Origin of the sequence: Blastococcus sp. URHD0036, from assembly GCF_000701365.1 — a bacterium.
Taxonomy (GTDB): Bacteria; Actinomycetota; Actinomycetes; order Mycobacteriales; family Geodermatophilaceae; genus Trujillonella.
In genome coordinates this window covers 1-113949 of record NZ_JNIK01000013.1, presented here as the reverse complement: position 1 = coordinate 113949, position 113949 = coordinate 1, and the positions used below count along the sequence as shown (strand labels likewise).

At 73.9% G+C, this 113949-nt stretch carries 104 protein-coding genes and 2 tRNA genes (1 of these 106 only partly in view); 60 read left to right on the top strand and 46 right to left on the bottom strand.

Features of this window, described 5'->3' with window-relative positions:
- On the top strand, positions 1–47 hold the 3' end of the coding sequence (locus N555_RS0110170) for an FAD-dependent oxidoreductase (RefSeq protein ID WP_029431382.1). The gene continues 1594 nt to the left of window position 1, outside the view; the window shows 47 of its 1641 coding nt (coding positions 1595–1641); its start codon lies beyond the left edge, outside the window; its stop codon occupies positions 45–47.
- A 94-nt stretch (positions 48–141) separates the two neighbouring features.
- Positions 142–2019: a flavin-containing monooxygenase gene (locus N555_RS0110165; protein WP_081866121.1), complete on the top strand. Its 1878-nt coding sequence runs from the start codon at positions 142–144 to the stop codon at positions 2017–2019.
- A gap of 51 nt (positions 2020–2070) precedes the next feature.
- On the opposite strand, the gene N555_RS0110160 is transcribed toward N555_RS0110165, so the two are convergent.
- From N555_RS0110160 to N555_RS0110150, 3 genes are read right to left on the bottom strand one after another with little or no spacing between them, the layout of a single operon-like run.
- Positions 2071–2850: an enoyl-CoA hydratase/isomerase family protein gene (locus N555_RS0110160; RefSeq protein ID WP_029431380.1), complete on the bottom strand. Its 780-nt coding sequence runs from the start codon at positions 2848–2850 to the stop codon at positions 2071–2073.
- The gene (locus N555_RS0110155) at positions 2847–4145 is read right to left on the bottom strand and encodes an NAD(P)H-dependent amine dehydrogenase family protein (protein WP_156036306.1); all 1299 of its coding nucleotides are present in this window, start codon (positions 4143–4145) and stop codon (positions 2847–2849) included. The genes N555_RS0110160 and N555_RS0110155 overlap by 4 nt, the downstream gene beginning before the upstream one ends.
- Before the next feature lie 58 nt (positions 4146–4203).
- On the bottom strand, positions 4204–4944 hold the full coding sequence (locus N555_RS0110150) for an SDR family NAD(P)-dependent oxidoreductase (protein ID WP_029431378.1): 741 nt from the start codon (positions 4942–4944) through the stop codon (positions 4204–4206).
- Between the two features lie 278 nt (positions 4945–5222).
- Here N555_RS0110150 and N555_RS0110145 point away from each other — a divergent pair, with 278 nt between their 5' ends.
- Entirely contained in the window at positions 5223–6866 is a 1644-nt protein-coding gene (locus N555_RS0110145) for a flavin-containing monooxygenase (RefSeq protein ID WP_034509715.1), read from the top strand.
- Positions 6867–6906: 40 nt separating this feature from the next.
- Here the strand turns inward: N555_RS0110145 and N555_RS0110140 are convergent, their stop codons facing one another.
- Together N555_RS0110140 and N555_RS0110135 are read right to left on the bottom strand one after the other, a co-directional pair.
- Positions 6907–7305, bottom strand: a complete 399-nt coding sequence (locus N555_RS0110140) for a nuclear transport factor 2 family protein (RefSeq protein ID WP_029431376.1) — start codon at positions 7303–7305, stop codon at positions 6907–6909.
- A gap of 24 nt (positions 7306–7329) precedes the next feature.
- Positions 7330–7728 (bottom strand): nuclear transport factor 2 family protein, encoded by a 399-nt coding sequence (locus N555_RS0110135; RefSeq protein ID WP_029431375.1) that lies wholly within the window; start codon positions 7726–7728, stop codon positions 7330–7332.
- Positions 7729–7819: 91 nt separating this feature from the next.
- Between N555_RS0110135 and N555_RS0110130 the strand changes: the two genes are divergently transcribed.
- Positions 7820–8863: a cyclase family protein gene (locus tag N555_RS0110130; protein WP_029431374.1), complete on the top strand. Its 1044-nt coding sequence runs from the start codon at positions 7820–7822 to the stop codon at positions 8861–8863.
- Positions 8864–9030: 167 nt separating this feature from the next.
- On the top strand, positions 9031–9726 hold the full coding sequence (locus tag N555_RS0110125; RefSeq protein WP_051683929.1) for a TetR/AcrR family transcriptional regulator: 696 nt from the start codon (positions 9031–9033) through the stop codon (positions 9724–9726).
- A 51-nt stretch (positions 9727–9777) separates the two neighbouring features.
- Here N555_RS0110125 and N555_RS0110120 read toward each other — a convergent pair whose 3' ends face one another.
- Both N555_RS0110120 and N555_RS0110115 read right to left on the bottom strand, forming a co-directional pair.
- Positions 9778–10701 (bottom strand): SDR family NAD(P)-dependent oxidoreductase, encoded by a 924-nt coding sequence (locus N555_RS0110120; RefSeq protein ID WP_029431372.1) that lies wholly within the window; start codon positions 10699–10701, stop codon positions 9778–9780.
- Between the two features lie 70 nt (positions 10702–10771).
- A complete protein-coding gene (locus N555_RS0110115; RefSeq protein ID WP_304412911.1) occupies positions 10772–11575 on the bottom strand; it encodes an enoyl-CoA hydratase/isomerase family protein in 804 nt (267 codons plus the stop codon).
- Between the two features lie 77 nt (positions 11576–11652).
- Between N555_RS0110115 and N555_RS0110110 the strand changes: the two genes are divergently transcribed.
- The 6 genes from N555_RS0110110 (at position 11653) to N555_RS0110085 (ending at position 18916) form a co-directional block, all read left to right on the top strand.
- Positions 11653–12405, top strand: a complete 753-nt coding sequence (locus N555_RS0110110) for an SDR family NAD(P)-dependent oxidoreductase (RefSeq protein WP_029431370.1) — start codon at positions 11653–11655, stop codon at positions 12403–12405.
- Between the two features lie 61 nt (positions 12406–12466).
- Positions 12467–13519 (top strand): zinc-binding dehydrogenase, encoded by a 1053-nt coding sequence (locus N555_RS0110105; RefSeq protein WP_029431369.1) that lies wholly within the window; start codon positions 12467–12469, stop codon positions 13517–13519.
- Positions 13519–14679: an acyl-CoA dehydrogenase family protein gene (locus tag N555_RS0110100; RefSeq protein WP_029431368.1), complete on the top strand. Its 1161-nt coding sequence runs from the start codon at positions 13519–13521 to the stop codon at positions 14677–14679. The genes N555_RS0110105 and N555_RS0110100 overlap by 1 nt, the downstream gene beginning before the upstream one ends.
- An 18-nt stretch (positions 14680–14697) precedes the next feature.
- A complete protein-coding gene (locus N555_RS0110095; protein ID WP_029431367.1) occupies positions 14698–16236 on the top strand; it encodes an acyl-CoA synthetase in 1539 nt (512 codons plus the stop codon).
- Positions 16233–18263, top strand: coding sequence for an alpha-ketoacid dehydrogenase subunit alpha/beta (locus tag N555_RS0110090; protein WP_051683928.1), 2031 nt, complete (start codon positions 16233–16235; stop codon positions 18261–18263). The genes N555_RS0110095 and N555_RS0110090 overlap by 4 nt, the downstream gene beginning before the upstream one ends.
- On the top strand, positions 18260–18916 hold the full coding sequence (locus tag N555_RS0110085; RefSeq protein WP_156036305.1) for a hypothetical protein: 657 nt from the start codon (positions 18260–18262) through the stop codon (positions 18914–18916). The genes N555_RS0110090 and N555_RS0110085 overlap by 4 nt, the downstream gene beginning before the upstream one ends.
- Before the next feature lie 5 nt (positions 18917–18921).
- Here N555_RS0110085 and N555_RS0110080 read toward each other — a convergent pair whose 3' ends face one another.
- The 5 genes from N555_RS0110080 to N555_RS0110060 form a co-directional block, all read right to left on the bottom strand.
- Complete coding sequence (locus tag N555_RS0110080; protein WP_034509710.1) at positions 18922–19557, bottom strand: TetR/AcrR family transcriptional regulator; 636 nt, start codon at positions 19555–19557, stop codon at positions 18922–18924.
- Between the two features lie 68 nt (positions 19558–19625).
- The gene (locus N555_RS26780; RefSeq protein ID WP_029431363.1) at positions 19626–20417 is read right to left on the bottom strand and encodes an acyl-CoA thioesterase domain-containing protein; all 792 of its coding nucleotides are present in this window, start codon (positions 20415–20417) and stop codon (positions 19626–19628) included.
- Positions 20418–20433: 16 nt separating this feature from the next.
- Positions 20434–20871 (bottom strand): VOC family protein, encoded by a 438-nt coding sequence (locus tag N555_RS0110070; RefSeq protein WP_029431362.1) that lies wholly within the window; start codon positions 20869–20871, stop codon positions 20434–20436.
- 51 nt (positions 20872–20922) lie between these two features.
- A complete protein-coding gene (locus tag N555_RS0110065) occupies positions 20923–21789 on the bottom strand; it encodes a mycofactocin-coupled SDR family oxidoreductase (protein WP_197028962.1) in 867 nt (288 codons plus the stop codon).
- Positions 21790–21894: 105 nt separating this feature from the next.
- Positions 21895–23136 carry an ABC transporter substrate-binding protein gene (locus N555_RS0110060; protein ID WP_029431360.1) on the bottom strand — a complete coding sequence of 414 codons (1242 nt, stop codon included), beginning with the start codon at positions 23134–23136 and terminating at the stop codon, positions 21895–21897.
- Positions 23137–23436: 300 nt separating this feature from the next.
- On the opposite strand from N555_RS0110060, the gene N555_RS0110055 reads away from it, so the two are divergent.
- The 5 genes from N555_RS0110055 (at position 23437) to N555_RS0110035 (ending at position 29037) form a co-directional block, all read left to right on the top strand.
- Entirely contained in the window at positions 23437–24867 is a 1431-nt protein-coding gene (locus N555_RS0110055; RefSeq protein WP_081866119.1) for an acyl-CoA dehydrogenase family protein, read from the top strand.
- Positions 24864–25916, top strand: a complete 1053-nt coding sequence (locus N555_RS0110050; protein WP_029431358.1) for a phosphotransferase family protein — start codon at positions 24864–24866, stop codon at positions 25914–25916. Before N555_RS0110055 ends, N555_RS0110050 begins: the two co-directional genes overlap by 4 nt.
- Before the next feature lie 98 nt (positions 25917–26014).
- The gene (locus tag N555_RS0110045; RefSeq protein ID WP_029431357.1) at positions 26015–27484 is read left to right on the top strand and encodes an aldehyde dehydrogenase family protein; all 1470 of its coding nucleotides are present in this window, start codon (positions 26015–26017) and stop codon (positions 27482–27484) included.
- Positions 27485–27520: 36 nt separating this feature from the next.
- A complete protein-coding gene (locus N555_RS0110040; protein WP_029431356.1) occupies positions 27521–28288 on the top strand; it encodes an SDR family NAD(P)-dependent oxidoreductase in 768 nt (255 codons plus the stop codon).
- A gap of 5 nt (positions 28289–28293) precedes the next feature.
- Entirely contained in the window at positions 28294–29037 is a 744-nt protein-coding gene (locus tag N555_RS0110035) for an SDR family NAD(P)-dependent oxidoreductase (protein WP_029431355.1), read from the top strand.
- A 9-nt stretch (positions 29038–29046) separates the two neighbouring features.
- On the opposite strand, the gene N555_RS0110030 is transcribed toward N555_RS0110035, so the two are convergent.
- A complete protein-coding gene (locus tag N555_RS0110030) occupies positions 29047–30123 on the bottom strand; it encodes an NAD-dependent epimerase/dehydratase family protein (RefSeq protein WP_034509707.1) in 1077 nt (358 codons plus the stop codon).
- 179 nt (positions 30124–30302) lie between these two features.
- Here N555_RS0110030 and N555_RS26775 point away from each other — a divergent pair, with 179 nt between their 5' ends.
- Positions 30303–30818 (top strand): dimethylamine monooxygenase subunit DmmA family protein, encoded by a 516-nt coding sequence (locus N555_RS26775; RefSeq protein WP_051683926.1) that lies wholly within the window; start codon positions 30303–30305, stop codon positions 30816–30818.
- Positions 30819–30825: 7 nt separating this feature from the next.
- Here N555_RS26775 and N555_RS0110020 read toward each other — a convergent pair whose 3' ends face one another.
- Together N555_RS0110020 and N555_RS0110015 are read right to left on the bottom strand one after the other, a co-directional pair.
- Positions 30826–31476 (bottom strand): pyridoxamine 5'-phosphate oxidase family protein, encoded by a 651-nt coding sequence (locus N555_RS0110020; protein ID WP_231502689.1) that lies wholly within the window; start codon positions 31474–31476, stop codon positions 30826–30828.
- 47 nt (positions 31477–31523) lie between these two features.
- Positions 31524–32357 (bottom strand): alpha/beta fold hydrolase, encoded by an 834-nt coding sequence (locus tag N555_RS0110015; RefSeq protein ID WP_029431351.1) that lies wholly within the window; start codon positions 32355–32357, stop codon positions 31524–31526.
- Between the two features lie 56 nt (positions 32358–32413).
- Here N555_RS0110015 and idi point away from each other — a divergent pair, with 56 nt between their 5' ends.
- The 4 genes from idi (at position 32414) to N555_RS0109995 (ending at position 35109) form a co-directional block, all read left to right on the top strand.
- Positions 32414–32956 (top strand): isopentenyl-diphosphate Delta-isomerase, encoded by a 543-nt coding sequence (idi, locus tag N555_RS0110010; protein WP_029431350.1) that lies wholly within the window; start codon positions 32414–32416, stop codon positions 32954–32956.
- A gap of 154 nt (positions 32957–33110) precedes the next feature.
- Entirely contained in the window at positions 33111–33890 is a 780-nt protein-coding gene (locus N555_RS0110005; RefSeq protein ID WP_029431349.1) for a polysaccharide deacetylase family protein, read from the top strand.
- A 137-nt stretch (positions 33891–34027) separates the two neighbouring features.
- On the top strand, positions 34028–34807 hold the full coding sequence (locus tag N555_RS0110000) for an SDR family NAD(P)-dependent oxidoreductase (protein WP_029431348.1): 780 nt from the start codon (positions 34028–34030) through the stop codon (positions 34805–34807).
- Between the two features lie 41 nt (positions 34808–34848).
- The gene (locus tag N555_RS0109995; RefSeq protein WP_029431347.1) at positions 34849–35109 is read left to right on the top strand and encodes a hypothetical protein; all 261 of its coding nucleotides are present in this window, start codon (positions 34849–34851) and stop codon (positions 35107–35109) included.
- Here N555_RS0109995 and N555_RS0109990 read toward each other — a convergent pair.
- On the bottom strand, positions 35087–37438 hold the full coding sequence (locus tag N555_RS0109990) for a SpoIIE family protein phosphatase (RefSeq protein WP_029431346.1): 2352 nt from the start codon (positions 37436–37438) through the stop codon (positions 35087–35089). The two genes, N555_RS0109995 and N555_RS0109990, sit on opposite strands and share 23 nt — an antisense overlap.
- Entirely contained in the window at positions 37435–38064 is a 630-nt protein-coding gene (locus N555_RS0109985) for a biliverdin-producing heme oxygenase (RefSeq protein WP_029431345.1), read from the bottom strand. Before N555_RS0109985 ends, N555_RS0109990 begins: the two co-directional genes overlap by 4 nt.
- A 146-nt stretch (positions 38065–38210) precedes the next feature.
- On the opposite strand from N555_RS0109985, the gene N555_RS0109980 reads away from it, so the two are divergent.
- From N555_RS0109980 to N555_RS0109970, 3 genes are read left to right on the top strand one after another with little or no spacing between them, the layout of a single operon-like run.
- Positions 38211–39143, top strand: a complete 933-nt coding sequence (locus N555_RS0109980) for a proline dehydrogenase family protein (RefSeq protein ID WP_029431344.1) — start codon at positions 38211–38213, stop codon at positions 39141–39143.
- Between the two features lie 9 nt (positions 39144–39152).
- Entirely contained in the window at positions 39153–40778 is a 1626-nt protein-coding gene (gene pruA, locus N555_RS0109975) for an L-glutamate gamma-semialdehyde dehydrogenase (protein WP_029431343.1), read from the top strand.
- Between the two features lie 57 nt (positions 40779–40835).
- Positions 40836–42011: an MFS transporter gene (locus N555_RS0109970; protein WP_029431342.1), complete on the top strand. Its 1176-nt coding sequence runs from the start codon at positions 40836–40838 to the stop codon at positions 42009–42011.
- A gap of 67 nt (positions 42012–42078) precedes the next feature.
- Here N555_RS0109970 and N555_RS0109965 read toward each other — a convergent pair whose 3' ends face one another.
- The 4 genes from N555_RS0109965 to N555_RS0109950 all read right to left on the bottom strand — a co-directional run bounded on the left by N555_RS0109965 (position 42079) and on the right by N555_RS0109950 (position 45363).
- Positions 42079–42423, bottom strand: a complete 345-nt coding sequence (locus N555_RS0109965) for a hypothetical protein (RefSeq protein WP_029431341.1) — start codon at positions 42421–42423, stop codon at positions 42079–42081.
- A 29-nt stretch (positions 42424–42452) separates the two neighbouring features.
- Positions 42453–43262 (bottom strand): ABC-2 transporter permease, encoded by an 810-nt coding sequence (locus tag N555_RS0109960; RefSeq protein ID WP_029431340.1) that lies wholly within the window; start codon positions 43260–43262, stop codon positions 42453–42455.
- Positions 43259–44182, bottom strand: coding sequence for an ABC transporter ATP-binding protein (locus N555_RS0109955; RefSeq protein ID WP_029431339.1), 924 nt, complete (start codon positions 44180–44182; stop codon positions 43259–43261). The genes N555_RS0109960 and N555_RS0109955 overlap by 4 nt, the downstream gene beginning before the upstream one ends.
- Positions 44183–44295: 113 nt before the next feature.
- Entirely contained in the window at positions 44296–45363 is a 1068-nt protein-coding gene (locus N555_RS0109950; RefSeq protein WP_029431338.1) for an NAD(P)-binding domain-containing protein, read from the bottom strand.
- Positions 45364–45518: 155 nt separating this feature from the next.
- Between N555_RS0109950 and N555_RS0109945 the strand changes: the two genes are divergently transcribed.
- Positions 45519–46145 carry a hypothetical protein gene (locus N555_RS0109945; protein ID WP_029431337.1) on the top strand — a complete coding sequence of 209 codons (627 nt, stop codon included), beginning with the start codon at positions 45519–45521 and terminating at the stop codon, positions 46143–46145.
- Positions 46146–46349: 204 nt separating this feature from the next.
- Here the strand turns inward: N555_RS0109945 and N555_RS25830 are convergent, their stop codons facing one another.
- Positions 46350–47165: an alpha/beta fold hydrolase gene (locus N555_RS25830; protein ID WP_051683923.1), complete on the bottom strand. Its 816-nt coding sequence runs from the start codon at positions 47163–47165 to the stop codon at positions 46350–46352.
- A 46-nt stretch (positions 47166–47211) separates the two neighbouring features.
- The gene (locus tag N555_RS0109935) at positions 47212–48621 is read right to left on the bottom strand and encodes an MFS transporter (RefSeq protein ID WP_051683922.1); all 1410 of its coding nucleotides are present in this window, start codon (positions 48619–48621) and stop codon (positions 47212–47214) included.
- Positions 48622–48761: 140 nt separating this feature from the next.
- On the opposite strand from N555_RS0109935, the gene N555_RS0109930 reads away from it, so the two are divergent.
- From N555_RS0109930 to N555_RS0109910, 5 genes are all read left to right on the top strand, one after another.
- Complete coding sequence (locus N555_RS0109930) at positions 48762–50261, top strand: class I adenylate-forming enzyme family protein (RefSeq protein WP_051683921.1); 1500 nt, start codon at positions 48762–48764, stop codon at positions 50259–50261.
- 10 nt (positions 50262–50271) lie between these two features.
- The gene (locus N555_RS0109925) at positions 50272–50973 is read left to right on the top strand and encodes a TetR/AcrR family transcriptional regulator (protein ID WP_197028960.1); all 702 of its coding nucleotides are present in this window, start codon (positions 50272–50274) and stop codon (positions 50971–50973) included.
- Positions 50974–51078: 105 nt separating this feature from the next.
- A complete protein-coding gene (locus tag N555_RS0109920; protein ID WP_029431332.1) occupies positions 51079–52257 on the top strand; it encodes an amidohydrolase family protein in 1179 nt (392 codons plus the stop codon).
- A gap of 144 nt (positions 52258–52401) precedes the next feature.
- Entirely contained in the window at positions 52402–54594 is a 2193-nt protein-coding gene (locus N555_RS0109915; RefSeq protein WP_051683920.1) for an MMPL family transporter, read from the top strand.
- 53 nt (positions 54595–54647) lie between these two features.
- The gene (locus N555_RS0109910) at positions 54648–54917 is read left to right on the top strand and encodes a DUF4242 domain-containing protein (RefSeq protein WP_029431330.1); all 270 of its coding nucleotides are present in this window, start codon (positions 54648–54650) and stop codon (positions 54915–54917) included.
- Positions 54918–54923: 6 nt separating this feature from the next.
- Here the strand turns inward: N555_RS0109910 and N555_RS0109905 are convergent, their stop codons facing one another.
- Positions 54924–57884, bottom strand: a complete 2961-nt coding sequence (locus N555_RS0109905) for an ATP-binding protein (RefSeq protein WP_197028959.1) — start codon at positions 57882–57884, stop codon at positions 54924–54926.
- 168 nt (positions 57885–58052) lie between these two features.
- Between N555_RS0109905 and N555_RS0109900 the strand changes: the two genes are divergently transcribed.
- Positions 58053–59420, top strand: coding sequence for an FAD-binding oxidoreductase (locus N555_RS0109900; RefSeq protein ID WP_029431328.1), 1368 nt, complete (start codon positions 58053–58055; stop codon positions 59418–59420).
- Positions 59421–59461: 41 nt separating this feature from the next.
- Positions 59462–59824, top strand: coding sequence for a cupin domain-containing protein (locus tag N555_RS0109895; RefSeq protein WP_029431327.1), 363 nt, complete (start codon positions 59462–59464; stop codon positions 59822–59824).
- Here the strand turns inward: N555_RS0109895 and N555_RS0109890 are convergent, their stop codons facing one another.
- Both N555_RS0109890 and N555_RS0109885 read right to left on the bottom strand, forming a co-directional pair.
- On the bottom strand, positions 59825–60310 hold the full coding sequence (locus tag N555_RS0109890) for a hypothetical protein (protein ID WP_029431326.1): 486 nt from the start codon (positions 60308–60310) through the stop codon (positions 59825–59827).
- Between the two features lie 59 nt (positions 60311–60369).
- Positions 60370–61767, bottom strand: a complete 1398-nt coding sequence (locus tag N555_RS0109885; RefSeq protein ID WP_081866115.1) for a chloride channel protein — start codon at positions 61765–61767, stop codon at positions 60370–60372.
- Between the two features lie 417 nt (positions 61768–62184).
- Here N555_RS0109885 and N555_RS28275 point away from each other — a divergent pair, with 417 nt between their 5' ends.
- The gene (locus N555_RS28275; RefSeq protein WP_029431324.1) at positions 62185–62580 is read left to right on the top strand and encodes a cupredoxin domain-containing protein; all 396 of its coding nucleotides are present in this window, start codon (positions 62185–62187) and stop codon (positions 62578–62580) included.
- A gap of 137 nt (positions 62581–62717) precedes the next feature.
- On the opposite strand, the gene N555_RS0109875 is transcribed toward N555_RS28275, so the two are convergent.
- Positions 62718–62790 (bottom strand) — tRNA-Lys (locus tag N555_RS0109875).
- A gap of 212 nt (positions 62791–63002) precedes the next feature.
- On the opposite strand from N555_RS0109875, the gene N555_RS0109870 reads away from it, so the two are divergent.
- From N555_RS0109870 to N555_RS0109855, 4 genes are all read left to right on the top strand, one after another.
- Positions 63003–64151, top strand: coding sequence for a L,D-transpeptidase (locus N555_RS0109870; RefSeq protein WP_231502687.1), 1149 nt, complete (start codon positions 63003–63005; stop codon positions 64149–64151).
- 74 nt (positions 64152–64225) lie between these two features.
- Positions 64226–64645 carry a hypothetical protein gene (locus N555_RS0109865; protein ID WP_029431322.1) on the top strand — a complete coding sequence of 140 codons (420 nt, stop codon included), beginning with the start codon at positions 64226–64228 and terminating at the stop codon, positions 64643–64645.
- 77 nt (positions 64646–64722) lie between these two features.
- Positions 64723–65805: a WD40/YVTN/BNR-like repeat-containing protein gene (locus N555_RS0109860; protein ID WP_029431321.1), complete on the top strand. Its 1083-nt coding sequence runs from the start codon at positions 64723–64725 to the stop codon at positions 65803–65805.
- Positions 65802–66080 (top strand): MoaD/ThiS family protein, encoded by a 279-nt coding sequence (locus tag N555_RS0109855; RefSeq protein ID WP_029431320.1) that lies wholly within the window; start codon positions 65802–65804, stop codon positions 66078–66080. Before N555_RS0109860 ends, N555_RS0109855 begins: the two co-directional genes overlap by 4 nt.
- An 8-nt stretch (positions 66081–66088) precedes the next feature.
- Here the strand turns inward: N555_RS0109855 and N555_RS0109850 are convergent, their stop codons facing one another.
- Positions 66089–66334 (bottom strand): hypothetical protein, encoded by a 246-nt coding sequence (locus N555_RS0109850; RefSeq protein ID WP_029431319.1) that lies wholly within the window; start codon positions 66332–66334, stop codon positions 66089–66091.
- Positions 66335–66520: 186 nt separating this feature from the next.
- Here N555_RS0109850 and N555_RS28270 point away from each other — a divergent pair, with 186 nt between their 5' ends.
- Positions 66521–67861: a methyl-accepting chemotaxis protein gene (locus N555_RS28270; RefSeq protein ID WP_029431318.1), complete on the top strand. Its 1341-nt coding sequence runs from the start codon at positions 66521–66523 to the stop codon at positions 67859–67861.
- A gap of 89 nt (positions 67862–67950) precedes the next feature.
- Positions 67951–68340, top strand: coding sequence for a hypothetical protein (locus N555_RS27875; protein WP_029431317.1), 390 nt, complete (start codon positions 67951–67953; stop codon positions 68338–68340).
- A gap of 15 nt (positions 68341–68355) precedes the next feature.
- Here N555_RS27875 and N555_RS0109835 read toward each other — a convergent pair whose 3' ends face one another.
- Complete coding sequence (locus N555_RS0109835) at positions 68356–69990, bottom strand: peptide chain release factor 3 (protein WP_231502686.1); 1635 nt, start codon at positions 69988–69990, stop codon at positions 68356–68358.
- Between the two features lie 325 nt (positions 69991–70315).
- Here N555_RS0109835 and N555_RS0109830 point away from each other — a divergent pair, with 325 nt between their 5' ends.
- Genes N555_RS0109830 through N555_RS0109815 form a run of 4 tightly spaced genes read left to right on the top strand, consistent with a single transcriptional unit; the run spans position 70316 to position 72994 of the window.
- On the top strand, positions 70316–71041 hold the full coding sequence (locus N555_RS0109830; RefSeq protein WP_029431315.1) for a YcnI family copper-binding membrane protein: 726 nt from the start codon (positions 70316–70318) through the stop codon (positions 71039–71041).
- A gap of 44 nt (positions 71042–71085) precedes the next feature.
- On the top strand, positions 71086–71562 hold the full coding sequence (locus tag N555_RS0109825) for a MauE/DoxX family redox-associated membrane protein (protein ID WP_197028957.1): 477 nt from the start codon (positions 71086–71088) through the stop codon (positions 71560–71562).
- Positions 71549–72325: a DsbA family protein gene (locus N555_RS0109820; RefSeq protein WP_051683919.1), complete on the top strand. Its 777-nt coding sequence runs from the start codon at positions 71549–71551 to the stop codon at positions 72323–72325. Before N555_RS0109825 ends, N555_RS0109820 begins: the two co-directional genes overlap by 14 nt.
- 48 nt (positions 72326–72373) lie before the next feature.
- Positions 72374–72994 (top strand): TMEM175 family protein, encoded by a 621-nt coding sequence (locus tag N555_RS0109815; protein WP_029431312.1) that lies wholly within the window; start codon positions 72374–72376, stop codon positions 72992–72994.
- Between the two features lie 24 nt (positions 72995–73018).
- Here N555_RS0109815 and N555_RS0109810 read toward each other — a convergent pair whose 3' ends face one another.
- From N555_RS0109810 to orn, 3 genes are all read right to left on the bottom strand, one after another.
- A complete protein-coding gene (locus tag N555_RS0109810) occupies positions 73019–74176 on the bottom strand; it encodes an MFS transporter (RefSeq protein WP_197028956.1) in 1158 nt (385 codons plus the stop codon).
- Positions 74177–74395: 219 nt separating this feature from the next.
- Positions 74396–74471 (bottom strand) — tRNA-His (locus N555_RS0109805).
- 64 nt (positions 74472–74535) lie between these two features.
- Entirely contained in the window at positions 74536–75192 is a 657-nt protein-coding gene (gene orn, locus N555_RS0109800; protein WP_029431310.1) for an oligoribonuclease, read from the bottom strand.
- A 149-nt stretch (positions 75193–75341) separates the two neighbouring features.
- Between orn and N555_RS0109795 the strand changes: the two genes are divergently transcribed.
- A complete protein-coding gene (locus N555_RS0109795; protein ID WP_051683918.1) occupies positions 75342–76553 on the top strand; it encodes a hypothetical protein in 1212 nt (403 codons plus the stop codon).
- Between the two features lie 133 nt (positions 76554–76686).
- Positions 76687–78504, top strand: coding sequence for a hypothetical protein (locus tag N555_RS0109790; protein ID WP_029431308.1), 1818 nt, complete (start codon positions 76687–76689; stop codon positions 78502–78504).
- A gap of 45 nt (positions 78505–78549) precedes the next feature.
- Here N555_RS0109790 and N555_RS0109785 read toward each other — a convergent pair whose 3' ends face one another.
- Positions 78550–79161 carry an SACE_7040 family transcriptional regulator gene (locus tag N555_RS0109785; protein ID WP_081866114.1) on the bottom strand — a complete coding sequence of 204 codons (612 nt, stop codon included), beginning with the start codon at positions 79159–79161 and terminating at the stop codon, positions 78550–78552.
- A 56-nt stretch (positions 79162–79217) separates the two neighbouring features.
- Here N555_RS0109785 and N555_RS0109780 point away from each other — a divergent pair, with 56 nt between their 5' ends.
- The 5 genes from N555_RS0109780 to N555_RS0109760 all read left to right on the top strand — a co-directional run bounded on the left by N555_RS0109780 (position 79218) and on the right by N555_RS0109760 (position 86658).
- Positions 79218–80831 (top strand): carboxyl transferase domain-containing protein, encoded by a 1614-nt coding sequence (locus N555_RS0109780; RefSeq protein ID WP_029431306.1) that lies wholly within the window; start codon positions 79218–79220, stop codon positions 80829–80831.
- 8 nt (positions 80832–80839) lie between these two features.
- Complete coding sequence (locus tag N555_RS0109775) at positions 80840–82849, top strand: acetyl/propionyl/methylcrotonyl-CoA carboxylase subunit alpha (protein WP_029431305.1); 2010 nt, start codon at positions 80840–80842, stop codon at positions 82847–82849.
- Positions 82846–84009 (top strand): acyl-CoA dehydrogenase family protein, encoded by a 1164-nt coding sequence (locus N555_RS0109770; RefSeq protein WP_231502685.1) that lies wholly within the window; start codon positions 82846–82848, stop codon positions 84007–84009. The genes N555_RS0109775 and N555_RS0109770 overlap by 4 nt, the downstream gene beginning before the upstream one ends.
- A 350-nt stretch (positions 84010–84359) precedes the next feature.
- Positions 84360–86036, top strand: a complete 1677-nt coding sequence (locus N555_RS28265) for a hypothetical protein (protein ID WP_034509696.1) — start codon at positions 84360–84362, stop codon at positions 86034–86036.
- Complete coding sequence (locus N555_RS0109760) at positions 86029–86658, top strand: hypothetical protein (protein ID WP_029431303.1); 630 nt, start codon at positions 86029–86031, stop codon at positions 86656–86658. Before N555_RS28265 ends, N555_RS0109760 begins: the two co-directional genes overlap by 8 nt.
- 47 nt (positions 86659–86705) lie before the next feature.
- On the opposite strand, the gene N555_RS0109755 is transcribed toward N555_RS0109760, so the two are convergent.
- The gene (locus N555_RS0109755; protein WP_029431302.1) at positions 86706–87716 is read right to left on the bottom strand and encodes an NADPH:quinone reductase; all 1011 of its coding nucleotides are present in this window, start codon (positions 87714–87716) and stop codon (positions 86706–86708) included.
- A 151-nt stretch (positions 87717–87867) separates the two neighbouring features.
- Here N555_RS0109755 and N555_RS0109750 point away from each other — a divergent pair, with 151 nt between their 5' ends.
- On the top strand, positions 87868–89715 hold the full coding sequence (locus N555_RS0109750) for a putative bifunctional diguanylate cyclase/phosphodiesterase (protein ID WP_029431301.1): 1848 nt from the start codon (positions 87868–87870) through the stop codon (positions 89713–89715).
- A gap of 26 nt (positions 89716–89741) precedes the next feature.
- Positions 89742–89963 carry a hypothetical protein gene (locus tag N555_RS0109745; protein WP_029431300.1) on the top strand — a complete coding sequence of 74 codons (222 nt, stop codon included), beginning with the start codon at positions 89742–89744 and terminating at the stop codon, positions 89961–89963.
- Positions 89964–90023: 60 nt separating this feature from the next.
- Here the strand turns inward: N555_RS0109745 and N555_RS29100 are convergent, their stop codons facing one another.
- The 3 genes from N555_RS29100 to N555_RS0109730 form a co-directional block, all read right to left on the bottom strand.
- The gene (locus N555_RS29100; protein WP_156036303.1) at positions 90024–91637 is read right to left on the bottom strand and encodes a lytic transglycosylase domain-containing protein; all 1614 of its coding nucleotides are present in this window, start codon (positions 91635–91637) and stop codon (positions 90024–90026) included.
- 322 nt (positions 91638–91959) lie between these two features.
- Positions 91960–94560, bottom strand: a complete 2601-nt coding sequence (locus tag N555_RS0109735) for a bifunctional FO biosynthesis protein CofGH (RefSeq protein WP_029431298.1) — start codon at positions 94558–94560, stop codon at positions 91960–91962.
- Between the two features lie 83 nt (positions 94561–94643).
- On the bottom strand, positions 94644–95141 hold the full coding sequence (locus N555_RS0109730; RefSeq protein WP_029431297.1) for a flavin reductase family protein: 498 nt from the start codon (positions 95139–95141) through the stop codon (positions 94644–94646).
- Positions 95142–95177: 36 nt separating this feature from the next.
- Here N555_RS0109730 and N555_RS0109725 point away from each other — a divergent pair, with 36 nt between their 5' ends.
- The gene (locus tag N555_RS0109725; protein WP_231502684.1) at positions 95178–96614 is read left to right on the top strand and encodes a dihydrolipoyl dehydrogenase family protein; all 1437 of its coding nucleotides are present in this window, start codon (positions 95178–95180) and stop codon (positions 96612–96614) included.
- Between the two features lie 2 nt (positions 96615–96616).
- Entirely contained in the window at positions 96617–97549 is a 933-nt protein-coding gene (locus N555_RS0109720) for an NAD(+)/NADH kinase (protein WP_197028954.1), read from the top strand.
- A 6-nt stretch (positions 97550–97555) separates the two neighbouring features.
- Here N555_RS0109720 and N555_RS0109715 read toward each other — a convergent pair whose 3' ends face one another.
- Positions 97556–98341 (bottom strand): transglutaminase-like domain-containing protein, encoded by a 786-nt coding sequence (locus N555_RS0109715; protein ID WP_029431294.1) that lies wholly within the window; start codon positions 98339–98341, stop codon positions 97556–97558.
- A 194-nt stretch (positions 98342–98535) separates the two neighbouring features.
- Positions 98536–100593 (bottom strand): putative bifunctional diguanylate cyclase/phosphodiesterase, encoded by a 2058-nt coding sequence (locus tag N555_RS0109710; RefSeq protein ID WP_231502683.1) that lies wholly within the window; start codon positions 100591–100593, stop codon positions 98536–98538.
- Positions 100594–100767: 174 nt separating this feature from the next.
- On the opposite strand from N555_RS0109710, the gene N555_RS0109705 reads away from it, so the two are divergent.
- Positions 100768–101808 (top strand): LLM class flavin-dependent oxidoreductase, encoded by a 1041-nt coding sequence (locus N555_RS0109705; RefSeq protein ID WP_029431292.1) that lies wholly within the window; start codon positions 100768–100770, stop codon positions 101806–101808.
- Between the two features lie 9 nt (positions 101809–101817).
- Here the strand turns inward: N555_RS0109705 and N555_RS28260 are convergent, their stop codons facing one another.
- Complete coding sequence (locus N555_RS28260; protein ID WP_034509692.1) at positions 101818–102429, bottom strand: DUF4333 domain-containing protein; 612 nt, start codon at positions 102427–102429, stop codon at positions 101818–101820.
- 149 nt (positions 102430–102578) lie between these two features.
- Between N555_RS28260 and N555_RS0109695 the strand changes: the two genes are divergently transcribed.
- Positions 102579–103310: a dienelactone hydrolase family protein gene (locus N555_RS0109695; protein ID WP_029431290.1), complete on the top strand. Its 732-nt coding sequence runs from the start codon at positions 102579–102581 to the stop codon at positions 103308–103310.
- 3 nt (positions 103311–103313) lie between these two features.
- Here the strand turns inward: N555_RS0109695 and N555_RS0109690 are convergent, their stop codons facing one another.
- Positions 103314–103847: a CGNR zinc finger domain-containing protein gene (locus tag N555_RS0109690; protein WP_029431289.1), complete on the bottom strand. Its 534-nt coding sequence runs from the start codon at positions 103845–103847 to the stop codon at positions 103314–103316.
- Positions 103848–103927: 80 nt separating this feature from the next.
- Here N555_RS0109690 and N555_RS0109685 point away from each other — a divergent pair, with 80 nt between their 5' ends.
- Positions 103928–104911, top strand: coding sequence for an EamA family transporter (locus N555_RS0109685; protein ID WP_051683916.1), 984 nt, complete (start codon positions 103928–103930; stop codon positions 104909–104911).
- Between the two features lie 34 nt (positions 104912–104945).
- Complete coding sequence (locus N555_RS25815; protein WP_034509689.1) at positions 104946–105854, top strand: amidohydrolase family protein; 909 nt, start codon at positions 104946–104948, stop codon at positions 105852–105854.
- Positions 105855–105883: 29 nt separating this feature from the next.
- Here N555_RS25815 and N555_RS0109675 read toward each other — a convergent pair whose 3' ends face one another.
- Complete coding sequence (locus tag N555_RS0109675; protein WP_029431287.1) at positions 105884–107230, bottom strand: cytochrome P450; 1347 nt, start codon at positions 107228–107230, stop codon at positions 105884–105886.
- 112 nt (positions 107231–107342) lie between these two features.
- On the opposite strand from N555_RS0109675, the gene N555_RS0109670 reads away from it, so the two are divergent.
- Positions 107343–107750, top strand: coding sequence for a VOC family protein (locus N555_RS0109670; protein WP_029431286.1), 408 nt, complete (start codon positions 107343–107345; stop codon positions 107748–107750).
- 259 nt (positions 107751–108009) lie between these two features.
- On the opposite strand, the gene N555_RS26760 is transcribed toward N555_RS0109670, so the two are convergent.
- Positions 108010–108903 (bottom strand): hypothetical protein, encoded by an 894-nt coding sequence (locus N555_RS26760; RefSeq protein WP_051683915.1) that lies wholly within the window; start codon positions 108901–108903, stop codon positions 108010–108012.
- A gap of 331 nt (positions 108904–109234) precedes the next feature.
- Here N555_RS26760 and N555_RS0109660 point away from each other — a divergent pair, with 331 nt between their 5' ends.
- Positions 109235–109423 (top strand): hypothetical protein, encoded by a 189-nt coding sequence (locus N555_RS0109660; protein ID WP_029431284.1) that lies wholly within the window; start codon positions 109235–109237, stop codon positions 109421–109423.
- A gap of 439 nt (positions 109424–109862) precedes the next feature.
- Here N555_RS0109660 and N555_RS0109655 read toward each other — a convergent pair whose 3' ends face one another.
- The 3 genes from N555_RS0109655 to N555_RS28955 all read right to left on the bottom strand — a co-directional run.
- Positions 109863–110402 carry a hypothetical protein gene (locus tag N555_RS0109655; protein WP_029431283.1) on the bottom strand — a complete coding sequence of 180 codons (540 nt, stop codon included), beginning with the start codon at positions 110400–110402 and terminating at the stop codon, positions 109863–109865.
- Between the two features lie 995 nt (positions 110403–111397).
- Positions 111398–112084 (bottom strand): hypothetical protein, encoded by a 687-nt coding sequence (locus N555_RS0109650; RefSeq protein WP_156036302.1) that lies wholly within the window; start codon positions 112082–112084, stop codon positions 111398–111400.
- Between the two features lie 1283 nt (positions 112085–113367).
- On the bottom strand, positions 113368–113949 hold a 582-nt coding region (locus tag N555_RS28955; RefSeq protein WP_029431281.1), incomplete at its 5' end, for a polysaccharide biosynthesis protein.

The window sequence follows — 113949 nt, the reverse complement described above, 5'->3', positions numbered from 1 at the left end:
CCGCCGTCCGCGACCGCGCGGCCGTCGCCGCGGCGGGCACCCCGTGACCACGTCCCCGAGCCCCTGCCGCCCGCTCATCGCGCAGGCGCGTGCGGGCGCTCCCCGAACCGAGACCGAGAACCCGTCCGGAGGACAGGAACAGTGACCGACACACTGCAGCAGAGCACCCAGGACCTCGCGTCGCAGGCCGCGTCCACCGACGACGTGGCCGCCGTCGCCGCCGCCTGGGTCGCGGCCCTGGGGGCGGCGCTCGAGCGCGGGTCCGCCCCGGAGCTCGAGGCCCTGTTCGCGGAGGACGCCTCCTGGCGGGACTTCATGGCCTTCACGTGGGACTTCAGCCACAAGATCGGCCGGGCGGAGCTGGTCCCGCGGCTGCTGGAGCTCGCGAAGGCGGCCGAGGCCCGGGACTTCCGGCTGAACACCGACCAGCCGGCCTTCGTCTTCAACGGCGAGATCGCGGCCTTCTTCGACTTCACCACCAGGGACCGGGTGGACCGGGGCCACGTCCGGCTCAGCACGGCGACCGGGCGCCCGCTGGCGACCGTGTTCCAGAGCCAGGTGGAGGGGCTGCAGGGCCACCCCGAGCGGATCCGTCACCACCGCCCGACCGGGAAGGTCCACGGCAACGTCCCCAACCGCACCCGCTGGAGCGCCGACCGGCAGAAGCAGCTGGCCTTCGAGGACTCCGAGCCGGCGGTGCTCGTGCTCGGCGCCGGGCACAACGGGCTGTCCATCGCCGCGCGGCTGCAGGCACTGGACGTGCCGACGCTGGTGATCGACCGCGAGGCGCGGGTCGGGGACACCTGGCGCAAGCGCTACGCCTCGCTCGCGCTGCACAGCAGCGTGTACGGCGACCACCTGCCCTACCTGCCGCTCCCGCCGACCTGGACCGAGCACACGCCGAAGGACAAGTTCGCGGAGTTCCTCGAGTCCTACGTGACGCTGCTGGACCTGAACGTGTGGACCTCGACCACGTTCGTCAACGCGCACTACGACGAGTCGGCCCAGCGCTGGACGGTCCGCGTCCGCCGGGAGGACGGCTCGATCCGGGAGCTGCACCCGCGGCACTTCGTCGTCGCCGCCGGCCTCTACGGCAACCCCCGGATCCCCGCGATCAAGGGGCTGGAGACCTTCACCGGCGTGTACACGCACTCCGACGCGTTCCAGGACGGCGACCGCCACCCGGGCAAGACCGCCCTCGTGGTCGGAGCCGGTGTGAGCGGCCACGAGATCGCGCACGACCTCGCCGAGCACGGCACCGACGTGACGCTGCTGCAGCGCAGCTCCACCTACGTCGTGGACTTCCCGACCTACCACAAGATCTGGGCCGGGCTGTTCCACGAGGACACCACCGTGCCGCCGGACTACGCCGACCAGATGGCCTATGCGCTGCCGAACGCGCTGTCCGACGAGCTGCAGAAGAAGCTGGTGAAGCTGGCGGCGAAAGATGACCAGGAGCTGCTCGACGCGCTCGTGGCCCGCGGCTTCAAGCTGGACTGGGGTGCCGACGGCGGGGGGATCTACGGCTCCATCGCGGTCGGCAAGGACAGCTACCACATCAACATCGGCGCGGCCCAGCTGATCGCCGACGGGACGATCAAGGTCAAGCAGGGTGTGGAGCTCGTCGAGATCCGGGACGGGCGGACCGGCGTCTTCAGCGACGGCTCCGAGCTGCAGCTGGACCTCATCGTCTTCGCGACGGGCTACGACTGGCTGTGGGCGTCCATCCGGCCCACCCTCGGCACCGCGGCGGCGAGGATCGACAAGGCCTACGGCCGCGCGGCGGACGGCGAGTACGCGAACACCTGGCGGCGATCGGCCCAGCCGGGGCTGTGGTTCGGCACCGGCTTCATCCGGATGGCGCGCTACTACTCGAAGTTCATGGCGCTGCAGATCAAGGCCATCGAGGAGGGCATCGAGCCCGTCGACCCCGGCGAGGACCCGGCGTGGGCCGCGCGGGCCGGCTTCGCGCCGCACGACCGCGCGGACTCCGACGCGGTGACCCCGGCCCTCGGCTGAACCGGGCCCGGGGTGTCCGCGCCGGTCGGCGCGGACACCCCGGGACCGCCGTCAGGACGGCAGGTCCGGCGGGACCCAGGCGGGTGGGCGCTTCTCCATGAACGCCCGCATGCCCTCGCGCGGCTCCGGGGACTCCGCGAGCGCGGCGAACATCGTCAGGTGGTCGGTCGGCGGGTAGTGCTCGTTGAGCATCCGCTTGACCTGGGCGCGCGCTGCCGGGGCGGTCCGCAGGACCTGGGCGACCGCCTCCAGCGCCGCCGTCCGCAGGGCGTCGTGCGGGACCACCCGCGAGATCAGCCCGAGCCGCAGGGCCTCGGCCGCGTCGAACCGGCGCGCCGAGAGCAGCAGGTCGCGCGCGACGGCGACGCCCACGTGCGCGGGCAGCGTGGCGGCGAACGTGGCGTCCGGGATGCCGCGCAGCAGCTCCGGGACGCGGAACGTCGCCCGGTCACTGACGACCGCGATGTCGGCCATCATCGCGACGAGCAGGCCGCCGCCCTGGCAGATGCCGTTGACCGCGGCGACCACCGGCGCGCGGCTGTCCCGGATCGCCGTGAAGGGCAACGTGTCCGGACCCATCGCCGGCACCGGCTGTTCGCCCTCGGCCGATCCGCCGCCGAGGTCGCCGCCGGGAGCGAAGACGTCTCCGGTGCCGGTGATGACCAGCGCCGCCAGGTCCGGGTCGGCGTCCACCAGGTACACGGCCCGCTTGATCCCGTAGTACATGGCCGACGTCAGGGCGTTGCGCGAGGCCGGGCGATCGATCACGCACCAGGCCACCGGCCCCTCGCGGGTCAGCCGGAGGAAGGGCGTGCCCAGGTCGTCGCTCACGACCGCTGCAGGTCCCCGGCGTCGTCGTCGCCGGTGACGCGTCCGGTCTCGACCGGGAGGAAGTTCGGGTCGTGGCTGGGCGTGCCGACCAGTCCCGTGGCCGCCTCGTCGTCGCCCCGGTGAGCGGTGTGCGCCGCGTGCTCCTCGGCGAGCCGGTCGGCCTCCACCGGGAGGAAGTTGGGGTCCTGACCGCCGGCGGTCACCAGCCCGGCGAGCTCCGCCGCCTCGGCGTCGCTGATCGGTGCGCTGCCCAGCGACGCCACGACCTGCGGCAGGTCGACGCTGGTGCGGATCCCCGGCGCCGCGGCGCGCACCGCCGCGATGGCGTTGACGGCGCGGTGGGCGGTGTAGCCGGGGGAGTACTCGGCCATCCGCTCCGGGGGGACGTCGAACTCGAGGCGGACGTCGAGAGGCGTGTCGCCGGCCATCTGCACCCGCCAGCCCGTGGCCTGCATGTCCCAGTCCGCGTCGATCTCCGTCGTGCAGATCCAGTTGGCCCGGAAGCGGATGAGTTCGACGCCGTCGCGCATCCCGGAGATGACCGTCCGCTGACCCGCGACGGTGCCCGCGGCGACGGTGCCGGCCGCGATCTGCACGTCGCGCGTGGCGAGCGCCAGCTCCTCGGTGGCCTCGATGCTGTCCAGCGGCAGCCCCAGGGCCTCGGCGGTGACGCGCAGGGACGGCCCGAACGCCGCCGCGAGGTGCGCGGCCCGCTTCTTCCCCAGCTCCTCCGGCCGCTTGCCGAAGCCCATGATGTCGAACAGCAGCGCGGGGGAGTTGCGCTGCTCGAGGTTCGCGTACTCGTCGATGGAGAGGTGGTCCAGCCGGCGCACGATCGAGGTCAGCACCAGGGGGATGGCCTCGGTGATGAACCCGGGGCTGCTGCCGGTCGCGTGGATCGAGGTGCCACCCTCCGCGCATGCCTGCTCGACGCGGGCGCGCACGTCGGGGGCGAGGCTCGCGGGGTGGTGGAACTCCCCGCGCGTGGTGACGACGTCCTTGCCGGACGCGAGCAGCCGGCAGACCTCGTCGAAGTCGCAGCGCAGCGGCATGTACAGCGCGACGTCGGCGTCGAGGGCCACGATCGCGTCGGCGTCGTCGGTGGCCAGCACGCCCGTCGTGGTGCCGCTGCCCGCCAGGTCGCCGGCGTCCCGGCCCACCTTGTCGGGGTTCGTGACGTACACGCCCGCCAGTTCCAGGTCGGGGTGCGCCAGCACCGCGCGCAGTGCGCGGGAGCCGATGTTGCCGGTCGCCCACTGGACCACGCGGATGGGTCGGGGGGTGCTCTCGTCCATGTCTCTCCTCGCTGCGTTGCGATGACTGACGACGGGGGGACCCCCGGACGCCTCGAGCTCAGACCAGGTAGCGCCCGCCGTTGGGGCTCAGCGTCTGGCCGGTCACGTAGCCGGCCTCCTCCGAGGCGAGGAAGGCGACGGCGTGCGCGACGTCCTCCGGGGTGCCGGCCCGCTTCATCGGCATCATCGCGGCCACGGCCTGGACGTCGCCGAGCGTCTGCCGGGTCAGCGGGGTGTCGATGAAGCCCGGCGGCACGTGGTTGACCGTGATGCCCTTGGCCACGTACTCCATCGCCAGCGCCTTCGTCAGCCCGATGACGCCGCCCTTGGAGGCGACGTAGTGCGCCATCTTGGGCGACCCGGTCTGCGCCGACGACGACGAGATGTTGACGATGCGGCCCCAGCCGGCCTCGAGCATGTCGGGGACGAGCGCCTGGGTGACGAGGAACGGCCCCTTGAGGTTGATCCGGATGAGCCGGTCCCAGGCCTCCTCGGACAGGTCGGTGAAGCGGACGGTCTCGTTGATGCCGGCGTTGTTCACCAACACGGTCACCGGGCCCAGCTCGGTGTGGGTGCGCTCGACGGCGGCCCGAACCTGGACGGCGTCGGCGGCGTCGCCACCCACGGCAACGGCCCGGCCACCCGCGTCGCGGATCGCGGTGGCGGTCGCCTCGGCACCCGGCAGGTCGAGGTCCCAGACCGCGACGGCGGCACCGTGCTGCGCGAGCACGACGGCGATGGCCTGCCCGATACCGCGGCCGCCGCCGGTGACGACCGCGACCTTCCCGTCCAGCGACATGTGCGCTCCTCGTCTGTGTGGTGCAAGGGGGGCCGGCCGCGGGATCCTCCCGTGCCGGCGGCGTGCGCGGCCGCCGTGCCCAGGGCAGGCACCGGTACCACGGGCGGTCGGCTGAAATTAGAACAAGCGGTCGGTACAGGCAATGGGCCCCGGTCGCCTCCTCTTGCGCCGACGGGCCGTTGCCCGCGGGCGACGGTCTGGCCTAGCCTGTAATTGGACCGATCGGTCGAAACACTGGTTCCGTCGCGGTGCTGCGGCGGGATGGGAGCGGAGGACAGATGACTGGACCGTCGACGGGTGCGGCTGGGGTCGACCCGGGGGACACGGTCGACGTCCTGGTCATCGGTGCCGGTGTCACGGGCATCTACCAGCTGCGGCGGGCCCGGGAGGCCGGCTTCTCGGTGACCCTCCTCGAGGCTGCCGACGGCCCGGGTGGCGTCTGGCACTGGAACCGCTACCCGGGCGCCCGGTTCGACTCCGAGAGCTGGTCCTACGGCTTCCTCTTCTCCGAGGAGCTGTGGCAGGAGTGGGAGTGGTCGGAGCAGTACGCGGGTCAGCCGGAGATCGAGGGGTACTTCGAGTTCGTGCTCGACCGGTGCGACATGCGCCGGTCCATCGAGTTCGGCGCCCGCGTGACCTCGGTGGTGTTCGACGAGGCGACCGGCACCTCCACCGTCGGGACGGCGGACGGCCGGACCTGGCGCGCCCGCCACGTGGTGGCCGCCAGCGGCAACCTCTCGGTGCCCTTCATCCCGGCCATCGAGGGGCGGGACCGCTTCCGGGGGCCGCAGCACCACACCGGCCTCTGGCCCAAGACGCCCGTCGACTTCCGGGGCAAGCGCGTGGCGCAGATCGGCACCGGTTCCAGCGGCGTGCAGATCGTGCCGGCGATCGCCGACGAGGTCGCGAACCTGACCGTCTACCAGATGAACGCCGACTGGGTGACGCCGCTCAACAACCGGCCCATCCCGCCCGAGGAGCAGGCCGACCTCAAGGCCCGGTTCGCCGAGATCGTCGCCGCGCTCGACGCCTCGCCCAGCGGCTTCATGCACACGCCGATCGGCCGCAAGTCCGTCGAGGACACCCGCGAGCAGTGGCAGGAGGTCTTCGAGCAGATGTGGAACAGCTCCGGCTTCCGCAAGCTCACCGAGAGCTACTTCGACCTGTTGTTCAACCCCGAGGTCAACGCCGCCTGGTGCGACTACATGGCCGCGAAGATCCGCAGCATCGTCGCCGACCCGGTCACGGCGGAGCGGCTGATCCCCAAGGACAGCGGGTACGGCGGCCGCCGTCCCCCCTTCGGCACGGGCTACTTCGAGGCCTACAACAACCCGAACGTCGACCTGGTCTCCCTGCGCGAGACGCCGATCCTGCGGATCACCGAGACCGGCATCGAGACCGGTGAGGGCCACCGCGAGTACGACGTGATCATCTGGGCGACCGGCTACGACTTCGGCACCGGCGCCCTCAACCGGCTCGGCGTCCGCGGCCGGGACGGTCTGCCGCTGGAGGAGCACTGGGCCGACGGCCCGCACACCTACCTTGGCATCATGACCGCCGGCTTCCCGAACTTCTTCTTCCCCGGCGGCCCGCACGGTGCGCAGGGCAACAACCCGCGCTACGCCGGCGACCAGGTCGACTACGTCATGGACGTGCTGCTGCACGCGCGCGAGCACGGGCAGGACGTCGTCGAGGTCGACGAGGCGGCCGAGGAGAAGTGGACGACGATGATGAACGACAGCTCGCGGATGTCGTCGTTCCTCGACAGCAGCTACTTCTACGGGGCCAACATCCCCGGCAAGCCCGTCCGGCAGCTGCTGAACCCGACGGGGCGCCCGACCCTGCGCAAGCTGATGGCGCGCGACGCCGAGGCCGGGTTCCCGGCGCTGACGTTCACGAAGGTGCAGGTCCCCGCCGTCTGAGCTCGCGCCCCTGACCGGGCCGCGGGCTCGGTCAGGGGCGTCAGGGCGAGAGGGTCAGCACGCGGCGGGTGAAGCGCCAGCCCTCGTAGGTGCGGCGCAGCGTGTCGTCGTACCGGCCAGTGAGCTGCACCCGCCAGCCGCTCTTCCCGCGGTGCAGGAAGGCCAGGTCGCTGACCGCGGTGACCTCGTCCTCGGACGCCGGCGTGACCACGGTGTTGGCCACCAGGTGCAGCTGCGGAGCGGAGGGTGCGAAGGCCGCGTAGCCCTCGCGGATGGCGTCGCGGCCGGTGAAGGCGGAGCTGCCCACGATCTCGGCGACGCCGTCGGGGGTGAAGAGCGCGGCGAGGTCGTCGGTCCGCCCGGCGTCCAGCGCCTGGGCGTACGCGGCGACGGCGTTGAGCACGGCCGCCGAGACCGACGGGTCGAGCGGGAGCGTCACGGGTCCTCCGGGTGCGGGTGCGGGTCAGAAGGAGAAGGTCGTGCTGCGCCGGTGCAGCTTCCAGGCGCCGTCGGTCAGCCGGAACGTGTCCTCGTAGTGGCCGACGACCTGCACGGCCCACCCGGCCTCACCCCGCTGCACCATCGCGACGTCGCTGGTGGCGGTCGCCTCGCCCGGCCCGCGGGGGCGGACGAGGACGTTGCCGACCAGGTGCAGTTGCGGGGCCTTCGGCGCCCAGGCGGCGAAGGCCTCCCGGAGCGCCGCTGCGCCGGCGACCGGCTCCATGCCGGGGAGCTCGAGGACGGCGTCGTCGGTGTAGAGCGCCGCCAGCTCGTCGGGCCGGCCGGCGTCCTGCGCCCGGGACAGCGCCGCGATCGCAGCGCGCACCCCCGCGTCGATGGCCGCGTCCTCGGTCGCCGTCATGCCGTCTCCGCTCAATTGACCGATCGGTACAAGAATCCATAGTATCCGACGGGCCGTCACCGCGGACGGTCCCGACGACGAGGAGCGCCGAATGGCCAAGCGATGGCAGCAGCGTCCGGACGGCTCGACCTGGGGTGACTGGGGCGAGGACGACGAGCTCGGCCGGATCAACCTGCTGACCGCGGAGAAGGTGCTGCAGGGCGTCCGCGAGGTCCGGGAGGGCAGGGCGTTCAGCCTGAGCCTCCCGCTGGACCTCCCCGGCGGCTCGTCGCTCAACCAGCGGCGCTACCCGCCGATCCTGCGGCCCACCGAGGACCTGCAGCACAACCAGGACGTCTTCTACAACGTCGTCGCGCGGGAGTCGATCAACAAGCACTACGTCGACGTCTGGTCCGACGACGTCGTGACGATGTGGCTGCAGTACTCGACGCAGTGGGACGCGCTGGCCCACCAGGGTGCCGAATTCGACGCCGACGGCGACGGCGTCGCCGAGGCCGTTTACTACAACGGCTACCGCGCCGGCACCGACATCGTCGGCCCGGCGGAGGACGCCAAGGGCGACGGCAGTGGCAGCAAGAGCTTCGCCCGCCACCTCGGCCTCGAGCACATGGCCGCGCACGGCGTGCAGGGCCGCGGCGTCCTGGTCGACCTGCGCCACCACATGGGTGACGACTGGCAGCCGGTCGGCCTGGCGAAGCTGAAGGAGATCATGGCCGCGGACGACGTGGTCGTGGAGCCCGGCGACATGCTCCTGCTGCACACCGGCTTCGCCACCCAGGTGCTGGAGTGGGGCGGCAACCCCGACGCGAGCCGCATCCAGGCGATGCACTCCCACCTCGACGGCAACGACGAGGACCTCCTCCAGTGGATCGCCGAGTCGCAGATCTCGGCGCTGATCGCCGACAACTACGCCGTCGAGGGGTGGGCGACCCACAAGCGCGAGCCGCACACGCTGCTCCCGATCCACCACCTGTGCCTGTTCAAGCTCGGCGTCCCGCTCGGCGAGCTCTGGTACCTCAACGACCTCGCCGCGTGGCTGCGGGAGAACGGGCGCAGCCGCTTCCTGCTCACCGCGCCCCCGCTGCGGCTGCCCGGCACCCAGGGCTCCCCGCTGACCCCGGTCGCCACCGTCTGACCCGTGCGGCGGTTTCCCCGGGCGGGGGTGCTCCTCCGCCCGGGTGAGGGGCCTGCGCGGTCGGCGGGCGGTGCGCGCACGATGTGTAGCGTGACGCCCCCGGTGCCCGACGCCGAGGGTCTGACCTCCGTGCCCGGTCACGGCGTCCGGCTTCGAGGAACGGTGAGATGTCCACACCTGGCAGCGAGCGCGCCAAGACGACGCGCTACCACCGCAAGCGCGAGCACGTCATCGACGTGGCGGTCGAGCTGTTCTCCAAGAACGGGTACGCCAGCACCGGGGTCGCCGACATCGGCGACGCCGCGGGGCTGGCCCGGGGCGCGCTGTACTACTACATCGGGTCCAAGGAGACGCTCCTCGCGGAGATCCACGACCGCGTGATGGACCCGCTGCTCACCGAGGCCGCGGCGATCGCCGACCTCGACGCAGGCTTCCGCGTCCGGCTGCGGCTGCTGTCGGAGTCGCTGCTCTGGCAGATCATCCACCGGCGCGACCACGTCTGGGTCTTCCTGCACGAGTACCAGCAGCTGCAGGGGGAGCCGCGGACGCTGTTCCGCGCCAAGCGGCAGCGCTTCGAGCAGCGCGTCCGGGACACGCTGACGCAGGGGCGCGAGCAGGGCCTGGTGCAGGCGGAGGACCTGGAGCTGTCGACCCTGGCGTTCCTCAACCTGCACAACTACACGTACCAGTGGCTCGGCGGCCGGCACGACCTGACGGTCGAGGGCCTGGCGGCCTTCTACTGCCGGATCTTCCTGGACGGCATCGCGTCGGCCGCGGCCGAGGACACCGGCGACGCCGAGGAGCTGACGCGCGGCCGGGCGCTGCTGGAGTCCCTGCGCATCCCGGCCGACGTCGCGTCCTGACCGGCGGCGGCCGGCCCCGCCGCCGAGAGCTCCCCGGCGGCGGGGGAGCGCTCAGCCCAGCTGGTGCTCCAAGAACCTCGCCGACCAGGCCATGAGGTCCGCGGGCACGTAGTAGCCGGTCTCGTCGTTGACGGTCGCGAAGTTGGCCGCCACGTCCTCGATCGTGGGGGTGCCCTCGGCGTCGTGCAGCCAGCCCTCGGTCGAGGCGATGAAGAGCCGGGCGAAGCGGCCCGCGCCGGCGACGTAGACCTCGCCGCTGACCGGGCAGTCCTCGTGGGCCAGGTAGGCCACCAGTGGGGCCACGGCGTCCGAGGGCATGTACGGCCGGCCCTCCCGGCGGGGTGCCTCGGCGACGCGGTCGTCGCCGCCCCCCATGCGCGTCATCGCCGCGGGAGCGATGCAGTTGACCGTGATGTTGTGCGGTGCGCCCGCGAGCTTCGCGCTGCGGGCCATGCCGATGGTCCCGGCCTTGGCCGCGGCGTAGCCGAGGTTGTTCGGCAGCCCCAGCAGGCCGGTCGAGGTGGTGTGCACGACGCGGCCGTACTGCTGCGCGACGAAGTGCGGCCACGCGGCCCGCATCGTGTTGAACGACCCCGCGAGGTGGACGGCCAGGTGCCGCTCGAGGTTGTCCAGGTCGACTTCGGGCAGGCCGGCCCACCGGATGATCCCGGCGTTGTTGACCAGCACGTCGATCCGGCCGAACCGCTCGATCGCCGTGGCCACGATGGCCTCGCCGCCCTCGGCGGTGGACACGTCATGGGTGTCGGCGACGGCCTCGCCGCCCGCGGCTCCGATCTCGTCGACGACGGCCTGCGCCGGGCCGGCGTCGGTGCCGTCGCCGCCGATCGACCCGCCGAGGTCGTTGACGACGACCTTCGCGCCGCGCGCGGCCAGGAGGCGCGCGTACCCCCGCCCGATCCCGCGGCCGGCGCCGGTGACGACCGCCACCCGGCCCTCGAAGCTGTACGTGCTCATCGGTGGCTCCTGCCGTCGGTGGACCTGGTCATCGGACCGTCACGCTAGACAGACCGATCGATACAGACAATCAGCGACCCGTGAACGTGGCCTTCCCCGGGCCCTCCGCCACGAAGCTACGCAGTCCTCGTTGCGCGTCCTCGCTGGCGAAGCAGGCGGTGATCAGGTCGGCCTCGAGCGCGAGCCCGGCCTCGATGGGCAGGGCGACGCTGGCGTCGAGCGCGCGCTTGGCGTGCCGGAGGGCCAGGGGGCCGCGGGCGAAGCCGAGGGCCTGCTCGACGGCGCTGTCGAACACCTCGGCGTCGTCCACCAGCCGGTCCACCAGTCCGATGGCGAGCGCCTCGTCGGCGGCCACGCGCCGGCCGGACAGGACCAGGTCCTTGGCCCGGGGCAGCCCGACCACGTGCGCGAGCCGCTGGGTGCCGCCCGAGCCGGGCATGATCCCGAGCGTCACCTCGGGCAGGCCCAGCACCGTCCGGCTCCCCGCGACGCGGAAGTCGGAGGCGAGGGCCAGTTCGCAGCCGCCGCCCAGGGCGTAGCCGTTGACGGCGGCGACCGTGATCTGCGGCGCCGTGGCCAGGCCGTGGAAGGCCCCCTGCAGCACGCGGTTGCGGCGGTCGAACTGCTCCGGCGTCAGGTCGACCATCTCCGTGATGTCGGCGCCGGCCGCGAAGTGCCGCGGCCCGCCGGTCACCACCACGGCCCGGTAGCCGGTGCCCGCGTCGTGCAGTTCGGCGGCGACCGCGGCCAGCTGGTCCCACATCGCCTGGTCGAGCGCGTTCACGGGTGCGCGGTCGAGCCGGAGGACCGCCAGCCGCTCGTCGGCGGGGTGCGGGGAGAGCGTCACCGGGGCGGTCTGCGGCGTGCTGGTCACTGTCGGGCCCTCCGCGTCCTGTGTTAGTTTCGCGCTGTGTCTGTACCGACCGGTCAAACTTACGTGGTGACCGCCAGGTGACCTCCGGCTGGGGTGACGTGGCGGGCCGGCGCGTGGTCATCACGGGTGCCGGGCGCGGCCTCGGCCGCCTGCTGGCGCGCGCCTTCGACGCCGCCGGGGCCTCGGTGGGCCTGGTCGCCCGGTCCGAGGGCGCCCTGAAGGAGGTCGCCGCCTCCCTCGACGGCGACGCGCTGGTCTGCCCGGGCGACGTGCGGGACGGTGACTTCAACGAGTCCGTCGCGCGCGGCATGGTGGAGCGCTTCGGCGGGCTCGACGTCTGGATCGCCAACGCCGGCGTCTCCCCGGAGTTCACCTCCGTGCTCGACATGGAGCCCGACGCCTGGCGCGAGATCGTCGACGTCAACCTGACCGGCGCCTTCCTCGGCGCCCGTGCCGCCGCCGCGGTGATGGGCGAGGGGAGTCGCATCATCGTCACCGGCTCCGTCCTCGGTGACCGTCCCCTGGGCGGCCTCGGGGCGTACTCCGCCTCCAAGAGCGGGGTGCGGGCGCTGGTCCAGGCGCTGGCGCAGGAGCTCGGCCCGCGGGCGATCACCGTCAACACCGTCGCCCTCGGCTGGTTCGACACCGGCCTCGGCGCCCACTGGCACCGCGACGCCGAGCGCGAGCAGGGCATCGTCGAGCACACGGCGCTCGGCCGGTGGGGGAACGCCGCCGACCTGGCGGGGATGTACCTGTACCTGGCATCGGGGGCCTCGGCGTACGTGACGGGCGCGACCCTCACCGTGGACGGCGGCTACTCACTCCGCTAGGCGACGCGAGCTGGACACCGCGGACCGCGACGGAGCGGTCCCGACGAGGAGAGGTGCGACTGTGGAGGCACTGCGCTGGCATGCCGCCCGCGACGTCCGGCTGGTCGAGGTCCCGGAGCCGGAGCTCCTGCCGGGGACGGCGCTGGTGGAGGTCGCGTACTGCGGCCTCTGCGGGACCGACGTCCACGAGTACACCCACGGCCCGGTGATGATCCGGGAGGGCGCGCACCCGCTGAGCGGCGCGCGGCCGCCGATCACGATGGGCCACGAGTTCAGCGGCCGGGTCGTCGCGATGGACGGCGAGGTGCCCGGGATCGCCGTCGGCACCCGCGTCGTCGCCGATCCGTGCCTGCGCTGCGGCGTCTGCCGCTGGTGCCTGCGCGGCGAGTACCACATCTGCGCGAAGGGCGGCTCGATCGGCCTGGCCGCGGACGGCGGTCTCGCCCCGCTGGTCCGGGTGCCGCTGATCGAGCTGCACGCCGTGCCCGACGGGGTCTCCGACCAGCACGCCGCGCTCGCCGAGCCCCTGGCCGTCGGCCTGCACGCGGCGTCGCGCGCCCAGATCGGCCCGGGGGACGACGTCCTGGTCCTCGGCGCCGGCCCGATCGGGCTGTCGGCGCTGATCGGCGCGCGGGTGGCCGGTGCGGCGACCGTCTTCGTGAGCGAGCCCAATCCCGCCCGGGCGGAGGTCGCCCGTTCGATGGGGGCCACCGAGGTGTTCGACCCGACCACCGACGACGTCCGGAAGGCCGTGTTCACCGGCACCGGCCGGATCGGGCCGGATGCGGTCATCGACGGCACCGGGCGGCCCGAGGCGATCGACCTCGGCCTCCGCAGCCTGCGGCGGGGCGGGCGCATGGCGATCGCCGGCATCTCGCCCGCGGAGCTCGCGATCGACATCCGCCAGATCGTGCTCTACGAGCGGCAGGTCGTCGGGTCGCTGGGCTACAACTTCGACATCCCGCGGGTGCTCGGCCTGATGGCCTCGGGCGCGATCGACGCCGCGCCGCTCATCACCGACGTGCGGCCGCTGGCCGACGGTGCGGCCACCCTCGAGGAGCTCTCCTCGCCCAACCAGCACGTCAAGGTGCTGCTCACCCCGCAGGAGACCTGATGGACTTCTCCCTGGACCCCGAGATCCTCCAGCTCAAGGAGATGGTCCGCGACTTCGCCGACAAGGAGATCGCCCCCCACGCCGCGGGCTGGTCCGAGCGGGGCGAGTTCCCCGTGGCCGTCTTCCAGAAGCTCGGCGAGCTGGGCCTCATGGGCATGCTGCTGCCCGAGGAGTACGGCGGGATGGACGCCGGCATGGTCGCCTACGTCGCCGTGATGGAGGAGATCGGCCGGGCCGACCAGTCGGTGGCCGCGGCGTGGAACGCCCACTCGACCATCGCCTCGCTGCCGCTGAGCCTGTTCGGCACCGAGCAGCAGAAGGACCGCTGGCTGCGTCCGCTGGCCGCGGGCGAGAAGATCGCCGCCTTCGGGCTCACCGAGCCCGGCGCCGGCTCGGACGCCGCGGGCATCTCCACCCGGGCGAAGCGGGTCGACGGCGGCTGGGTCCTCGACGGCGCCAAGCTCTTCATCAGCAACCCGGGCACGCCGATGAGCCTCGGCGTCACGGTGCTCGCCCAGACCGGGGTGGGGCCCGACGGCCGCAAGCAGACCGGCGCGTTCTTCGTGCCGACGGGGACTCCCGGCTACGGGATGGGCCAGCCGCTCAAGAAGCTCGGCTGGCACGCCCTGGACACCCGGGAGCTGACCTTCACGGACTGCTTCGTGGGCGACGACCACCTGGTGGGGGACCCGGTGAACGGGCTCAGCCAGTTCCTCACCGCCCTCGACCCGGGCCGGGTGAGCGTGGCGGCGCTCGGGCTCTCCCTGGCGCAGGCGGCGCTCGAGCTCGCCGTGCAGTACGCCGGCCAGCGCAGCCAGTTCGGCAAGACGATCGGCTCGTTCCAGGCCATCCAGCACAAGATCGCCGACATGGCCACCGAGGTGGAGGCGGCCCGCTGGATGGTCTACCGCGCCGCCTGGCTGGCCGACCAGGGGCTGCCGAACCGCAAGGAGGCGGCGATGGCCAAGCTCTACGCATCCGAGGTCGCGAACCGGGTCGCCAGCGCCAGCGTCCAGATCCACGGCGGCTACGGCTGGATGGTCGAGTCGCCGATCTCCCGCTTCTACTCCGACGCCAAGATCCTCGAGATCGGCGAGGGCACCAGCGAGATCCAGCGCAACGTGATCGCCCGCCTGGTGCTCGCCGGCTCCGGACGCTGACCGGGCCCGGGACCTGACATGGACAACTTCGCCGCGACCCTCGACCACGCCGCCGACCGGCGCCCCGACACGGTCGTCCTGGCCGAGGGCGACACCACCCGGACCAACGCGGAGCTGCTGCAGCGGGTGCAGGCGCTGGCTGCCGGCCTGACCGCCGAGGGGGTCCGGCGCGGCGACGTCGTCGCGATGCTGCTGCCGAACTGCGTCGAGTTCCTGGAGCTCGTCTACGCCGTCAACCGGATCGGCGCGGCCTTCCTGCCGCTCAACACCCGGCTGGCGCCCGCCGAGTGGGAGTACATCCTCGGCCACAGCGAGGCGGTGGCCCTCGTCGCCGACGCCGAGTTCCTGCCGCGGCTGGCGGAGGTACTGCCGCGGCTGCGGGGCCTGCACACCCTGCTGGTCCCCGGCGCCGGCGCGGCCCCCGGGGGCTGGACCGGGTACGAGGAGCTGGTCGGAGCGCACGACGGCGCCGTCGTCCCGGTCGACGACGTGCCCGGGTCGGCCCTGCAGCGGCTCATGTACACCTCGGGCACGACCTCGCGGCCCAAGGGCGTGTGCATCAGCCACGCGAACCTGCTGGCCAAGAACCTCGGCATGATCATCGAGTTCGGCCTGACCGCCCGGGACGTCACCGCCGTGGCCGGGCCGCTCTACCACGTGGGGGCCCTCGACATGGGCGGCCTGGCGACCCTGCACGCCGGGGGGAGCCTGGTGATCCAGCGGCGCTTCGACGCCGCCGAGCTCATCGGCCTCATGGCCGTCCACCGGGCGACGACGGTCTGGCTCGCCCCGGCCATGGTCAACGCCCTGCTGCAGCGGGAGGAGCTCGCGCAGGCCGACCTCGGCTCGCTGCGGGTGATCATGTCCGGCGGCGAGAAGATGCCCGAGGCCCGGCTGCGGCAGATGCTCGAGGTGCTGCCCGACGTCTGGTTCGCCGATGCCTACGGCCTCACCGAGACCGTCTCCAGCGACACCTTCCTGCCCCACTCGCACATGCGCGCGAAGCTCGGCTCCGTCGGCAAGCCGCTGTCCCAGCACCAGGTCCGTGTCGGCGACGAGCAGGGCCGCGACGTGCCCGCCGGCGAGGTCGGGGAGATCCTGATCCGCGGCGCCAAGGTGTTCTCGGGCTACTGGCGCGACCCCGAGGCGACCGAGCGGGCGTTCGTCGACGGCTGGTTCAAGACCGGCGACGTGGGCAGGCTCGACGAGGACGGGTTCCTCTACATCGAGGACCGCAAGAAGGACATGATCGTCTCCGGCGGCGAGAACATCGCCACCCCCGAGGTCGAGCGCGTGCTCTACGAGCACCCCGACGTCGTCGAGGCCGCCGTCATCGGCCACCCCGACGAGCGGTGGGGGGAGGTGCCGCACGCCTTCGTCGTCGTCCGCGCCGGCGCCACGCTCACCTCCGAGGACGTCGCGGAGTTCTGCCGGGCGCGGCTGGCGAAGTTCAAGGTCCCGGCGTACACGACGGTCGTGGGGCAGCTGCCCCGCACCGCGTCGGGCAAGGTCGTGAAGAGGGAGCTGCGGACGATGCCCGAGGTCCAGGACTCATGAGCGTCGAGAGCGCGGCCGACAGCCGCGAGGCCGAGGGCTCCGGTTCGTCGGCCGCAGGCTCGGTCGCGGTGGACGACGTCGTGGAGATGTACCGGCGGATGGCGCGGATCCGCGGCTTCGAGCAGGCCGCGTCGAAGCTCTACGCCGACACCGAGGTGCCCGGGTTCGTGCACCTGTCGATCGGCCAGGAGGCGACCGCGGTCGGCGCCTGCTGGCACCTGCGCGACGACGACGCCATCACTTCCACCCACCGGGGGCACGGCCACTGCCTGGCCAAGGGCCTGGACATGACCGAGATGTTCGCCGAGCTGATGGGGCGCGAGGGCGGCACCTGCTCCGGCCGCGGCGGGTCGATGCACATCGCCGACCCCCGGCTGGGCATCCTCGGGGCCAACGGCATCGTGGGCGCGGGCCTGCCGATCATCACCGGAGCGGGCACCGCGGCGCAGATCCGCGGGGACGGCGGCGTGGCGGTCGGGTTCTTCGGCGACGGCGCCGTGGCCCAGGGCATGTTCCACGAGTCGGTGAACCTCGCCGCGGTCTGGGACCTCCCGGTCGTCTTCTTCTGCGAGAACAACCACTACTCGGAGTTCTCCCGCGAGGAGGACCAGCACCGAGCCGGACTGGCGCTGCGCGCCGTCGGCTACGGGGTGCGGTACGAGTCGGTCGACGGCAACGACGTCGTCGCGGTGGCCGAGCTGATGCAGCGGCTGGTCGGCGAGCTCCGCGCGGGCGCCGGCCCGGTGATCGTCGAGGCCGACACCTACCGCTGGCACGGCCACTACGAGGGCGACCCGATCCGCTACCGGGAGGCCGAGGAGCTCGCGGCGTGGAAGCTCCGCGACCCGCTCGTCGTCGCCCGCGCCCGGCTGGCCGACCTCGGCGTCGACGCCGCGGTGGCGATGAGCATCGACCGCGAGGTGGACGAGGAGGTGCGCGCGGCGATCGACGAGGCCCGCCGCTCGCCGTTCCCCGACCCGGCGTCCCTGCTGGACTTCGTGTGGGTCGAGGAGGACGACACCCCGGAGCGGGAACCCGAGCAGGGCGAGGTCTTCAAGACCATGGACGCCGTCCGCGAGGCGCTGACCTTCGAGCTGGAGCACGACCCGACCGTCTTCGTGGCGGGCATCGACGTGGGCCGGGGCGGCAACGTCTTCGGGCTCACCCGCGGCCTGGCCGAGCGGTTCCCCGGCCGGGTGCGGGACACTCCGATCTCGGAGACGGCCATCGTCGGCGGTGCCGTCGGTGCGGCCATGGCGGGGATGCGGCCCGTGGTCGAGGTCATGTACATGGACTTCATCGGCGTCTGCCTGGACGCGCTGATGAACCAGGCGGCGAAGCTGCGGTTCATGACCGGCGGGAAGGCCTCGCTGCCGCTGGTCGTCCGCACCCAGTTCGGCGCCGGCCGGTCCTCGGGCAGTCAGCACTCGCAGAGCCTGGAGGCGCTGCTGGCGCACATCCCCGGGCTCACCGTCGTGATGCCCTCGGACCCGGTCGAGACCTACGGGCTGCTCCGGTCGGCCATCCGGAGCCCGAACCCGGTCGTGTTCGTGGAGAACCGCCTCCAGTACGGCATGAAGGCGCCCCGCCCCAACGCTGACCACCTGATCCCGCTCGGCAAGGCGCGCATCGTCCGGCCCGGCCGCGATGTCACGGTGGTCACCTGGTCGCGGATGCTGCAGGAGGTGCTGGCCGCGGCCACCGAGGTGGCCGCCGACGGCATCGAGGTCGAGGTGGTCGACCTCCGGACGATCGCGCCGTTCGACCGCGCGGCGGTGCTGGAGTCGCTGCAGCGCACCCGCCGGCTGCTCATCGCCCACGAGGCGGTCATGGACTTCGGGGTGGGCGCCGAGATCGCCGCACTCGCCGCCAACGAGGGCTTCTGGCACCTCGACGCGCCGGTCGTCCGGGTGGCCCCGCAGGCCATGCCCGCGCCCTACTCGCCCGCGCTGGAGAAGGCGTGGCTGCCGGATCGGGCGGTCGTCGCCGACGCCCTGCGCCGCCTGATGGAGGTCGGTACGCGATGAGGGTGCAGCGCGCGCCGCGGGCCGCGGACCAGCCGCAACGCGCTCCCGAGGGCCTCGTCCGGCACGACCGCGCACCTGCGGTGCCCACGCCGGCGGCCGGCCCGGCCCCCGCTCGGTCCGCCGACGGCACGGGGGCGTTCTCCGCCGACGTCGACCTCGACCTGACGGCCCTCGCGGGCCGCTCACCGGAGGACCTGTTCGCCGAGGTCGTGGTCCGGCTCCTGACCGCCTGCCACCGCGAGGGGCTGGTCGACGTCGGATCCGCCCTGCGCGTCGTCACGCCGACCGACGGGGGGTTCGCCGGCGTCCGGGTCGACGGTGCCGTCGACCGGTCGGCACCCGGGCTCTCCGCGGTGCTGGGTGCACCCGGGACGGAGCTGCCGCCCGCCGACGCCGGCACGCTCACGGTGGTCGACGCGCGGGGGAGCCGCACCCGCGCCCAGGGCGACTGGGGTCTGGGCGGAGGCCTCGGGGTCGCGACGCTGGGACGGGTCGGGTCCGCCGTCGTGTCCTCCCGGCGGCCGGCCGGGCTCGTCCTCGGCGAGCGGCTCGGCGCGGGCCTCGGCCTCACCGTGCCGGACGCGGCCCGCGCGGCGCAGGTCGTGCGGGCGCTGGATGCCGTGGCCCGGTCCCTCGAGGGGCCCGTCGGCTGACGGCCTCAGGCCACGGGCGCGCTCTCGGGCGCCCGGGCCGCGGCGAGGCAGAAGGCGGTGAGCTGCGCCAGCTCCGTGGCCGACGGGGTCGTCTCGCTCCACACGTGCTCGGCCAGTGCCCCCAGCATCGCGTAGGTCGAGAGCATCGCGTTGGTCGCCGGGGCCGGGCTGCCCAGCGCCTGGAACTCGGGCTCCAGGAGAGCGGCCAGGACCTCGCTCGCGAAGTGCCGCCCGTAGGGCGCTCCGCTGCCGGCCGTGGGTGCGTTCCACATCACCGCGCGCGTGGTGGCGGCGACGTCGTCCTGGGCCTGGATGAGGACGCCCTCCACCCAGCGCCTGATCCGGTCCTCGGGCGCGGACTCCTTGTCCATCTGGTGTGCGAGATAGCTGCGCAGTTGCTCGGTGCCCCGTTCCAGGAGAGCGGCGACGAGCGCGCCCTTGGAGGGGAAGTAGCGGTAGAAGGCGTCGTTGGACAGCCCGGCGGCGGCGACGATGTCGGACACCCGCGGGCTCGCCGACGTCCCGCAGCGGATCATGACCTCGAGGCCGGCGTCGAGCAGGCGACGGACCTCCTCCTCGTAGGTCATGCCGCGCTGGGCAAGGGCGCGCTGAACCACACGACCCAGGACGTCCTCACTCACGCTGCCTCCCGGCGGATCTCTGTTCCCGACCATCAGAACATCGTTCGGATGCTACGGGAACGGATGCCTCAGACCGCCGGCGGCGCGGGGCCTCGCAGCACGCCGGTGGTCTGGAACGTGGCCAGCAACCGCCCGTCGTCGTCGGTCACGGTGCCGGTGCCGTGGGCGCGCCCCCGGCCGGCGTAGTTGGCCGCGCCGGTGACGACCACGCCGCCGGTCGAGCCGATCGGCTCGAGCAGGGTCACGCTCTGGGTCAGCACGTTCGCCGATCCCTGCCGGAACTCCCAGCCCTCGCTCATCTCGATCAGCGCGCTCATCACGGCTCCCTCCGTGGCCATGGCGGTCAGCGCGCGGCCCACCGTGCCGTCGGGGACCACGCCCTCGACGCCCAGCCGCACGACGGACTCGCCCGGCGTGCCGGCCCGGGACCGCCACGAGGCACCCGGCCACAGGCCGGCCACCTCGGTCCAGTCCTGCGCGGACGCGGGCCGGGGCGCCGGGGCCTGGTGGCGGAGGAAGTCTGGTTCGTCGGCGGTCAGGAGGACGACGGCCCGGCTGACCAGCCGCCCGTCCTGGGTGGTCGTCAGCGTCGCGGAGGAGAACGAGCGGCCACGCTGGCCGAACTCCACCGCGATGTCGACCGGCTCGCCGCTGCGCCCCCCGTGCACGAAGGCGGTGTGCAGCGAGAGGACGCGCTTGTCCGGGTCGGCCCGCTCCGCAGCGAGGACCTGCTGCAGGAGCTGGTACGCGCCCATGATCGCGCCGTGCTCCGTCGCGAGCGTCGCCACCGTGAAGCCCCGCTCCGTCGGACGCAGGTCCATCAGCGGCGCCAGCTCGTCGAGGGTGCGGGGGAGTGTCACGCGTCCCGACCGCACCTCAGGTCCAGGACTGCTCCATGTACTGCTGCAGGCCGCGGTCGATGAGCTCGATCCGCGGACCCCCCGCGCGGTGGAAGTAGGCCCACATGGGGGTGCCACCGGGCTGCTGGCCGAGTGCCTCGGCGACGAACCCGCGCGACTCGAGGTCCGCCCGGTCGGCGGCCAGGTCGTCGGACCAGTAGCCGAGGTGGTGGACGCCCCCGGCCGGCGCCCACACGGGGTTCCCGGGGACGGACTGGACCAGCTCCACCCGCGGTGTCGACCGCGAGTAGACGAGGCGCAGGTCCAGCGTCGTGTCCACCCCCAGCAGGCACACCGGCGTCGCGTTGGTCGTCTCGGCGGTCCACTCGTAGCCGAGCAGCTCCGTCATCTCGTCGCGCATCCCCGCCAGGTCGTCGGTGACGAACCCCAGGTGGAACAGGTCGGCTGCCTTCATCTCACTCCTCGATCGTCCGTGCAGGGATCCGGTGTCCGCCGGTGGTGCGGGTCAGCCCGGGGCCCCCGACGTCATCATCGGGAGGAGCCCGCCGGCCTCGACCCGGAGCTGGGCGCCGGTGACGTACCGGGAGGCGTCCGAGGCGAAGAACAGGACCGCCTCGCTGATGTCCCGCGGGGGGATCGTGGTGACCGGCATCCGGTGCATCCCGCCGATGGCCGGCAGGGCGTCCTCGCGGGTCGGGTTCTCCAGGTCGGGCCGGAAGACCTTGTACATCGCGTCGTGGTGCAGCATGTCGGTCTCGATGTTGCCGGGGTGCACGGCGTTGACCCGGATCGAGTGCCGCGCCAGCGTCAGGGCCGCGTCGTGCACGAACCGGGCCACCTCCCGCTTGGCGTGGCCGTACGCGGCGGCGCCCGGCCCGGCCTCGGGACTGTCCATCGCGCCCGGGATGAGCGCGGCCATCGACCCGGTGCACACGATCGAGGCGCCGGGACCGAGGTGGGGGAACGCCGCCTCGACGGTGTTGACGACCCCGCACATGTTGACGGAGAGGACGTCGAAGAACCCGATCACGGGGACGCCCGGCCCCATCGGCGAGATGCCGGCGTTGGCGACGACGACGTCGAGCCGGCCGAGCTCGGCGACCCCCGCCTCGACCGCGGCGGCGAGCTGGGCCCGCTCCCGGACGTCGGCCACCCGGGTCACGATCCGCCGGTCCAGCTGCTCGACCAGCCGGGCGGTCTCGGCCAGGTCGGCCTCGGTGCCCATGCTGTGCGACGACGACTCGATCTTCCGGCAGATGTCGACCGCGATGATGTCGGCGCCCTCCTCGGCCAGCCGGACCGCGTGACTGCGGCCCTGGCCGCGCGCCGCGCCGGTCACGAACGCGACCTTGCCTTCCATCGACTTCCCCACGGGGTCCTCACTCCTCTGTTCGGTGCACGGTGGACATGCGGGACGCCGGAGCCGGCCGGTCCCGGCGACGACGTCGTCGCCAGGACCGGCCGGAGGCGGCGCGAGCTACTCGATCAGGTCGCCGCAGAGCGGTGAGGCGTCCTCCACGGGCACGAACTCCTCGCCCTCGAGCGTGAGGAAGTACTGGCACAGCCGGCCCACCGTGTCGGTCGTGAAGTCCACGGGCTGGGGGAAGAGGCCGCCGCCGTCCCAGGTGTCGTCTCCCTGGAGGTAGAAGATGAAGTCGGCGCCGGAGGCGTCGCAGCCGGCCCCCTCCAGGCCGTGGATCAGCAGGTCGGCGGTGTTCCAGCCGCCCTGCTCGGCGTACGTCGGGATGCCGGTCTCCGAGCCCGCCGCGATGAACGCGGCCTGCAGGGCCTGGGTCGCCGCGGTGTCCAGCTCCACCGGCGCGTAGGCGAGGGAGAAGCTGATCCCCTGCGCCGCCTCGACCGCCAGTGGCGACTGGAGCAGGTCGTTGCCGTAGCCGGTGGCGGCGAGGATGGCCTTCATCTCGATGCCGGCCTCGCGGAGCCCCGTCGCGACGGCCAGCGTGGTGTCGAGGGTGACCGGCAGGTAGAGGGAGTCGGTGCCGGTGTCCCGGATGCCGAGCACGATCGGGCCGACGTCACTGCTGCCGAAGGTGAGGTCCCGGTTCACGTAGCCCTCGTCGATCCCCACCGCCGCGGCGGATTCCACGGCCGACGTCAGGGCGTTCCGCGAGCTCTCGCTGACCCCGAAGGCAGCGCCGCCGACCTTGGTGGCCCCGGCGGTCTCCAGGTAGTTGCCGACGGTCTCGTAGACCGCGCCGGGGTTCTGGATCGGGGATGCCGGGAACATGTTGTTGTCCGGCTCCAGCCACACCGGGTTCTGGTCGGAGGTGTCCCCCAGGACGGGGATGTCCGCAGCCTGCGTCGTCAGGTACTGCACAGCGCCGAAGGTGAAGGGGCTGACGGACAGGGCCGTGTAGACCCCGTCCTGCTGGACGAGCTTCTGGTAGGCGGCCAGCGCTCCCGCCGGGGTGCCGGCGTCGTCGCCGACGACCACCTCGAAGTCGATGTCGGAGCACTCGCCACCCTCCTCGGCGTACGTGTCCAGGCGGGCGTTCACGCCGCGCTCGGCCGCGTCGCCGTACGTCGCGGCGGACTGTCCGCTCAGCGAGGTGACCAGCCCGATCTTGAGGCTCTCCGGGGTCCCGCCGCCCCCGCCGGAGGCCTCGCCCCCGGAGTCCTCGTCGTCGCTCCCGCAGGCGGCCATGGCGATCAACACGGCGCAGGTCGCGCCGATCGCCGTCAGTCGTGTCGTTCGCATGTCCGTCGTCTCCTCGTCGTCGAGCGAGCTGTGCGGGATGGTGCGTCGAACGGGATGGGGCCAGGACGGTGGCGCGTCGAGAGGGCGGAGACCACGTCTCCGGCCGGACGAGAGGTCATCGCCCTGACCGCCCGTCGGTCCGTGAGGCACGGCGGACCGGGGCGGTGGCCGCCGGTGCATGCTGTGACGCACGCCGTCCGGTGACGGCGGTCACCATGCCAGAATGAGGTTCTTGACGGCAAGAACAATGTCCTGCGATTGTCGGGACGGCAGCGAGCAGTGAGCGGAAGGAAGCAAGCAATGTCGTGGGACTTCGAGACCGACCCCGAGTACCAGGAGAAGCTGGACTGGGCGGACACCTTCCTCCGGGAGGAGGTCGAGCCGCTCGACCTCGCCTTCCCGATGCAGATGTTCGACCCGCTGCGCGGCAAGGCCCGCGAGGTGATCCTGCCGCTCAAGCAGAAGGTCCGGGAGCAGGGCCTGTGGGCCACCCACCTGACCCCCGACCTCGGCGGCCAGGGCTTCGGCCAGGTCAAGCTCGCGCTGCTCAACGAGATCCTGGGCCGCTCCAGCTGGGCCCCGATCGTGTTCGGCACCCAGGCGCCCGACACCGGCAACGCGGAGATCCTCGCCCACTACGGCACCGAGGAGCAGAAGAAGCGTTACCTGCAGCCGCTGCTGGAGGGCGAGATCTTCTCCTGCTACGCGATGACCGAGCCGCACGGCGGCTCGGACCCCAAGCAGTTCACCACCGAGGCCGTCCGCGACGGCGACGACTGGGTGCTCAACGGCGCCAAGTACTACGCGTCGAACGCGAAGACGGCGTCGTTCTTCATCGTGATGGCCAAGACCGACCACGACGCCGACCCGTACAAGAGCATGACGATGTTCCTGGTGCCGGCCACCACTCCCGGCATCCGCATCGAGCGCAACGTCGGGCTCGCCTTCGACACCGAGGACGAGGCGCTGCACGCCGACCTCCGGTTCGTCGACGTCCGCATCCCCGGCGACTCGGTCCTGGGCGGCGTCGGCCAGGCCTTCGTGATCTCCCAGACCCGCCTCGGCGGCGGCCGCATCCACCACGCCATGCGCACCATCGCCCAGGCCGGGCAGGCGCTGGACATGCTGGCCGAGCGGGCGATCAGCCGCCGCACGCAGGGCACGCTGCTGGCCGACAAGCAGTTCGTGCAGGGCTACATCGCCGACTCGTGGGCGCAGCTGCAGATGTTCCGGCTGATGGTGCTGCAGACCGCCTGGAAGATCGACAAGTACAACGACTACCGCAAGGTCCGGAAGGACATCGCCGCCTGCAAGGCCGTGATGCCGAAGGTCTACCACGACATAACCCAGCGGGCGCTGCACCTGCACGGGGCGCTGGGCGTCAGCAACGACATGCCGCTGGCCCACATGATGTTCGGCGCCGAGACCATGGCCGTCGTCGACGGGCCGACCGAGGTCCACCAGGTGACCGTCGCCCGGCAGGTGCTGCGCGACTACACGCCGGTCGAGGGCAACCCGAGCGCCTTCCTGCCGAGCCGGCGGGCCGCCGCGCTGGCGAAGTACCGCATGACCGCGCCCAACCCCTCGCCGACGGAGCCGTTCGAGGGGACCGTGCCGTCGGTGCAGGCGGACTACCCGTGGCCCGGCAGCCCGGCCGCGGCCGCGGCGAACGCCGCCGGCTTCCTGGCCGAGGCCGTGCAGCCCGACGCCGAGCTCGTGGCGCAGGCATGAGCGCGGTCGAGGAGGACACCAAGACCCTCGACGTCGCGGCGCTGAGCACCTGGCTCGACGCGCAGGGCCTGGGGGTCGGCGCCCCGCTGGAGCACCGGTTCGTCTCCGGCGGTGCGCAGAACGAGATCTACGAGATCCGCCGGGGCGACCTCCACGGCGCGCTGCGGATGCCGCCGGTCTCGGCGCCGAAGCAGCGCGACGACGGCATCGTCCGGGAGTGGCGGATCATCGAGGCGCTCGACGGCACGGAGGTCCCGCACACTCCGGCCATCGCGCTGTGCGAGGACTCCTCGGTGCTCGGCCGGCCGTTCTACCTCATGGGGTTCGTCGACGGCTGGTCGCCGATGAACATGGCCGACCGCAAGTGGCCCGAGCCGTTCGGCAGCGACCTGACCGCTCGGCGCGGGCTGGCCCTGCAGCTGGTCGAGGGCATCGCCCTGATGTCGAAGCTCGACTGGAAGGCCGCCGGGCTCGAGGGCCTGGGCCGGCCGGACGACTTCCACGAGCGGCAGGTCGACCGCTGGACGACGTTCCTCAACCGGATCGAGGGGCACCGGCAGCTGCCCGGCTTCGAGGAGACGTCGGCCTGGCTGCGGGCGCACAAGCCGCTGGACTTCGTGCCCGGCCTGATGCACGGCGACTACCAGTTCGCCAACGTCATGTTCCAGCACGGTGCGCCGGCGCGGCTCGCGGCGATCATCGACTGGGAGATGGGCACGATCGGGGACCCGAAGCTCGACCTGGCCCTCGTCGTGGGCGGCTGGCCCGACGACCCCGACGCCCCCACCGACAAGGGACAGGGGTACGTGGACCTGAGCGGGATGCCCGGGCGCGAGGAGCTCCTGCAGTACTTCTCCGAGAGCGCCGGCCGCCAGGTGGACGACATGGACTACTACAACGTGCTGATCAAGTTCAAGCACGCGATCGTCCTCGAGCAGGGGTTCCAGCGCTCGACGCCGGGGTCCACGCGGGAGGCCTTCGGGCCGATCGCGCTCTCGATGATGACGGACGCCGCCGAGCTCGCCGCGAGCAGCGACTACCGCGGCTGACCCCGCCTCACCCGGCCGTCCCGCCGGTCCACGTGCGTGGGCCGGCGGGACGCCGCCGTGCCCCCACCTCCAGCACCGACCAGCGAACGAGGACGACGATGTCTCAGGGCGAGAAGCGGATGTTGATCGACGGCGAGCTGGTCCTCGCCGACTCGGGGAAGACGTTCGACAACGTGAACCCGGCGACCGAGGAGGTCATCGGCGAGGTCGCCGACGCCTCCGCGGCGGAGATGGACCGCGCGATCGCCGCGGCCCGGCGCGCCTTCGAGGAGACGAGCTGGGCGACCGACCACGCGTTCCGGGCCCGCTGCCTCCTGCAGCTCCAAGAGGCGCTCGAGAGCGAGCGCGAGGAGATCCGCGAGGAGCTGATCCTCGAGGTCGGCTGCCCCCGGATGATCACCGCGGGCCCGCAGTTCGAGGCGCCCCTCGAGGACGGCCTGAAGTGGCCGGCCAAGCACATCGAGGAGTACCCGTGGGTCACCGACCTGCCCGACGGCGTGGGCCTGGGCAGCAGCGAGACGCACGTCCGCCAGGTGTGGAAGGAGCCGGCCGGCGTCGTCGGCGCCATCACGCCGTGGAACTTCCCGTTCGAGGTCAACCTCAACAAGATCGGGCAGGCGCTGGCCACCGGGAACACCGTCGTCCTCAAGCCGGCGCCGGACACCCCGTTCACCGCGACCCGCCTCGGCCGGCTCGTCGCCGAGCGCACCGACATCCCCGCCGGCGTCTTCAACGTGGTGACCTCCGCCGACCACCTGGTCGGCGAGCAGCTCACGCTCTCCCCGCTGGTCGACCTGATCTCGTTCACCGGCTCCACCGCGGTCGGCCGGCGGATCATGGAGAAGGGCGCCGCGACGATGAAGCGGCTGTTCCTCGAGCTCGGCGGCAAGTCCGCGACCATCGTGCTCGACGACGCCGACCTGCCCTCGGCGGTCATGGCCGGCATGGGCGCCTGCTACCACGCCGGTCAGGGGTGTGCGATCCAGACGCGGATGCTGCTGCCCCGCTCTCGCTACGACGAGGGCGTCGCGATCCTCGAGCAGATGTTCGCCAACGTGCCCTACGGCGACCCGCAGCGGCCCGACGTGATCATGGGCCCGTTGGTCTCGGCCAAGCAGCGGGACCGGGTCGAGGAGCTCATCGCCACCGGCGTGGCCGAGGGCGCCCGGCTGGTGCTCGGCGGCAAGCGGCCCGAGCACCTGCCGAAGGGCTGGTTCCTCGAGCCCACCCTGTTCGCCGACGTCGACAACTCGATGGCGATCGCCCAGCAGGAGATCTTCGGCCCGGTGCTCGTCGTCATCCCGTTCGACGACGACGACGACGCGGTGCGGATCGCCAACGACAGCGAGTACGGCCTCGGCGGCGGCGTCTTCACCGGCTCGCTGGAGCGCGGTCAGGCCCTCGCCAAGCGCATCCGCGCGGGGCAGGTGGGCGTCAACGGCGGGAACACCTACGGTCCGGACATGCCCTTCGGCGGCTACAAGAGCAGCGGCGTCGGCCGGCAGAACGGCAGCTACGGCTTCGACCAGTACCTGGAGACCAAGGCCGTCGCCTGGCCGAGGCCCTGACCCGACCGACCGGAAGCGACAAGGGGAGGCGCCGCGGTGGGCTACGCCGACGAGTTGTTCGACCTGACCGGAGGGGTGGCCCTGGTCACCGGGGGCAGCAAGGGGCTCGGCCGGGAGATGGTGCTCGGCCTGGCCCGCTGCGGCGCCGACGTCGTGATCGCCAGCCGGGACCTGGCCGCGTGCGAGGCGGTGGCGGCCGAGGTCGAGGCGACCACCGGCCGCGCCGCGCTGCCGTACGCGGTCCACGCCGGCCGGTGGGACCAGCTCCCCGGCCTGGTCGACGCCGCCTACGAGCGGTTCGGCCGGATCGACGTGCTGATCAACAACGCCGGCATGTCACCGGTCTACGACGGCCTCGGCGACGTCACCGAGAAGCTCTTCGACGTCGTGCTGAACCTCAACCTCAAGGGGCCGTTCCGGCTGAGCACCCTGGTCGGCGAGCGGATGGTCGCGGCCGGCCGCGGGTCGATCGTCAACGTCAGCTCCACCGGGTCCATCCGGCCCAACGCGGCCATCGCCCCCTACGCCGCGGCCAAGGCCGGGCTCAACTCCCTGACCGACTCCCTGGCGCTGGCGTTCGGGCCGACCGTGCGCGTCAACACCCTCATGGCCGGGCCGCACGCCACCGACGCCCACCCCGAGTGGGTCGAGCACACCGGCACCGGCGACGGCATCTTCCCCGGGCACGCGCTGCAGCGGGCGGGGAGGCCCAGCGAGATCGTCGGGGCCGCGCTGTACCTGGCGTCCGACGCCTCCAGCTACACGACCGGCGCGACCCTGCGAGTCGACGGAGGCATCCCGTGAGCGGCATGGAACGGCTCGAGGGGCGGGTCGCGGTCGTGACCGGCGCCGGGAGCGGCATCGGCCTGGCGGTCAGCGAGGCGTTCGTGGCCGAGGGCATGCGGGTGGTGCTGGCCGACCTCGACGGGGACGCCGTCCGCGCGCACGCCGACCGGCTGGCCACCGCCGGCGGACAGGTGCACGCGCTGGCCGTCGACGTCCGCGACCCCGACGCGGTCGAGCGGGCCGGGGAGGCCGCCGTTGAGCGTTTCGGCGGGCTGCACGTGGCGGTGAACAACGCGGGCATCGTCAACCGCGGCAACTCCTGGGAGCTCTCCCTGGAGGAGTGGCACCGCGTGCTCGACGTGAACCTGTGGGGGGTGATCCACGGGGTCCGCGCCTTCGTCCCCCGGATCCTCGCCACCGGGGAGGAGGGGCACGTGGTGAACACGGCCTCGATGGCGGCGGTGAACATCATCCCGAAGCTGGGCCCGTACACGGTCGCCAAGCACGGGCTGCTGGGGCTGTCCGACGTGCTGCGCGCGGAGCTCGCGGCCCTCGGCGCACCGGTCGGGGTGAGCGTCGTGATGCCGGGCGCCATCAAGACCGGGATGAACCCCTACGGCACGGTGACCGCCGAGCAGGTCGCGGCGAACGTCGTCGACGCGATCCGCCGCGACCGCGCGTACGTCTTCACCGACGACCACTCCGCCGACGAGGTCGCGACCCGGCTGCAGGCGATCGTCCGGGCCCGGGACGACGTCATCGCCTGATCGGCGCCCTCAGCCGTGCCGGGTGCCCCCGGAGGGCTCCAGCAGCGGGCCGCTCGCGCCGTCGCCGGAGCCCAGCGCGGCCACGAACTGGCGCAGCACCGCGTCGCCGGGGTGCACCGGCGCCCAGTCGAGCAGGGTGCGGGCCCGGGTCGTGTCCAGCGCGGGGGCGCCGAGCCCGAGGTCCAGCCAGCCCGGCTCGGTCGGCACCAGGTGGGCGACGTGCGCCGCGGTCAGCGCCGCGCGCAGCACGAAGGCGGGCACCGGGATCCGGCGCGTGCCGAGCGCCCGGGCGAGCCCGTCGGCGTCCAGCGTCGGCTCGGCGGCGAGGTTGAACGGCCCGGACGCGCGCCGGTCCAGGATCCGCACCAGCGCATCGGCGACGTCGTCGGCGTGCACGAAGCCCACCCGCAGGGCCGGCAGCGGGAGCGGCAGCACCTGGGCCACGGGGCCGGGCACGGCCCGCGCGGCGGCGAACAGCAGCGGACCGAGGAAGTAGCGGCCGATCTCGCTCGCCGCGTCCGGCTGCAGCACGAGCGTGGGTCGGACCACGGTCAGCGTGGTGTCCGGCCGGTTGCCGAGCACCTGCCGCACGACCCGCTCGGCCGAGCTCTTGTCCCGGCTGTACTGGGAGCTGGGGATGCCGGTGACCGGCCAGTCCTCCCGGACCTGCTGGTCCCGCGCGCCGGCCGCGTACGCCCCGAGCGAGGACATGTGGACGACGTGCGGCACCCCGTTCAGCGCCGCCGCGCGGGCCACCCGGTGGGTGCCGTCGACGTTGACCGCGTGCAGCTGCTCGGGGTGCCGGCCGGGCTGCAGGGCCCAGGCCAGGTGCACGACCGCGTCCACGCCGTCCAGCGCCCGCGCCAGGTCGTCCTCGGCGGCCGGGACACCGAGGTCGACCAGGCGCCAGTCGACGCCGGCGTAGGGAGCGACGTCTGGCGGCCGCCTCCGGGCCAGCCCGCGGACCTCGGCCACGCCGAGCGAGGGGTCGGTCAGCTGCCGCAGCAACGCCGTCCCGACGTTGCCGCTGGCGCCGGTGACGGCGACGCGGAGACCCCGCAGGTGTCCGGGAGAGGAATCGGCCATGTCCGGCCGCTACCCGGCCCGTCCGGAGTCCACCCCTCCGCCCCGGACGGGGGTCGGTGGACGGGAATCCGTGCCGGACTGCACGCGGCGTGGAGGATCGGTAACGATCGGGTAACCACGCCGGGGTCCAAAGGCCCTAGCATCGGTGGTCCGTCGTCCGCCGCTTCCCCGGAGCTCCCATGCCGCAGCGCGTCCCGCCTCCGCTCCTCGGGCGACCCGAGGCGGCCGTCGATCCCTCCGCCCGGGCGATCGGCATGCTCGGCTTCGGTGCCGCCGGGATGCGCGTCGTCCGGCACTGGATCCAGCAGGTGCCCCCGAGCACGCCGGTCACGTGGGGTGCCGCCCAGCGGGCGGACGCCATGAGCCTGGCCGAGCTGGAGCGCTCGGTGCGGTCAGCGCCTCCCGGGTGGGCGCTGATGCTCGCCGGGCCGGAGGCCGACGTGCGGGCCGCCCGCGAGGCCGCCCTGCGGCTGGGCATGCACGGCGCCGAGATCCGCTCCGTCGTGACCGGCGGGGAACTCCGTCAGGTGTGGTGCCCGCACTGCACGGCGAGCACCCAGACCGACGTCCTGCCCGGCGACTCCGTCGAGTGCTCCGGCTGCACCGTGCCGCTGCGGGTCTCCGCCCCCCGCCCGCGCGAGGTGGCCGCCGAGGTCTCCGCCCCGACGGAGGGCACCACCCACCACGTCGCGTAGCGGGGGATCAGCGGCTCCAGTCGGCCACGTGCGCCGGGACGTCGATCCCCTCGGCCAGGTCCGGAGCCGGCTCCGGCGGGCCCGCCAGGGTGCGCAGCGGCAGCACCCCCGCCCAGTGCGGCAGGCCCAGGTCCTCGTCGTCGTCCGAGGGCGGCCCGGTCCGGACCTTGACCGACACCTCCTCCAGGGGCAGCACCAGCACGGTGGTGGCGGCCAGCTCCCTGCGGTCGGGCACGCGGCTCCCGGACGACCGGCCCGGCACGACGCCGTCCACCAGGGCGGCCAGCGCCGCGGACTTCTCCGCCGGGTCGATCACCACGGTCGCCGTCCCCAGGGCGACGACGGAGCGGTAGTTGATCGAGTGGTGGAACGCCGAGCGGGCGAGCACCAGCCCGTCGACGAGCGTGACCGTGACGCAGACGTCGAGCCCGCCGTCGGTCGCCAGGCGCAGCCCGCGGGCGCCGGTGGAGCCGTGCAGGTAGAGCCGGTCGCCGACCCGCGCGTGCAGCTGGGGGAGGACCACCGGGCGGCCGTCGACGACGAACCCGACGTGGCACACCACCGCCTCGTCGAGGACGGCGTGCACGGTGGCGCGGTCGTAGCCGACGCGGTCGCGCAGGCGGGTGGGCTCGGTGCGGGGGCTGGCCGGATAGGTCACGCCGTCCATCTTGCGGAGTCGGTCGAGCGCGTTTCGCACACCCCGGCTCAGGTCGACGTGCGGGTGTGGGCGACCACGAGCTCCCCGGCGCGCTCGGCGGCGAGCTCGGGGATCCAGTGCGGCACGTCCTCCAGGACCTCGAGCCGGTACGGGCCGGTCACGTACTGCCGGGTGCCCTCGGTGGCGGCGCGGCCGAGGAAGGCGTCCCCGGTGCTCCACACGTGCAGGGTCGGCACCGACACCCGGCCGACGCCGTCACGGGCGCCGTAGGGGAGGGCGCGGTACCAGTTGAGCGCCGCGGTGAGCGCCCCCGGCTCCCGCATCCGCTGCACGTAGTGCTCCACGGCGTCGTCGGGCAGGCCGCCGTTGCGGAGCATCTTCCGCAGCGGCGCGCCGCCCTGGGCCAGGATCAGCCGCTCCGGGACGGCGGGCAGCTGGAACAGCGCCATGTAGTAGGACCGCAGCGCCTGGTCACTGGTCACCAGGGCCTTGGCCATCGCGGCCGGGTGGGGCACTGACAGGGCGCTGAGGGTCCGGACCCGGTCGGGGTACCAGGCGCCGAGGGCCCACCCGACGGCCGCGCCCCAGTCGTGCCCGACGACGTGCGCGGACTCCAGGCCGGCGGCGTCCAGCAGGGCCAGCACGTCCTGCGCGGTCTCCCGCAGCCGGTAGGCGCCCCGGCCGGTGGGGCGCGCACCGGGGGAGTAGCCCCGCTGGTCGGGCGCGAGGGTCCGCAAGCCGGCGCCGTGCAGCACGGGGGCCATCCGGTCGAAGGCGGTGCTGTCCTGCGGGAAGCCGTGGAGGAGGACGACGGGCTCGCCGTCGGCCGGACCGGCGTCCCGGACGTCGAACTCCATCCCCTGGCGGCGGAAGCTGTCCATGACCGAACTGTGCCCGTTCCGGGCGCCCCCAGCACCTGATCGCGTCGTCGGGGATCATGGTCGGCGTGACGGTGGAGCTGATCGTGCTGGTCGACGAGGACGGGGCGGCGATCGGCTCCATGCCCAAGCCGCTGGTCCACCACGGCGAGACGCCGCTGCACCGCGCGTTCTCCGCCTACTTGTTCGCCGACGACGGCCGGCTGCTGGTGACCCGCCGAGCCTTGGACAAGCAGACCTTCCCGGGCATGTGGACCAACACCGTGTGCGGCCACCCGGGCCCGGACGAGGCCGACCCGGACGCGATCGCCCGCCGGGCCGCGTTCGAGCTCGGCCTCGGGGTGGCCGACCTGCGCCCGGCGCTGCCCGGGTACCGCTACCGGGCCGAGTTCCGCGGGGTGGTGGAGAACGAGGTGTGCCCGGTCTACCTGGGACGGTTCACCGGCACCCCCGCTCCGGACCCGACCGAGGTCGGCGACTGGGAGCTGCTGGACTGGGCCGCCTTCCGGCAGCGGCAGGAGACCGAGGGCGACGCCTGGTCCCCGTGGTGCCGCGAGCAGGCCCGGCTGATCGAGCAGGCAGGCCTCGTCCCCACCACCTGACAGCACTCCGCGCGCGGGAGTCCGGGGACTTTCGCGCGCGAAACGCTCCCGACGGCGGCCCGGTAGCCGGGGGACGACGGCGCGTGGCGGGCGCGCGGACGCCGGGGTGTCGCTGGCGGGGACGCGCGCGGTCCCCCTCCTAGCGTCCCGCCCCGTGGATCGCCGCCGCTTCGTCCTGCTGATGGCCGCCGGCGTGCTCGGCGCCGCGGTCGGGCGGGGCACCGCGGAGCTCGTCGAGGACCCGCCGTCCCGGTCCGGCCGGCAGCTGCGGCCCGCGGCCGCGACGCCGACGCAGCCGCCGGGCACCGTGCCGCCGCCGCTCGGCGTGGTCGACCGGCTGCCGGGCGAGGGCAGCCGGCTCGCCCTGACCGTCGACGACGGCGTCAGCTCCGACGTGGTCGCCGCCTTCACCGACCTGGCCGCCGACACGGGCCTGCGGCTCACCTTCTTCCCCAACGGCTGCTACCGCTCCTGGACCGACAACGCCCCGGCGCTGCGCCCGCTCGTGGAGTCCGGGCAGGTGGCGCTGGGCAACCACACCTGGTCCCACCCCGACCTGCGCGCCCTGGACGACGCCGCCGTCGCCGACGAGATCGAGACCAACCGCCGGTTCCTCGCCGACACCTTCGGCGCGGGGGAGACCCCGTTCTTCCGGCCTCCGTTCGGCAGCCACGACGGGCGGGTCGACCGGATCGCCGCGGACTGCGGTCACCCCACCGTGGCCATGTGGAACGGCACGCTCGGCGACGACCGGGTCCTCACGCCCGGGGAGCTGATGGCCTCGGCGCGACGGTGGTTCGCCGCGCAGTCGATCACCATCGGCCACGCCAACCACGCGACCGTCACCACCGTCTTCAACGAGCTCCGGGCGCTCATCGACGAGCGGGCGCTGGAGACGGTCACCCTCGCCGACGTGTGGGCTGCCCCGCACTGAGCAGAACCGCCATTCCGCACCGTGCAGAACCGCCATTCCGCCCGGGTGCGGGCGCCCGACCTGCGGACCGGGCGGTGATCGGCGAGGCTGGCGGAGGTGGCCGTGGTCATCGCGGCAGGGATCACGAGGAGGCGTGGATGGCGGGCAGCGGGTCGTTGGACGGGCGGGTGGCGCTGGTCACCGGAGGGGCCAGCGGGCTTGGGCGGGCGACCTGCCTCGCGCTGGCCGACGCCGGTGCGCACGTCGCGATCGCCGACATCGACGCGGCCGGCAGCGAGCGGACGGCGGAGCTGGTCGGCGAGGCCGGTGGCAAGGCCGACGTCGTCGCCCTCGACGTCACCGACGACGCCAGCCGCCGGGCCGTGGTCGCGCAGCTGTTCGAGCAGCACGGCGACGCGTTCGACGTCCTCGCCAACGTCGCCGGCATCGACCGGCCGGGGTACGTCACCGACATCGACCTCGCCGACTACCAGCGGGTGCAGGCGGTCAACTGCGAGGGCCCGATCTTCCTGACCAGCGAGTTCATGAAGCGGGTGCAGCACCTTCCCGAGGGGCGCACCGCCGACGTCGTCCACGTGGTGAGCCTCTCGGCGATCACCTCGGGCAGCGGCGCGATCGCCTACAACGGCTCGAAGGCCGGGTTCCTCAACGCCACCCGCTGCATCCAGCGCGAGCTGCGCGAGAAGGCGACCCGCGCCGACGACGGCACCGAGCGGCCGTTCCCGTGCCGGGTGCAGGCCGTCATCCCGGCCGCGATGGACACCCCGATGATGGAGCAGTGGGGGATCCCGTCCCACCTGATGATGCCGCCGGCCGCGGTGGCCGAGATGGTCCGCTACCTGGTCACGCTGCACCCGGCGGCGTTCGTGCCGGAGATGCAGATCGTCCCTCGCCTCGAACCGAACTTCCCCCGATGACCGGCGCACCAGCCGGACTCCCCCCGATGAGGAGCGCCGACGTGACCGACCCCGATCTCCCCGACAGCGGCATGGCCAGCGGCTCCGACGCGGGCGCGCCCGGCGAGCGCCTCGACGGCGGCGACCTGAGCCCGGACGAGCAGCGGCTGCTGGCCGACCTGCAGCGCGGAGCGGACGCCGGCAGCCGCCCCGACAACGAGGCCGAGCTGCGGGCAGCCGCGGACGAGGTGCCGCTGCCGGCTGAGGGCGGCGCGCCGAGTGACGGGCTGACGGCGGAGTTCAGCGCACCCGAACCGGGCTGACCGGCCCGAGCCGGACGACGACGAGGGCGACGTCGTCCTCGGTGGCGCCGGGCGCCAGGCGGGCGAGCACGCCGTCGCAGACCTCGTCGACGGGTGCTGCGCGCAACTCCGCGAGCGCCGCGCCGAGGCGCGCCACGCCGGTGTCGAAGAGCTGGTCCCGGCGCTCGACGAGACCGTCGGTGTAGAGCACCAGCGTCGACCCGGTCGCGAGCACCGCCTCGGAGTCGGTGCGGCCGGCTCCGGGGGAGACGCCGAGCAGCAGGTCCGCGCGGCCGCCGCTCAGGGTCCGCGCCGCACCCTCCGGGCCGACGACGACCGGCGGCAGGTGGCCGGCGCTGGACCAGGTCACGGTCACCCCGCCGTCGCCGGTGGGGACCAGCCGGGCCAGCAGCACGGTGGCCAGGGCCCCGAGACCCAGCCCCTCGATCGCGGCGTCGAGCCGCGACAGCACGCGTGCCGGGCCGTCCGGGTTGTCGTAGGCGATGCCGCGAAGGAGGCCGCGCAGTTGCGCCATGTCTGCGGCGGCGGCGGTGTCGTGGCCGACGACGTCACCGATGACCAGGACCGTGGAGCCGTCGGGCTGGCTGAAGACGTCGTACCAGTCGCCGCCGACCTGGGCCTCGCGGGCGGCGGGCACGTAGCGGACGGCGACCTCGAGGTCCGGCCGCACCGGGGGCTCGGTGAGCAGGCTGCGCTGCAGCGTCTCGGCGGCGCGGACGATGCTGCGCTGGCGGGCGTAGAGCGCCTCCAGCAGGTGGCTGCGCAGCTCGCCGATCTCGTCGACCTGCTCCGGCGTCCAGGCCTCGGACCGGTTCCGGACGGTCTCCCGCCAGCGCTCGAAGGACTTCCGGGGGCTGAGCCGGATCCCGTCGCCCTCGCGCTCGGCGATGGCCTTGTTGTGCGGGTCCCCGCCCCAGTCGATGTGCCGCTCGGTCTCGGCGCGGTGCCAGAGCAGGTACTGCCCCTCCGGCAGGGGGACCACGAGCACGCCGCAGGCCACGTCGGCCGGCGCTCCCAGCTCCGGCGCCACGACCGGCAGCGAGTCGGTGGCGACGACGTCGTCGCCCTGGTCGGCGGCCCACGCCGCGATGCTCGCCGCGAGCCCGTCGGGCAACGGGGCCCCGCGCGCGGCCGACCTGCCCTGCAGGCACACGGTCACGCCGTCGGCCGGGAGGAGGTCCAGCAGGCTGGGCGAGCCGAAGAGGGTGTCGGTCAGCTCGCGGTCCTCGTCCAGCGCGGCCGCGGTGAGCCAGGCCAGGGTCGAGCGCACCTGGAGTGCCCGGTGCACCTCGTCCTCCGACGCCCGGTCGACCAGCCGCAGGGACAGGGTGGAGCCGAGGAACTCCGCGGCTGCCCGGGTGGCGAACGGCGGTGCGTGCGGGCCGGCGTAGTGGTGACAGGCGATGAGTCCCCACAGCTCGTCGTCGCGCAGCAGCGAGATCGACATCGAGGCCCGCACGCCCATGTTGTGCAGGTACTCGACGTGGATGGGGGAGACGCTGCGGAGGGTGGAGTAGGTGAGGTCCAGGGGCGCGCCGGTGGCGGGGTGGTCGGCGGGCTCGATCGGCGCCGGCCGGTAGTCGACGTCGGAGATCAGCCGGACCCAGTTCTTCTCGTACAGGGCGCGGGCCTGCGCGGGGATGTCGGACGCCGGGTAGTGCAGACCCAGGAAGGAGTTGAGCTCCGGCGTCTTCGCCTCCGCCACGACCTCACCGTTGTAGTCGGCGTCGTACCGGTAGACCATCACGCGGTCGAAGCCGGTGAGCGACCGCACGGCCTGCGCGGTGATGTCGTACAGCTCCTGCAGCGAGGAGGCCCGGTTCAGCTCGCCGACGGTGCCGCGGATGGCCTGGTAGGTGTTCGGGAACGAGAAGGGGCGCGGCCCGCGGGCGGGCTCCAGCTCGACCACCAGCGTCGTCGTCGCCGGCAGGTCCGGCGTCGCGTCGCCGTCGGCCCGCAGGGCCACGCGGTGCAGGATCGCGTCCATCGGCACCGGATCGCCGTCGACGTCCAGGATGAGCTCGACCGGGTTGCGGTCCCGGAGGTCGCCGAAGGCGCTGGCCGAACGCGCGACCGCGGCGGCCGCGGGGACGCCGATGACCTCCGCCAGCGGCCGGCCGAGGGCTTCCGCCCACTCGACGCCGATCAGGTCGGCGAGGTTACGCGACGCCTGCGAGACGACCTGCCCGGCCTCGTCGACGGTCAGCAGCACTCCGCGCGGCTGCACGCTGCCGGGCACGTGGATCGGCTCGCGCGCGCAGTTGTCCAGGTCGATCGGGGTCCCGGGCGGCAGCAGGCCGGCATCGACGTCCAGGTCGACGTCGCTCACGTCCCCACGACCGCGCCCGCCGGCCGGCACCAGTCGGCGAGCACGGTGAAGGTGGTGCGGGCGGCCTCGACCACCGCGTCGGCGTCCCCTCCGCCGTCCACGTGGGCGCGGGTGGCCCGCCGGAAGGCGTGCCACATCGCGCCGGTCTGGGAGCCGTAGGGGCTGAACGCCCGCAGCCGGACGCCGTCGGAGAGGTCGGGCAGCGTGGCGAGGTGCCGGTCGATGAAGGTGCCGCCGAGCGTCGAGCCCTCCAGCACGTAGAGCCGGCCCAGCGCCTCGTCGGTGTCGGCGACGGCCGGCAGCGCGGGCCGCTCGGGCGGGCCGCCGGGGCTGCCCAGCGTCGCCAGGTCGCCGGCGAAGAGAGCGGCACGCCGGCGGCGGTCCCACTGCAGGGCGCCGGCGTCGGCCGGCTCGCGGGCAGCCCAGTCGTCGAGGCCCTCTTCGGCAGCCAGCCAGAAGCCGTGCATGAGCGCCAGGACCGTGGCCAGCCGGTCCCGCGTCAGCAGCGGATCCGTGAGGCCGAGGGTCTCCTCGACGCGTTCGTGCTCGGCGGCCGTCGCGGTGCGCAGCCGACGGAGGACGTCGCCCCCGGTCTCCTGAGGCAACGCCTCTCCGTCTTCAGCCATACGACTCCGAGCGTAGGTCACCGGATGACGCACGGCGCGTCGGTCGGGGCCCTCCGGTCCGGGTGGACCCGGGCGTGCGTCCGTCCCTGGCCGGGCCCCCGGCGCGGACCTAGCGTCGACGGCGTCGCCCGCTGCCGGAGGTGCCCGTGCTGAGTTCGAAGGCCCTGCTGCTCGCCGCCTCCCGCCGGCCGGCGCTGCGCCGCGCCCTGGTCGGCGTGCCGGCGACCCGCCGGGTGGTCGACCGGTTCGTCGCGGGCGAGACGCTGGACGACGCTCTGGCCGCCGTCCGCCGCCTGACCGGGTCGGGCATCGCGGTGACCCTCGACCACCTCGGCGAGGACGTCACCGACCGCGACCTGGCCCGGCGGTCGCGGGACGCCTACCTCGCCGCGCTCGACGGGCTCGCCCCGCTCGGCCTGGGCCCGGACGCCGAGGTGTCGGTGAAGCTGTCGGCGTTCGGTCAGGCGCTCCCCGGCGGCGAGGAGCTGGCGCTGGAGCTGGTCCGGCCGGTCGTCGAGGCCGCCACCGCGATCGGCACGACCGTCACCCTCGACATGGAGGAGTCGGGCACCGTCGACTCGACGCTGCGGGTCCTCGCGGAGCTGCGCCGGGAGCACCCGCGCACCGGTGCGGTGCTGCAGGCCGCGCTGGTGCGCACCGAGGACGACGTCGCCGCCCTCGCCGTCCCGGGATCACGGGTGCGCCTGGTCAAGGGTGCCTACGACGAGCCCCCGTCCGTCGCGCACCCCGGGAAGGACGAGGTCGACGCCGCGTACGCCCGGTGCCTCGGCGTCCTCATGCGCGGCGGTGGGTACCCGATGGTGGGCAGCCACGACCCGCGGATGGTGGCCCTGGCCCAGCGGCTCGCCGGCGAGTACGGGCGCGCGCCGGAGTCCTGGGAGGTGCAGATGCTGTACGGCATCCGGTCCGGCGAGCAGGCACGGCTGGCCGCCGCCGGGGTGCGCGTGCGGGCCTACGTGCCGTACGGGGCCGACTGGTACGGCTACCTCGTGCGCCGCCTCGCGGAGCGCCCGGCGAACCTCCGCTTCTTCCTCCGTTCCCTCGTCACGACGTCGTAGGAGACCGCCATGGACGGCACCACCCGCGTTCCCCCACCTCGCAACGAGCCGGTGCTCGGCTACGCCCCCGGCTCGGCGGAGCGCGCCGAGCTCGAGGCCCGCCTGGCCGAGCTGGCCGCCGAGCCGCTCGAGCTGACCGCCACCCTCGGCGGCGAGCGGCGGATGGCCGGCGGGGAGCGCTTCGACGTCGTCCAGCCGCACCGGCACGCGGCCGTCCTCGGCACCTCGGCGCACGCCACGCACGCCGACGCCGCCGACGCGATCCGCTGTGCGAAGGAGGCGGCGCCGGGCTGGCGGGACCTCTCGGCCGACGACCGCGCCGCGGTCTTCCTGAGGGCCGCCGACCTGCTGGCCGGCCCGTGGCGGCAGACGCTCAACGCGGCCACGATGCTCGGCCAGAGCAAGACCGCCCAGCAGGCCGAGATCGACAGCGCCTGCGAGCTGATCGACTTCTGGCGCTACAACGTCCACTTCGCCCGGCAGGTGCTGGCCGAGCAGCCGGAGTCCTCGCCCGGCACGTGGAACCGCATCGACCACCGCCCGCTGGAGGGGTTCGTCTACGCGGTCACCCCGTTCAACTTCACCGCGATCGCCGGGAACCTGCCGACCGCGCCGGCGCTGATGGGCAACACCGTCGTCTGGAAGCCGGCGCCCACCCAGCAGTTCGCCGCGTACCAGCTGATGCGGCTGCTCGAGGCGGCGGGGCTGCCGCCCGGCGTGATCAACATGGTGACCGGGGACGGGATCGCGGTCTCCGACGTCGCGCTCGCCGACCCGGACCTGGCCGGCATCCACTTCACCGGCTCCACCGCCGTCTTCCAGCAGCTGTGGCGCACGGTCGGCGGGAACATCGCCTCCTACCGGGGCTACCCGCGGATCGTGGGGGAGACCGGCGGCAAGGACTTCGTCGTCGCCCACCCCTCGGCCGACGTCGACGTGCTGCGCACCGCGCTGGTCCGCGGCGCCTTCGAGTACCAGGGGCAGAAGTGCTCGGCCGCCTCCCGCGCCTACGTGCCCCGTTCGGTGTGGGCGCGGCTGCGCGACGACCTGGTCGGCACCACCGAGTCGCTGTCGATGGGCGACGTCACCGACCTGTCGAACTTCCTGGGCGCCGTCATCGACCGGAGGTCGTTCAGCAGGCTCTCCGGGGTGCTGGACCGGGCGCGGTCCGACGACGCGCTCACCGTCGTCGCCGGTGGCACCGTCGACGACTCCGAGGGCTACTTCGTGCGGCCGACCCTCATCGAGGGCACCGACCCCGGGCACGAGGTGTTCACCACCGAGTACTTCGGGCCCGTGCTGGCCGTGCACGTCTACGACGACGCCGACTACGACACCGTCCTGCGGCAGATGGAGTCGGTCGCCCCCTACGCGCTGACCGGTGCGGTGATCGCCCAGGACCGGGCGGCGATCGCGCACGCGAGCCGGTTCCTGCGCTTCGCCGCCGGCAACTTCTACGTCAACGACAAGCCCACCGGCGCCGTCGTCGGCCAGCAGCCCTTCGGCGGCGGGCGGGCGTCGGGGACCAACGACAAGGCCGGTGCTGCGCAGAACCTGATGCGCTGGACCAGTACCCGCGTGGTCAAGGAGACGTTCGTGCCGCCGACCGACCACCGCTACCCGCACATGTCCTGACCGGAGGAGATCCGGAGGCGTGACACCCACGGATCTCCTCCGGGAGACGATGGCGGCATGACACGGGGGCCGGCGGTGCGGACGTCGCTGCTGCGGTTGCCGGCCATGCGGTCGCTGCTGGGCGTGACCGCGCTGGGGTTCGCCAGCTACTGCCTGACCCTGGGGTCGCTGCCCACCTACACCGTCGCGGGCGGGGCGCCGGAGGCGGCGGCCGGTGTGGTGACCGCGGTGTTCCTGGTCGTCACCATCGTCGCGCAGGTCGCGGTCCCCTCGCTGACGGCCCGGTTCGGCAGCGGTCCGGTGCTGGCCACGGGCCTCCTCGCGCTGGGACTCCCCGCGCCGCTGTACGCGCTGGGGAACGGCCTGGTGTGGGTCTCGTCGCTGTCGGCGGTCCGGGGCATCGGCTTCGGGATCATCACCGTCCTCGGCGCCCTGCTGGCCGCCGCGGTCGCCCCGCCCGAGCGCCGGGGGGAGTCCATCGGCCTGTACGGCCTGGCCATCGCGGTGCCCAACCTGATCGCCGTCCCGGCGGGGGTGGCTCTCGTCCTGGCCGGCCACGTGGCCTGGCTGGCGTGGCTGGCCGCCTCGCCGGTGCTGGGCCTGTTGTTCCTCCCCGCGCTGCTGCGGACGACGACCCCGCCCGCGCCCTCGCCCGGCGGTGGGGCCGGGCGCCGCGCGGTGGTGGCCTCGCTCCCGCCGTCGGCCGTGCTGTTCGTGGTCACCCTCGCCGGGGGCGGGCTGGTCACCTTCCTGCCGATCGAGCGGCCGGAGGGGGCGGTGGTGACCGTGGCGCTGCTGCTCTTCGGGATCACCACGGCGCTGGCGCGCTGGCGGGTGGGGGTGCTCGCCGACCGGGTGGGCGTGCGCCGGCTGCTGCCGGCCGGTCTCGCCGTCGGTGCCGCCGGGATGGCGCTGCTCGGGGCCGGGCTGAGCTGGGGGAACGGCTGGCTGCTGGCCGCCGCTGCCCTCTTCGGCGTCTGCTACGGCTCGGTGCAGAACTTGACCCTGCTGACCGCCTTCGCCCGGGCCGGCTCGGACGGCGCCACGGCGGCGAGCGCCATGTGGAACGCCTCGTTCGACGTCGGCACCGCGGTCGGCGCGCTCACGCTCGGCTGGGTGGCCGGTGGGCTCGGGCTGTCCTGGACCTACGTGGTGGTCGCCGCGCTCCTGGCGGGCACCCTGCCGCTCGCCGTGCGGGCCGCCCGCCCCGTGCCCGCCCCCCGCGAGGCATAGGAAGCAATCCCCACGTCAGGACGCCCTCGACGTGGGTATCGCTTCCCATGCCTGGGGCCGAGGCACCTCAGCCGGCGAGGCGGTCGGCGGCCTCGCGCAGCCGGCGCAGCAGCTGCACCTCCTCGGCCGCCCGGCGCAGCCAGAAGCGCAGCCCCGCGGGATCGGTGCGCGAGCGGTCGCGCAGCGCCCCGAGGTGTACCTGGCGGGTGGCCGCCTGGGCCCGCTGCGCCGGCGGCAACTGCCGGCCCTCGCTCCGGGCGATGGCGGTGAGGCCGGCCCCGACGAACGCGAGGTCGCGGACCTCGGTCAGCTCCGCGAGGAACGCGTCCGCGCCGGCCTCGTCGTCGGCCAGGCGGCGGAGCAGCTCGTCGGCGCGGGCGCGGCCGGCGGTGAGGTCAGCGGGATCGGTCACCCGCCCACTGTCCCACCGCCGGCCGGCCGTCATGCGTCCCGACGGCGGAAGGCAGCCGTTGCCACCGCGAGCAGCACCGCGACCTCGGCGGCGAACACCGCGAAGCCCGGCCACGGGTCCAGGAGCATCGGGTTGAACGGCACGGGCATCGTCACCGGCGAGCCGGCGTTGCCCGGCAGCACCTTGGCCACCCACTCGCCCCACTCGCCGGGCAGGAGGAAGGCCATGTTGCCGACGACGAACACCAGCCCGAGCACCGTCGACAGCGCCGCGGCCGTGTGCCGGACGAGCAGCCCGACCGCCATCGACAGCAGCCCCAGCCCCGCCAGGTACAGGCCGCTGCCGACCAGCGCCCGGAGCACGCCGTCGTCGTCCAGCGACAGGCCGATCCCCTCGGCGGCGAGGAACGCGTTGCCGCCCAGGTAGCCGGCGAAGGCGGTGACGATCCCGACGACCAGCAGGGTGCCGGTGAGGACGACGGCCTTGGCGGCGAGGACGGTCCCGCGGCGGGGCACCGCTGCGAGGGTGGCCCGGATCATGCCGGTGCCGTACTCGCTGGTGGCCACGAGCGTGCCCAGCACGACGGCCGTGACCTGCGCGATCATCAGACCCCAGGTGATGAAGGAGCCGGGTGCCTCGTCGATGCCGCCGTCGGCCAGGTCCGCCGCGCTCGTGGCGCAGACCAGGACCGTCAGCCCGGCCCCGAGCACGAACAGCATCCCGACCGACCAGGCGGTGGAGCGCACCGACCAGAACTTGATCCACTCGGCCCGCAGGACGTTCCCGAAGCCGGGGCGGGGCGCGCGGACGACGGCGCGGGGGAGGACCGAGGCGGTCATCGCACGGCTCCGGCGGGTGCCGCGCCGTACTCGACGCTGTCGGCGGTCAGGGTCATGAAGGCGTCCTCCAGCGACGACTGCACCAGCGTGAGCTCGTGCAGGGTGAGTCCGTGCGCGCCGGCGAGGTCGCCGACGCCGGTGGTGTCGATGCCGCGGACGCGCAGCTCGCCGGGACCGCCGTCCACGCTGACGTCCGGGCCGGAGCGGCGGAGCAGGGCGGCGAGCTCGCCGGCCTGCGGGCTGCGGACCCGCACGTGCGAGGCGGCGTGCCGGGCGATGAACTCCGCGGTCGTGCAGTCGGCGAGCACCCGGCCCCGCCCGATGACGACGAGGTGCTCGGCGGTGAGCGCCATCTCGGCCATGAGGTGGCTGGACACGAACACGGTGCGGCCCTCGTCGGCCAGCTGCCGGGCCAGGGTGCGGACCCACCGGATCCCCTCGGGGTCCAGCCCGTTGACCGGCTCGTCGAGGACGACGACGGCGGGGTCACCGAGCAGGGCCACGGCGATGCCCAGCCGCTGGCCCATGCCGAGGGAGAAGCGCCCGACCCGCTGGTCGGCCACGCTCTCCAGGCCGACGATCCCGAGCACCTCGTCCACCCGGGCGGCCGGCAGGGCGTTGCTCGCGGCCAGCCACCGGAGGTGGTTGCGGGCGGAGCGGCCCGGGTGCACCGCGCGGGCCTCGAGCAGGGCACCGACCTCGCGCAGCGGCGCCGGGGAGTCGGCGTAGCGGTGGCCGTTCACGGTGACGCTGCCGGACGTGGGGCGGTCCAGGCCCAGCACCATGCGCATGGTCGTGGACTTCCCGGCGCCGTTCGGGCCGAGGAAGCCGGTGACGCGGCCGGGCTCGACGGTGAAGGAGATGCCGTCGACGGCGGTCCGCGCGCCGTAGGTCTTGGTGAGCTCCCGGGCGACGATCACGGCGTTCCCGTCGGACAGGGCGTGGGTGTGGTCATGCCGTCGAGGCTGGCGGCCGGCGCCGCCCCGGTACATCCGGGAGTGCCCTGACCCGACCCCCATCCGTCCCCCAGGGGTCAGGCGGCGGCGCGGGCGGGGAGGAGCTGCCGGGCGAGGTCCACCGCGGCGGCGCGGCCGCCGCGGTTGGCGCCGATGGTGCTGGCCGTCGGTCCGTAGCCGACCAGGTGGAGGCGGGCCTCCCCGACGACGCGGGTGCCGTCGACCGGGATCGCACCGCCGGGGGCGCGCAGGTGCAGCGGAGCCAGGTGCGCGACGGCGGCGCGGAAGCCGGTGGCCCACAGGATCGTGTCGGCGTGGACGGACCGGCCGTCGTCCCACGCGACGCCGTCGGGGGTGATCCGGTCGAACACCGGCAGCCGCGTCAGCACACCGCGGTCCCGGGCGCCGCTGATCCACGGGGTGACGACGAGGCCGGTGTTGCCGACGACGCTGCCGGGGGAGCGACCCTCCCGGACCGCCGCGGCCACCCGGGCGACCGCCTCGCGGCCGGCGTCCTCGTCGAAGGGTCCCTCCCGCCAGACCGGCGGCCGGCGGGTGACCCAGGTCGTCGTCGCCACCTCGCTGATCTCGGCGAGCAGCTGGACGGCCGACGCGCCCCCGCCGACCACGACCACCGACTGCCCGGCGAACTCGGCGGCCGAGCGGTAGTCGACGGTGTGCAACTGCCGGCCGCGGAAGGTGTCCTGACCGGGGTAGCGCGGCACGAAGGGGCGGGTCCAGGTGCCGGTGGCGTTGACCACGGCACGCGCCCGCCAGTCGCCGTCCGACGTCTCCACGAGGAACCCCTCGCCCTCGCGGCGCACCGCGGTGACCCGCACGGGACGGTGCACCGGCAGGTCGAACCGCCGCTCGTAGGCGGCGAAGTAGGCCGGCACCGCCTCGGCGGCCGGTTGCTCCCCCCGCCCGGGGAAGGGCATGCCGGGCAGGTCGTGCACCCGGTGGGTGGTGCCGATCGTGAGTGAGGGCCAGCGGTGCCGCCAGGCGCCTCCGGGGCCGTCGTCGCCGTCGAGGACGACGAAGCCGTTCTCGGGCTCGAACCCCAGCCGGGCCAGGTGGTGCGCGGTGCTCAGGCCGCCCTGACCGGCGCCGATCACGACCACGTCGACGTCCCGGGTGCTGCTCACGGACGGTCAACGCCGCGGCCGGCACGGCGCTTCCGGCGGGTCCGCGCATCTTGCGGGGACCTTGCGGTTGCCGGGCGGGACACCTGCGGAACGGAGCCCAGAGTCTGTCCTGTCGCCGGGAACGCCCGCGGCAGGGACGACGAAGGAGAACCGCAGTGACCACCCAGACCGCTCCGACCGCCCGCCGGCGCCGGACCCGTGCCCGCGTGGCGGCCTCGGTCGCCGTCCTGGGTGTCACCGGTGCCGTGGCCGGCCTCGCCACCTACGGCACCTTCACCGACAGCACGAGCCCGGTGGTCACCACGACCTCGACCGGCGTGCTGTCGATCGACCTCACCAAGGCCGCCGGGGCGGCGACCCTCTCGCTCTTCCCGAACGGCGGCTTCCTGGCCGGCGACTCGGAGAGCAGCCCGGTCGACCTGGTGAACGACGGCACCACCGCGCTGTCGCGGGTCTCGCTCGCCTCGCGGGCCACGACCTCCAGCGCGCTGGACACCGACCCGGTCAACGGCCTGCAGCTCACCGTCCGCGACTGCTCCGCGGACTGGGCGAAGGTCAACGGCGCGTGGAGCTGCTCGGGCACCGCCACGACGCTCTACTCCGGCCGCATCCTGCTCGACCAGGCCCTGCCCGGGGTCGACAGCCTGGCGCCCGGCGGCGTGGACCACCTGCTGCTCACCGCCTCGCTGCCGAGCACGGCCGGCGGTGGGTCGGTCGGCGGCGCCTCCAGCCACCTGGACTTCACCTTCACCGCCGTCCAGCGGGACGGCGCCGCTCGATAGAGCGCCACGAGCCAGCCCCTCGCGGGCCCGGCTCGACCAGCGTCGCCGCTGCACGGGGGAACGGCGCCGGCTGGTCGAGGGGGAACGGGCACCGCGGGAGGCAGGGGTCCGACCGGGATCTGCGACGCACGGGGGGACGCAGCGTCCGGTCGAGGGGGAACGCGAGGAGCCGGTGCGGCACGCCGCACCGGCTCCTCCGCGCGTTCAGACCCGGGCGAGCTCGTCGATCAGCCGCGCCACGGTCGCGGGGTCCTCCAGGACCAGGTGGTGGTGCAGGCCGGGGACCCGGACTGTCCGGACGCCGGGCAGCATCCCGGCCACCTCGGCCGCCTTGGCGTCGTCCACCACCAGGCTCTCGCCGCCGGAGACGTAGGCCACCGGCACCGACAGGGTCGTGGCCGCGTGCATCACCTGGTCGTCGTAGAGGGTGGGGAACTGCTGCCCGCCGTGCTTCCACGTCCAGCCGCCCTCGACCGCCCGCACCGAGTACTCGGCGACCGGGGCGAACAGCTCGGCGGCCGGCTCCGGCTGCGCCGGTGCCAGGCGGAACGCCGCGACGGCGGCCTCCCGGGTGGGGTGGACCCGCGACGGCCGGGGTGGCGGGAGGGTGCGGCCGCGCAGGGTGTCCGGCATCAGGATCCCGCAGTCGAGCAGGACCAGACCGGCGACCCGGTCGGGGTGCAGGCCCCCGGCGAGGACGGCGACCCGGCCACCGAGGCTGTGCCCCACGACCACGGGCCGCTCCACCCCGGCGGCGTCGGCGACCGCGACCACCTCCCGGGCCCACTGCGGCCCGGTGTACTCCGCGCGGTGCCCGCTGTCGCCGTGCCCGCTGAGATCCAGCGTGACGACCCGCCAGCGGTCGGCCAGCAGCGGGACGACGGCGTGCCACCAGACGTGGTGGGCGCCGTGGCCGTGCACGAGCACGAGGCTGCCGGGGCCGGTGCCGGTGACGCCGTACCGGACCGGGACGCCGTCGACGACGACCTCGGACGGCAGCGCGGATGCAGGAGCGGTCACGCCCGGCATCGTGCCGCACCGCCGCCGGCCGGCGACCGGAGGCCGGTCAGGCGTCGATCTGGTCGGGGATCCGGTCGGGCGCGACGGGCAGCACGACGCGGCGCGGATCGCGCATGCGCAGCAGCACGACCGTCGCGACCAGCGAGCAGGCGGCGGTCAGCAGGAAGACCAGGGCGAACGGCCCTGCGGTCGTCGCGTCGCCGGCGAGTGCGGTGAACAGCCCGATGCCGATGACGGCGCCGACCTGGAAGCCGGTCTGCTGGAGCGAGGCGGCCAGGCCGACGTCGCGCTCGTCGACGGCGCCGCTCTGGGCCGACAGCAGCGACGGGTTCAGGTGCCCCTGGGCGTAGCCGCTCAGGGCGATGGCGATCGCCACGACGACCAGCGAGGCGACCCAGCCGCCGACCGCCATGACGGTCAGCGCCACGGTGAGCGCGGCACCGGACAGCAGCGCCACCCGGCGCTCGCCGAACCGCATGCCGGCCCGCCCGGCGGTGGGGGAGGCGAGCAGGATCGACAGCGCGCGGGGCACGGTGAGCAGCGAGGTCACGCCCGCGGTCACGCCCAGGACCCCCTGCAGGAAGAGCGGGGTGACGACGAAGTTGCCCATGTAGCCGGCGCCGAACAGGACGGTCGCGCCGGTGATCACCCGCACGTTGCGCGAGCCCAGCACGCGTACCGGCAACAGCGGCGAGGCCGCGCGCCGCTCGACGAGGACGAGCGCCCACACGGCGAGCGGTGCCACCATCAGGCAGGCGATCGGCAGCGGCGTCGGGCCCCAGACCGCCAGCCGGTTGATGCCGAGGGTCAGGGTGAGCGTCGCGACGGCGAGCGCCAGGGCCCCCGGCACGTCGAGCGACGCCCGCGCCCGGTCCCGTGCGTCGGCCGGCGTCACCAGGACGGAGAGCGTCAGCGCGATCGCGCAGAGCGCGACCTGACCGACGAAGATCGCCCGCCAGCCGACCGCGTCGACCAGCGGGCCGCCGACGACGACCCCGATGACGGCGGCCCCCGAGGTGACGGCGCCGATCCGTGCGCTGGCCCGGACCCGCTCGCGGGGCGGGCTCACGCGGAACAGCAGCGCGACCGCGGTCGGCACCGTGGCGGCCGCGCCGGCCTGGGACAGGGTGCGGGCGGCGATGAGGCTCGTCGCATCCCACGCCAGCGCGCTGGCGAGGGCGAACACCATGGCCGTGACGATCCCGGCCAGGTACACGCGCCGGTGCCCGAACAGGTCGCCGAGCCGCCCGAAGAGCGGGGTGCACACGGCGGCGGCGAGCAGCGGCGCGGTGGTCACCCAGACGACCGTGGACGGGAGGGAGTGCAGGTCCTCGGCGATCGGCTGCACCGCGATCGTCAGGATCGTCGAGGGGAACGACGTGGTGAACAGCCCGAGCAGCAGCGCGACGGTGACCCAGGTCCGCCCTCGGGTCGTGCCGGGATCGATCGCGTGCACCGTGCCCTCCGGCTCGTGCAGCCGGTGTGGCTGGCCCTGCGGAACCCGTCGATGGTCGCACGCCCGGCCCGCCCCGTCGCTGGACCGGAAAGCCTTCCCGTGTGAGGGTCGACACGCTGGGACCAGGTGGAGGAGGCGGAGTGGGAGCCGACGTGGGGATCCCGTACGGGCGCCGGCTGACGGAGCTGGCAGGAGAGCTGGGGGAGGCGCCGGCGCTGGTCGTGGCCGCCGCCGACGGCTCGGAGCAGACCCTCGGGTGGACGGCGCTGGAGCGGCGGGCCAACCAGGTCGCGCACCTGCTGGCCCGGGCCGGAGTCGCCGAGGGCGACCTGCTCGCGGTCGGCCTGCCGAGCAACGCCGAGCACGTCGTCACGACGTTCGCGGCGTGGAAGCTCGGCGCCGCCGTCCTCCCGCTGCGGCCCGAGCTGCCCGGCTGGGAGCGCGACCGGCTGCTCGCCCTCGCCACGCCGCGGCTGCTGGTCGGCGACTGGGCGGACGCACCGGCCGGCACGCTGACGCTCGCCGACGTCCGGGTGACGACGGGGGAGGACGACGGCCCGCCGCCCGGAGACCCCGTGCCGCCCTACGCCCGGCTGATCGCCACGTCGGGCTCGACCGGGACGCCGAAGATCATCGTCGCGCCGTCGCTGGGCCGGTACGTGCCGACGACGACCGTGATCGACGCCGGCCAGTCGGTGCTGGCGGTCTGCCCGCTCTACCACACCAACGGGTTCGCCTCCTGCTTCCCGACGCTGCTGGGCGGGGACCCCGTCGTGCTCGTCGAGAAGTTCGACGCGGCCCGGGTGGTCGACCTGATCGAGCGGTACCGGCCCTCCGCGGCGATCATGGTGCCGACGATGCTGCAGCGGATCGCCCGGCTGGACGGCGTCCGCGACCGCGACTTCTCCAGCCTCCAGCGGGTCGTCTACGGCGCCGCGGTGCTGCCCGAGTGGGTCACCCGGATCTGGCTGGAGCTGGTGCCACCCGAGCGGTTCATGTTCACCTACGGCGGCAGCGAGGGACTGGGCATCGTCGCCTGCACCGGCCGCGAGTGGCTGGACCACCCCGGGACGACGGGGCGTGGAGCCGACTGTGACATCGCGATCCGCGACGCCGGGGGCCGCGACCTGCCGCCGGGCGAGGTCGGCGAGATCTGGCTGCGGCTCCGCTCGGGCGAGGCCGATCCCTTCCGCTACGTCGGCGCCGAGACGCCGGCGCCGGCCGACGGCGGCTGGCGCAGCTTCGGCGACATGGGGCGGCTCGACGCCGACGGCTTCCTCTACATCGCCGACCGCCGCCAGGACATGATCGTCACCGGCGGGGTGAACGTCTTCCCGGCAGAGGTCGAGGCGGCCCTGTCCGAGCACCCCGAGGTCGCCGACGTCGCGGTGATCGGCGTCCCCGACCCGGAGTGGCAGCGGGCGGTGCACGCGATCGTCCAGCCGCGGTCCTGGGCGGCCCCGCCGTCGGCTGCCGACCTGCGCGCGTGGTGCAAGGAGCGGCTGTCCGGGCCCAAGGTGCCCAAGGCGTTCGAGTTCGTCGAGGAGCTCCCGCGCACCAGCGCCGGCAAGATCAACCGCTCCCGCCTGGCCGCCGAGCGCGAGCCCGTGGCCGCGGGCCCCGACGGCGTCCGCGGCTAGCCTCGGCCCGGTGACCGACGCGCAGGGCACGGCGGACCGTCCCGTCGACATCCGACCCGGGGGCCGGGTGCGGATGGAGCGCAGTGCCGCCTCGCGCCAGCTGATCCTGGCCACCGCCGAACGGCTGTTCGCCGAGCGCGGTGTCGCCGCGGTGTCCCACCGGCACATCAGCGAGGCGGCCGGTCAGCGCAACAGTGCCGCCGTCGGCTACCACTTCGGCACCAAGCCCGACCTCGTGCTGGCCATCCTGCGCAGCCACTCGGAGCCGATCGAGGCGCGGCGGCAGGAGATGGTCGAGGCGCTGGGACCGGACCCGGACCTGCGCGACTGGGTGGCGTGCCTGGTGTGCCCGTCCACCGACCACCTCGCCGAGCTCGGTGACCCGACGTGGTTCGCCCGGTTCCGGGCACTGGTGGTCACCGATCCGGCGCTGCGCGAGCTCGCACTCGACGACAGCGCGCGGTCGGGAGCGCTGCGGCGCGTCGTCGAGGGCCTCCGGGAGTGCGTGCGGCAGCTGCCCGAGGCGGTCTACGAGGAGCGCCGGGCGATGGAGGTGCAGCTGCTGGTCCACGGCTGCGCCGACCGCGAACGGGCGCTGGCCGAGGGGCGGCCGACGCCGCGGGCGACCTGGCAGGAGGCCGCCACCGGCATCGTCGACGCGGTGGTCGGGCTGTGGCTCGCGCCGGTGAGCCAACACGGCGACCCGGTTTAAATCAACTGTTGTAAACCTCCGCCGTCGTCCGTAGCGTGCGTCACATCCCGACTCCGGGCGGACGACGTCGCGGGCACCTCGGTGCCCCAGCACGAGGAGGCACAGATGGTCGCGCTGGCCGAGGGTCTGCGGGTGGTCGACGCCGACGCCCACATGACGGAACGCCATGACCTGTTCACCGCGCGGGCGCCGAAGGGGTACGAGGACCGCGTCCCCCACGTCGAGCGGATCGACGGCCTGGACATGTGGGTCCTCGAGGGGAAGACGTTCGGCCGGGCCGGCTCGGGCGGGACCATCGACCTCGAGGGCAACAAGCACCCGTGGCGGGACTCGCAGGGCGGTTCGTGGGGGATCCAGGACGTGCACAAGGCCGCCTGGGACCCGGCGGCCCGGATCGAGCTGATGGACGAGCTGGGCATCCACGCCCAGGTCATCTACCCGAACGCGATCGGGCTGGGCGGTCAGAACTTCGCCAAGTCCGGGTCCGACCCGGCGCTGCTGCGGCTGGTCGTCGAGATCTACAACGACCACATGGCCGAGGTGCAGGCGGAGTCGGGCAACCGGCTGCTGCCGATGCCGATCATGCCGGCCTGGGACATCGACGCCTGCGTGCGCGAGGCGCAGCGCTGCGCCGACCTGGGCATGCGCGGGATCAACATGACCGCCCACCCGCAGGACGCCGGCTCCGCCGACCTCGGGAACCGGGCGTGGGACCCGCTGTGGGAGGTGTGCGCGGCCCGGAAGCTGCCGGTGCACTTCCACATCGGGGCCAGCCAGACGTCGCTGTCGTACTTCGGCACCACCTACTGGCCGAGCCAGGACGAGTACGTCAAGCCGGCCATCGGGGGCGCCTCGCTGTTCCTGAACAACTCCCAGGTGCTGCTCAACAGCGCCTACTCGGGGATGTTCGACCGGCATCCGGAGCTGAAGATGGTCTCCGTCGAGAGCGGCATCGGCTGGGTGCCGTTCATGCTCGAGGCGATGGACTACGAGCTCGAGGAGAACGCGCCCGAGTACTTCGAGAAGCTGCAGAAGCTGCCCTCGGAGTACTTCCGGGACAACTGGTACGCCACCTTCTGGTTCGAGAAGGGCCGGGGCGACCTCCAGCACCTGATCGACACCGTCGGCCAGGGCAACGTGATGTTCGAGACGGACTTCCCGCACCCGACGTCGCTGCACCCGAACCCGCTCGACATGGTCAAGGAGCGGATCGCGGCCCTGCGCCCGGAGACCCAGCTCGCCGTCATGGGCGGCAACGCCGCGGAGCTCTACCGCCTCTGGTGACCGGCTGACCGCCGCTGAGGCGGCCTGGGCGCCCTTCGAACGAGGCCGTCGCGGAACGCGCCGCGCGGGCCGCCCCGGCAGTACGGTTCCCGGCGGATCGCTCACCGCAGCGCCGCTGCCGAGAGCCTGCCCGGGGGAGCGTCCGTGGAGTCTCTCGCACGTCTGGTGTTGCGGCACCGCCGATGGGTCGTCTTCGGCTGGCTCGCGCTCATGATCGCCGGTGGGATCGCCGCGGGCCCGGTCTCCGACCGGCTGACCGTCGACTTCTCCCTGCCCGGCCAGCCGGGGTACGAGGCCGAGCAGGACCTGATCGACACCTTCGGGGCGAGCACCGCCGACACCTTCGTGCCGGTCCTGACCGTGCCCGAGGGCAGCACCGTGGCCGAGCAGGAGGCGGACGTCGCGGCCGTCTTCGACGCCGTCCGCACCGAGCTCCCGCAGGCCCGGGTGGTCGACCTGGCCAGCACCGGCGACGACCGGTTCGTCACCGACGACGGCCGCAGCACCTTCGCCCTCGTACAGGGGCCGGAGCCCACGGGCTTCGGGCCGGGCTTCGAGGCGCAGCTGCAGCCGGTGTTCGAGCAGGCGGCCGCGGCGGCCGGGCTGGACACCGGCCTCACGTCGTACAACCTGCTCGCCGCGGGCGGGGACACCGAGGGCCCCAGCGTGCTCGTCGAGACCCTCTTCGGCGCCGTCGGTGCGCTGGCGGTGCTGGTCTTCGTCTTCGCGTCGTTCCTCGCCCTCGTCCCCCTGATGATCGCCGCCGTGTCGATCCTGACGACGTTCCTGCTGGTCCTGGGCCTGACCTACCTGACCGACGTGAGCTTCGTCGTCCAGTTCCTCATCGCGCTGGTGGGCCTCGGCGTCGCCATCGACTACTCGCTGCTGCTCGTATCGCGCTGGCGGGAGGAGCGCGCGCACGGGCACAGCAACGAGGAGGCCGTGGTCATCGCGACCCGGACAGCCGGGCACGCGGTGCTCGCCTCGGGGGTGACGGTCGCGATCAGCCTGCTGGCGCTGATCGTGGTGCCGGTGCCGTTCCTCCGGAGCATGGGCCTGGGCGGCATGCTCATCCCGCTGGTCAGCGTGGCGGTGGTTCTCACCCTGCTGCCGGCGCTGCTGTCGTCGATCGGGCCACGGGTCGACTGGCCGCACGTGCGGCACGACGACAAGGCCGCCCGCGGCTGGTCGGCGTGGGCCCGGCTCATCGTCCGCCGCCGCTGGCTCGCCACCGCTGTGGCCGTCGTGCTGCTGGCGCTGCTCGTCGCGCCGGTGTTCCACCTGAAGATCGGGCAGTCGAACACCGAGTCGCTGGCGAGCAGTGGCCCGGCGTTCGACGCGCTGCAGACGCTCGAGGAGGGCGGGGTGGGCAACGGCGTCCTCACCCCGATCGTGCTGCTGGTGCCCGACGCGGAGGCCGATGCAGCGGTGGCGGCGGCGGCCGACGTGCCCGGTGTCCGCACCGCCGTGGTGGGCGGCAGTGCCGACGGCACGACCGTCGTCGACGTCGTGCCGGACGACGAGACCGTGGACAGCACGAGCATCGCCGTCGTCGACGACGTCCGCACGGCCGTGGAGGACGCCGTCGACGGCGACGTGGGCGTCACGGGTACCGGCGCGATCGTGCAGGACTACTTCCGGGCGGTGTACGACAACTTCCCCTACGTCCTGGGGCTGATCGCCCTGATCACCTTCGTCCTGCTCGTGCGCACGTTCCGCTCGCTGCTGCTGCCGATCAAGGCGGTGCTGCTCAACCTGGTCTCGCTCGCCGCCGTCTTCGGGTTCATCACCTGGTTCTGGCAGGACGGGCACGGCTCCGAGGCGATCTTCGGGGTGTCGGCCACCGGCGCGATCACCTTCTGGCTGCCGGTGATCATCTTCGCGTTCCTGTTCGGCCTCTCGATGGACTACGAGGTGTTCATCCTCGCCCGCATGCGGGAGGAGTTCGACGAGACCGGGAGCACCTCCCGTGCCGTGGTCACCGGGCTGGGACGCACCGGCCGGCTGGTCACCTCCGCCGCCCTCATCCTGTTCTTCTCCTTCGCGGCGCTGGCCTCCTCGCCCGGCACCGACATCAAGGTGCTGGGCACCGCGCTGGGCGTCGGCATCCTCATCGACGCGACCCTCGTGCGGGCGCTGCTGGTGCCGGCCCTGGTCAGCGTCCTCGGCCGGTGGAACTGGTGGCTGCCGGCCGGGCTGGCGCGGGTGCTGCGGGTGGCGCCCTCGCCGGTCGCGACGGTGCCGGAGGCCCGGGCTGCGGAGGAGCGGCCGCTCGCCCCGGCCGGCGTGACCGGTGGCGGCGACGCCGGGGGCGGTGGACAGGACGGGGTCCGCTGAGCAGGGTCAGGGGGGCCACGGTCACCGGACCGTCGCCGCTGAAGGGGAACCCCATGCCCGTCTTCATGATCGAACGCCGATTCGTCGAGGACCTCGACATCACCGCCGACGACGCGGACGGTGTCAACCGGATCAACGACGACGAGGGTGTGCAGTGGCTGTACTCGTTCCTGTCCGCCGACAAGCGCAAGACCTACTGCCTGTACGAGGCACCCTCGGCCGAGGCCATCCGCCGCGCCGCGCAGCGGGCCGGTCTGCCCGCGGACGTCGTCGTCGAGATGACCGCGACCATGCAGCCTGACGGCTCGCTCACCCCGCTCTGAGCGGACTCAGTCCAGCAGTCCCTGCGCGGCCGCGTACATGGCCGCCTGCGTCCGGTTCCCGGAGCCCGTCTTGGTCAGGATGCTGCGGACGTGGTTGGCCGCGGTGTTCTCACTGATCACCAACTGCTCGGCGATCTGCCGGTTGAGCAGCCCGCGACCGAGCAGCCGCACGACCTCGAGCTCCCTCGGGGTGAGCGAGTCGGGACGGCGCGGGACGACGTGCCGCGCGGGAGCCGGTCCGAGGGACCTGCGCACCCGCACCAGTCCGAGCGGCCCGGCCAGCGCGTCCGCCTGCTCGACGAGCTCGCCGACCGGTCGCCCGGCGCGCCGACGGTGCCGCGCCCAGGCGGCCAGCGTGTGCGCCCGGTGGACGGGGGCGCCCATCCGGGTGTCCATGTCCAGCGCCGTGGCGAACAGCTCCTCCGCCGTCCCCCGGCCCAGCAGCGAGTCGACGGCGCCGAGATACCGGTCCGCGCTGCCGAAGACGCCGACGAACTGCCCGGCGACCAGGTTGAGCCCGGCGTACTCGGCCAGCATCGGGCGCAGCACGCCGGCCGCCGCCTCGTCCTCCAGCGCGAGTGCCGCCTCCACGAGGAAGACCAGCACGCACGGCCACTGTGCCGACTCCTGGTACCGGCCCAGCTGTCCGTCCAGCAGCCAGCCCAGCAGCCGGGCCGCGGGCTCGTCCAGGTCCAGTTCGGTGTACAGCGCCAGCAGGCCCGGCGCCCACCGGTCGGCCGGCAGCTCCGTCCCGGTGACCAGCGGGCGGATCCGCTCGAGGGCTCCGGTCTCCCGGCGGATCAGGTAACCCTGCACGGCGCAGGGGCCCTCGGTGTCGTCGCTGCCGAAGGACTCGCCCATCTCCAGCAGGGCGGCGCAGGTGTCGTGGGCGGCCCCGAAGTCCCCGACGACGAACTGCCGGGCGTAGCGCAGGCAGCCGGCCATGTAGTCGAAGAACCCCTGGCCGGTTCCCCGGGCCATCCGCACCAGGTCCTCCTGTGCCTGGCCGAGCCCCACCGGATCGCCCTGCAGGTAGCTGATCACCCCGCGGTAGTAGGCCGCCGGACCGAGCTGCTCGAGGTCGCCCGTCCGCTCGGTCAGCCGGGACAGCTCCACCGCGCGGGCCAGCTTCGCCCCGGCGTCGACCGGCCGCAGTCCGTTCCAGAGGCTGGCCTGCAGGGCGTGCGCCAGCAGGTCCTCGTCGCCGAGCTCCCGGGCCAGCGCGATCGCCCGGGAACCCAGGACGCCGGCCTGCTCGGTCGCGCCGGTGAAGGCCAGCGCCCGGCCGAGACTGGCGACCGCCCGCACGTGGAGGGGGTCGGCCGGGTCCCGCACCATGCCGGCCAGACCGGCCGACAACAGCTCCACGGCCCGGTGTCCCGGCCGGCCCGGGCGCCACGAGGCGTCCTCGTAGGCGATGGCGGCCCGCAGCCGGACCGTCCCCGCCCCGGTGCCGGCGACCTGCTCGCCGAGCGTGCGGGCCCGGGCGAAGTCACCACCCAGCAGGTGGCTCCGGGCCGCGGACAGCAGCAACTCGTCCTGCCGGCCGGCGACGGACAGTGCGGCGGCCTGCTCGAACCACCGGGCCGCGTCCCCGTGGGCGAGGCTGGCGTCCGCGGCCCGGGCGGCCTCCGTCAGGTACCGGACAGCCCGCTCGGCCAGGTCGGGGCCCAGCGCCTGGGCCTGCGCGTAGTGGGAGGCCAGCCGCTGCGCGCGCCGCTCGGACACCGGTGCGATGGCCTCGATGACCGCAGCGACCCGCGCGTGCTGGCGGGCCCGGCGGGTGGGGGGCATCAGATCGAGGATCGCCTGCCGGGCCAGGGCGTGCGGGAAGCGGAACATCCCGCCGGCGCCGGACGCGGGCTCCAGCAGGCCGAAGGCCGCCGCCACGTCGAGGGCGGCCAGCGTGGAGTCGCTGCTCCAGGTGGACGCGGCGAGCACGGTGGCGACGTCGACGTCCTCACCGACGACGGCGGCCAGCTCCAGCGTCTCCCGCTCCGGTGCGCTCAACCGGTCCAGTCGGCCGGCGACGGTGTCCCGGACCGTCACCGGGGCCTGCCACCCGGCGGTGTCCACGGCAGCGGCCGCTCCGGCACCGCCACCGGCCGGGGAGACGCCCCGCGCGGACAGGTCCCGCCAGAGCTCGCGGAGGAGGAAGGGGTTGCCGCCGGTCTGGTCCCGCAGCACCGCGGCGGTGCGCCGGGCTCGGCGGGCGGGGAGCCGTCCCTCGAGGGTGAGGTACTCGGCGATGTCCTCGGTGTCCAGCCCGCCGAGGTCCAGCCGCCGTACACCGTCGAGCCGGTACAGCGCGGCGATCGCTCCGACCAGCGCCGGCGAGCGGTCCGGTGCGGTGGTGCGGTGCGTGCCGAGCACCAGGACCGGGCACTCGGCGGTCTGCTCCACCAGGTGGCTGAGCAGCTGGAGCGACGCTCGCCCGGCCCAGTGCAGGTCCTCCAGGGCGAGCACCAGCGGGCGCTGCCCGGCCACCGCCCGGAAGGCATCCACCGCCGCGTCGTAGAGCTCCGGGCGGTGCTCGCGTCTCCCGTGCCGGTCATCAGCCGGCGGTGCCCGCCGCCCCGCGAGCGTCCGCAACCGCTCGTCCGCCACGGCCGCGGCGTCCGGCCGGCTCGACGCGGTGCCGTTCCGGTCCGAGTCTGTGTCCGCCGCGTCCGACAGCAACGCCTCGATCGGCTCGACGAAGGGCTGATAGGGCGGCCCGAACTCGCCGGCGCACGTGCCCAGCAGGACGGCCGCGCCCTGCCGGTGCAGCACGGTGCACACCTCGGCGAGCAACCGGGACTTCCCGGCGCCCGGCTCCCCGCCGAGGAAGACGACCTGGCGGGAACCGGCACGGACCGCCGTCCACGCCTCCTCGAGCACTCCCAGCTCCGACCGCCGGCCGACGAACGCCGGGCGCGCGGGGCTGGACCAGCGCGTCGGCAGCGGCGGGGGTGCCCAACCGGACATCTCCCAGACGGTAGCCCTGCCGGCCGCCGTGGAGGGATGGTCAGATCTGGCCATCCGGACCAGTCGCGAGGTCGCGCACTTCTGGTCATGTGGACGGCCACCGGTCGCTCCTAGCGTGGAACGCGTCCCGACATCGCGCCGGGGCACCCGATCCACCGAGGAGTGGTCATGACAGTCGCCCTGGACACCCTGGCCCACCGGGTCAGCGGAACCGTCGTCCGGCCCGAGGACGCCGACTACGAGGACGCGCGGCACGTCTACAACGGCATGATCGACGCGCACCCGGCTGCCGTGGTGCGCTGCGCGAGCACCGACGACGTCGTGGCCACCGTGCGCTACGCCGCGGAGAGCGGGAGCCCGCTCGCGGTGCGCGGCGGCGGGCACAGCGTGCCCGGCTTCGGAACGGCGGACGGCGCGATCGTGGCGGATCTGTCCGGGCTGCAGTCGGTCGAGGTCGAGGACGGCGCACGGACCGCCCGGGCCGGCGGAGGAACCACCTGGCACCGGTTGAACGACGTCACCGCCGCGCACGGGCTGGCCGTGCCCGGCGGGATCATCTCCAGCACCGGGATCGGCGGCCTCACCCTCGGCGGCGGCATCGGCTACCTGTCCCGCGGGTACGGGCTCACCTGCGACAACCTGATCGCCGCCGAGGTGGTGACCGCGGACGGTTCGGTGCTCACCGTCGACGAGCAGGAACACCCGGACCTCTTCTGGGGCCTGCGCGGGGGCGGCGGGAACTTCGGCGTCGTCACGAGGTTCACCTACCGGTGCCACCCGGTCGCCGACGTCCTCGGCGGGCCGATGTTCTTCGAGCTGGCGGACGCTCCCGCGGTCCTGGCGTACTTCCGGGAGTTCATCGCGACGGCGCCGCGTGAGTACGGCGGGTTCCCGGGGTTCCAGATCGCGCCACCGCTGCCGTTCGTGCCGGAGGACCGGGTCGGCGACCCCCTGATCATGGTGGTCTCCTGCTGGACCGGGTCGGTCGCCGAGGGGGAGCGGGTCCTGGAGGGGTTCCGGCAGGTGGCCCGGCCGGTCGCCGAGCACGTCGGCGTGATGCCGCTCCAGGCGCTGAACAGCGCGTTCGACGCCCTGCTGCCACCGGGCCTGCAGCACTACTGGAAGGCGGCGTTCGTCGAGGAGCTCACCGACGAGGCGATCGCCGCGCACGTGGAGCACGGCGCGCGGGTGCCGTGCGTCAACTCGACGATGCACCTCTACCCGATCAACGGTGCGGTGCACGACGTGGCGCCCGGCGCGACCGCGTTCGGACACCGCGAGGCGAACTTCGCCACCGTCATCGCCGGGATGTGGCCCGATCCGGCCGACAACGAGGCGAACACCCGGTGGGTGAAGGACTACTACGCCGCGATCGCCCCGCACTCGCAGCCCGGCGGCTACGTCAACTTCGCCTCGGCCGACGACCAGTCGCGGGTGGCCGACAACTACGGCTCGAACTACTCCCGGCTGCTGGAGGTCAAGCGGCACTACGACCCGGGCAACCTGTTCCGGCTCAACCAGAACATCGCCCCCTGACGGCCGGCGCCAGGGCCCACCACCGCACGAGGAGGAGTGTCATGCGCGTCATCGATCGCACCGACCTGCCGATGGCCATCGAGGGCGGAGGTGTCGAGTTCCGCACGGATCGGGCCGGCGGGCACACCATCGCCTGGGTGCGGCTCCCCGCCGGCGCAGACCTCCGACCGGGCCTGGTCGGGCTGCCCGGGGACCTCTGCCCATGCCCGCACTGGGGCTACATGATCTCCGGCCGGCTGGTCATGCACACGGAGGACGGTGACCAGACCTACACGGCCGGCCAGGCCTTCTACTGGGCCCCGGGGCACGCCCCCGAGGCGATCGAGGACTGCGAGTACGTCGACGTCTCGCCCACCGAGGAGCTCGAACACGTCGTCCGGCACCTCCGGGGCGGCGCCCCGTAGTCAGCAGGTCGAGCCGACGTCGCCGGCGAAGGACGTGACGTCGCTGGCGAGGGTGGAGATCGACGAGGTCAGGGCTCGCAGGGTGGAGGCCGAGGGGCTGCTGGTCACGTCCGACAGCGCCGTCTGCACGGCCGTGAGGTCCGTGCTCAGCTGATCGGACTGGCTGGCGTACTCGTCCTGCGCGTCGTCGACGACCTGGTTGGCGTTCTGCTGGACGGTCGTGAACGCGGACTGCACGGCCGGGATGCCGCCCTCGCGGACGGGCACGTCGGAGAGGGCGGACACCGAGCTCTGCAGTTGCTGCAGCGAGGAGCACACCGCGGCCGTGCCGGTCGCCGAACCGGAGGCGGCGCTGCTCGACGAGGAACTGCTGGACGAGGCCGCACTCGAGCTCGAGGAGTCGGCGCTCGACGAGTCGTCGTCGGAGCAGCCCGCGAGCAGGATGCCGGCGAACAGGACCAGGACGGGCGCGGGCAGTCGTCGCATGCCAGGAGCGTCGCCGCGCCGGCCGTCGGGAGCATCGCCCGGCCGGGGTGAGCCGGCGCCTACCTCGGCTGGGGGACCGGGCCGGCAGCGCCGGAAGCGGTCACGAGCCCGGCCGGACGAGGGGCCAGCCAGGCCGTGGCGACGTAGGCCACCGTCACGGCGACGACGACCACCGGCATGACGGCCACCCCGTCGGCCCCCAGGATCAGGGTCGCCAGCAGGACCGAGGTCAGCGGCAGCTGGAGCATCGCGGCAGTGGTGGCGGCCAGCCCCATGGCGAGGGCCGGGACCATCGGCAGACCCGGCAGGTGGGACAGCGCGATCCCACCGGCCGCGCCGAGGAACAGGGCCGGGAAGGTCGGGCCGCCGCGGAACGCGACCAGCGAGCCCGCGTAGGCCAGCGACTTGCAGAGCAGCAGCAGGAGCAGTGCACCGACGGTGTAGTCCGCCTCGGCGGCGACCAGTTGCGGTAGCTGTTCCTCGCCCGAGAAGAGGACGTCGGTGACGTCGTGGCCGGTCGCCTGCGCGTAGCCGATGGCCAGGCCGGCGATCGCCAGCCCGACCAGCGGCGTGGCGACCAGCAGGTGCCGCTCGACGGGGGCCCGCAGCGGTACCGCGACCCGGCGGATCGCCGCCACCAGGACGGCGGCGGCTGCCCCGATGGCCAGAGCCCAGGCGAACTGCGCGACGTCCGGCCGGGCCAACGGGGGCAGGTCCGGGATCGCGAAGGAGACGACGCCCTCGCCGGACCACGCGTCGAGGCCGATGAACACCAGCGAGCCGATGCCGGAGGCGAGGAGACCGGGCAGCAGCAGCGGCCGGAGCATCGGGCCTCCGATGCCCGCGGCCTCCATGAGCAGGAAGGCGCCGGCGAGGGGAGACCCGAACAGGGCGCTGATGGCCGCGAAGCTGCCCGTCGCCGCGACGAGGGCGAGCGCCTGCGCGGGTATCGGCCGGCGGGCCAGCCGCACCGCCGCCGCGGCCAGGCCGCCGCCGATCGCGATCAGCGGCGCCTCGGGGCCGACCACGGCTCCGAGGCCGAGGCTGACGAGCGCGGCGAGCGCGATGCCGAGCAACGGCAGGGGAGCGGGCGCCCCGCCGCCGGGGTGGAAGCCGTCCAGCGGGGACTCCCCGCCCCCGCCGGGGAAGAAGCGGACGACGAGCCCGACCAGCAGGCCGGCTACCCCCAGCAGCGGCAGCGGCCACCAGACGGGAGTCGGGTCCAGGTCCAGGGCCTCGGGCAGATCGGTGTACAGCCAGTCGCCGAGACCGGAGGTGAGGACGAGGAAGCCGTAGGCGACGGCGGAGACGGGCACGCCGAGCACGGCGGCGATCACGAGCAGCCGGAGGTAGGAGGTGCTGCGCAGCAGCGTCGCCGGGTCACCCCCGGCGGTCGCCGCGGGGCCGCCAGGTGCGGCGCCTCCGGTCGCAGGACCCGCGGGCGCCTCTGTCGTCATGGCGGCGGCTCGGGCGGTGCCGCGTTCAGCGCGGCGACGGTCGCGTCCATCGCTGCTCCGATCCGCGCTCGCCCGGCCCTGCGGGCAGAAAGCTAACGGCGGCCGGGAGGCGTGGCCTCACCCGTTCCGGATGGTCACCTCGGCAATCGCCGGTCGGGTGAACCAGGCCGGCACCTCGGCACGAACGCCGTGTGTCTCCCCCTCCGGCAGGAGGGGCCTGCCCGACCCGCCCCCGGAGTCGCGGGACGACGCGGCGGCACGGGCGGGTCCGTGTGCCAGAGCGGCACGACACCGGTCGTCGACCCCGGCGACCGACTCCTGGAGGGATCCCCCGTGGGCATCAGCAGCAGTTCGTCCACCGCAGCCCGTCGACGCCCTCGGGCCGCCACCTGGCGGCGACGGCTCCTGGGGCCGGCGGTGAGCACACTCCTGATCGCCGCCACCGCGGCCTGCGGGTCCTCGGCTGACACCGACGGCTCGGCTCCCACGTCGAGCGCGTCGTCGTCCAGCGGCCCGTCCTCGACCGCAGCCTCCGCCGGCGCCACACCGTCGACGACGACGACGTCCGCCACCGCGATCACGATCGACGCGTTCGCGTACACGACACCGGCCTCGGTCCCCCCGGGAGCCATGGTGTCGGTCACGAACGCGGACGCCGAGGCGCACACCGTCACCGCGGACGACGGCGGCGCGTTCGACGTCACCATCCTCCCGGGCGCCACGGCCGTGTTCACCGCACCGACGACGCCGGGGAGCTACGCGTTCAGCTGCCTCCTCCACGGCAACATGCACGGCGTCCTCGTCGTGCAGTGACGGCCGCCCGGCCCCGGGGGCTGGTCACGCGGCGGAGCGTCTGCCGCGGCGACGACGCGCCAGATGCGCGCGGGCGAGCTGGAGTGGCTCGATGAGCCGCCCGCGCCGGGATGGTCGGCCGGGGAGAACGTGTGGGGTGCGCCATCAGGGACTCGAACCCCGAACCCGCTGATTAAGAGTCAGCTGCTCTGCCAATTGAGCTAATGGCGCGTGTCGTCCGGCTGGCCGGGCAACGAGGGAGAACGATACCAGCGCCGGAGTGGTCGCCGGTCGGGGCCCCTCTGCGCCGTGCGCGGCGGCTGCTCTCGTTCCGCTACTGCGTGGGAGCCTGGACCCGGGCGGCCCCGGACGCGGAGCCGGCGGGGACCGAAGGGGAGTAGGACCGAGTGCGACGGACTGCCGCAGTGGCCATGGTGGGGGCGGTGCTCCTGCTCGCGGGGTGCCAGGACGACGGGGACGGCGGGGGAGCGGCGGCGTCCTCGTCCGCCGAGGCGGAGCCGGCCGAGGTGTCGCTCAGCCCGGCCGACGGCAGCGTCGACGTCTCGCCGGTCGTCCCGCTCGAGATCACCGTGTCCGACGGCGACCTGCAGGACGTGACCGTCACCGACGGCGACGGGGCCCCGGTGGCCGGCAACGTGACCGACTCGCCCGACGACCCCGCGGTCGACGTGTGGACGCCGGACGTCGAGCTCGCCTACGGCACCAGCTACACGCTCACCGCCAGCGCCGAGGGCGGCGACGAGGAGACGGTCGAGCAGTCGGCCACCTTCACCACGGTCACGCCGGACCAGGTCTCCACGCCCGACATCGGCCCGCTGGACGGGCAGACCGTCGGTGTCGGCATGCCGATCCGCGTGTACTTCGACGAGCCGGTCGCCGACCAGGCCTCGGTGGAGAGCAACCTGCACGTCGAGAGCTCGACACCCACCGACGGCGTCTGGAGCTGGGTGAGCGACTCGGAGGTCCACTTCCGGCCGTCCACCTACTGGCCGGCGTACACCGACGTCACCCTGAGCGCCGACCTCTACGGCGTGTCCTTCGGCGACGGCGTGTGGGGTGAGAAGGACCGCACGATCGAGTTCAGCATCGGCGCCAAGCACGTGTCCGTCGCCGACGCCGGCACGCACGTCATCGACGTCTACGACGGGGACCAGCTCGTGCAGAGCTACCCGATGAGCGCCGGCAGCCCGGACAACCCGAGCCACAACGGCATCCACGTCGTCACCGAGCTCAACCGTGACCGGATCATGGACTCCAGCACCTTCGGCGTCCCGTCCGACGCCCCGGGTGGCTACCGCACCCCGGTCGAGTACGCCGTCCGGATCTCCAACAACGGCGAGTTCGTGCACGCGGCGCCCTGGTCGGTGGCCCAGCAGGGCAACACCAACGTCTCGCACGGCTGCATCAACATGTCCACCGAGCGCGCGGCCTGGTTCTTCGACTTCTCCCAGGCCGGCGACGTCGTGGAGATCAAGAACTCGATCGGGCCGCCGCTCGGCCGGGCCGACGGCGACATCTACGACTGGACGATCTCCTGGGACGAGTGGCGGGCCGGGAGCGCGCTGCAGTAGCCGGCCGCCGGCTCCGGTGGTTACCGGCCCGGCCTGGCGGGAACTCCCGGGGTCCATCCAACGAGGAGGAACCCGTGGACACCTGGGTGATCGTGCTGATCGTCGTGGTCGCCGTCCTGCTGCTGGCCGCGCTCGCGCTGGCCCTGGCCAAGCGCCGGCGAGTGGGGGCCGTCCGCAAGCGGGAGCAGGCCCGTGAGCACCTGCAAGAGGCGCAGCTGCGCGGCGTGCAGGCGGAGAAGGAGCAGGCTCTCGCCGAGGAGCAGGCCGCCCGCGCCCGTCGCGAGCGGGCCGAGGTCGAGGAGCGCACCCGCCTGGCCGAGCAGGAGGCCGCGCAGCGGGCCTCCACCGCCCACGAGCACGCCACCGCCGCCGAGGAGCTGCGCGCCAAGGCCGAGAAGCTCGCGCCCGGCCTCTCCGCCGAGCAGGCGCGGCACGCCGACGGGGTGGCCGCCGACGGCGACCGGTATCCCGAGGGCGGTGCGACCCGCCGCTAGCACCGCTCACTTCTGCGCCCCCCGCCGGTCACGTCTGGCGAGGGGCGCAGTCGCGTCCCCGGGACCAGGGAGGCGCCATGACCGACCTTCTCGCCATCGGCACCCGCAAGGGCCTGTGGCTCGCCCGCAGTGACGACGACCGCCACAGCTGGAGCCTCGACGGGCCGCACCTGCTGTCCCAGGAGGTGGCTGCGGTCTCCGTCGACACGCGGGGCCCGGTGCCGCGGGTGCTCGCCGGCGTCCAGTACGGCCACTGGGGTCCCACGGTCATGCGCTCGGACGACCTCGGTCGCACCTGGCAGGAGACGGAGTCCGGCGCCATCCGCTTCCCGGAGGACACCGGGGCGGCGCTGGCCCGGGTCTGGCAGCTGCGGCCGGACTCCGTCGACCGCCCGGGCGTGGTCTGGGCCGGCTGCGAGCCGCACTCGCTGTGGCGCAGCGAGGACGGCGGCTGCTCCTTCTCGCTGGTCCGCGGCCTGTGGGAGCACCCGCACCGGCCCAGCTGGGAACCGGGCGGCGGCGGGGGAGCGGTGCACACCGTGCTGCCCGATCCGGCGTCGGACCGGGTCGTCGTCGCGATGAGCACCGGCGGCGTCTACGTCAGCGACGACGGCGGGGCCGCGTGGGCGCCGCGCAACAAGGGGATCACCGCGGTGTTCCTCCCCGACGAGCTGCCCGAGTACGGCCAGTGCGTGCACAAGGTCGCCGTCGACGCCGCCGATCCGGACCGGATGTACGCGCAGAACCACTTCGGGGTGTTCCGCACCGACGACGCCGGGGTCTCCTGGCGGTCGATCGCCGACGGCCTGCCCGCCGACTTCGGCTTCCCGGTGGTCTCCTCGCCCCGGGAGCCGGGCACCGCCTGGGTGGTGCCCCTCGTCGCCGACATGGAGCGGCTCCCACCGGGCGGACGGCTGCGGGTGCACCGCACGCGGGACGCCGGCGCGACTTGGACGGAGCTGGGCGAGGGGCTGCCGGACGCCAGCTGGGCCGCGGTCATGCGCGACGCCTCCTGCGCCGACCAGGGCGACCCGACGGGGGTCTACGTGGGCACCCGGGACGGGTGCGTCTACGCCTCGGCCGACGAGGGGGACACCTTCACCACCGTCGCCGCGCACCTGCCCGACGTCCTCGTCGTCCGCGCGGCGCGGCTGCCATGAGCGCGGAGGTCGTCCTGCCCGGCGTGCTCGCCGACCTGGCCGGCGGGGCCAAGCACCTCACCGTCGACGGCGGCGGGACGCTGGCCGACGTGCTGGACCGGCTCGACGTCCAGCACCCGCTGCTGGGCAGGCGGATCCGGGACGAGACCGGGGCGGTGCGCCGGTTCGTCAACGTCTACGTCGACGGGGACGACGTCCGGTTCGCACAGGGCCTGGCCACGCCGGTGGCCGACGGCGCGGTGGTGCAGGTCCTGCCGTCGGTCGCCGGGGGCTGAGCCAGGGGTCAGAGGGTGGCCAGCTCCGCGCACTCCGGGCACAGCTGCTCGTCGTCGTAGCCCTGCGGCGGCCACGGCGTCTGCTCGTCCACTGCGACGTAGGCGCCGCACAGCGACTTGCGGCTGCGTCCGTGGACCCGGCCGATCGTGGCGTGCAGCGGGCCGATCCGGCGCGGCTGCAGCCCGTCGGCGGTCCCGACCGCGCCGACCATGACCACCGCGTGCGCGGTGCCGTACGCGTAGGTCGTCGTCATGTCGCCAGGGTCCGAGCCGGGGGACGGGCGGGCCAGCACCGCCGGGCGCGTGTCCGGCCCGTCCGCCTCACCCGCCCCAGCCGGCTCGGCGGGGCAGGGAGCGAGCGGTGCGGGCCGGTTCCGGATAGCTGTAGTCGCTCCACCGATTGCGCTTCAGTTCCGTTGCGCGCGACCGATGTCCCGCACATGACGACGACGTCCGCGCCTCTCCCTGTCCCGCACGTCGCCGCCGACCGCGGCGGGACCGGGTGGTCCTGGGTGCCCCGGGGAGCCCGGCTCGACGAGCGCAGCTTCCAGGCCCGGCACCGGGTGACCCTGGCCGTCCTGGTGGCGCACGTGCCGGTGCTCGCGGGTGTCGGGCTCGCGCGTGACGTCGGCGGCTGGCTGCTCTGGGGGCAGCTCGCGGCCCTCGCCGGCATGGCGGTCCTGGGCGTCGTGCTCCGGGCTCCGGTGGCACGGGCGACCGCGGTGTGCCTGGGCCTGATGATCGGCGCCGACGTCCTGGTGCACGTGGGAGGCGGCCTGACCGACCTGCACATCTGGTTCTACGCCCTGCTGCCCCTCGTCGCGCTGTACCAGATGTGGACCCCGTTCCTGGCCGCCGTCGGCTTCGTCGCCGTCCACCACGCGGCGATGGGCGTCTGGATGCCGGAGTCGGTGTTCAGCACCCACCAGGCGCACGAGAACCCGCTGGCGTTCGTGGCGCTGCACGCGGTGTTCCTGTTGATCGAGGCCACGTTCCTCGCCTACGGGTGGAAGTTCACCGAGCAGGCCGACCGCGAGCGGCGGGAGCAGCGCCGGCTCGCCGACGAGCAGCGGGCCGGCCAGGTGCAGGCCGAGCTGGAGCTGGCGACCGAACGCGCCCGGGCTTCGGACGAGGCGGCCCGGCAGGCGCGGGAGAGCGCGGAGCGGGCGGCGCGCCGCGAGGAGAGCCTGCGCGAACTGGTCGAGGCCGGTCACCGGCTGAACTCCAACGTGGAGACGGCGACCGGGGTGATGGACGGACTGCGCTCGGCCATCGGCGAGATCGCGGCGGCGGCGAGCCACGCGAGCGGAACCGCGCAGGAGGCCAGCTCCCAGTCGCGGGCGGGAGCCGAGACCGTGGAGCGGCTGGCCGGCACGATGACCGAGATCGAGAACATCGCCGCGGCCATCTCCGGCATCGCCGACCAGACGAACCTCCTCGCCCTGAACGCGACGATCGAGTCGGCCCGCGCCGGGGAGGCCGGCAAGGGATTCGCCGTCGTCGCCGGGGAGGTCAAGGACCTCGCGTCGGAGACGGCCCGGGCGACCGAGCGGATCCGGCGGGTGGTGGAGACGGTCCGCACCGACGTCGGCTCCGCGGGCGTCGCCCTCGGCGGCGTGCAGGAGATCATCCGCGGCGTCGTCGACGCGCAGAGCACGATCGCCGCCGCGGTGGAGGAGCAGAGCGCCGCGTCGATCCAGGCCCAGGAGGCGATCGCGGGGGCGTCACGGGAGGCCGACCGGATGGCCGCCGACCTGCAACGCGTCGTCGCCGGGGAGTGATCGCATGGCAGCTCTCCCCAGGGTTCCCGGCGAGTTTCGGCAGGTCAGCGCCCCGGGATCGCTCGGCCGGTGCGCCTAGCGTCTCCGGCATGTCCAGCCGCGCCGCCGTCCGTCCCGTCCTCGAGGCCCTGCAGGCCGACGACCAGCCCGTGACGATGTTCGCGCTGCTGCAGCGGCTCAACCCCCGGCCCGCGGACGGCGACGGGGTGGCGTGGCGGCAGCGTCAGGTGGACCTGCTGGGCTGCTTCACCAGCGCGCACGCGGCCGGCTACCTCGAGTCCCTGCCGCGGGAGCCGGGTCAGATCACCGAGACCTTCGCGCTCAGCGCGCGCGGCCGGGAGCTGCTGGGCACCGACGTGACGCGGCCCTTCTCCCGGGTGGCCGGCACCGAGCGCCCGTCGGACACCCCGCCGCCGGCGCTCGAGCGCCGGAACGGCCGGTGGGTGCTCCGCGGCCGGACCACCGTCCAGATCGGCTGACCTGCGCGGAACGGCTCAGAGCTGGGCGGCTACCAGGGGCTCGAGGGTCACGCCCGGCTTCTCCCGGACCATGCCCATGACCCACTTGGTGGTGAAGAGGGCGAGCAGCTCCCCGTCCGCGCGCTCCATGACCTCGGTGCCGCTGCTGGACGTGATGGCCGGGACCGAGGCCTCGTCGGTCTTCATGGCCAGCGAGTAGGGGAGCGAGTCCAGGGAGATCCGGGCGCCGAACTCGTGCTCCATGCGGTGGCTGGCCACCTCGAACTGCATGGGGCCGACGACGGCGAACACCGGCGAACCGTCGCCGCGCCGCTCGGAGACGAGCACCTGCACCACGCCCTCGCCGGCGAGCGTGTCGATGCCCTTGCGGAACTGCTTGTACTTGCTCGTGTCGGCGACCCGGGCGACCGCGAAGTGCTCGGGGGCGAACGTGGTGACCGGGGGATAGGTCACCGGCCGGTCGACGTACAGGGTGTCGCCCACGCCGAGCGCGGCCGCGTTGACCAGGCCGACGACGTCGCCGGGCCAGGCCGTCTCGATGGTCTCCCGGTCCCGGCCGAAGACCTGCTGGGCGTACTTCGTCGCGAAGGGCCGGCCCGTCGAGGCGTTCGTGACGACCATGCCCCGCTCGAAGACGCCCGAGCAGATCCGGATGTAGGCGAGCCGGTCGCGGTGCCCGGTGTCCATGCCGGCCTGGACCTTGAACACGAAGGCGCTGAACGGGGCGTCCAGCGGGTGTGGCTGCCCCTCGGCGTCCGGCCGCGGCGTGGGGGCCGGCGCCAGGTCGACGAGGACGTCGAGCAGCTGGCCGACGCCGAAGTTCGACACCGCGGAGGCGAACAGCACCGGGGTGGTGTCGCCGGCCAGGAACATCTCCTGGTCGTGCTCGGCGCCGGTCTCGGCGAGCAGTTCCGACTCCTCCACGGCCTGCGTCCAGGCGTCGCCCTCGCGGGCGGCCGCGGCCTCGGCGGGGAAGACCTCCTCCGGGGCGATGGTCGCGCCGCCGGCGGTACGGGTGAAGTGCCGGTAGCTGCCGTCGCGCCGGTCGAGCACGCCGCGGAAGTCGCCGGCGATGCCCACCGGCCAGGTCAGCGGCGTCGGGATGAGGCCGGTCCGCTCGGTGATCTCGTCCATCAGCGCGAGCGCGTCCATGCCCGGCCGGTCCCACTTGTTGATCACGGTGATGATCGGGATGCCGCGGTGCTTGCAGACGGCGAAGAGCTTCATCGTCTGGGTCTCGAGGCCCTTGGCGGCGTCCACGAGCATCACCGCGGCGTCGACCGCGGTGAGCACGCGGTAGGTGTCCTCGGAGAAGTCGGCGTGCCCGGGGGTGTCGAGCAGGTTCACCACGGCGTCGCGGTAGGCGAACTGCAGGGCGGCGGAGGTGATGGAGATGCCGCGGTCGCGCTCCATGTCCATCCAGTCGCTGACCGTTCCGCGGCGGCCGGCCTTGCCGTGCACCGCACCGGCCGAGCCGATCACCCGGGCGTGCAGGGCGAGGGCCTCGGTCAGGGTCGACTTGCCGGCGTCGGGGTGGCTGATGACGGCGAAGGTCCGCCGCCGGCCGGCCTCGGCGACGACGTCCCCGACCTGCGGGGCCCGCGACGACGGCACCGCGGAGCCCGGGGCGGTCGGTGCTGTGCTGCTCACGAGTGGTTCTCCCTGACGACGGGTGCGGTGTCGGCCGCCCGGGGCGTCCACCCGGACGTGGCGATCTCCCGGTCGCAGTGCGGCCGGGGTCTCCGTACGGGGGCGACGGGGCTCGGAGTCCGCGAGTCGAGCTGTTCGCGGCCGGTCCGCCCGACACCCCAGGTTAGCGCGCCGCCCGCGACTGCCCCGACCGGCGCCGGGCGGGCGGTGATCGTCGTCACTTCCGGAGCGGGGGCGGAACCCGGACCGGAGCCGGAGCGACTACTGGGTCATCGCACGCACCTCGGCAGCAGGCCGGTCCGGCGATCGACCGAGGAGTTTCTCCGTGCCCGTCCGTCCCCTGCGCGTGCTCGCCGCCGTCTCCGTCACGACCGTCGCCGTCCTGGCCGCCGGGGTGGGCACTGCCTCCGCCCACATCCGGGTGTCCTCCGCCGACGCGGCGCCCGGCGGCTACGGCGAGCTGACGTTCCGGGTGCCGAACGAGAGCGACACGGCCTCGACCGTCTCGCTGCGGGTGCAGATCCCGACCGACACCCCGCTGGCCTCGGTCAGCGTGAAGCCGGTGCCGGGCTGGACGGCGACGACCACCACGGGGGCGATCGACCCGCCGGTGGAGGTGCACGGCAGCGAGGTCACCGAGGCGGTCACGGAGATCACCTGGACCGCCGACGCGGGGGCGGGCATCGCGCCGGGGGAGTACCAGACCTTCTCCATCAGCGCCGGTCCGATCCCGGACGTCGACGAGCTGGTCCTGCCGACCATCCAGACCTACGACGACGGCGAGGAGTCGGCCTGGATCGAGCCGACCGTCGAGGGTGAGGAGGAGCCCGAGAACCCCGCTCCGGTCCTCTCGCTGACCGGGTCGGACGACGCCGGCCACGATGCCGACGAGGCGTCTTCTGACGACTCGACCGACGCCTCCGACGCGACGGCGGACGACTCCGACGACTCCGACGGCCTGGCGGTGACCGCGCTGGTCGTCGGCATCGTCGGTCTGGTCGCCGGCCTGGCCGGGCTCGGACTCGGGCTGGCCACCCGCCGGCGCAGCTGACCGTGGCGCCGGTCCGGGCGCCCCTTCTCGAGCGGGGTGCCGGTGTGCTGCCCTGGGTCGGCACCGTCCTGCGCGTGGTGGTCGGCACGGTGTGGGTGGTCGCCGGGTCGCTGAAGCTGCCCGACCCGGCGGCCGCCGAGCGCGCCGTCCGTGCCTACCAGCTCGCGCCGGAGGGCCTGGTCCCGCTGCTCGCCTTCGGCCTGCCGGTGCTGGAGATCGCCGTCGGCATCCTGCTGCTCGCCGGGGTCTTCGTGCGGCCGGCGGCGGTGGTGTCCGCCCTGCTGCTGGCCGGGTTCATCGCCGCCGTCTCCTCGGCGTGGGCGCGCGGGCTGAGCATCGACTGCGGCTGCTTCGGCGGTGGCGGTGAGGTCGACGCGGACTCGACCGCCTACCTGTCCGAGATCGTCCGCGACGGCGCCCTGCTCGTCGCGGCCCTGTTCCTGGTCGCCCGCCCGCGTACCCGCTGGGCGCTGCTCGACCGTGCCCCCACGTCCCGAGGAGGTCCCGATGCCGGGTCCTGACCGTTCCCCGACCCGCGGCCGGCAGGCCGCCCGGGAACGCATCGCGGCGAAGCGGGCCGCCGAGCAGGAGGCCGAGCGGCTGCGCCGGCGCAGGCGCGGCCAGCTGATCGCCGGCATCACGGTCGCCGTGGTCGTCGTGGCCGCCGTGCTCGTGACCGTGCTGGTGCAGTCCGCCCGCACCGACACCGCCGACGCGGTGGCGCCGGCCAACACCGCGGCGGGCACGGCGGAGACCGGGTTCGCCGTCGGCTCGCCCGGCGCGCCGGTCACCGTCGACGTGTACGAGGACTACCTCTGCCCGGCCTGCCGGGCGTTCGAGGAGAGCACGGGCGACACGCTCGACCAGTTGGTGGCCGACGGCGAGGTGCTGGTCCGCTACCGGCCGGTCGCCATCCTGGACCGGTTCTCCGACGACGCGTACTCCACCCGGGCGGCCAACGCGGCCGCGGTGGTCGCCGACACCGCGGGGGCCGACGCCTTCCACGCGTTCAGCGAGTCGCTGTTCGCCCAGCAGCCCGCCGAGAACGGCCCCGGGCTGACCGACGACGAGCTGATCGACGCCGCCGCACAGGCCGGTGCGCAGGGGGACGACGTCGCGGCCGCGATCCGGGACCTCCGGTTCGGCGACTGGGTCGCGAGCGCCACCGACCGGGCCAGCCGGGACGGGCTGACCGGCACGCCGCGGATCCTCGTCGACGGGGAGCCGCTGGAGGCCCCGACCGCCGAGGCGCTCAGCGCCGCCGTCGAGGCCGCCCAGGGCTGAGGTCCCGGGACCGCCGCAGCGTGCTGACCTGCGCCTAGCCTTCGCCGCGTGCGCACGAGCCGCGGCCTGGACCGACTGATCACGTTCCTGGACGCGGTCGTCGCCATCGCCATCACGCTGCTCGTGCTGCCCCTGGTCGACGTCCTCGACGAGGACCACGAGCAGAGCCTGTCGACGGTGCTGTCGGACAACGCCGGACGCTTCGGCGCGTTCCTGCTCAGCTTCGTGGTGATCGCGCGGCTGTGGCGCGCGCACCACGCCATGTTCGAGCGGGTCGGCGGCTACGACCCGGTGTTCGTGTCGCTGAACTTCGGGTGGCTGCTGACGATCGTGTTCCTGCCGTTCGCCACGCAGGTGGCTGCGGTCTACGGCGGCCAAGATCGGCTGGCCGTCGCGCTGTACCTCGGCACGGTCGCGATCAGCTCCGTGCTGCTGGCGGTCATGTCGCTGCTGATCGGCCGCCGCGACGCGCTGCGCCGCGACGACGTGCGGCCCGAGCACGCCACCCCGCCGGGCTGGTGGACGACGAGTGCGCTGCTGCTGGTGGCCTTCGTCCTCGGGGTGGCGGTGCCGGCGGTTAACTACTGGGCGACGCTGCTGCTGCTCCTCAGCGCTCCCGTCGAGCACGCCGTCCAGCGCCGGGCGGGAGCCGTTCCGGTGCGCGAGTAGCGAGACCCGCGGACGCCGACGGGGTCAGGCCGGCTGTGTCGTCCGCAGCGTCCGGACCAGGAGCGCCATCGCGGCCAGTTGCAGCACGGCGACGACGGCGACCAGTGCCGGCACGGACTCCGCGGACAGCCACCCGGCGAGCGCGCCGCCGGCGACCGCGGCGACGCCCTGCACCGCGGCGAACATCCCGTACCCGGTTCCCCGGCGGCCGGCCGGGACCAGCTGGGCGACCAGGGCCTTGACCGTCGAGTCCTGCAGGCCCGTCGCCGCTCCCCAGACGAGCACCCCGAGGACGACGACCCCCCAGGCGTCGGTGAAGGCGAGCACCGGCACCACGGCGACCATGGCCGGCAGCACCAGGAGCACCCGCGCGCCTCGGCGGTCGTGCAGCCAGCCGACGGCCAGCGCGGCGAGCCCGGACGAGGCCATCGCCGCGGCGTACACCACGGGGACGGCAGCGGTGGGCACGAGGTCGTCGGTGACCAGGTGGTAGGAGATGACGCCGAAGGTGACCAGGCCGGCGGTGGTCAGTGCCGACGACGTGGCGAACAGCCAGAAGGCGCGGGGCAGCTCGCGGCCGGCCCGCAGCAGCGAGACCGTCGGTTGCGCCCCCTCCGCCCGTGCCTGGTCGCGCAGCGGGTCACCGGTCCGGCGGCGCAGCCAGAGGAGCAGCGCGATCGAGGCCAGTCCGGGGACGGCGAGCACGGCCAGCGCCGGCCACAGCAGACCGGTGACCGCGACCAGTGCCGCGACGACCAGGGGGCCGGCGAACGCGCCGATCTGGTCCAGCGCCTTGTGGACGCCGAACCCGCGGCCCAGGCCGACCGGCCCGGCGGAGTGGGCGAGCAGCGTGGACTTGGCCGGGCTGCGCACCGCCTTCCCGGTCCGCTCGGCGAGCACGAGGAGGCACCCGACCGTCAGCCCGGCCGCGCCCAGGAAGGGCGTCACGGCCAGCAGGGGCACGCACACGGCGGTCAGCGCGTAGCCGGCGATCGTCATCGGCCAGTAGCTGCCGGAGCGGTCGGCCCGGGTGCCGAACGGCAGCCGCAGCACCAGTGCCAGCGCCTCGCCCGCTCCGGTCACCAGCCCGACCAGCAGGGCCGACGCGCCGAGGGAGGCCAGCAACGGGCCGGTGATCGAGCGGGCGCCCTCGTAGACCATGTCGGCGGCCAGGCTCACCACGCCGAAACCGACGACGGCCCGCCACGGTGACCACCCCCGCGGCGGTTCCGCGGTGTCTCCGGCTCCGGGACCCCGGGTCGCAGCCGGGGACGACCCGGCGCGCTGATCGGACACGGACTCCCTCTCGAGAAGGCTCAGCCGGTTCTGTGCTGGACCGGCTCGGCGACGCGACCGCGAACGTCGGAGGCCCCGGTCAGTTCCCTGACCGGGGCCTCCGCGTGGGGTGAGTGACGGGGCTCGAACCCGCGACACCCAGGATCACAACCTGGTGCTCTACCAGCTGAGCTACACCCACCACGTGCACCCGGTCGGAGACCGGGAACCGGGGCAACGATACCCGAGGGCAGGAGCCGGTCCGGTCAGCCCTCCGGGGGCGTCGTCGCGTCGCCCGCGGCGAGGACCGCCGCGAAGGTCTCGGTGACCTGCCCGGCGGCGGCCTGCGCCTCGGTGGAGCTGGGCCCGGTGCCGTCGACGAACAGCGTCTTCCGGTAATAGGCCAGCTCGCGGACGGACTCGATGATGTCGGCCAGCGCGCGGTGGGCCAGGCCCTTCGGCGGCTGGGCGAAGTACACCCGGGGGAACCAGCGCCGGGCCAGCTCCTTGATCGAGGACACGTCGACCATCCGGTAGTGCAGGTGGTCGTCGAGCTCGGGCATGTCGCGGGCGAGGAAGCCGCGGTCGGTGCCGATCGAGTTGCCGCACAGCGGGGCGGTCCGCCGGTCGGGCACGAAGCGCTTGAGGTAGGCCAGCACCTGCTGCTCGGCCTCGGCGACCGTCAGCGTCGACGCCCGGACGGCCTCGGTGAGCCCCGACTTGCGGTGCATCTCCTGCACGACGTCGACCATCCCGGCCAGCGCCTCGTCGTCGGCGTGGATCACGAGGTCCAGGCCGGGGTCGAGCACGTTGAGGTCGGAGTCGGTGACGAGGACGGCCACCTCGATCAGCTGGTCCTTGATCAGGTCCAGCCCGGTCATCTCGCAGTCGATCCAGACCAGGTGTCCCGCACTCTCCGCCACGGGGCACGACCCTACGCAACGCCCGTCCCGCGCGCCCCGCCTGCCTGCCCCCTCGCACGCGCCGCGTGGGTCCACTCGGAGGGTCGGTTTCGGGCGCTCCCGCCGTTACGCTCGCCGTGCCCCCACCCCGATCTGCAGGGAGCACCCCCGTGCCCAGCCCCGCGACCGCCGCCCGCACGGTCCCCGAGCCCCCCGGGTCCCTCGGCGCCGCCGTCCGACACCCGTTCGCGACGCTGCGGTGGCTGTGGCCGGCCTACATGACCCCGGGGCGGCCCGGCCGGCACACCTCCCAGCAGGAACTGCGGTGGATCTACACCGCCTGGCTCGGCGCCTTCCTGCTCAAGATGCTCGGCTCCTCGTGGGACGTCTCCTGGCACTTCAAGTGGCTGCGCGACGACCTCGCCCCGCCGCACCTGCTCAACTCCGCCGGCACCGCCGTCGTCATCGGGCTGGTCCTGTTCCACAGCTACAGCGGCTACGGCGTGGACCGGCGCGCGCTGCGGCTGATGCAGGCCGGCATCGCGACGTTCCTGATCGCGATCCCGATCGACATCGTCAACCACCGGATCAACGGCCTGGACATCACCAGCTGGAGCCCCAGCCACGCCCTGCTCTACCTGGGGACGGCGATCATGCTGGCCGGTGCGATCCGCGGCTGGTGGCTCTACGCCGCCCCGGGACGGGTGCGGGACCTGGTCTCGCTGGGCCTCTGGCTGTTCTTCGTCGAGAACGTCGTCTTCCCCAACCAGCACCAGGAGTACGGCGTCCTGTCGCTGCGGGACTACCTCGCCGGCCACACCACCGCCGAGCAGCAGCTGCTGGACTTCGCCGCCTCCCAGGGGCAGACCCCGACGATGTTCATGCTGCCGGTGCCCTCCTGGGTGCACCCCGCGTGGATCATCTGCGCCGGCCTGCTGTCGCTCGTCGTCGCCCGCAAGGTGGTCGGCCTCCGGTTCACCGCCACCACGGTCGTCGCCGTGTACCTCGCCTACCGCGCCGTGATGTGGCTCGCGCTCGCCGGGATGGGCTTCCCCGAGTCGGTGCTGCCGTTCGTGATGCTGGTCGGCGCGGTGTGCGTCGACCTGGCGATCACCTACGGGCTGCCCGGCTGGAGCGCCGCGCCGGTCACCGCGCTGGCGGTCTACGGCGCCGGCTGGCTGCAGGACGCCGCGGACATGCTGCCGCCGTGGAACTGGACCTGGTGGTCGATCGCGCTCGTGGTGGCGTCGTTCACCGTGCTGTGGTCCGGAGTCGACGTCGTGGCCCGCAGCTCCTGGTTCGCCGGCTGGCGCGCGCCGAGCGAACCGGATGCCGGGGACGTGCAGCTCCCTGCCGCCGTGGGCGGCGCGTCGCTCCGCTGAGCGACGGACCGAGCCGTCACATGACGTAGCGTCGAGGTGCGCCCTGCCCGGGCGGGCCCGCCTGCGTCGCGGAGCCCGAGCGCCCGCGCCCCGATCCGCGCCCCAGACCCCTGACCCGCCGGAGGACGACGACGTGCTGGCCCTCACCCCCGAGCCGCTGCAGACGGCGGGGGAGCGTGCCCTCTTCGCCGAGCTGACCCGGTGGGACACCGGCGGGACCGTCCGCTCGGCCATCGTCGCCTCGCTGCCGATGGTCGATGGTCCGATGGGCCGCCGGATCTCCGACGCCGTCCTCTTCGTGCCCGAGGGCCTCGCGGTGGTGCGCATCGCGGAGGTCCCGAAGCAGCGCGGCGTGGTGACCGCGGTGCCCGAGGGCTCCTGGAGCATCGCGCCCGACGCCGGACCCGGCGAGGTGCTGCAGATCGCCGGCGGCGGCTCCTCGCCGCTGGACGCGTTGATGCGCGCCGGCATGGACGCCGCCACCCGGTTGCGCCAGGCGGGACTGGAGCCCGGCCGCATCGCCCGACTCACCGTGCTGGTCGGCGACGTCACCGGTCTGCGGCCGGAGGACGGCGACCTCGGCGAGGGCGACCAGGTGGCCCTGCTCGACACCCGCTCGCTGCTGCTGGGCATCGCCCGCGCGGCCCACTACACCGGTGTCGCCAACCCCCGGTACTGGACGACGGCGGACGTGCGGACCGCCCTGGAGGTGCTCGGCCTCCCCGGCCGCGGCCCCTCGGTCGAGGAGCTGAACGGCGAGGGCTTCCCGTACTCGCCGTACGTGCTGCGCCGCCGCGAGCTCCTGACGCCGGCCGCGATGAACGCCGCCTCCGAGGCCGCCGCTCCCATGGCGCCGCCGGCCCCGGCCCCCGTCGCCCCGCCGCCGGTCGCGCCCCCTCCCGCCGTCCCCGCTCCGGCTCCGTCCCCGGCGTTCCCGGCCACGGGTGGCTTCGTGGCCGCCCACCCGGACGGGCCGCGGGTGGACCCCGCGGCGGCGGCAGCCGTGGCGGCCGCCGCGATCCGCGCCGACGAGGCGTCGGCGGCGCAGTCGGCCACGGTGACCGCGCGCGCGACCCATGTCGCGGCCCCACCGGAGGCGGTTCCCCGCCAGGCGGAGCCCGCGATCCCGGCGGCCCGGGACGAGACCGACGGCATCGGCGGCCTGTTCGGCCAGGCAGAGTCCACCGACCCCGGCAGCCCGGCACAGCCGCGGACGCTCGTCAGCCCGGCCGTCCCGACCGCGACCCGCTGGTCGGACGACCGGCCGCCGGGCATGCCGCTGGTGGTGGCGCGCAGGCGACCGGACCGGACCCGCCGTCTGGCGCTGATGGCGGGCGCCGTCGTCCTGCTGCTCCTCGTCGTCGTGGGCGGGCTCCTGCTGCTCACCGGCGGCGGCGGCGACGACGACGGCGGATCCGGCACCGCCGACCCCACACCGACCACCGCGGCCCCGGCCGTGACCGGGCCCGAGGTCGGCGAGCAGACGGCGCGCGACGACCTCACGTTCACGGTCCAGGTCGTGCGGCAGGACGACAGCTGTGCCGATCACGCCTACGGCAGGGACGTGCCGGGGTTCTTCGCCGAGGGTGACTGCGCGGGACTCGCGCGGGCCCTCTACTCGACCGAGGTCGGCGGCCGGCCGGTCGTCGTCTCGATCTCCGCGGTCGACCTGGGCGCCGCCGGCCGGGCGACGGAGTTCAAGGCGTTGGTCGACACCGACGGCAGCGGGAACGTCAACGACCTGCTGCGCGAGGGCGAGGCGTATCCGGGGGCGCCGGCGAGCCTGGGCCGCGGTGCCCAGTACGCCAGTGCCCTGCCCGAGGGCGGCGGCGTCGTCACCGTCGTGGAGACGGCGTGGGCCGGTCCGGGCGGCGGCTCGTCGGGCGACCTCGACCGGGTGGCCGGCCTGGCCCTCGCCCTCGAGATGCCCGACCCGACCCCCGGGGCATAGGAAGCTTCCCCCTCGTCCCGGACCGGAGGACGTGGGGATCGCTTCCTATACCCGAGCGGTCGCGGCGGCCTCGGCCATCGCGGTCAGCAGTTCGGCCATCCGCGCCCGGGGGAGCCGCCCGCCGCTGTGCGGGGTGGAGTTGACCAGCCCGAACACGGCGTGCGCCCGTGCCCGGCAGGCCTGGGTGCCGGCGTCCGGGTGCAGCGCGGTCAGCACCCCGACCCACACCTCGACGTAGCGCCGCTGCAGCCGGCGGACCTCGTGCGCGTCGGCGTCCGGGACGTTCTGCAGGTCGCGGTCCTGCACGGTGATCAGCGCGGGGTTGTCCAGGGCGAAGTCGACCTGGAAGGCGATGAGCGCCCGCAACTGGGCCAGGGGGTCGTCGCCGGCTGCGGCGACCTCCGCGGTGCCGCCGGCCAGCAGCCGCTCGCTGATCCGCAGCAGCATCTCGGCCAGCATCGCGTCCTTGCTGGCGAAGTGGCGGTAGATGGCGGGGCCGGTGACGCCGACGGCCGCCCCGACGTCGTCCACTCCCACGGCCCGCGATCCGCGCTCGGCGAACAGCTGGGCCGCGGCACGCAGGATCTGCTCGCGCCGGGAGGGCCGGGCGGCGTCGGCGTGCAGGGCGGTGTCGGCCTGCTCGGTCCCCGCGGTCACGCCGACGATGTTAACCGCCGTTGACCCCGGGGTGAACCGTCGTTAACCTCCGCGGGGTGGACGCCCCCGTGCTGAGCCGCACCACCCCGTCCGATCCGGACGCCGCCGCGCGCAACGCCGCCGCGCACGCCGAGCTGACGGCCGACCTGCGCGCGCAACTCGCGCTGGTCGCCGAGGGCGGTGGCGAGCGGGCCCGGCGCCGGCACGTCGAGCGCGGCAAGCTGCTGCCCCGCGAGCGGGTCGACGCGCTGCTGGACCCCGGCAGCCGGTTCCTCGAGCTCTCCCCGCTGGCCGCGCACGGCATGTACGACGGCGACGCCCCGGCCGCCGGCATCGTCACCGGCGTCGGGCGGGTGGCCGGACGCGAGGTGGTCGTCGTCGCCAACGACGCCACCGTCAAGGGCGGCACCTACTACCCGGTGACGGTGAAGAAGCACCTGCGCGCCCAGGAGGTGGCGCTGCACAACCGGCTGCCCTGCCTGTACCTGGTCGACTCCGGCGGCGCGTTCCTCCCGATGCAGGACGAGGTGTTCCCCGACCGCGAGCACTTCGGCCGGATCTTCTTCAACCAGGCCAACCTGTCGAAGCAGGGCATCCCGCAGCTGGCCGCCGTCCTCGGGTCGTGCACCGCCGGCGGCGCGTACGTGCCGGCGATGAGCGACGAGGCGGTGATCGTCCGCGAGCAGGGGACGATCTTCCTCGGCGGGCCGCCGCTGGTGCGGGCCGCGACCGGCGAGGTCGTGACCGCCGAGGAGCTGGGCGGCGGCGACCTGCACAGCCGGGTCAGCGGGGTGACCGACCACCTCGCCGAGGACGACGCGCACGCGCTGCAGATCCTCCGCCAGATCGTCGGCACCCTCGGCCCGCGCGAGCCGCGGCCGTGGGACGTCGAGCCGGCCGAGGAACCCCTGCACCCGCCGGAGTCGATCTACGAGGTGGTGCCGGCCGACTCCCGCACGCCCTACGACGTGCGGGAGGTGATCGCCCGGCTGGTCGACGGCAGCCGGTTCGCCGAGTTCAAGCCGCTCTACGGGGCGACGCTGGTCACCGGCTTCGCGCGGCTGCACGGGCACCCGGTCGGGATCGTGGCCAACAACGGCGTCCTGTTCGGGGAGTCGGCACTCAAGGGTGCGCACTTCATCGAGCTGTGCGACCGCCGCAGGATCCCGCTGCTCTTCCTGCAGAACATCACCGGCTTCATGGTCGGCCGCGACTACGAGGCCGCGGGCATCGCCAAGCACGGCGCGAAGATGGTCACCGCGGTCGCCTGCGCCCGGGTGCCGAAGCTGACCGTCGTCATCGGCGGCTCGTTCGGCGCCGGCAACTACTCGATGTGCGGCCGGGCGTACTCGCCCCGGTTCCTGTTCACCTGGCCCAACGCCCGCATCTCGGTGATGGGCGGGGAGCAGGCGGCCTCGGTGCTCGCGACCGTGCGGCGGGAGGGCTTCGAGGCGCGCGGCGAGGACTGGCCGGCCGCCGACGAGGAGGCCTTCAAGGCCCCGATCCGCGACCAGTACGAGACGCAGGGCCACCCCTACTACGCCACCGCCCGGCTGTGGGACGACGGCGTGATCGACCCCGCCGACACCCGCACCGTGCTCGGCCTCGCCCTGTCCGCCTGCGCGAACGCGCCCTTGGAGGACGTCGGCTACGGCGTCTTCCGGATGTGAGGACCGGCATGTTCGACACCGTCCTCGTCGCCAACCGCGGTGAGATCGCCGTCCGCGTGATCCGGACCCTGCGCGAGATGGGCATCCGCTCGGTCGCCGTGTACTCCGACGCCGACGCCGGAGCGCTGCACACCCGGGTCGCCGACGTCGCCGTCCGGCTCGGGCCGGCGCCCGCCGCGGAGAGCTACCTCTCGGTCGAGCGGGTGGTCGAGGCCGCGCTGCGCTCCGGCGCCCAGGCCGTGCACCCCGGCTACGGCTTCCTGTCGGAGAACGTCGGGTTCGCCCGGGCCTGCGAGAAGGCGGGCCTCGTCTTCATCGGCCCGCCGGTCGCCGCGATCGAGGCGATGGCGGACAAGATCCGCGCCAAGCAGACCGTCATGGCCGCCGGGGTGCCGGTCGTCCCGGGCCGCACCGAGCCCGGCATGGACGACGACGCGGTCGCCGCCGCCGCGGTCGAGGCCGGCTTCCCGGTGCTGCTCAAGCCGTCGGCCGGTGGTGGCGGCAAGGGCATGCGGGTGGTGCGGTCGGCCGCCGAGCTGCCCGAGGCCATCGCCGCCGCCCGCCGGGAGGCCCGCGGGTCGTTCGGCGACGACACCCTGCTGGTCGAGCGCTACATCGGCGCCGCTCGGCACATCGAGGTGCAGGTGCTCGGTGACGCGCACGGCACCGTCGTCCACCTGGGCGAGCGGGAGTGCAGCCTGCAGCGCCGGCACCAGAAGGTGATCGAGGAGGCGCCCTCCCCGCTGCTGGACGCCAGCATGCGGGCCCGGATGGGCACCGCCGCGGTCGAGGCAGCCCGCGCGGTCGGCTACACCGGCGCCGGCACCGTCGAGTTCATCGTCGACGCGGAGGCGCCGGACGACTTCTTCTTCCTGGAGATGAACACCCGCCTGCAGGTGGAGCACCCGGTCACCGAGTGCGTCACCGGCCTGGACCTGGTGGAGCTGCAGCTGCGGGTGGCCGCCGGCGAGCCGCTGCCGTTCGGGCAGGACGACGTTCCCCTCGACGGGCACGCGATCGAGGCCCGGGTCTACGCCGAGGACCCGGCCCGCGGGTTCCTCCCGCAGAGCGGCACGGTGCTCGGCCTGCGGGAGCCCACCGGCCCGGGCGTCCGGGTCGACAGCTCGCTGGCCGCGGGCTCGGTCGTCGGCACCGACTACGACCCGATGCTGGCGAAGGTCGTGGCGTGGGGCCCGGACCGGGAGACCGCCCGGACCCGGCTGCTCGCGGCACTGGCCGGCACCCAGGTGCTCGGCGTCCCCACGAACACCGCCTTCCTGCGCACGCTGCTCGCCGATCCCGACGTGGCCGCCGGCCGGCTCGACACCGGGCTGATCGAGCGCCGGGGCGAGTCGCTGACCGCGGCCGCCGAGGTGCCGGACGACGTCCTGGCCGCGGCCGCCCTGGCGCTGCTGCTGGAGATCGAGCCGGCCGGCGACGTCGTCGACCCGTGGGACGTGCCCGACGGCTGGCGCGTCGGCGAGCCGGCCTGGACGCTGCGCCGGCTCCAGCTCGCCGGCGGGGAGCTGGTCGAGGTGCGGGTGCGCGGGCGGGCGGGCGACGCGCAGGTCCGGGTGGCCGACGGCGACGCCGTCCCGGCGCGCGTCTCCCGCGACGGCGCCGAGCTGACCGTGACCCTCGACGGGACGAGGACCCGGTACCTGCTCGCGCACGACGGCGGCACGGTGTGGCTGGCCGGCGCCGGGCGGACCGTGGCGCTGCGCGAGCAGGAGCGGCTGCACGCGGCGGCCGAGGGAGCGGCCGGCAGCGGGGTCGTGACCGCGCCGATGCCCGGGACCGTGACCGTCGTCCGCGCGGCGGTCGGCGACCGGGTGGCGGCGGGCGATCCGCTGCTCGTGGTCGAGGCGATGAAGATGGAGCACGTGCTGACCGCGCCCGTCGCGGGGACGGTCACCGAGCTCACCGGAACGGCCGGCCAGCAGGTCCGGCTCGACGAGCGGGTGGCCGTGGTGACGCCGGACGAGACCGGTGCCCCGACCCCCGCCGAGGGGGAGTGACGAGAGTGCTCGACTACCGGCTGGACGAGGAGACCGAGGCGCTGCGGACGACGGTCCGCGAGTTCGCCCGCGAGGTCGTGGCCCCGCAGATCGGGGAGTTCTACGAGCGCGACGAGTTCCCCACCGACATCGTGCGGCAGATGGGGGAGCTCGGGCTGTTCGGGCTGCCGTTCCCCGAGGAGTACGGCGGGGGCGGCGGCACCTACTTCGACCTCTGCGTCGCGCTGGAGGAGCTGGCGCGGGTCGACAGCTCGGTGGCGATCACGCTCGAGGCCGGGGTGTCGCTGGGCGCGATGCCGATCTACCGGTTCGGCACCGAGGAGCAGAAGCAGCGCTGGCTGCCGCGACTGTGCTCCGGCGAGGCGCTGGCCGCCTTCGGGCTGACCGAGGCCGGCGGCGGGTCCGACGCCGGGGCCACCCGCACCACCGCCCGGCTCGAGGGCGACACCTGGGTGGTCGACGGCAGCAAGACGTTCATCACCAACTCCGGCACCGACCTCACCGAGCTGGTCACGGTGACCGCGGTGACCGGGACCCGCCCCGACGGCAAGAAGGAGATCTCGGCGATCGCCGTCCCGTCGGGGACGCCGGGGTTCGTCGTCGGCAAGCGGTACTCCAAGGTCGGCTGGAACGCGTCCGACACCCGGGAGCTGTCGTTCACCGACGTGCACGTCCCGGCGGAGAACCTGGTGGGGGAGCGGGGCCGCGGCTACGCGCAGTTCCTGTCGATCCTCGACGAGGGCCGGATCGCGATCTCCGCGCTGTCGGTCGGTCTGGCGCAGGGCTGCGTCGACGAGTCGCTGCGGTACGCCGGCGAGCGGGAGGCCTTCGGCCGGCCGATCGGGACCAACCAGGCGATCCAGTTCATGATCGCCGACATGGAGGTGCGGGCCTCCACGGCGCGGCTGGCCTACTACCGGGCGGCCGAGAAGATGCTGCGCGGCGAGCCGTTCAAGCGTGAGGCGTCGATCGCGAAGCTGTACAGCTCCGAGGTCGCGATGGACAACGCCCGCTACGCCACCCAGGTGCACGGCGGGTACGGCTTCATGAACGAGTTCCCGGTCGGCCGGTTCTACCGCGACGCGAAGATCCTGGAGATCGGCGAGGGCACCAGCGAGGTGCAGCGGATGCTCATCGCCCGCGACCTCGGCCTCGGCTGACCGCCCGGCCGCGGCTCTCCTCCCGCGCCCAGCGCCGGGAGGTGTCGGTCCCCGGACGCTCGTGCTCTGCCCACCCCGGCTGGGCAGAGCACGAGCGCGCGCGGACCACCCCGCAGTCGGGGCGGGCCGCCGGGGCGTGGGATACCGGACGGTCACGTTCGATCAGTGGGACGTCCGGGGGCGGCGGGGCGTCGTCGCAGGTGCCGGCGGCGTGTCGGATCGGGCGAGGGGCTTGCGCGAGGCAGGTGCCGACACGCTGCGCCCGGCTCCCGCCGACGGTCGGTGGGGTCCGCCGAGGAGCAACGATGTCGGTCACCCGGACCAGAGCGCACCACCCCCTGCGGAGGACGGTGTCGCGCGGTTCCCTCCTGGGGCTGGGCCTGCTGGTCGCCACCGGGTCGACCGCCGCGCCGGTCGCCCTGGCCGACGACGAGACGACGCCGCCGGACCTCCCGACGACCCAGCCCGACCCGGGTGAGGTTCAGGTCGGCGGGGCCCTGGAGCTCGAGGAGACGCCGGGGTCCGAGCGCGAGCTGGGCGGGGACTTCGGACTCGGCAAGCCCTCCCCCTACGTCGCCCTCGTGATCGGGGTAGAGGGGGTCGCGCCGGCCGACCTCGACCGCTCGGGTGCCGTGCTCACCCTCACCGGCGAGTCGGCCGACGCCGACCCGCTCACCTGCACGACGGACGCGGACGGCGTCTGCGTGGTCTACGTCGACGGACCGGAGGAGGGCGGCGACGAGGGCACCGACGAGGGCACCGACGAGGTGCTCGCGGCGGCCGAGGCGGCCGGCGGGTCGGTCGCGGTGCCGCCCGGCTCCTACGCGGTGCAGCAGACCGGCGGCGGAACGGGACTGGCCCCGGCCACGGGCGCCACCTGGACGATCGAGATCTGCGACCCGTCGGTGGGGTCGATCGAGGGCTTCTTCTGCATGATCGCCGGGATGGTCGGCGCGACCGGTGTGATCCCGAACGACTCGCTGTTCACCAACGAGGTCGTCACGACCGTGGTCGACGCGGACACCCTCGCGCCCGTGGCCGGCGCCTCCTACCGCTTCACCGGCGGCCCGGACTACCCGCGTCTGGACGGCGCGCCGGCCGACGACTGCGTCCCCGACGCCCCCGTGGACGAGGAGGGCGGGACCGGCGACGAGCAGGAGGAGACCGGCGACGAGGGCGACGACCTGCCCCCGATCGGCCTGCCGGGCGGCCCCGGCTTCCCGGGCATCCCCGGTCTCCCCGGCTTCCCGCTGCCGCTGGTCGAGATCGTCCCGCTCGGGGCCGAGCAGGCGGCGGACCCCGTCACCGAGCCGGCGCCCGAGGCGGACGACAGCCCCGTCGCAGCCGCGTCCCCCGCGTCGGCCGAGGTCGCTCTCCCCACCAGCGACGAGCAGGGGGTCCTGACCCACCTCGGGTGCTTCCTGCCCGGCGCCTGGACCCTCGAGGCGGTCACGACTCCCGCGGGCTACGTGTCCGCCGACGTGCCGGTGCTCCTGGCCGACACCTTCCGCGATGAGGACGGCGTCCTGGTCCAGTGGGCGAGCGTCACGGCCCGGCTGCAGCCGGTCGGCAGCACGCCCGTCCCGCCGGTCGTCGTCCCGCCGGGGACGCAGACCCCGCAGGCGCCGGTCCCGCCGGCAGGCACGGGCGGCACGGGCGGCACGGGCGGCTCTCCCGCTCCCGCGGGGACCGGTGGCTCCACCCCGGGTGGTCCGGCTGCCGGCGCCCGGCCGGCCGGCGCTCCCGCAGCTCCCAGCGCTCCTGCGGCCGCACCCAGCGCTCCGGCAGCGGCGCCCAGTGCGCCGGCGGCGGTGCCGACCCCGGCCACCAGGCCCGCCACCCCCTCGGGCACCGCGAAGCCGGCCGCTCCGGCCGGCGCGCTCGCCGATCCCGCTCCGGCTCTGCGGACGGAGAGCAGCACCAACGTCCTCGAGGCCGGCCTCGTCGGCTTCGGGATCCTGTTCGTCGCCCTGGTGTTCTTCCTCGTGCTCTGGATGCGGCGCCGGGCACGCGAGCAGCGTGGCTGACACGTCGCGCGCGTCCTGGTGGGCCCGCTACCCCGTCGAGGAGGGAGCGGGCCGGCCGGCGACCCGGGAGTGGGTCGCCGTCCAGGGACCGCAGTTCCCGCCCGCCAGCGTTGTGGACCACCCGCGCGGCCGGCGCCCGGCCGGCTGGCTCATCGCGGTCCGGGCGTCCGCGACGGACGACCGCGTGCACCGCGTCGAGGTCGCCCTGCCCGACGTCCCGCTGCTCTGGTACGTCGAGCTGGACGAGCCCGACGCCACTCCGGCGGCCCGCACCCTGGTGGCGTTCTCCGACTCCCGGTACGCCGAGGGGACGGTGCTCATCGCGGCCGAGGCGCGCGCGGCGGGCGTCGACGGCGGCCGGCAGGTCGCCGCGGTCCGCTGGTGGCCGGACACCGGGCTGGGACACCAGATCTACGTGGCACCGGCCGCGCGGCGCCGGGGTCTGGCCTTGAAGCTCGCGACAGCGGCCGCCGGCCTGCAGGTGGTCCGCGGGCTGCCGCCGATGCACGGCGACGGCCGCCGCACCAACGACGGCGAGGCGTGGCTCGGCCGGCTGCCGGACTGGGCGGCCGAGCGGTTCGCCGGGCGCACCGACGTCATGCCGTCGATGACCCCCGCCTGACCGGAGGAGATCCGTCGGCGTCACGCCCACGGATCTCCTCCGCGGGCTCAGGCGGTCACGTCGACGAGGACCTTGCCGACGACGCCGTCCTCCACCGCGCGGTGGGCGTCGGCGGTCTGCGCCAGCGGGAAGACGTGCAGCGGCAGCCCGGCGTCCTCGCCGACCCGGATGGCGCCGTCGAGCACCGCGGCGTTCACGTCCTCCACGCCGAGCACCTTCGCCCGCTCCGGCTGGGTGTAGACGAGGACGAAGTTCCACCGGGCGTTGGGCGCCATCTGCGCACGGACCGGGATGGTCACCTCCGCACCGCCGTCGTCGGCGTACATCGCGACGGCGCCGTGCATGCCGACGACCTGGGCGTCGATCGCGGCGTTCCGCGCGGCGGAGACCTCGACGATCACGTCGGCCCCCTTGGGCACGACCTCTCGCACGAACGCGACGACGTCCTGCTGCGTGTAGTCGACGACGTGCGAGGCACCCGCGGCCGCGGCCAGCTGCGCCTTGCGCGGGCTGCTCACGGTGGCGATCACCGTCGCGTCCGCCCACCGGGCCAGCTGGATCGCCGCGTTGCCGACCGCCCCGGCGCCACCCTGCACCAGCACGGTCCGCCCGGTCAGCGCGCCGGGGCCGAGCCGGTCGGGCACCGACTCGCCCAGGGTGAGGCAGCGGTGCGCGGTGAGGAACGGGATGCCGAGCGCGGCGCCGATCTCGAACGGCGCCTCCCCGAGCAGCACGGCCTGCCGCAGGGGGACGACGGTGTACTCGGCCGCCGTCCCGTGCGGGCGCTGCCAGGCGGCCTCCCACACCCACACCCGCTGGCCGAGCACCGCGGGATCGACGCCCCGGCCGACCGCGTCGACCGTCCCGGCGCCGTCCTGACCGGGCACCTGGACCCCGCCCGCGGGCGGCGTGCCCTGCCGGGACTTCCAGTCGGTCGGGTTCACGCCGGCCAGCGCCAGCCGCACGCGGACCTCGCCGGGGCCGGGGTCGGGAGTGGGGGAATCGGTCAGCCGGAGGACCTCGGGTCCGCCGTTCTCGGTGTAGGTGATCGCTCGCACGGGGTCGCCGTACCCGGGAACCGGCGCGCAACGCCCGTCAGCGGAGTGTGGGAGTGCAGGTTTCCTGCACTCCCGCACTCCGCTCACCCTGAGGGGTGAGGGTCGCGGCACAGCGCGCCAGGAGTGCCTGACCTGCGCCGATGCACGGGAGGTGAGCCTCAAGCTGCCCGCACGCCTCGTCGCCCTCCTCCCCGAGGGACGCGTGCTGCCCGACGACGTCTGGCACCGACGGCACCGGATCATCCTCACCGTCGCCGCGGCGCAGGCGGTCGCCCTGGCGATGCTCGCGCTGGCCCTCGGCGAGGGGGTGACGGCCACGGCGATGGAGACCGCCGCCGTGCTGTACCCGCTGGCCTTCGCGCTGCTGCCCGGCGCCGGGCGCACGCTGCGGGCCGCGGCCGCCACGCTCAGCCTCCTGGCCGCGTCGGTGCTGCTGGTCTACCTGATGGACGGGCAGACCGAGGCGCACTTCCACTTCTTCGTCGTCATCGGCCTCGTCGCGCTGTACCAGGACTGGGTGCCCTTCGGCGTCGCGCTGCTCGTCGTCGTCCTGCACCACGGCGTCCTGGGCACACTGCTGCCGCACTCGGTCTTCGGTCACGCCGCGGCCCACCACCACCCGTGGACCTGGGCCGGCATCCACGCGGGCTTCGTGCTCGCGGCCAGCCTGTCCCACCTGGCCGCCTGGCGGCTCAACGAGCAGCAGGGCCTGCGTGACCCGCTCACCGGGCTGGCCAACCGCACGCTGCTCATGGAGACCACCGACCGGCTGCTCGCCCGCACCTCCGGCGAGGTCAGCATGCTGTTCCTGGACCTCGACGACTTCAAGGACGTCAACGACTCCCGCGGGCACGCGGCCGGCGACGTACTGCTGAGCGGCATCGCGCAGCGGCTGAGCACCTGCGTGCGGCCCAGCGACCAGGTGGCGCGGATCGGCGGCGACGAGTTCGCCGTCGTCGTCGCCGGCGGCCCGGAGATCGCCACGGTGATCGGGCAGCGGATGCTCGTCGCGCTGGCCGACCCCATGACCATCGACGGCCGCCCGCACGTGCCGCACGTGAGCATCGGTGCCGCGAGCACCGTCTCGACGCCCGAGCGCGACGCCGGCGTCCTGCTGCGCAACGCCGACCTGGCCATGTACATGGCCAAGGCGCTCGGCAAGAACCGGCTCGTCCACTACGCCGACGGCATGGCCCAGGCCGCCGAGGAGAAGGTCCGCATGCTGGAGGACCTCGCCGGTGCCGTCGCCGGCGGTCAGCTCCGCGTCCACTACCAGCCCACCATCCGGCTCTCCGACGGCAGCACAACCGGCTACGAGGCGCTGCTGCGCTGGGAGCACCCGCTGCGCGGGATGGTGTCGCCGGGGGAGTTCATCCCGCTCGCCGAAGAGGGCGGCCTGATCGTCGAGATCGGCCGCTGGGTGCTCGAGCAGGCCGCGCACCAGGCCGTGGCCTGGTCGGCGGAGTCCGGCATCGCCATCGAGATGGCGGTCAACCTCTCCCCGCGCCAGTTGGCCGACGACGACGTCGTCGCCACGGTGCACGAGGTGCTGGCCACGACCGGGCTGCCGGCCGGACAGCTGACGCTCGAGGTGACCGAGGGCGTGCTCGTGCACGACATCGACACCGTGATCGACCAGCTGCAGGCGCTGCGCCGGCTCGGTGTGCGGATCGCCATCGACGACTTCGGGACCGGCTACTCCAGCCTGTCCTACCTGCGCCGCCTCCCCGCCGACATCATCAAGATCGACCAAAGCTTCGTGCAGGACCTCGACGCCGGGGGCGCGTCGACCACGCTGGTGGCCTCGATCATCGAGCTGGCCCGGAGCCTGCGGCTGACCGTCGTGGCCGAGGGTGTGGAGACCCCGCAGCAGAACGCGGTGCTCACCGAGCTCGCCTGCTCCCACGCCCAGGGCTTCCTCTTCGGCCGTCCGCAGGCCGCCGACCGCGAGTCGGTGTCGGCTGCTGCGCAGGAGCCGGCTCCGCTCGTCGCCCACTGACCAGATCCACCGCTCCAGGAGACGCCATGACCACGGCACCCCAGTCCTACTACGCCCCGCACACGTCGCGGTTCGACCCGGCGCAGGTGTGGACGGTCGTCATCGCCGTCCTCGTCGCGGTGGTCGCGTTGACGATCGGGCTGTCCGTCGGCTCGTCGGACACGGGTTCGGCGGACGACGTCGCGCGGCTCTTCGAGAGCGGCAACGGCATCAGCATCAGCGAGCTGAACCAGTACTCCGACTACTAGGGCTACGACACGTGCGAGTGGCCCGGCGACTGCTGACCCACTGACCGGGCGTGCTTCCTCTCAGGAACACGGCCGTTCCCCGGGCGCCGCTGCGAGCAGCTGCTCGCCGTCGTCCCTCCCGAGCACCAGCTGGACGCGAGGGACGTCGGCGGTGATCACCTGTGTGTCGTCGATGCCGAGCAGGGCCGCGAGTGAGAGGGCGGCGTCGAGCTCGCCGTCCGGGTAGCTGACGGCCGACAGGGTCGAGTCGGACGGAGTGCTGTCGCCGATGCTGACACCGGCAGCGCTCAGAGTCCCGGTGAGTTGCTCGACGAGCTGTGGGTCGTCCGTGGCGCCGGCGATGTCGACGATCGCCGGCAGGTTGCCGTCGGTATCGCACGGCTGGTCGCTCGGCTCGGGCGGCGGCGGGGGTGCCGGCTCGGGCGGCGGGAGTGTCGTCGTCGATGGCGGCTCGGGTTCCGGCGCGGGTGACGTCGTCGGCGGCGGCTCGGGCGACGCCGTGGGTGTCGTCGGCGACGGCTCGGTAGACGGCTCGGTAGACGGCTCGGAAGACGGCTCGGAAGACGGCTCGGAAGACGGCTCGGCAGACGGCCCAGGTGTTGTCGTCGGCGGCAGCGGCTCTGCGGGCGGCGCGGACGTGGACAGCGCCGGGGTGTCGCCGCCCGTCGGTGTCCCGAGATCAGAGGGCGTCCCAGGGTCCGGCGGGGGAGTGCTGCCGGGAGTCGGGGGCTCCGTCGGGGTCGACTCGGCCGGGGAGGCCGGTGCCTCAGAGGGAGGTCCCGCCGGGCTGGCCTCCGAGAGGGAGGTCGGCAGCGGCGGGCTCGGCGGGGTCGAGGGCGGCTCCGCCGGGACGGCGGGAGGCGCGGGTGCCTCCGGTGGCAGAGCGAGTGGTGGTGCGGGGTTGACCGGTGGCAGCGTCGGTGCGGGGAGCTGCGGCGGCGCGATCGGTGCCGGTCGGCCGGAGTAGCGCGCGGCGAGTGCGAGCACCGTGACGACGTAGTCGGCGGAGTGGTTGTAGGCGTAGACGGCGCGGGCGCGGCCGTCGACGGTGCCGAGGTCCCCACCGGCGGCGCACAGGTAGGCGGCGGCCGCGGCGGTGGCGTCGTCGAGATCGGACGGGTCGCTGGTCCCGTCACCGTCGCCGTCGCGCCCGTACGTCGCCCAGGTGCCGGGGATGAACTGCATCGGGCCGACGGCGCGGTCGTAGGTGCTGTCGGAGTCGAGGCGCCCGCCGTCGGTGTCGCTGATCCGCGCGGTGGCGGTGCCGTCGAGTCGTGGGCCGAGGATCGGCGGAGTGGTGCGTCCGTCCGGCTGCAGCCTGGCTCCGCGGAAGCGCCCGTGGTCGGACTCGACGCGTCCGATCGCGGCCAGCAGGGACCAGTCCAGGTCGCAGCCGGCGGTGGCGGCTGCGCTCCGGTAGGCGTCGAGTGCGGCCGCGGGGATGTCGCCGGGGTCCGTCCTCGCCGCGGGGGGCTCGACGGCCGGTCTGCGAGTCGGCGGCGGCGGTGCGGTCACGACGACCGGGTCCGGCAGCGTGAAGGCGGGGACGTCGGGTCCGAGGACACCGAACACCGGGGCCAACGGGCCACCGGCGGCGACGCCGGTCTCGCGGTCGAGGGGATCGCCGAGCCGTGGAGGTGCCGCCTCGGGGCCGTGGCGGGCAGAGGCGGTCACGGTCGGAGTGGGGGCGGCCGGGCCGGGGGCGACGCCGAGCACGACTGCCAGGCCCAGCAGTGGGAGGACGGTCCGGCGGGTCCGCGCCGGTGCAGGCGACGGCTGCCCTCGGGGTCCCGCTCGCGTCGTCGTCCACGGGCTGCTGCTGAGGCGGTGACAAGCGCGGCGGACCACTCCGGCCTCGGGCGGGGGAGCTCGATGCCGAGCCGCCCCGGCCTCCTCGCCCATGGGTGGCATTGGAGACCCGGCCGCGCCGGGTGTCCAGGGCCATCCGGCCGCTGTCGGGTGACGACGCCCCCGACACGCCGGGTGCCAGCCTCCGTCAGGCCGGGGTGATCGAGAGGCTCAGGTTGCGACGGCCCTCGTCGGAGCGCGCTGTCGCGAGGCGCTCGGCCGACGGCGTGCCGTACTCCGTCGTCCGCTGACGGGCCGGGCGGCCGATCGAGGCGGCGATGGCCTCGAGCTCGGCGATGGTCTTCAGCGAGCCGTTCTCGCTGCCGGCCATCCGGCTGATCGTCTCCTCCATCAGCGTGCCGCCCAGGTCGTTGACCCCGCCCTGCAGCACCGCCTTGGTGCCGGCCTCGGCGAGCTTCACCCACGACGTCTGGATGTTGGAGATCCGCCCGTGCAGCAGCAGCCGGGCCACCGCGTGGATGGCCCGGTTCTCCCGCACCGTCGGTCCCGGGCGGGCGACGCCGGCCAGGTAGATCGGCGCGTTGTGGTGCACGAACGGCAGCAGCACGAACTCGGTGAAGCCACCGGTCTCGTCCTGGATCCCGGCCAGCGTGCGCAGGTGCGCGACCCAGTGGGCCGGGGTGTCGACGTGGCCGTACATCATCGTCGAGGTCGTCGGGATCCCGACGCGGTGCGCGGTCGAGATGATCTCCACCCACGTCGCGGCCGGCAGCTTGCCCTTGGTCAGCACCCAGCGGACGTCGTCGTCGAGGATCTCCGCCGCCGTCCCCGGCACGGAGTCGAGCCCGGCTTCCTTCGCCGCGGTCAGGAACTCGGTGAACGACAGCCCGGTGCGCGCCGAGCCGTTCACGATCTCCATCGGCGAGAACGCGTGCAGGTGGATGCCGGGCTGCCGCTTCTTCACCTCGCGGGCCAGGTCGAGGTAGGCGGTGCCGGGCAGGTCGGGGTGGATGCCACCCTGCATGCAGATCTCGGTCGCACCCGCGGCCCACGCGCGGTCCACGCGGTCGCCGACCTCGCTCAGCGACAGCGTGTACGCGTCGGCGTCGGTGCGCCGCTGGGCGAACGCGCAGAACCGGCAGCCGGTGTAGCAGACGTTGGTGAAGTTGATGTTCCGGTTCACGACGTAGGTGACGTCGTCGCCGTTGACGTCCCGGCGCACGGCGTCCGCGAGCGCCGCGAGCGCTTCCAGGTCCGGCCCGTCGGCGCCCAGCAGCGCCAGGTACTCGGCGTCGGACAGCCCGGCGGGATCCCGTTCGGCGTGCGCCAGTGCTGCCCGCACCTCCGGGTCCCCGGCGGCCAGCGCGGTCGAGTGCCCGTCGCGCGCGCTCTCGGTCCGTGAACGCAGCTCCGACCAGTCGCCGTAGACGGCGTCGAAGTCGCTGCGCCGGTCGTCGGTGCGCCCGACGGTGTCGACCTCCACGTGCAGGTCGACCCGGCCGGACGACGTCCACGCCTCGTCCGGCTCCTGCCACGGCAGCCCGGCCGGGATGCGGCCCTCGACGGCGAGCCCGTCCGGGCCGGCCAGCGCGGTCACGTGCGGGCGCACCCGCGGGTCCAGCCACGGCTCGGGCGCCAGCACGTACGGCGGCTGCGCGGCCAGCCGCTCGCGCAGGGTCAGCCCGGCGTCGGCGGTGAGCTCGGCGAGCTTGTCGATGTTCGGCCAGGGCCGCTCGGGGTTCACGTGGTCCGGCGTCAGCGGGGAGACCCCGCCCCAGTCGTCCACCCCCGCCCGCAGCAGCAGCCCGAGCTCGGCGGAGTCCGACAGGTTCGGCGGCGCCTGCACCCGCGCCTTGGGGCCGAGCAGCAGCCGGGTGACCGCGACCGCGGCGACGTACTCCTGCAGCTCCAGGTCGTCGGTGGCCGCCATCGCCGTCCGCGGCTTCGCCCGGAAGTTCTGGACGATGACCTCCTGCACGTGCCCGTGCCGCTGGTGCGTGGCCCGGATCTGCAGGACGGCGTCGATGCGCTCGGCCGGCGTCTCGCCGATCCCCAGCAGCACGCCGGTGGTGAACGGGACGGCGGAGCGGCCGGCGTCCTCCAGCACCCGCAGCCGGACGGCGGGCTCCTTGTCCGGGCTGCCGAAGTGCGGGCCACCGGGCTCCGACCACAGCCGGGTCGCGGTCGTCTCCAGCATCATCCCCATCGACGCGGCGACGGGCTTGAGTCGCTGGATCTCCTCCCACGACAGCACGCCGGGGTTGAGGTGGGGGAGCAGCCCGGTCTCCTCGAGCACCCGGATCGCCATCGCCCGCAGGTAACCCAGCGTGGAGTCGAAACCGTGCGCCTCGAGCCACTCGGCGGCCACCGGCCAGCGGGCCTCCGGACGGTCGCCGAGGGTGAACAGCGCCTCCTTGCAGCCCATCGCGGCCCCGGCGCGGGCGACGTCGAGCACCTCGTCGGGCGAGAGGAACGGCGCCTTGCCCTGGGACCGCAGCTGGCCGGGGGTGGTCACGAACGTGCAGTAGTGGCAGCGGTCGCGGCACAGGTGCGTCAGCGGGATGAACACCTTGCGGCTGTACGTGATGATCCCCGGCCGGCCGGCCGAGGCCAGCCCGGCGTCACGGACGCGCGAGGCCGCGGTGAGCAGCCGGTCCAGCGGTTCACCCTCGCCCAGACCGCGGGCGGAGAGCAGCGCCTCGGCCTCCGCGGCGTCGAGCGCGACGCCCCGCTCGGCCCGGGCGAGGGCGCGACGCAGGGCATGGTCGGGAGCGGGCTGCGAACTCATGGCCCCTGCACGCTAACCCCGACGGGTGTCTGCTTCGTTGCCCCGACCGGGTGGCAGGGGACTTTCGCGCGCGAAAGTCCCTCTCAGGACGGCGGAACGGGCACGTAACGGCCGCGGAAGCGCACCAGCGGGTCGCCGGACGACGGCGCCACCGGGACGCCGACCACCTCCAGCAGGGCGAGCACGTGGTCGCCGGCCTCCACCACCCGCTCCAGCCGGCAGTCCAGGGCGACCAGCCCGCCGTCGAGCACGATCGCGTCGCTGACCGGGGCCCGGGACCACGGCACCGACTCCAGCAGGTGGCGCGCGCTGGGCCGGCCGGCGGAGGAGAACCTGCTGGCCAGGATCGCGTGCCCGGCGCCGAGCACGGTGAGCCCGCACCGGCCGACGTCCTCGAGCACCTCGCGCGGATACCCGGTGGCGGTCAGCCCGACGGCGACCAGCGGAGGGGCCGCCGACACGCTCATCACCGAGGAGACGGTGGTGCCCACGTCGTCGATGCCGTCGCGCACCGTCATCAGCGCGACGCCCGCGGCGTAGGAGCGCAGCGCGGCGGCGAACTCGCTCGGGTCGACCGGCATGGCCGCCAGTCGACCACACCAGCGAGGATGGGCCGTGTGAGCGGAGAGCGGACGTACGACGTCGTCGTGGTGGGTGCCGGTTCGACCGGCGAGAACGTGGCCGACGTCGTCGTCCGCGGTGGGCTGTCGGCGGTGCTGGTCGAGGCCGAACTGGTCGGCGGCGAGTGCTCCTACTGGGCCTGCATGCCCAGCAAGGCCCTGCTGCGCGGCAGCGAGGCGCTGTCGGCTGCCCGGGCGGTGTCCGGGGCAGCGGCCGCGGTCACCGGCGAGCAGGACGCGACCGCCACCCTCGCCCGGCGCGACTCGTTCACCTCGAACTGGTCGGACGCGAGCCAGGTCGAGTGGGTGCGCGTCGCCGGCATCGACCTGGTCCGCGGCAGCGCGCGGCTGGACGGCGAGAAGACCGTCGTCGTCACCGATGCCGACGGCGCCGAGACCCGGCTGACGGCCACGCACGCGGTCGCGCTGTGCACCGGCTCGGAGGCAGCCGTCCCGCCGGTCGCGGGTCTGCGCGACGTCGAGCCGTGGACGCCGCGGGAGGCGACCAGCGCCAAGGAGGTGCCCGGCCGGCTGATCGTCGTCGGCGGCGGCTACGTGGGCTGCGAGATGGCCACCGCCTGGAGCGCGCTCGGCTCGACCGTCACGGTGCTCGAGCGCGGCGACCGGGTGCTGGCCGGTGCCGAGCCGGTCGCCGGGGACGCGGTCACCGCGGCCCTGCGCGCGGCCGGCGTCGACGTCCGGCTGGGTACCGCGGTGCAGGCGGCCCGGCGGGAGGGCACCGAGGTCGTCGTCACCGTGGCGGCCGGCGACGGACCGGCCGAGGAGGTCCGCGGTGACCAGGTGCTCGTCGCGGCCGGCCGCCGCGCCCGCACGCACGACATCGGGCTGGAGAGCGTCGGCCTGGAGGGCGAGGGCTTCCTCGACGTCGACGACACGCTCCAGGTGCGGGGCCTGCCGTGGCTCTACGGCGTCGGCGACGTCAACGGCCGGGCGCTGCTGACCCACATGGGCAAGTACCAGGCCCGCCAGGCGGCCGCGGCCATCGTCGCCCGCGCGGAGGGCCGGGACGTCGACACGTCCGACTGGTCGCCGTTCGTGGCCACCGCGGACACCCACGCCGTGCCGTCGGTCGTCTTCACCGACCCGCAGGTCGCCAGCGTCGGGATGACCAGCGCCAAGGCGGCCGAGTCCGGCCGGCCGCACCGGGTCGTGGAGTACCCGATCGGGTCGGTGGCCGGCGCCTCGGTGCACCGCGACGGCTACGAGGGGACGGCGATCGCGGTCGTCGACACCGAGCGCGAGGTGCTGCTCGGCGTCACCTTCGTCGGCTACGACGTCGCCGAGCTGCTGCACTCCGCGGTGATCGCGGTCGCCGGCGAGGTGCCGATCGCCCGGCTGTGGCACGCCGTCCCGGCCTACCCGACGATCAGCGAGGTCTGGCTCCGGCTGCTGGAGACCTGGCGGAACGGCTGACCGTGGCGCGCATCGGGCTGGTCCTGCACCCCACCCGCGACGTCACGGCCGCGGTCTCCCAGGTGGCCGACTGGGCCCGCGACGGCGCGGCGGAGCTCGTGGCTGCGACGGGCGACGCCCGCCGGGCCGGGGTGGACGGCGTGGTGCCCGTGCCGGAGGAGGTGCTGGCCGACACCTGCGACGGGATCATCGCGATGGGTGGCGACGGCACGATCCTGGGCGCCATGCGGCTGGTCAGCGCGCGGCCGGTGCCCGTGCTCGGGGTGAACCTGGGCCACCTGGGCTTCCTCGCGGAGGTGGAGGCCCGCGAGCTGCGCACGGCACTCACCGCCATGGCGGAGGGCCGGGTGACGACGGAGTCCCGCGGGTGCCTCGTCGTCCGGCACCGCGACTGGGAGTGGCTGGCGTTCAACGACGCCGTGCTGGCGCGCGTGCCCGGGGAGGGGATGGTCAGCGCGACCCTGTCGGTGGGCGGCCAGCCTTACGGGCACCTGCGCTGCGATGCCGTCATCGTGGCGACGGCCATGGGCTCGACGGCCTACAACTACGCCGCCGGCGGCCCGGTGGTGAGCCCCGGCATCGAGGGTGTGCTGGTGACCCCGGCGGCGCCGATGTCGGGCATCTCCCGGTCGGTGCTGCTGGCGCCGAGCGAGCCGCTGCGGCTGACCATCAGCGCGGGGAACCCGGCGATGGAGTTCGACGGGGTGCTCGGCGGCCGGTTGCAGCCCGGCGACGAGGTGGAGGTCACCTACCGCGCCCGCGCCGGGCAGCTGGTGCGGATCGAGGGCTCCCGCTCCGCAGCGCGCAGCCGGGTGAAGCTCTCGCTGGTCGACCTGCCCTACCTGCCCGGTGAGCTCCTGGAGCTGCTCCCGGCCGAGCAGCGGGCCCGGCTCGCGGCCGCCCCGGACGGCGCGGACACCGACGACGCCGGCTGACCGGGTTCAGGGCAGCGGGAACGGCGCGGTCGCCGGCGCGGGCAGGTCGCCGTCCACCGTCGCGGTGACGGTCATCGACTCGAAGCGGGCGACGCCGTCGAGCAGGGTGAGGAACGCGGTGTCGGCGGCGTCGCGCCCGGAGCAGATCCGCACCAGGGCGCTGGTCGGCGCCAGCCGGGTCGCGTCGACGACGCACCAGGTCCCGTCGACGTCGGCCTCCACGACCGCGTGGAAGTCCATCGGGTCCAGTCCCGGCGCGTAGACGGCGACCAGCCGGGCCGGCACCTCCAGGGCGCGCAGCAGGGTGGCGGTCAGGTGCGCGTAGTCCCGGCACACGCCCTGGCCGAGTAGCAGGGTGTCGACGGCGGTGTCGATCGATCGGCTGGCGCCGGAGACGTAGCTCAGCCGGTCGTGGACCCACCCGGCGACGGCGCCGACCAGTTCCCCGCGCGGCAGCGTCCGGTCGAACTCGGCGGCGGCGTAGCCCTCCAGCTCGTCGGACGGGCAGTAGCGGCTCGGCCGCAGCGCCTCGGCCCACGCCGCGGGGGTGACCGGACGCGGCGGACCGGCGGGGTCGACGGCCGCGGTGTAGGCCACGGTCGTCGTCCCCTCGCGGAGCTCGACGCGGTGCACCCGGGCCTCGCCGACCGTGAACTCCTCGGTCGGCAGCGGCTCGCCGTCGCACAGCACGGTGAGCGTCTCGGTCAGCGGCGACGCGACCGCGACCTGCAGCAACGCCGTCGCGGGGCCGGTCGAGGTGACGGTCATGGTGGCGGCGACGTCGGTGGGCATGGCGGCATCCTGACCGGCCCGCGGCCCGGCCGCCGGTCGGGAACACGACCGTCCCGCAGACGTCACCTGGCGGTCACGCGCCGGGCTGGAGAGGGGGCCCGCACACGCTCGTGCTCTGCCCACGCTGCGTGGGCAGAGCACGAATGTTCGTGCTCTGCCCACAGGGGGTGGGCAGAGCACGAGGACGCGCGGACCTAGTCGCGGACCGGCGGGGTCTCTCCGGTGTCGTCGAGGACGGCGTAGAGGTGCGGCACCTCGGGCAGCCCCGCGTCGCGGCGCGGAGCGGGCACCACGGCGTCGTCGTCGTCGGCGTCCCAGCCGGCGAGCGCGTCGAACTGCGCCGTCGGCGGCAGGACCGCGGCCGCCTGAGCGGTGGGGAAGGCCAGCACGTCGGCGGTCGGCTCGTCCAGCGACGGCGCCGGGGTGTCGGCCGCGACGATGACCTCCTCGGCTGTCAGGGGCGCGTCACTGCGCACCTCCGCCGGCACGAGCTGCTCCACTGCGGCGTCCTCGCTGAGTGCGCTCGGCCCGGGCAGCGGAGCCGGCCGGCCGAACGCGTAGCCCTGGGCCATCACGCAGCCGTGCTCGCGCAGCCACTCGGCCTGGTCGAGGTCCTCGATGCCCTCGGCGATGACCTGCAGCCCCATGCCCATGCCGAGCTGGAGCAGCCCCTGCACCAGCGCCGCGGTGGCGGGCTGGGTCACCACGTCGGCGACGAACGAGCGGTCGATCTTCACCGTGTGGATGGGCAGCCGGTGCAGGGCGGTGATGGCCGAGTAGCCGGTGCCGAAGTCGTCGAGGGCGAGCGTCACGCCGTGGTCGGTGACCTCGCTGACGGCCTGCAGCGTCGCGTCGGCGGCGAACAACGCCGTCGACTCGGTGATCTCCAGCTCGAGGCGCTCCGGCGGCAGACCGGACGAGGCGAGCGCGTCGACGACGAGGTCGGTGAAGCCGGGCTCGGCGAGGTGCCGGGCGGAGATGTTCACGTGCACCCGCAGGCCGGCCGGCCAGCCGGCCGCGTCGTTGCAGGCGCGGTGCAGGACCCAGGCGCCGAGCTTGGCGGTGAGCCGGTTGTCCTCCGCGCAGGCGAGGAACGCGCCCGGCATCAGCAGGCCACGGGAGGGGTGCTCCCAGCGGATGAGCGCCTCGTACCCCAGCAGCGTCTCGTCCGAGAGGGACACGATCGGCTGGTAGAAGAGCCGCAGCTCGTCGCCGTCCAGCGCGTGCCGGAGGTCGGCCTCCAGCTGCAGCTGGTCGATCTCGTCGTCGGAGAGCACGCCGTCGTAGACCTCGATGCGGGCGCGGCTGCCGTCGGACTTGGCCCGCATGAGGGCGCCGTGCGCCTGGCGGAGGAGGTCGTCGGGGGCGACGTCGGAGCCGAGGGTGAGCCCCACGCTGGCCGAGAGCACGATCTCCCGCCCGCCGACGACGACCGGGTCGTCCAGCACCGACAGCAGGCGGTCGGCGAGGGCGCGCAGGCCGTCGAGGTCCTCGACGTCCTCGGCCAGGATCAGGAACTCGTCGCCGCCCAGCCGGACGGCGGTGTCCTCCACGCGGGTGCTCCAGCGCAGCCGGTCGGCCACCTGCATGAGCACCTGGTCGGCGGCCTCGTGCCCGAGGGCGTCGTTGACCGCCTGGAACCGGTCGAGGTCGAGGTGCACCAGCCCGACCTGGAGCCCGCGCCGCTTGGACAGCGCCAGGGCGTGGTTGAGCCGGTCGCCGAGGGCCCGGCGGTTGGGCAGCCCGGTCAGCGGGTCGGTGAAGGCCCGCCGGACGAGGTCCTCCTCGGCACGGCGGCGGTCGGTGACGTCCACGAGCGAGAGGACGACGAAGTGCGGCTCGCCGCTGCTGCGGTGCACGACCTCGTGGGTCTGCAGCACGAACAGCTCGCTGCCGTCGGCACGGCGCAGCCGCCGCTCGCCGTCGACCTGCAGCCACGGGTCCAGGGGTCCCGAGCCGTCGGCGACGGCGTCCGGGACGGGGGCCTCGTCGGGGTGGGCGAGCAGGTCCACGTGCCGGCCGACGAGGTCGTCGACCGTGCGGCCGGTCATCGCGCACAGCGCCTCGTTGACCACGAGGAAGTGGCCGTCGAGGTCGACCAGCGCCTTGGGCACCGGCGCGGTCAGGAACAGCGCGCGGAAGAGCTGGCCGCGGTCGGCGAGGAGCGTGTCGATGGCACGCAGCCGGGCGGCGGCTGGGTCGTTCCCGGAGCCCGACCGGGGCTTGGGGACGTCGTGTGCGTGCAGGGTCACCGGCTCAGGGTGCTGCACCCGTGCCGAGGAGTGACGGAACCCGTCCCCGGTATGTCGTGGTCAATCGATCACAGTGCGTGAGAAACCGAGGTGGGGGTGCCACGAGTGAGCCGTGTGACGAACGAGTTCCGGGCACGGCGGAATCCCGTCGTCCGTGCCGCCGCTGGAGGAGGCATGAGCGCACTGCCGAAGCGGATCGGGTTCCTCTCCTTCGGGCACTGGCAGCCCGTTCCGGGCTCCCAGGTGCGGACGGCCCGTGACGCGCTCGTGCAGAGCGTCGAGCTCGCCGTCGCCGCGGAGGAGCTGGGCCTGGACGGCGCCTACGTGCGGGTGCACCACTTCGCCCGGCAGCTCGCCTCGCCGTTCCCGCTGCTCACCGCGATGGCGATGCGCACCTCGCGGATCGAGCTCGGCACCGGCGTCATCGACATGCGCTACGAGAACCCGCTCTACATGGCCGAGGAGGCCGCCGCGGCCGACCTGCTCAGCGCCGGCCGGCTGCAGCTGGGCGTGAGCCGGGGATCGCCGGAGACGGCACTGCGCGGCTCGCAGACCTTCGGCTACGTGCCGCCGGACGGCACGACCGACGCCGACCTCGCCCGGGACAAGACCGCGCTGTTCCGCGCCGCGCTCGGTGGCGCCTCCGTGGCGGACGCCGATCCGCGGATGACCGGGGGCGCCCGGGCGCGGCTGCCGATCCAGCCGCAGTCGCCGGGCCTGGCCGACCGGATCTGGTGGGGGTCGGGCACCTTCGACACCGCCGTGTGGACCGCCGAGCAGGGCATGAACCTCATGAGCTCCACGCTGCTGTCGGAGGACACCGGCGTGCCGTTCGACCAGCTCCAGGCCGAGCAGATCGCCCGCTTCCGTCAGGCCTGGGCCGACGCCGGCTGGGACCGCGAGCCGCGGGTCTCGGTCAGCCGCAGCGTGCTGCCGATCGTCAGCGACACCGACCGGATGTACTTCGGCGCCGACGCCGGCGAGGACCAGGTCGGCCTGCTCGAGGGGGTGCGGGCCCGGTTCGGGAAGAGCTACACCGGCGAGCCCGACGTCCTGGCCGAGGAGCTGGCCAAGGACGCCGCGGTCCGCGATGCCGACACCCTGCTGCTCACCGTGCCGAACATGCTCGGCGTCGACTACAACGCGCACCTGCTGGAGACGATCGCCCGGCACGTCGCGCCGGCCATCGGGTGGGCGCCGCACGGCGGGCACTGACGAGCCCGGTCACTCGAAGGTGACCGTTCCGGCGGCGTCGATCAGGGCGGTGACGTCGGCGTCGTCGGTGGAGTCCTCGACGTTGACGACGGTGCACGGGATCGACAGGCCGTCGGCGGCGATGAGGACGGTGCGCTCCCCGGCGTCGCAGCTCGCGTCGACCTCGAGGCTCTCGTCGGCGAAGGCGCCCGCGAGCAGTTCCTCGACGTCGGCCAGCTGCACGTAGACGGCGTCGCTGCTGAACTCCACGTTCCCCTCGTCGTCGAGCTGGGTGAGCGTGTAGTCGTAGGTCTGGCCCTGCAGGGTGACGGTGCAGGTGGTCGTCGTCCCCTCGGCGAGGTCCACTCCGGACGGGCAGTCGACGCCGTCCGGGGCGATCCCGGTCTGCTCCTGGACCTGGGCGCTGATCTGGCCCTCCGCGTCGGCGTCGTCGAGCGTCGAGCCGCCGAACAGGAAGAAGGCCCCGGCTCCAAGCCCGCCGAGGACGACGACAGCGCCGGCGACCGAGCCGACGACCAGGCCGGTGCGCCGGCGCGGGGGAGCGGGCGGCTGGGAGCCGGGGAACGGCGCGTACTGCTGCGGCGGGCCGTAGTACGGCTGGGGCTGCTGGATCTGGGTCATGGTGTTCCTCCTGTCGGGGTGGGCAGGAACACCGTGCGCGCGGGCGCTTCGGCGCCACTTGCACGCCGCTTGCAGGGGTGGGGACCGCGCCGCGCACGAGGACCGAAAAGCGGTCGGCGGACGGCGGCGGGCGCTGCTACGACACGACCATGCACCTCACCTCCGAACGACGCCTCGACGACGACGTCCTCGAGCGCGGCTTCACCCTCGGCGACGTCCCCGGCCTCCTGTGGACGTCGGCATCGGCCTCCGCCGAGGCGCCGCTGGTCCTGCTCGGCCACCCCGGCGGGCTCGACCGGATGTACCCGCGGATCGCGGCCCGGGCACGGGACACCGTGGCAGCGGGGTTCGCCGCGGCCACCCTCGAGCTGCCCGGGAGCGGGGACCGGCCCCGCATCCCGGCCGTGGAGGAGGCCCGCGCGGAGCTCCGGCGGGCGGTGACGGCCGGGGAGCCCGTCGGGGACGACGTCGTCGACCGGCTCGTGCTCCCGCTGGTCGACCGCGCGGTCCCCGAGTGGCGGGCCGCACTGGACGCCCTCCTCCCGCTCCCCGGGATCGGCGGCCCGGTCGGCTTCGCGGGCGGGGTGACGGCCGTCGGCGTCCGGCTGGCTGCGGTCGAGCCGCGCATCGCCGCCGCCCTGCTCTTCGCCGGGAGCTACGTGCCCCGCGCCTCGTTCGACGAGGCCCGGCGGGTCACCGTCCCGCTGCTGGTCCTCCTGCAGTGGGACGACGAGGGCAACGACCGGCAGATGGCGCTGGACCTCTTCGACGCGCTCGGGTCGGCGGAGAAGACGCTGCACGCCAATACGGGCGGGCACACCGGCATCCCGCACTTCGAGGGCGACGCCGGCAACCGGTTCTTCGCCCGGCACCTGCGGTGAGGGTCAGGCCTGCCGGGCGCGGAACGCGGCCACGTTCATCCGGTTGCCGCAGGAGGTGTCGCAGTAGCGCCGGGAGCGGTTGCGCGACAGGTCGACGTAGACGTCCGCGCAGTCGTCGGCCTCGCAGGTCCGCAGCCGATCGAGCTCCTGCTGCCGGACGACGTCGACGAAGGCCATCGCCGCCTCCACCAGCATCCGGTCGGCGAGCGGGGCGTCCGACGGCGTCGCGTGCAGGTGGTAGTCGAAGCCGTCGTGCTTGACCAGCTGGGGCAGGGCCCGGGCGTCGCGCAGCATCGCGTTGACCCGGTCGACGAGAGCGTCCTCGTCCAGCTGCCAGAGCTCGCGCAGCCGGGGGCGCAGCGCCCGCACCTCGTCGAGCTCGGCGACGTCGCCGGTGAGCCGGCCGGTCCACCGCCACCGCTCGACGAACCCGGCGAGATCGGCCGTCGTCGTCAGCTCGTCGCCGTCGGCCTGGTCGGTGTTCACCAGGGACGCGGCCGCCGCCAGCGCGAGCTCGGTGTCATGTGCGAACACCATTTTGACTCCTTACTCCGCTGCCCCTACGGTGACGACCTGTAAGGAGCATAGGCCAGTACACCCCTGACGGGAGCGTCGCGATGCAGCAGCGAGCAGGCGGGGTGGGTCTGGGGCTGGCCCTGATCTCGGCCGCCACGTTCGGTACCTCGGGCGCCTTCGCCGGCAGTCTGCTCGAGGCGGGATGGACGCCGGGCGCGGCGGTGACGGTGCGCGTCGTCGTCGCCGCCCTGGTGCTGACCCCCGTGGCGCTGGTCCTGCTCCGCGGTCAGCTCGGCCGGCTGCGGCGTGACGCGGGCACCGTGACCGTGTACGGCATCGCCGCCGTCGCCGGCGCGCAGCTCTGCTACTTCAACGCGGTCCAGCACCTCTCGGTCGCCGTCGCGCTGCTGCTCGAGTACTCCGGTGCGCTGCTGGTCATCGGCTGGCTCTGGCTGCGGCACGGCCAGCGGCCGCGGGCGCTGACCGTGGCCGGGGCCGCGGTGGCAGTGGGCGGCCTCGCGCTGGTCCTGGACCTGTTCAGCGGCGCGGACCTCGACCCGATCGGCGTGCTGTGGGGCCTCGGCGCCGCGGTGGGGCTGGCGACGTACTTCGTGCTCTCCGCCGGGAAGGACGACGCGCTGCCACCGCTCGTCGTCGCCTGGGGCGGGCTGACCGTCGGTGGTGCGGTGCTGGCCGCCGCCGGAGCGCTCGGGGTGCTGCCGCTCGCCGCGCCGCGCGTCGACGTCGTCCTGCTCGACCGGGAGGTCAGCTGGCTGGTCCCGGTCGTCGGGCTGTCGCTGGTCGCAGCCGTCGTCGCCTACGTCACCGGCGTCATCGGTGCCCGGCTGCTCGGCGCGAAGATCGCCTCCTTCGTGGGTCTGACCGAGGTGCTGTTCGCGGTGCTCTTCGCCTGGCTGCTGCTCGGCCAGGAGCTCACGGTCTGGCAGCTCGTCGGAGGCCTGTTCGTGCTCGGCGGCATCGGCCTGGTCCAGCTCGACGAGCTGCGGTCGCCGGGCCCGGAGATCCCGGTCGCCGTCGTGCCCGAGACGGCCGTCGCGGGCGGAGCCGACCGCTCGCGCAGCTGAACAGGTCCGCCCCGCGCTGCTGTAGGACAGGAGCGTGACGACCCCCACGTCCGGTAGCCGGGCCGACGTCCGACTCATCGACGCACACACCCACACGCAGCCGTCCGCGGCGGCGACGCGGGCCTTCGTCGGCGGCCTCGGCATGCCGGTGGAGCGCGACGGGACGCCGGACGACGTCGTGGCGAGCATGGACGGGGCCGGCATCGCGTGGTCCCTGATCGTCTCGGTCGTCTTCGCGCAGGACGCCGTCGACGCCGCGGTGACCGCGGGCGCCGACCGTGAGGCGGCCACGGCCGACGTGCTGGCGGCCTGGCACGAGCAGAACTCCTGGGCGGCCGGCGCGGCGGCGGCGAGGCCGGACCGGCTGAAGGCCGTCGTGGGCGTGGACCCGGTCCTGATGACCGATGCCGAGGTCGAGCGAGAGGTCCGCACCCAGCTCGCCGCGGGTGCGAGCGGCATCAAGGTGGCGCCGATGTTCCTGCGCCGGCGGCCGGACGACGAGCGCATGGACGTCGTCTGGCGGCTGGCCGTCGAGCTCGACGTCCCGGTGCTGTCGGAGAGCGGCGCGGTCGCCCCCGGGGAGGCGTTCGGGCACCCGCGGCACTTCGCCGAGGTCGTGCGGAGCCATCCGGCGCTGCGGCTCCAGATCGCCCACCTCGGCTGGGGCGCCGAGGACGACACCGCCGCGATCGTCCGGCTGTCCGAGAACGTCGTCACCGACACCGCGATGCGCCTGGGGGGCATGGGGGAACCCCTCGACGGCGAGGCGGTGGCGGCCACGATCCGTCGCATCGGCGTCGACCGGGTGGTGTTCGGCACCAACTACCCGATGATCGACCAGGCGGCCCACGCCCGGGCCCTGCGGGACCTCCCGCTCACCGACGACGAGCTGCGCCGGGTCGGGTACGCGAACGCGGCCCGCTTCTGGGACCGCGCCGGCTGACCGGTGCGCCGGTCAGGCCGCGGCGCCGGTCAGGCCGAGGCGGGAGCGGGACGCGGCCGGACCGGCTCGGCCAGCCGCTGCTCGTCGCACACCCGCTGGAGAGCGGCGAGCGTCGCGTCGAGCCCCGGCCCCCGCCGCGGGCCGGGGGAGAAGGTGGCGGGCAGGTGCTTCATCCCGTTGATGACGCCGACCGTGTCGTAGTGCACCGCCTCGGCCGGGTCGCAGGAGTAGTCGGGCATGCGTTCCAGGACGGCGGTGAGCATCGTCTTGAACGCCATCCGGGCGACGTTCGACCCGATGCAGCGGTGGATCCCCAGCCCGAAGCTGGTGTGCCGGTTGCCCGTGCGGTCCAGGTCGACGCGGTCGGGCTCGGGGAACACCGCGGGGTCGCGGTTGGACATCGCCCACGACAGCCACAGCCGGTCGCCCTCGCGGAAGTCGGTGCCCATCACGGTGCAGTCGGCGCGGAAGGTGCGGGCGATGCCGGGGGCGGGGGTGAAGAAGCGCAGGAACTCCTCTGTCGCCGGGTCCAGCAGCGTGTCCTGCTCGCGAGCCAGCCGCGCGCGCTCTCCGGGGTTCTCCGCCAGCCACTCGAGGCTGTGTGCGGTCAGCGCCGTCGTCGTGTCGAAACCCCCGCCGATCAGCAGCATCAGCACCATCGCCAGGTCGGTGTCCGGCGGGACCTCGCCGCCGATCGTGGCGCGGACCAGCGCGTCGACGAGGCCGGGCCGGGGGTCCGCCCGCACGTCCTGCACGGCTGCGTACAGCCGGCCGAAGACCTCGGCGTTCTGCTCCATGACGCGCGCCATGTCCGGTGAGTCGGGCGGGGTGTAGACGACGGCGTGGGTGGGCTCGCAGTAGACGGTCCAGTCGGCGAGCGGCAGGCCCATCATGGCCAGCGTGAACACCGCGGGCACGATGTTGGCGAGGTCGTCGACGAAGTCGATCCGCCCCGACTCGATCCGCTCGTCGAGGGCGGCGTGGGTCAGCTCGACGACGAACGGCCGCCACCGCTCGACCGCGGCGGGGGAGAGGTAGGGGTTCAGGACGTTGCGGTAGTACCGCTGTTCCGGCGGGTCCATCTCCTGGAACACGGCCCGCATCGAGCCGCCGCTGGGGATGGTGATGCCCTGGTAGCGGGGGCCGCCGCGCTCGCCGTGCACGTCGTGGTCACTGGACAGGTACTCCGAGGAGCGGACCAGCTCGAAGACCTCGCGGTTGCCCGAGGCCACCCAGTGCCCGCCGTAGGTGTCGGTCCAGGCGATCGGGCACCGCTCCTGCATCTCCCGCCGGACGGCGTCGAACCGCAGCCGGTAGTCGGGCGTGTGCCGGTCGAAGAGGTAGCGCTTCCCCGCCGTGCGGTCCGCGTCGGTCACGTGTCGCCCCCTGGTGCGTCGTCCCGGGGACCGACCCTAGGGTGCGCACGCACCCGGATGAGACCCCGATCACGTCTCACGGCTCCCCGGGTCGGGACGAGAGGACCGGCGCATGGCGACCAGATGGGGTCACACCAAACGGATCGTGGCCGACGTGGCAGCCGCCGAGCGCTTCTACGCGGCCCTCGGGTTCACCACGACGAACCGCATCGTCGCGGGCGAGGGGGACGACCGGGGCCACCAGGAGCAGACGTACATGTCGACCACGGGCGAACAGCGGTCGCACCAGCTGGTCCTGTGCCGGTTCCTCGCCTATCCGCCGCCGCGGCCCGTGTACCCGGGGGAGAGCTGGATCTGCATCGGCGTCCCCGACGTGGAGGAGGCCTGCGAGGCGGTGCTCCGGCACGGCGGCAGCGTGTTCCAGGCCGGGCAGGACACCGAGCACGGCGTGCGGGCCGCAGTCGTCGCCGATGTCGACGGACACTTCGTCGAGCTCGTCGGTCCCCTGCGCGGCGACTGAGCGTCCGGTGGCGCGCCCGGCAGGACTCGAACCTGCGGCCAAGTGCTTAGAGGCTGTCCGGGGCCCAGCGCTGTGCGATTCCACGTCCTTGGAGGTCGGTGGCCTGCGCGTTTGAGCGTGCCGCCCACAGTTATCTGGCCACTGCCTATCGGCCAAAACGCCCTCAGCGGCCTCAGGATGAGCCGAAGCGCGGGTCTGGGGCAAGGTGCACCAGTCGGTGGGCCGGGATGTGAGTGGCCCGAGGAATCCGGACGTGGGCTCAGCGGTACTGCCGAGCCTGGGCGTTGAGAACACGTTCCCGCCACTCCTCCCCGAGCGGGACGACCTCGACCTCCACGTCCATGGAGCGCAGTGCCCCCGCGTACCAGGACCGCCCCAAGAACGGCCGGGCAGCCTCCTCGTCGCTCAGACACAGCACCTTTCGGTGAGCTCCTGGCAACTGGGACGCGACGTACACGAGCTTCAGCGCGTCCGCCAGCACCTTGTTCCGTTGCGCCGGCTTCGTTGGCCCCTGATGCGCCCACGCCTCAACCAGCACGGCCGGGCTGGTGCTGACACCGTCGACCGCTACGCGGGACCCGTCCGGCAGGTACAAGCGCGTCGGCGCCAACGCCAACCCGAGTCGCTCGCCCAACGCCGCGAGCATCACTGCCTCGGCGCCTTGCTGCTCGGACGAGTCTCCCGGCGGCACGGGCAGCGCCTCGGACTCCACGGCCGGCCTCTCTTGCGAGCTGTGGCGCACGGACGCGCTATCCGGTTGCAAGAGACCTCGCGTCGGCGAGCGGTTCACCAGCATGGCGCGGGCCTTCTCCCGCAGGGCCTCGCTCGGTAGTTCCGCTAGCAGGACCGGGTTCTCCGCTCCTGCCGCGATCATCGCCCGGCCGATCTGAGAAGCGTGCCGGGCGTCGTGCCCCGGTCGATAGTTGGATCGTCGTCCGACCTGCTCCCCACACCCGCACCGGCAGCTGGCAACCAACGGCTGTTCGCGGAACGGTGCCGGACCAGGATCTGTGACGGTGACACGGACCGTGCCCTGCGGCGGCAGTTGGCCCCGGGACGCGGACGGGTTCAGCATCGCCCGGGCCTGCGCCCGCAGCGCCTCGCTCGGCAGCTCGGCCAGCAGGCCCGGGTCTTCGGCCCCCGCCTCGACCATGGCGCGGCCGACCTGGCCAACGTGCCGACCGTCGTGCCCTGGTCGGTACAGGGCCCCCCGTCCGACCTGATCCCCACACCCACACCGGCAGCCGGCCACCAACGGCTGTTCGCGGAACGCCGCCGAACCTGCCTCTGTGAAGTCGACACCGGCAGGGTTGTCTGCTTCGTGGGGACGCCCAAACCACCTCATGTGCCTAGTTTCCAGGTGGAGGCGCCGTTTGGGGGTTGGCGCACGTCTCTTCGCTCGGGGTCGCGGTTCAGGTGCCTCGGCTCGGCGGATCGCTCGCCTTCGAATCCAAGGCGGCGGCCACATATGTCGATTCGCACGGGTGTGGCTGCTCAATTGCCTGTGCGCGGCCATCCCGGCCCGGGAGCGGGTGGTCACCTGCGAGCAGGTGTTCGAGCTGCAGTTGGCGGTGCCGGTAGTGGCCTCTTCACTGCTCAAGCGTCTTGTCGTCGCAGGCGATGTTGTCGAGGGTCAACCTCTCGAGAGAGATACGGGTGACGAGCACCGCTGAACCCGTCGCTGAAGATGGCCGACAGCGTGACGTCACCTGCTTGTCAGGATCAGGCTGGCGCCCGGCGACAGGGGCCTGACACCTGCCTGCACCCTGGCGGATGCGATCGGCAAGATGGCCCACCAGATCGGCCACTACGGCTGTCGAGCGAGACTTCGTCCTGAGCCGCTGCAGTCGCAACCGCCAGAGCAGCCAGCGGCAGATGAGGATGCTAGGTTCCGCTGCCCGTGGGAACGAGCCGTCCGCCGATTCCGTCCCCACGGTGGTTGCTTGACGCCACGTTCCGTCGTGCTGGTGATCATTCGCGGCGGCATGCAAGGTGCTCCGCCCCGATGCGGAGGCGACCCGGTCGGGACGCGCGACGACGCCCCGACTTGGTGGTCGGGGCGTCGTCAGAGGGCTGCTGGTGCGAATGCTCGGCGCCGAGCATCGTCCGGAACTACAGGCCGCGGATCTCGCGCCAGCGTGCTGCGACGGTCTCGGTGATGGACCAGTCGACCTCCTCGCGAACGTCATTCCAGGTCGCGGTCATGGGCCACGCCTCGATGCCGTAGTGCTTGGCCAGATGGCTGTTCATGCGGGTCGTCGCGTGCTTGAACGCGCTGTAGGCCAGGCCGGCGGCCTCGGCGAGCTCGGCGGTGCCGTACGTGCGGGACGAGTCGACGGCGAGGACGTCGAGCGCGGCGACGAACCGCTGGACGCTGACGGCCTCGGACGCGGCGAAAGTCGTGAGGCGCTCCGTAGTCCACTGTAGGTCGGACAGGGCGGCGTTGCTCGTGGAGGGCAGCGCGCTGGTGTCTGCGTCCGTGTCCTGATCGGTGCTGGTGTGCGCGGGGACCGTGCCCGGGTTGGCACGGGGGAGGAGGTTCAGGTTGTCGCCCCGAAGACTGGCGGCGTACTCGGCGACCGCGTGGGCGTGTGCGAGCGGGACTGGCATGAGAACGATCGGGCCGTGCTGCGGATCGTTGAGGGTGAACATGAAGCGTCTCCTTGTAACTCGACTATGCTGGGTGGACTCGAAGGTCCACTGTTGAGAACACTACAGGAGTCCTGCAGTACGTCAAGAGGTTGCGCTGGAAAGACCTGCGACGTTGCCAAATCGCCGGCAAGTCGCAGTCGACGGGCGTGTGGACAGCTCGTTCGACCGGCGCCCTCGTAAGACCGGCTCCACGACAGGACTCCTCCAGTGCACGGGACTGTTCGGGGTGCGGCCGGGGGTGCGGTGGTCCGAATTCATGCGGCATCGCGTCGTTCGGCCGGGCCCGGGACTGCCCGCCGACGCCGCTGGACGGTGATCGCACCCGCCCCGGTCTGCTCGCCTTGAGGCTCTCAGGGGCGTAGCCCGGGCACTGCCGTCCCGTGCGTCCCCAGCGACAGGTCGGGGAGGCAGGTTCGTGTGGGGGAGGGGTCGACCTGCCTAGAGCCGCGCCTGACGTAGGGGGCTGGGCCCTCAGAGTGGACGGTGTGTCGACGCCGCCAGCCAGGGTGGCGTCGCCGTGGCTTCCGGACGTCGGTGTCGCCGCAGGTACGCGCGGCGATCGCCGCCCTCGAGTGGAAGCGCAAGTGGGGCATCCCACACGCACACGCGGCTGGCCCAGAGCCCACCTGAACGGGCCTGCCCCCAGTTGATTCGGTTCGGTAGGGGCGATCCGGCCGCGTGAGCGGTCCGGGTCAGTGTTTCCAACTCGATGGGCCGTGCGGCCAATGGCGCCTTGTCGCCGGGGACGATGACGCGAGCCTCGAAGTTCTGGCGGAGGTCCTTACCGCGGTCGAACGGGAACGCCGGCTTCAGGGCTGGGCGCTGCCGCGCAGCTACTACCGGGTCGCCATCATTCACGCCCGCCAGGTCAGTCCGGCCGCGGCGTGGAGGTGTCTGAGCGGTCTGCGCGGGCCACCCCACCGGGCACCGGCGGGGCGGTGCAGGCACGGCTTGACGCGGCCCAAGAGCGACTCGCCCGGTCACCTGGCGCTTGCTCAGCGACCGGTCGAACGCTCGAGCCACCGCTGATGAATTCCGGTCCACTCCGCACTGCGCTGGCCGGGATGCACCAGAGGGAGCACCTCAACGTCGTTGCGGAGCGCACTGGCGTGATGCCGCCGACCGTAGGTCCCGTCCGGGGTCAGTCGCTCCGGTAGGTCGCCGTCGAGCAGCTGCGCGGCGACGGCCAGCGCCTCGTTGCCGAGGGTGATCAGCAGCGGCGCCGCAGCGTCCCGGATCTCCGCGATGAGCCGGTCGCCCTCCTCGGCGACCGCGCGCCGGATCAGCTCCTTCGTCGATGGCCGGTCCGGCAGGTGATGCGCGGGGAGTCCGTGGGCGCGGGCGAACGGGTCGTACCGGGTGGACATCGCCTCGCCCTGGCTGCCCGGCGCCCGGTGTACGTGGAAGAAGGGCAGAGCGTCGGTGGTCCATACCCGCGCGGGGTCCAAGCCGAGCGGAGTCAGGACCCGGTCGATGACGGCGCGTCCGGAGGAGCCGTTGAGCCGGCCGACCGGCGTGGCGGTGCCCCACTCATTCCGCCAGCCGACCGCCTGCCGCCACGCTTCCACCAGTTTCGCCTCGTCCTCGCCGGCCCAGAACGGCCACGGCTCCTCGGAGACGGCGAGAGCCGCGATGCTCGCCTCGGGATGCCCCCACCGGATGTGCAGGGCGGAGGGGTACACGCCGAGCACGAGCGCCTGCGGGTTGTGGACCCGGCGCGGCTCACATCTGCCGGAGGGCTGACCGAAAGGAAAGGTGCCTGTCAGCGGTTGCACACCGAGCGGTGTACCGCATTCAGCGCTCAGGGGAGTTGTCGAGCTGGTGAAAGGCCTCCAAGCTGTTGACCCCATCCGTGGCATGCGCGTTGACCGGCGCTCCCGCGTCTGGGGGCTGCGGCAATCGAGGCGCTGGCCCGATACCGCGGCCGAAAGTTATCCGGTCACTGAGCGCTGTGCGCGGCAATAGCGGCATGGCGAAAGACCATGGAACCGCCAGGTGGAACGCCCGCAGCTTCGCCGCAGCTGCTTGGCGCGCTTGGAGGACATGCCTCTCTTCTTCGCAGGTGAGAGCCTTGTGAAGCGCGCCCGGCAGGACTCGAACCTGCGGCCAAGTGCTTAGAAGCTGTCCGGGGCCGAACGCTGTGCTGCTCGACGGCCCTGCAGGTCACTGACCTGCGCGTTCGAGCATACTCCCCACAGTTATCTGGTCACTGCCTGTCGGCCGAAAAGCCGTCAGCGGCCTCAGGATGAGCCGAAGCGTGGGTCTGGGGTAATTGGGCCGGACCATGCTCAGCCGTCGAGGCGTTAGCGTGCCGCTTGGGTCGCTTGACCGGGCACCCTCGCAGCCTGCGAGATCGAGAGCGCCGTCCAACAGCGGTCAAGGGTCCCTGACGGCGGTCTATGGGACACCGTTGTCAGTCGCCGTGGTGGGCAACGCTGGGACACCGGCCAGGAAGACAACGCTAGCGATCTGCCCGGAGTGCTGGATGTCCGACCCGCTCCTTCGGTATCCCCAGGCGCACCGCTTGACCTTCATCAGTGAGGCCGGTGGTCGCGGTGTGGGCGCGCCGTCCAGGGGGCGTCGACGTAACGAAATGGGGGTCAGCCTCAGTCGAGGCGTCGGCGCAGCCAGATCGCGCGCTGGTCCGGCCTGGCGCGGACCATACCGTTTCGGGGCCTACTGTAGGTCCGCGGTGACCGCAACCAAGTCCGACGCTGGCGGCGGTGTGGGCCGGCTCCGTCGCTCAGGCTCGGACGTCCCTGGCCCCAATCAGCGCGGTGAGCTGCGCGTCGCGAGAGCTGGTGTCCAAGCCTGCCGAGTGGGGCCTGGCATCAGCGCCACGGTGAGCCCTTCAGCGTTGCTGGACGTTCTGGATTGCCCAGATGGTCTAGCAGCCCGCGGTTCACCGCCTACGCTCTGGGACCCGGTAATACAAAGGCAGGACCTTGCCATCCCATGTCGAGGGTCAACGAGGCGCCGTCGCGCCATGCTCTTGATCGACTCCAGCGTCGCGCTGGGGAGGTTCGCCCACCCTGTCCCGCAGCGCGGCCGTCCGGCTAGTTGTCCCGGTCGGGTAGGTCGTCCCGAGCCTCTCGAGCGCGTCGGCTTCCAGGGCCGGGACCGCCACGTGGCTGATCATCGGGTGGATTGGCCGGCTGTCCCCCTCGCCTGCGCCGAACAGGTCCTCGTGCAGCTTCTCTCCCGGGCGCAGGCCGGTCACCTTGATGGCGATCGGCCGGTCCTCGAGGCCGATGAGGTGTGCGGCGACGTCGCCGATCCGCACGGGCGTCCCCATGTCGAGGACCAGAGCCTCCCCGCCCCGGCCGATGGCGCCGGCCTGGATCACCAGCTGGACCGCCTCGGGGATGGTCATGAAGTAGCGGGTGACCTCGGGGTCGGTGATGGTCACCGGCCCACCGCGGGCGATCTGCGCCGCGAAGGTCTCGAGGACGGAGCCACGGCTGCCCAGGACGTTGCCGAACCGGACGGAGAGGAACCGGCCCGCGGTGCGCTGGGCGTACGTCGCCGTCAGCTGCTCGGCCATCCG

Coding starts and splice junctions, on each gene's coding strand:
- N555_RS0110155 (WP_156036306.1), bottom strand. CDS start 4,145: ATGGACGAGAGCACCCCCCGACCCATCCGCGTGGTCCAGTGGGCGACC.
- N555_RS0110150 (WP_029431378.1), bottom strand. CDS start 4,944: ATGTCGCTGGACGGGAAGGTCGCGGTCGTCACCGGCGGCGGCCGCGGT.
- N555_RS0110145 (WP_034509715.1), top strand. CDS start 5,223: ATGACTGGACCGTCGACGGGTGCGGCTGGGGTCGACCCGGGGGACACG.
- N555_RS0110135 (WP_029431375.1), bottom strand. CDS start 7,728: ATGACGGCGACCGAGGACGCGGCCATCGACGCGGGGGTGCGCGCTGCG.
- N555_RS0110130 (WP_029431374.1), top strand. CDS start 7,820: ATGGCCAAGCGATGGCAGCAGCGTCCGGACGGCTCGACCTGGGGTGAC.
- N555_RS0110125 (WP_051683929.1), top strand. CDS start 9,031: ATGTCCACACCTGGCAGCGAGCGCGCCAAGACGACGCGCTACCACCGC.
- N555_RS0110120 (WP_029431372.1), bottom strand. CDS start 10,701: ATGAGCACGTACAGCTTCGAGGGCCGGGTGGCGGTCGTCACCGGCGCC.
- N555_RS0110100 (WP_029431368.1), top strand. CDS start 13,519: ATGGACTTCTCCCTGGACCCCGAGATCCTCCAGCTCAAGGAGATGGTC.
- N555_RS0110095 (WP_029431367.1), top strand. CDS start 14,698: ATGGACAACTTCGCCGCGACCCTCGACCACGCCGCCGACCGGCGCCCC.
- N555_RS0110090 (WP_051683928.1), top strand. CDS start 16,233: ATGAGCGTCGAGAGCGCGGCCGACAGCCGCGAGGCCGAGGGCTCCGGT.
- N555_RS0110085 (WP_156036305.1), top strand. CDS start 18,260: ATGAGGGTGCAGCGCGCGCCGCGGGCCGCGGACCAGCCGCAACGCGCT.
- N555_RS0110070 (WP_029431362.1), bottom strand. CDS start 20,871: ATGAAGGCAGCCGACCTGTTCCACCTGGGGTTCGTCACCGACGACCTG.
- N555_RS0110060 (WP_029431360.1), bottom strand. CDS start 23,136: ATGCGAACGACACGACTGACGGCGATCGGCGCGACCTGCGCCGTGTTG.
- N555_RS0110055 (WP_081866119.1), top strand. CDS start 23,437: ATGTCGTGGGACTTCGAGACCGACCCCGAGTACCAGGAGAAGCTGGAC.
- N555_RS0110050 (WP_029431358.1), top strand. CDS start 24,864: ATGAGCGCGGTCGAGGAGGACACCAAGACCCTCGACGTCGCGGCGCTG.
- N555_RS0110045 (WP_029431357.1), top strand. CDS start 26,015: ATGTCTCAGGGCGAGAAGCGGATGTTGATCGACGGCGAGCTGGTCCTC.
- N555_RS0110035 (WP_029431355.1), top strand. CDS start 28,294: ATGGAACGGCTCGAGGGGCGGGTCGCGGTCGTGACCGGCGCCGGGAGC.
- N555_RS0110030 (WP_034509707.1), bottom strand. CDS start 30,123: ATGGCCGATTCCTCTCCCGGACACCTGCGGGGTCTCCGCGTCGCCGTC.
- N555_RS26775 (WP_051683926.1), top strand. CDS start 30,303: ATGCCGCAGCGCGTCCCGCCTCCGCTCCTCGGGCGACCCGAGGCGGCC.
- N555_RS0110015 (WP_029431351.1), bottom strand. CDS start 32,357: ATGGACAGCTTCCGCCGCCAGGGGATGGAGTTCGACGTCCGGGACGCC.
- idi (WP_029431350.1), top strand. CDS start 32,414: ATGGTCGGCGTGACGGTGGAGCTGATCGTGCTGGTCGACGAGGACGGG.
- N555_RS0110000 (WP_029431348.1), top strand. CDS start 34,028: ATGGCGGGCAGCGGGTCGTTGGACGGGCGGGTGGCGCTGGTCACCGGA.
- N555_RS0109985 (WP_029431345.1), bottom strand. CDS start 38,064: ATGGCTGAAGACGGAGAGGCGTTGCCTCAGGAGACCGGGGGCGACGTC.
- pruA (WP_029431343.1), top strand. CDS start 39,153: ATGGACGGCACCACCCGCGTTCCCCCACCTCGCAACGAGCCGGTGCTC.
- N555_RS0109970 (WP_029431342.1), top strand. CDS start 40,836: ATGACACGGGGGCCGGCGGTGCGGACGTCGCTGCTGCGGTTGCCGGCC.
- N555_RS0109960 (WP_029431340.1), bottom strand. CDS start 43,262: ATGACCGCCTCGGTCCTCCCCCGCGCCGTCGTCCGCGCGCCCCGCCCC.
- N555_RS0109920 (WP_029431332.1), top strand. CDS start 51,079: ATGGTCGCGCTGGCCGAGGGTCTGCGGGTGGTCGACGCCGACGCCCAC.
- N555_RS0109910 (WP_029431330.1), top strand. CDS start 54,648: ATGCCCGTCTTCATGATCGAACGCCGATTCGTCGAGGACCTCGACATC.
- N555_RS0109905 (WP_197028959.1), bottom strand. CDS start 57,884: ATGTCCGGTTGGGCACCCCCGCCGCTGCCGACGCGCTGGTCCAGCCCC.
- N555_RS0109900 (WP_029431328.1), top strand. CDS start 58,053: ATGACAGTCGCCCTGGACACCCTGGCCCACCGGGTCAGCGGAACCGTC.
- N555_RS0109895 (WP_029431327.1), top strand. CDS start 59,462: ATGCGCGTCATCGATCGCACCGACCTGCCGATGGCCATCGAGGGCGGA.
- N555_RS0109890 (WP_029431326.1), bottom strand. CDS start 60,310: ATGCGACGACTGCCCGCGCCCGTCCTGGTCCTGTTCGCCGGCATCCTG.
- N555_RS0109885 (WP_081866115.1), bottom strand. CDS start 61,767: ATGACGACAGAGGCGCCCGCGGGTCCTGCGACCGGAGGCGCCGCACCT.
- N555_RS0109860 (WP_029431321.1), top strand. CDS start 64,723: ATGACCGACCTTCTCGCCATCGGCACCCGCAAGGGCCTGTGGCTCGCC.
- N555_RS0109855 (WP_029431320.1), top strand. CDS start 65,802: ATGAGCGCGGAGGTCGTCCTGCCCGGCGTGCTCGCCGACCTGGCCGGC.
- N555_RS0109850 (WP_029431319.1), bottom strand. CDS start 66,334: ATGACGACGACCTACGCGTACGGCACCGCGCACGCGGTGGTCATGGTC.
- N555_RS28270 (WP_029431318.1), top strand. CDS start 66,521: ATGACGACGACGTCCGCGCCTCTCCCTGTCCCGCACGTCGCCGCCGAC.
- N555_RS27875 (WP_029431317.1), top strand. CDS start 67,951: ATGTCCAGCCGCGCCGCCGTCCGTCCCGTCCTCGAGGCCCTGCAGGCC.
- N555_RS0109820 (WP_051683919.1), top strand. CDS start 71,549: ATGCCGGGTCCTGACCGTTCCCCGACCCGCGGCCGGCAGGCCGCCCGG.
- N555_RS0109775 (WP_029431305.1), top strand. CDS start 80,840: ATGTTCGACACCGTCCTCGTCGCCAACCGCGGTGAGATCGCCGTCCGC.
- N555_RS0109745 (WP_029431300.1), top strand. CDS start 89,742: ATGACCACGGCACCCCAGTCCTACTACGCCCCGCACACGTCGCGGTTC.
- N555_RS0109735 (WP_029431298.1), bottom strand. CDS start 94,560: ATGAGTTCGCAGCCCGCTCCCGACCATGCCCTGCGTCGCGCCCTCGCC.
- N555_RS0109730 (WP_029431297.1), bottom strand. CDS start 95,141: ATGCCGGTCGACCCGAGCGAGTTCGCCGCCGCGCTGCGCTCCTACGCC.
- N555_RS0109715 (WP_029431294.1), bottom strand. CDS start 98,341: ATGCCCACCGACGTCGCCGCCACCATGACCGTCACCTCGACCGGCCCC.
- N555_RS0109705 (WP_029431292.1), top strand. CDS start 100,768: ATGAGCGCACTGCCGAAGCGGATCGGGTTCCTCTCCTTCGGGCACTGG.
- N555_RS28260 (WP_034509692.1), bottom strand. CDS start 102,429: ATGACCCAGATCCAGCAGCCCCAGCCGTACTACGGCCCGCCGCAGCAG.
- N555_RS0109695 (WP_029431290.1), top strand. CDS start 102,579: ATGCACCTCACCTCCGAACGACGCCTCGACGACGACGTCCTCGAGCGC.
- N555_RS0109690 (WP_029431289.1), bottom strand. CDS start 103,847: ATGGTGTTCGCACATGACACCGAGCTCGCGCTGGCGGCGGCCGCGTCC.
- N555_RS0109685 (WP_051683916.1), top strand. CDS start 103,928: ATGCAGCAGCGAGCAGGCGGGGTGGGTCTGGGGCTGGCCCTGATCTCG.
- N555_RS0109670 (WP_029431286.1), top strand. CDS start 107,343: ATGGCGACCAGATGGGGTCACACCAAACGGATCGTGGCCGACGTGGCA.
- N555_RS26760 (WP_051683915.1), bottom strand. CDS start 108,903: ATGGTCGAGGCGGGGGCCGAAGACCCGGGCCTGCTGGCCGAGCTGCCG.
- N555_RS0109655 (WP_029431283.1), bottom strand. CDS start 110,402: ATGTTCACCCTCAACGATCCGCAGCACGGCCCGATCGTTCTCATGCCA.